At 74.4% G+C, this 115,343-nt stretch carries 100 protein-coding genes (1 of these 100 running past the window's edge); 29 read left to right on the forward strand and 71 right to left on the reverse strand.

Annotated features, from left to right (window positions below; all coding sequences use genetic code 11):
• The 3 genes from BMW27_RS17565 to rfbB all read right to left on the reverse strand — a co-directional run.
• Window positions 1–1,851 (reverse strand): N-acetylmuramoyl-L-alanine amidase (locus BMW27_RS17565; protein ID WP_245743682.1); only part of this gene is annotated, 1,851 nt, incomplete at its 3' end.
• 166 nt (window positions 1,852–2,017) lie between these two features.
• Complete coding sequence (rfbD, locus tag BMW27_RS17570) at window positions 2,018–2,926, reverse strand: dTDP-4-dehydrorhamnose reductase (RefSeq protein ID WP_091447050.1); 909 nt, start codon at window positions 2,924–2,926, stop codon at window positions 2,018–2,020.
• Entirely contained in the window at window positions 2,923–3,918 is a 996-nt protein-coding gene (gene rfbB / locus BMW27_RS17575) for a dTDP-glucose 4,6-dehydratase (RefSeq protein ID WP_091446410.1), read from the reverse strand. Before rfbB ends, rfbD begins: the two co-directional genes overlap by 4 nt.
• Before the next feature lie 356 nt (window positions 3,919–4,274).
• On the opposite strand from rfbB, the gene BMW27_RS17580 reads away from it, so the two are divergent.
• Window positions 4,275–5,834 carry an LCP family protein gene (locus BMW27_RS17580; protein WP_091446412.1) on the forward strand — a complete coding sequence of 520 codons (1,560 nt, stop codon included), beginning with the start codon at window positions 4,275–4,277 and terminating at the stop codon, window positions 5,832–5,834.
• A gap of 52 nt (window positions 5,835–5,886) precedes the next feature.
• Here the strand turns inward: BMW27_RS17580 and dprE2 are convergent, their stop codons facing one another.
• The 13 genes from dprE2 to BMW27_RS23035 all read right to left on the reverse strand — a co-directional run bounded on the left by dprE2 (window position 5,887) and on the right by BMW27_RS23035 (window position 22,184).
• Complete coding sequence (gene dprE2, locus BMW27_RS17585) at window positions 5,887–6,642, reverse strand: decaprenylphospho-beta-D-erythro-pentofuranosid-2-ulose 2-reductase (protein ID WP_091446414.1); 756 nt, start codon at window positions 6,640–6,642, stop codon at window positions 5,887–5,889.
• Window positions 6,639–8,003 carry a decaprenylphosphoryl-beta-D-ribose oxidase gene (gene dprE1, locus BMW27_RS17590; protein WP_091446415.1) on the reverse strand — a complete coding sequence of 455 codons (1,365 nt, stop codon included), beginning with the start codon at window positions 8,001–8,003 and terminating at the stop codon, window positions 6,639–6,641. The genes dprE2 and dprE1 overlap by 4 nt, the downstream gene beginning before the upstream one ends.
• Window positions 7,996–8,982: a decaprenyl-phosphate phosphoribosyltransferase gene (locus BMW27_RS17595; RefSeq protein WP_091446418.1), complete on the reverse strand. Its 987-nt coding sequence runs from the start codon at window positions 8,980–8,982 to the stop codon at window positions 7,996–7,998. Before BMW27_RS17595 ends, dprE1 begins: the two co-directional genes overlap by 8 nt.
• Window positions 8,979–9,503: a phosphatase PAP2 family protein gene (locus BMW27_RS17600; protein ID WP_091446421.1), complete on the reverse strand. Its 525-nt coding sequence runs from the start codon at window positions 9,501–9,503 to the stop codon at window positions 8,979–8,981. The genes BMW27_RS17595 and BMW27_RS17600 overlap by 4 nt, the downstream gene beginning before the upstream one ends.
• Before the next feature lie 75 nt (window positions 9,504–9,578).
• Window positions 9,579–11,939 (reverse strand): DUF2339 domain-containing protein, encoded by a 2,361-nt coding sequence (locus BMW27_RS17605; RefSeq protein WP_139206930.1) that lies wholly within the window; start codon window positions 11,937–11,939, stop codon window positions 9,579–9,581.
• Window positions 11,940–12,030: 91 nt separating this feature from the next.
• The gene (locus BMW27_RS17610; protein ID WP_091446425.1) at window positions 12,031–14,193 is read right to left on the reverse strand and encodes an acyltransferase family protein; all 2,163 of its coding nucleotides are present in this window, start codon (window positions 14,191–14,193) and stop codon (window positions 12,031–12,033) included.
• Window positions 14,194–14,343: 150 nt separating this feature from the next.
• Window positions 14,344–14,898 carry an SGNH/GDSL hydrolase family protein gene (locus BMW27_RS17615; RefSeq protein WP_175486553.1) on the reverse strand — a complete coding sequence of 185 codons (555 nt, stop codon included), beginning with the start codon at window positions 14,896–14,898 and terminating at the stop codon, window positions 14,344–14,346.
• Window positions 14,899–15,068: 170 nt separating this feature from the next.
• Complete coding sequence (locus BMW27_RS17620; RefSeq protein WP_139206931.1) at window positions 15,069–15,809, reverse strand: glycosyltransferase family 2 protein; 741 nt, start codon at window positions 15,807–15,809, stop codon at window positions 15,069–15,071.
• Entirely contained in the window at window positions 15,809–16,591 is a 783-nt protein-coding gene (locus tag BMW27_RS17625) for a glycosyltransferase family 2 protein (protein ID WP_175486554.1), read from the reverse strand. Before BMW27_RS17625 ends, BMW27_RS17620 begins: the two co-directional genes overlap by 1 nt.
• Complete coding sequence (locus tag BMW27_RS17630; RefSeq protein WP_091446433.1) at window positions 16,588–18,807, reverse strand: lysylphosphatidylglycerol synthase domain-containing protein; 2,220 nt, start codon at window positions 18,805–18,807, stop codon at window positions 16,588–16,590. Before BMW27_RS17630 ends, BMW27_RS17625 begins: the two co-directional genes overlap by 4 nt.
• On the reverse strand, window positions 18,807–19,445 hold the full coding sequence (locus BMW27_RS17635; protein ID WP_091446435.1) for an HAD family hydrolase: 639 nt from the start codon (window positions 19,443–19,445) through the stop codon (window positions 18,807–18,809). Before BMW27_RS17635 ends, BMW27_RS17630 begins: the two co-directional genes overlap by 1 nt.
• Window position 19,446: 1 nt before the next feature.
• On the reverse strand, window positions 19,447–19,893 hold the full coding sequence (locus BMW27_RS23030; protein ID WP_139206932.1) for a GtrA family protein: 447 nt from the start codon (window positions 19,891–19,893) through the stop codon (window positions 19,447–19,449).
• Window positions 19,890–22,184 carry a YfhO family protein gene (locus BMW27_RS23035; RefSeq protein WP_139206933.1) on the reverse strand — a complete coding sequence of 765 codons (2,295 nt, stop codon included), beginning with the start codon at window positions 22,182–22,184 and terminating at the stop codon, window positions 19,890–19,892. The genes BMW27_RS23030 and BMW27_RS23035 overlap by 4 nt, the downstream gene beginning before the upstream one ends.
• A gap of 302 nt (window positions 22,185–22,486) precedes the next feature.
• Between BMW27_RS23035 and BMW27_RS17645 the strand changes: the two genes are divergently transcribed.
• From BMW27_RS17645 to BMW27_RS17660, 4 genes are all read left to right on the forward strand, one after another.
• Window positions 22,487–23,290, forward strand: coding sequence for a TIGR03089 family protein (locus BMW27_RS17645; protein ID WP_091446437.1), 804 nt, complete (start codon window positions 22,487–22,489; stop codon window positions 23,288–23,290).
• A gap of 41 nt (window positions 23,291–23,331) precedes the next feature.
• A complete protein-coding gene (locus BMW27_RS17650; protein WP_091447057.1) occupies window positions 23,332–24,141 on the forward strand; it encodes a CoA transferase subunit A in 810 nt (269 codons plus the stop codon).
• Window positions 24,138–24,806, forward strand: a complete 669-nt coding sequence (locus BMW27_RS17655) for a CoA transferase subunit B (protein ID WP_091446439.1) — start codon at window positions 24,138–24,140, stop codon at window positions 24,804–24,806. The genes BMW27_RS17650 and BMW27_RS17655 overlap by 4 nt, the downstream gene beginning before the upstream one ends.
• 70 nt (window positions 24,807–24,876) lie before the next feature.
• Window positions 24,877–25,698 (forward strand): DUF1028 domain-containing protein, encoded by an 822-nt coding sequence (locus BMW27_RS17660; RefSeq protein WP_091446440.1) that lies wholly within the window; start codon window positions 24,877–24,879, stop codon window positions 25,696–25,698.
• 40 nt (window positions 25,699–25,738) lie between these two features.
• Here BMW27_RS17660 and BMW27_RS17665 read toward each other — a convergent pair whose 3' ends face one another.
• Both BMW27_RS17665 and BMW27_RS23505 read right to left on the reverse strand, forming a co-directional pair.
• Complete coding sequence (locus BMW27_RS17665) at window positions 25,739–26,572, reverse strand: HpcH/HpaI aldolase/citrate lyase family protein (protein WP_245743684.1); 834 nt, start codon at window positions 26,570–26,572, stop codon at window positions 25,739–25,741.
• Between the two features lie 287 nt (window positions 26,573–26,859).
• Complete coding sequence (locus tag BMW27_RS23505; RefSeq protein WP_175486555.1) at window positions 26,860–27,036, reverse strand: hypothetical protein; 177 nt, start codon at window positions 27,034–27,036, stop codon at window positions 26,860–26,862.
• Between the two features lie 86 nt (window positions 27,037–27,122).
• On the opposite strand from BMW27_RS23505, the gene BMW27_RS17670 reads away from it, so the two are divergent.
• Entirely contained in the window at window positions 27,123–27,416 is a 294-nt protein-coding gene (locus tag BMW27_RS17670) for a hypothetical protein (protein ID WP_091446444.1), read from the forward strand.
• A gap of 50 nt (window positions 27,417–27,466) precedes the next feature.
• Here the strand turns inward: BMW27_RS17670 and BMW27_RS17675 are convergent, their stop codons facing one another.
• Complete coding sequence (locus BMW27_RS17675; protein ID WP_091446446.1) at window positions 27,467–28,186, reverse strand: GAF and ANTAR domain-containing protein; 720 nt, start codon at window positions 28,184–28,186, stop codon at window positions 27,467–27,469.
• Window positions 28,187–28,454: 268 nt separating this feature from the next.
• Between BMW27_RS17675 and BMW27_RS17680 the strand changes: the two genes are divergently transcribed.
• The gene (locus tag BMW27_RS17680; RefSeq protein ID WP_091446448.1) at window positions 28,455–31,085 is read left to right on the forward strand and encodes a SpoIIE family protein phosphatase; all 2,631 of its coding nucleotides are present in this window, start codon (window positions 28,455–28,457) and stop codon (window positions 31,083–31,085) included.
• Between the two features lie 33 nt (window positions 31,086–31,118).
• Here BMW27_RS17680 and BMW27_RS17685 read toward each other — a convergent pair whose 3' ends face one another.
• The 4 genes from BMW27_RS17685 to BMW27_RS17700 form a co-directional block, all read right to left on the reverse strand.
• Window positions 31,119–32,135 carry a sensor histidine kinase gene (locus BMW27_RS17685; RefSeq protein WP_091446450.1) on the reverse strand — a complete coding sequence of 339 codons (1,017 nt, stop codon included), beginning with the start codon at window positions 32,133–32,135 and terminating at the stop codon, window positions 31,119–31,121.
• Between the two features lie 534 nt (window positions 32,136–32,669).
• Complete coding sequence (locus BMW27_RS17690) at window positions 32,670–33,827, reverse strand: acyl-CoA dehydrogenase family protein (protein ID WP_091446453.1); 1,158 nt, start codon at window positions 33,825–33,827, stop codon at window positions 32,670–32,672.
• A gap of 25 nt (window positions 33,828–33,852) precedes the next feature.
• Complete coding sequence (gene purE / locus BMW27_RS17695; RefSeq protein WP_245743688.1) at window positions 33,853–34,353, reverse strand: 5-(carboxyamino)imidazole ribonucleotide mutase; 501 nt, start codon at window positions 34,351–34,353, stop codon at window positions 33,853–33,855.
• Window positions 34,354–34,382: 29 nt separating this feature from the next.
• Window positions 34,383–35,588, reverse strand: coding sequence for a 5-(carboxyamino)imidazole ribonucleotide synthase (locus tag BMW27_RS17700; RefSeq protein ID WP_091446455.1), 1,206 nt, complete (start codon window positions 35,586–35,588; stop codon window positions 34,383–34,385).
• 78 nt (window positions 35,589–35,666) lie between these two features.
• On the opposite strand from BMW27_RS17700, the gene BMW27_RS17705 reads away from it, so the two are divergent.
• On the forward strand, window positions 35,667–36,158 hold the full coding sequence (locus tag BMW27_RS17705) for a GtrA family protein (protein WP_245743689.1): 492 nt from the start codon (window positions 35,667–35,669) through the stop codon (window positions 36,156–36,158).
• A gap of 4 nt (window positions 36,159–36,162) precedes the next feature.
• Here the strand turns inward: BMW27_RS17705 and BMW27_RS23510 are convergent, their stop codons facing one another.
• From BMW27_RS23510 to BMW27_RS17740, 7 genes are all read right to left on the reverse strand, one after another.
• Window positions 36,163–36,642, reverse strand: a complete 480-nt coding sequence (locus BMW27_RS23510; RefSeq protein ID WP_091446460.1) for a DUF6752 domain-containing protein — start codon at window positions 36,640–36,642, stop codon at window positions 36,163–36,165.
• Window positions 36,642–38,231 (reverse strand): class I SAM-dependent methyltransferase, encoded by a 1,590-nt coding sequence (locus BMW27_RS17715; protein ID WP_091446462.1) that lies wholly within the window; start codon window positions 38,229–38,231, stop codon window positions 36,642–36,644. Before BMW27_RS17715 ends, BMW27_RS23510 begins: the two co-directional genes overlap by 1 nt.
• Before the next feature lie 91 nt (window positions 38,232–38,322).
• Window positions 38,323–41,283 carry an AAA family ATPase gene (locus BMW27_RS17720; RefSeq protein ID WP_091446464.1) on the reverse strand — a complete coding sequence of 987 codons (2,961 nt, stop codon included), beginning with the start codon at window positions 41,281–41,283 and terminating at the stop codon, window positions 38,323–38,325.
• Window positions 41,280–42,431 (reverse strand): exonuclease SbcCD subunit D, encoded by a 1,152-nt coding sequence (locus BMW27_RS17725; protein WP_091446465.1) that lies wholly within the window; start codon window positions 42,429–42,431, stop codon window positions 41,280–41,282. Before BMW27_RS17725 ends, BMW27_RS17720 begins: the two co-directional genes overlap by 4 nt.
• Window positions 42,432–42,505: 74 nt before the next feature.
• The gene (locus BMW27_RS17730; RefSeq protein ID WP_281244774.1) at window positions 42,506–43,915 is read right to left on the reverse strand and encodes an acyltransferase family protein; all 1,410 of its coding nucleotides are present in this window, start codon (window positions 43,913–43,915) and stop codon (window positions 42,506–42,508) included.
• 159 nt (window positions 43,916–44,074) lie between these two features.
• Window positions 44,075–44,617 carry a PH domain-containing protein gene (locus BMW27_RS17735; RefSeq protein WP_091446469.1) on the reverse strand — a complete coding sequence of 181 codons (543 nt, stop codon included), beginning with the start codon at window positions 44,615–44,617 and terminating at the stop codon, window positions 44,075–44,077.
• Window positions 44,618–44,648: 31 nt separating this feature from the next.
• Window positions 44,649–45,488 carry a biotin--[acetyl-CoA-carboxylase] ligase gene (locus BMW27_RS17740; RefSeq protein ID WP_091446471.1) on the reverse strand — a complete coding sequence of 280 codons (840 nt, stop codon included), beginning with the start codon at window positions 45,486–45,488 and terminating at the stop codon, window positions 44,649–44,651.
• Between the two features lie 90 nt (window positions 45,489–45,578).
• On the opposite strand from BMW27_RS17740, the gene BMW27_RS17745 reads away from it, so the two are divergent.
• The 4 genes from BMW27_RS17745 to BMW27_RS17760 are packed head-to-tail and all read left to right on the forward strand — an operon-like array spanning window position 45,579 to window position 49,934.
• The gene (locus BMW27_RS17745; protein ID WP_091446472.1) at window positions 45,579–47,204 is read left to right on the forward strand and encodes an acyl-CoA carboxylase subunit beta; all 1,626 of its coding nucleotides are present in this window, start codon (window positions 45,579–45,581) and stop codon (window positions 47,202–47,204) included.
• On the forward strand, window positions 47,201–47,509 hold the full coding sequence (locus BMW27_RS17750) for an acyl-CoA carboxylase subunit epsilon (RefSeq protein WP_245743690.1): 309 nt from the start codon (window positions 47,201–47,203) through the stop codon (window positions 47,507–47,509). Before BMW27_RS17745 ends, BMW27_RS17750 begins: the two co-directional genes overlap by 4 nt.
• Complete coding sequence (locus BMW27_RS17755) at window positions 47,506–48,114, forward strand: Maf family protein (RefSeq protein WP_091446475.1); 609 nt, start codon at window positions 47,506–47,508, stop codon at window positions 48,112–48,114. The genes BMW27_RS17750 and BMW27_RS17755 overlap by 4 nt, the downstream gene beginning before the upstream one ends.
• Before the next feature lie 59 nt (window positions 48,115–48,173).
• Complete coding sequence (locus BMW27_RS17760; protein WP_091446476.1) at window positions 48,174–49,934, forward strand: acetyl/propionyl/methylcrotonyl-CoA carboxylase subunit alpha; 1,761 nt, start codon at window positions 48,174–48,176, stop codon at window positions 49,932–49,934.
• 56 nt (window positions 49,935–49,990) lie between these two features.
• Here the strand turns inward: BMW27_RS17760 and BMW27_RS17765 are convergent, their stop codons facing one another.
• From BMW27_RS17765 to BMW27_RS17775, 3 genes are all read right to left on the reverse strand, one after another.
• Window positions 49,991–52,339: a reprolysin-like metallopeptidase gene (locus BMW27_RS17765; RefSeq protein WP_091446478.1), complete on the reverse strand. Its 2,349-nt coding sequence runs from the start codon at window positions 52,337–52,339 to the stop codon at window positions 49,991–49,993.
• 32 nt (window positions 52,340–52,371) lie between these two features.
• The gene (locus tag BMW27_RS17770) at window positions 52,372–54,156 is read right to left on the reverse strand and encodes a reprolysin-like metallopeptidase (protein ID WP_091446480.1); all 1,785 of its coding nucleotides are present in this window, start codon (window positions 54,154–54,156) and stop codon (window positions 52,372–52,374) included.
• A 185-nt stretch (window positions 54,157–54,341) separates the two neighbouring features.
• On the reverse strand, window positions 54,342–55,787 hold the full coding sequence (locus BMW27_RS17775; RefSeq protein ID WP_281244775.1) for an NAD(P)H-quinone dehydrogenase: 1,446 nt from the start codon (window positions 55,785–55,787) through the stop codon (window positions 54,342–54,344).
• A gap of 74 nt (window positions 55,788–55,861) precedes the next feature.
• On the opposite strand from BMW27_RS17775, the gene BMW27_RS17780 reads away from it, so the two are divergent.
• Window positions 55,862–56,335 carry a gamma-glutamylcyclotransferase family protein gene (locus BMW27_RS17780; RefSeq protein WP_091446484.1) on the forward strand — a complete coding sequence of 158 codons (474 nt, stop codon included), beginning with the start codon at window positions 55,862–55,864 and terminating at the stop codon, window positions 56,333–56,335.
• Between the two features lie 497 nt (window positions 56,336–56,832).
• On the opposite strand, the gene BMW27_RS17785 is transcribed toward BMW27_RS17780, so the two are convergent.
• The 7 genes from BMW27_RS17785 to BMW27_RS17815 all read right to left on the reverse strand — a co-directional run bounded on the left by BMW27_RS17785 (window position 56,833) and on the right by BMW27_RS17815 (window position 67,237).
• Window positions 56,833–57,888, reverse strand: coding sequence for an alpha/beta fold hydrolase (locus BMW27_RS17785; RefSeq protein ID WP_091446486.1), 1,056 nt, complete (start codon window positions 57,886–57,888; stop codon window positions 56,833–56,835).
• Window positions 57,889–57,976: 88 nt separating this feature from the next.
• Window positions 57,977–58,969: a methylmalonyl Co-A mutase-associated GTPase MeaB gene (gene meaB, locus BMW27_RS17790; RefSeq protein ID WP_091446488.1), complete on the reverse strand. Its 993-nt coding sequence runs from the start codon at window positions 58,967–58,969 to the stop codon at window positions 57,977–57,979.
• Between the two features lie 78 nt (window positions 58,970–59,047).
• Entirely contained in the window at window positions 59,048–61,255 is a 2,208-nt protein-coding gene (gene scpA / locus BMW27_RS17795; protein ID WP_091446490.1) for a methylmalonyl-CoA mutase, read from the reverse strand.
• Entirely contained in the window at window positions 61,252–63,165 is a 1,914-nt protein-coding gene (locus tag BMW27_RS17800) for a methylmalonyl-CoA mutase subunit beta (RefSeq protein WP_091446493.1), read from the reverse strand. The genes scpA and BMW27_RS17800 overlap by 4 nt, the downstream gene beginning before the upstream one ends.
• A gap of 40 nt (window positions 63,166–63,205) precedes the next feature.
• Window positions 63,206–64,453: an amidohydrolase gene (locus BMW27_RS17805; protein WP_091446495.1), complete on the reverse strand. Its 1,248-nt coding sequence runs from the start codon at window positions 64,451–64,453 to the stop codon at window positions 63,206–63,208.
• A 47-nt stretch (window positions 64,454–64,500) separates the two neighbouring features.
• Window positions 64,501–65,706: a glutamate--cysteine ligase gene (locus BMW27_RS17810; protein WP_091446496.1), complete on the reverse strand. Its 1,206-nt coding sequence runs from the start codon at window positions 65,704–65,706 to the stop codon at window positions 64,501–64,503.
• A gap of 10 nt (window positions 65,707–65,716) precedes the next feature.
• Window positions 65,717–67,237, reverse strand: coding sequence for a peptidase M16 family protein (locus tag BMW27_RS17815; RefSeq protein ID WP_091446498.1), 1,521 nt, complete (start codon window positions 67,235–67,237; stop codon window positions 65,717–65,719).
• 111 nt (window positions 67,238–67,348) lie between these two features.
• Between BMW27_RS17815 and BMW27_RS17820 the strand changes: the two genes are divergently transcribed.
• From BMW27_RS17820 to BMW27_RS24130, 6 genes are all read left to right on the forward strand, one after another.
• Window positions 67,349–68,158 carry a purine-nucleoside phosphorylase gene (locus BMW27_RS17820; RefSeq protein WP_091446499.1) on the forward strand — a complete coding sequence of 270 codons (810 nt, stop codon included), beginning with the start codon at window positions 67,349–67,351 and terminating at the stop codon, window positions 68,156–68,158.
• A gap of 49 nt (window positions 68,159–68,207) precedes the next feature.
• Window positions 68,208–69,032, forward strand: coding sequence for an NAD-dependent epimerase/dehydratase family protein (locus BMW27_RS17825; RefSeq protein WP_091446501.1), 825 nt, complete (start codon window positions 68,208–68,210; stop codon window positions 69,030–69,032).
• The gene (locus BMW27_RS17830) at window positions 69,029–70,648 is read left to right on the forward strand and encodes a phospho-sugar mutase (RefSeq protein ID WP_091446503.1); all 1,620 of its coding nucleotides are present in this window, start codon (window positions 69,029–69,031) and stop codon (window positions 70,646–70,648) included. The genes BMW27_RS17825 and BMW27_RS17830 overlap by 4 nt, the downstream gene beginning before the upstream one ends.
• Window positions 70,648–71,340, forward strand: a complete 693-nt coding sequence (locus BMW27_RS17835) for a haloacid dehalogenase type II (RefSeq protein WP_091446504.1) — start codon at window positions 70,648–70,650, stop codon at window positions 71,338–71,340. Before BMW27_RS17830 ends, BMW27_RS17835 begins: the two co-directional genes overlap by 1 nt.
• 197 nt (window positions 71,341–71,537) lie before the next feature.
• A complete protein-coding gene (locus BMW27_RS17840) occupies window positions 71,538–72,095 on the forward strand; it encodes a DUF6318 family protein (protein ID WP_091446506.1) in 558 nt (185 codons plus the stop codon).
• 425 nt (window positions 72,096–72,520) lie between these two features.
• Window positions 72,521–73,012, forward strand: a complete 492-nt coding sequence (locus BMW27_RS24130) for a hypothetical protein (protein ID WP_245743691.1) — start codon at window positions 72,521–72,523, stop codon at window positions 73,010–73,012.
• A 173-nt stretch (window positions 73,013–73,185) separates the two neighbouring features.
• Here the strand turns inward: BMW27_RS24130 and BMW27_RS17850 are convergent, their stop codons facing one another.
• The 3 genes from BMW27_RS17850 to upp all read right to left on the reverse strand — a co-directional run bounded on the left by BMW27_RS17850 (window position 73,186) and on the right by upp (window position 75,204).
• Complete coding sequence (locus tag BMW27_RS17850; RefSeq protein ID WP_175486557.1) at window positions 73,186–73,587, reverse strand: DUF805 domain-containing protein; 402 nt, start codon at window positions 73,585–73,587, stop codon at window positions 73,186–73,188.
• A gap of 85 nt (window positions 73,588–73,672) precedes the next feature.
• Window positions 73,673–74,578, reverse strand: coding sequence for a Gfo/Idh/MocA family protein (locus BMW27_RS17855; protein WP_091446510.1), 906 nt, complete (start codon window positions 74,576–74,578; stop codon window positions 73,673–73,675).
• A 2-nt stretch (window positions 74,579–74,580) separates the two neighbouring features.
• Window positions 74,581–75,204 carry a uracil phosphoribosyltransferase gene (gene upp, locus BMW27_RS17860; protein ID WP_091447066.1) on the reverse strand — a complete coding sequence of 208 codons (624 nt, stop codon included), beginning with the start codon at window positions 75,202–75,204 and terminating at the stop codon, window positions 74,581–74,583.
• 169 nt (window positions 75,205–75,373) lie between these two features.
• Here upp and BMW27_RS17865 point away from each other — a divergent pair, with 169 nt between their 5' ends.
• The 6 genes from BMW27_RS17865 to BMW27_RS17890 all read left to right on the forward strand — a co-directional run bounded on the left by BMW27_RS17865 (window position 75,374) and on the right by BMW27_RS17890 (window position 81,398).
• Window positions 75,374–75,835 (forward strand): GNAT family N-acetyltransferase, encoded by a 462-nt coding sequence (locus tag BMW27_RS17865; RefSeq protein ID WP_217638200.1) that lies wholly within the window; start codon window positions 75,374–75,376, stop codon window positions 75,833–75,835.
• On the forward strand, window positions 75,832–76,587 hold the full coding sequence (locus BMW27_RS17870) for a methyltransferase domain-containing protein (protein ID WP_217638201.1): 756 nt from the start codon (window positions 75,832–75,834) through the stop codon (window positions 76,585–76,587). Before BMW27_RS17865 ends, BMW27_RS17870 begins: the two co-directional genes overlap by 4 nt.
• Window positions 76,584–77,579 (forward strand): deoxyribose-phosphate aldolase, encoded by a 996-nt coding sequence (deoC, locus tag BMW27_RS17875; RefSeq protein ID WP_091446513.1) that lies wholly within the window; start codon window positions 76,584–76,586, stop codon window positions 77,577–77,579. The genes BMW27_RS17870 and deoC overlap by 4 nt, the downstream gene beginning before the upstream one ends.
• 2 nt (window positions 77,580–77,581) lie before the next feature.
• Complete coding sequence (locus BMW27_RS17880) at window positions 77,582–79,024, forward strand: aldehyde dehydrogenase family protein (RefSeq protein WP_175486558.1); 1,443 nt, start codon at window positions 77,582–77,584, stop codon at window positions 79,022–79,024.
• Complete coding sequence (locus BMW27_RS17885) at window positions 79,021–79,887, forward strand: aldehyde dehydrogenase family protein (RefSeq protein WP_091446514.1); 867 nt, start codon at window positions 79,021–79,023, stop codon at window positions 79,885–79,887. The genes BMW27_RS17880 and BMW27_RS17885 overlap by 4 nt, the downstream gene beginning before the upstream one ends.
• Before the next feature lie 77 nt (window positions 79,888–79,964).
• Window positions 79,965–81,398 carry a hypothetical protein gene (locus tag BMW27_RS17890; protein WP_091446517.1) on the forward strand — a complete coding sequence of 478 codons (1,434 nt, stop codon included), beginning with the start codon at window positions 79,965–79,967 and terminating at the stop codon, window positions 81,396–81,398.
• A 180-nt stretch (window positions 81,399–81,578) separates the two neighbouring features.
• Here BMW27_RS17890 and BMW27_RS17895 read toward each other — a convergent pair whose 3' ends face one another.
• The 10 genes from BMW27_RS17895 to BMW27_RS17940 all read right to left on the reverse strand — a co-directional run bounded on the left by BMW27_RS17895 (window position 81,579) and on the right by BMW27_RS17940 (window position 93,391).
• The gene (locus BMW27_RS17895) at window positions 81,579–83,081 is read right to left on the reverse strand and encodes a DEAD/DEAH box helicase (RefSeq protein ID WP_091446520.1); all 1,503 of its coding nucleotides are present in this window, start codon (window positions 83,079–83,081) and stop codon (window positions 81,579–81,581) included.
• Between the two features lie 232 nt (window positions 83,082–83,313).
• Window positions 83,314–84,390, reverse strand: coding sequence for an adenosine deaminase (locus BMW27_RS17900; protein WP_091446522.1), 1,077 nt, complete (start codon window positions 84,388–84,390; stop codon window positions 83,314–83,316).
• Between the two features lie 44 nt (window positions 84,391–84,434).
• Window positions 84,435–85,253: an ABC transporter permease gene (locus BMW27_RS17905; RefSeq protein ID WP_091446524.1), complete on the reverse strand. Its 819-nt coding sequence runs from the start codon at window positions 85,251–85,253 to the stop codon at window positions 84,435–84,437.
• Window positions 85,250–86,224: an ABC transporter ATP-binding protein gene (locus tag BMW27_RS17910; protein ID WP_245743692.1), complete on the reverse strand. Its 975-nt coding sequence runs from the start codon at window positions 86,222–86,224 to the stop codon at window positions 85,250–85,252. The genes BMW27_RS17905 and BMW27_RS17910 overlap by 4 nt, the downstream gene beginning before the upstream one ends.
• A gap of 120 nt (window positions 86,225–86,344) precedes the next feature.
• A complete protein-coding gene (locus BMW27_RS17915; protein WP_091446526.1) occupies window positions 86,345–87,622 on the reverse strand; it encodes a thymidine phosphorylase in 1,278 nt (425 codons plus the stop codon).
• A complete protein-coding gene (locus BMW27_RS17920) occupies window positions 87,619–88,023 on the reverse strand; it encodes a cytidine deaminase (RefSeq protein WP_091446528.1) in 405 nt (134 codons plus the stop codon). The genes BMW27_RS17915 and BMW27_RS17920 overlap by 4 nt, the downstream gene beginning before the upstream one ends.
• Window positions 88,023–89,300 carry an ABC transporter permease gene (locus BMW27_RS17925; RefSeq protein ID WP_091446530.1) on the reverse strand — a complete coding sequence of 426 codons (1,278 nt, stop codon included), beginning with the start codon at window positions 89,298–89,300 and terminating at the stop codon, window positions 88,023–88,025. The genes BMW27_RS17920 and BMW27_RS17925 overlap by 1 nt, the downstream gene beginning before the upstream one ends.
• The gene (locus BMW27_RS17930) at window positions 89,297–90,508 is read right to left on the reverse strand and encodes an ABC transporter permease (protein ID WP_091446532.1); all 1,212 of its coding nucleotides are present in this window, start codon (window positions 90,506–90,508) and stop codon (window positions 89,297–89,299) included. The genes BMW27_RS17925 and BMW27_RS17930 overlap by 4 nt, the downstream gene beginning before the upstream one ends.
• Window positions 90,505–92,076: an ABC transporter ATP-binding protein gene (locus BMW27_RS17935; RefSeq protein WP_091446534.1), complete on the reverse strand. Its 1,572-nt coding sequence runs from the start codon at window positions 92,074–92,076 to the stop codon at window positions 90,505–90,507. The genes BMW27_RS17930 and BMW27_RS17935 overlap by 4 nt, the downstream gene beginning before the upstream one ends.
• A 235-nt stretch (window positions 92,077–92,311) precedes the next feature.
• On the reverse strand, window positions 92,312–93,391 hold the full coding sequence (locus BMW27_RS17940) for a BMP family lipoprotein (protein WP_245743693.1): 1,080 nt from the start codon (window positions 93,389–93,391) through the stop codon (window positions 92,312–92,314).
• A gap of 244 nt (window positions 93,392–93,635) precedes the next feature.
• Here BMW27_RS17940 and BMW27_RS17945 point away from each other — a divergent pair, with 244 nt between their 5' ends.
• A complete protein-coding gene (locus tag BMW27_RS17945; RefSeq protein WP_245743694.1) occupies window positions 93,636–94,952 on the forward strand; it encodes a D-alanyl-D-alanine carboxypeptidase family protein in 1,317 nt (438 codons plus the stop codon).
• Here the strand turns inward: BMW27_RS17945 and BMW27_RS17950 are convergent.
• From BMW27_RS17950 to hisC, 4 genes are all read right to left on the reverse strand, one after another.
• Window positions 94,834–95,865 carry a YihY/virulence factor BrkB family protein gene (locus BMW27_RS17950; protein WP_091446537.1) on the reverse strand — a complete coding sequence of 344 codons (1,032 nt, stop codon included), beginning with the start codon at window positions 95,863–95,865 and terminating at the stop codon, window positions 94,834–94,836. The two genes, BMW27_RS17945 and BMW27_RS17950, sit on opposite strands and share 119 nt — an antisense overlap.
• 175 nt (window positions 95,866–96,040) lie before the next feature.
• The gene (locus BMW27_RS17955; protein WP_091446539.1) at window positions 96,041–96,607 is read right to left on the reverse strand and encodes a 2'-5' RNA ligase family protein; all 567 of its coding nucleotides are present in this window, start codon (window positions 96,605–96,607) and stop codon (window positions 96,041–96,043) included.
• Complete coding sequence (gene trpS / locus BMW27_RS17960; RefSeq protein ID WP_091446541.1) at window positions 96,604–97,626, reverse strand: tryptophan--tRNA ligase; 1,023 nt, start codon at window positions 97,624–97,626, stop codon at window positions 96,604–96,606. Before trpS ends, BMW27_RS17955 begins: the two co-directional genes overlap by 4 nt.
• A 63-nt stretch (window positions 97,627–97,689) precedes the next feature.
• Window positions 97,690–98,802 (reverse strand): histidinol-phosphate transaminase, encoded by a 1,113-nt coding sequence (gene hisC / locus BMW27_RS17965; RefSeq protein WP_091446543.1) that lies wholly within the window; start codon window positions 98,800–98,802, stop codon window positions 97,690–97,692.
• Window positions 98,803–98,871: 69 nt separating this feature from the next.
• Between hisC and galE the strand changes: the two genes are divergently transcribed.
• A complete protein-coding gene (gene galE, locus BMW27_RS17970) occupies window positions 98,872–99,873 on the forward strand; it encodes a UDP-glucose 4-epimerase GalE (protein ID WP_175486559.1) in 1,002 nt (333 codons plus the stop codon).
• 28 nt (window positions 99,874–99,901) lie between these two features.
• Here galE and BMW27_RS17975 read toward each other — a convergent pair whose 3' ends face one another.
• Window positions 99,902–101,236 carry a hemolysin family protein gene (locus BMW27_RS17975; RefSeq protein WP_091446545.1) on the reverse strand — a complete coding sequence of 445 codons (1,335 nt, stop codon included), beginning with the start codon at window positions 101,234–101,236 and terminating at the stop codon, window positions 99,902–99,904.
• Between the two features lie 287 nt (window positions 101,237–101,523).
• Here BMW27_RS17975 and BMW27_RS24135 point away from each other — a divergent pair, with 287 nt between their 5' ends.
• A complete protein-coding gene (locus tag BMW27_RS24135) occupies window positions 101,524–102,330 on the forward strand; it encodes a CAP domain-containing protein (RefSeq protein WP_245743695.1) in 807 nt (268 codons plus the stop codon).
• A gap of 299 nt (window positions 102,331–102,629) precedes the next feature.
• Here the strand turns inward: BMW27_RS24135 and BMW27_RS17985 are convergent, their stop codons facing one another.
• The 4 genes from BMW27_RS17985 to BMW27_RS18000 all read right to left on the reverse strand — a co-directional run bounded on the left by BMW27_RS17985 (window position 102,630) and on the right by BMW27_RS18000 (window position 106,189).
• Entirely contained in the window at window positions 102,630–103,844 is a 1,215-nt protein-coding gene (locus tag BMW27_RS17985) for an NADP-dependent isocitrate dehydrogenase (RefSeq protein ID WP_091446547.1), read from the reverse strand.
• Between the two features lie 114 nt (window positions 103,845–103,958).
• Window positions 103,959–104,912: a malate dehydrogenase gene (gene mdh, locus BMW27_RS17990; protein WP_091446549.1), complete on the reverse strand. Its 954-nt coding sequence runs from the start codon at window positions 104,910–104,912 to the stop codon at window positions 103,959–103,961.
• A gap of 105 nt (window positions 104,913–105,017) precedes the next feature.
• The gene (locus BMW27_RS17995) at window positions 105,018–105,317 is read right to left on the reverse strand and encodes a DUF3017 domain-containing protein (RefSeq protein ID WP_091446550.1); all 300 of its coding nucleotides are present in this window, start codon (window positions 105,315–105,317) and stop codon (window positions 105,018–105,020) included.
• A gap of 2 nt (window positions 105,318–105,319) precedes the next feature.
• Window positions 105,320–106,189 carry a bifunctional methylenetetrahydrofolate dehydrogenase/methenyltetrahydrofolate cyclohydrolase gene (locus tag BMW27_RS18000; protein ID WP_091446552.1) on the reverse strand — a complete coding sequence of 290 codons (870 nt, stop codon included), beginning with the start codon at window positions 106,187–106,189 and terminating at the stop codon, window positions 105,320–105,322.
• Between the two features lie 98 nt (window positions 106,190–106,287).
• On the opposite strand from BMW27_RS18000, the gene BMW27_RS18005 reads away from it, so the two are divergent.
• Window positions 106,288–106,911 carry a hypothetical protein gene (locus tag BMW27_RS18005; protein ID WP_091446554.1) on the forward strand — a complete coding sequence of 208 codons (624 nt, stop codon included), beginning with the start codon at window positions 106,288–106,290 and terminating at the stop codon, window positions 106,909–106,911.
• Here BMW27_RS18005 and BMW27_RS18010 read toward each other — a convergent pair whose 3' ends face one another.
• The 9 genes from BMW27_RS18010 to BMW27_RS18050 form a co-directional block, all read right to left on the reverse strand.
• On the reverse strand, window positions 106,912–107,550 hold the full coding sequence (locus BMW27_RS18010) for a pentapeptide repeat-containing protein (RefSeq protein WP_175486560.1): 639 nt from the start codon (window positions 107,548–107,550) through the stop codon (window positions 106,912–106,914).
• Window positions 107,551–107,612: 62 nt separating this feature from the next.
• Entirely contained in the window at window positions 107,613–109,163 is a 1,551-nt protein-coding gene (gene purH / locus BMW27_RS18015; protein ID WP_091446556.1) for a bifunctional phosphoribosylaminoimidazolecarboxamide formyltransferase/IMP cyclohydrolase, read from the reverse strand.
• A complete protein-coding gene (purN, locus tag BMW27_RS18020; RefSeq protein WP_091446558.1) occupies window positions 109,160–109,777 on the reverse strand; it encodes a phosphoribosylglycinamide formyltransferase in 618 nt (205 codons plus the stop codon). The genes purH and purN overlap by 4 nt, the downstream gene beginning before the upstream one ends.
• Before the next feature lie 97 nt (window positions 109,778–109,874).
• Window positions 109,875–111,065 carry a cell division protein PerM gene (locus tag BMW27_RS18025; protein WP_091446561.1) on the reverse strand — a complete coding sequence of 397 codons (1,191 nt, stop codon included), beginning with the start codon at window positions 111,063–111,065 and terminating at the stop codon, window positions 109,875–109,877.
• 77 nt (window positions 111,066–111,142) lie between these two features.
• Window positions 111,143–112,297: a chromosomal replication initiator protein DnaA gene (locus BMW27_RS23520; protein ID WP_091446562.1), complete on the reverse strand. Its 1,155-nt coding sequence runs from the start codon at window positions 112,295–112,297 to the stop codon at window positions 111,143–111,145.
• 215 nt (window positions 112,298–112,512) lie between these two features.
• Window positions 112,513–113,391: a succinate--CoA ligase subunit alpha gene (gene sucD, locus BMW27_RS18035; protein ID WP_091446565.1), complete on the reverse strand. Its 879-nt coding sequence runs from the start codon at window positions 113,389–113,391 to the stop codon at window positions 112,513–112,515.
• Window positions 113,392–113,482: 91 nt separating this feature from the next.
• Window positions 113,483–114,643: an ADP-forming succinate--CoA ligase subunit beta gene (gene sucC, locus BMW27_RS18040; protein ID WP_091446567.1), complete on the reverse strand. Its 1,161-nt coding sequence runs from the start codon at window positions 114,641–114,643 to the stop codon at window positions 113,483–113,485.
• A gap of 150 nt (window positions 114,644–114,793) precedes the next feature.
• Entirely contained in the window at window positions 114,794–115,210 is a 417-nt protein-coding gene (locus tag BMW27_RS18045; RefSeq protein WP_091446568.1) for a hypothetical protein, read from the reverse strand.
• Window positions 115,207–115,343 carry the final stretch of a hypothetical protein gene (locus tag BMW27_RS18050; protein ID WP_245743696.1) on the reverse strand. 736 nt of this gene lie beyond the right edge of the window, so the window shows 137 of its 873 coding nt (coding positions 737–873); its start codon lies off the right edge, out of view — the gene reads right to left on this strand; it ends in the stop codon at window positions 115,207–115,209. The genes BMW27_RS18045 and BMW27_RS18050 overlap by 4 nt, the downstream gene beginning before the upstream one ends.

The raw sequence follows: 115,343 nt of genomic DNA on the forward strand, positions 1-115,343 counted from the left end.
CGCCCACCGGTCGCGGAGCGGCGTCAGCACGACGCGGGCGCCGGTTCCGGCCGTCCAGTAGATCGAGCCCCGCTGGAAGTGCGCGTACAGCCCGCCGCTGGGCAGGGACTGCACGTCGGTGGTCGGGTAGCCCAGCGCGCCGGTCTCCCAGCCCGCCGCGGCCCACCGGTCGCGCACGACGCCGTAGACGATCCGCGCCCCCGTCGCGGCCGACCAGTAGACCGACCCGCCCTCGAAGTGCGCGAACACCCCGCCCCCGCCGAGCGGCTGCACGTCGGTGACCGGATAGCCCAGCCCCGACCCCTCCCAGCCCGCCGCGGCCCACCGGTCGCGCAGCGGGCCGGACACGATCCGCGCCCCCGTCGCCTGGGTCCAGTAGATCGACCCGCCCTGGAAGTGCTGGTAGCAGCCGCCCCGGGCCAGACCGCAGTGCGTGTCGCCCACCGGGTAGCCCAGCCCCGACCGTTCCCACCCGGCGGCCGCCCACCGGTCCCGGACGGGGCCGCGGACGACCTGGGCACCGGTGGCCGCCGTGGCGTACATCGACCCGTTGGCGTAGTGCGCGTAGGCGCCGACGCCGTCGGGCGTGCTGGTCGGCGGGGTCGTCACGGCGCCCAGCACGCTCCGGACGCCGGCATCGGAGTCGTAACGCCGCTGGATCAGCGGGGCGGCCGACGAGAGGCCCGCCGCGACCTTGCCACGGATCTCCGGGAGCCGGGCGTAGCCGTACCTGCCCGGGCAGGCCGTGCTCTTGGTGTCGCGGTGCCCGAAGATCGTCGGCAGCCGGACAGCGGTTCCCGCCGGGTACTTGTCCGTGCCGCCCGAGGTGAGCGTCGTCGTGCCGTTGGGGGCGACGTTGAAGAGCGAGAACTTCCAGGCGATGATCGCGGCCACCGCGTCGACCATCGGCTGCGGGGTGTCGACGGCGTCGTAGTTGCCCATCATCGACACCCCGAAGGTGCCGGTGTTGAAGCCGCCTGCGTGGGCGCCGATCACCGTGCTGGCCAGACCACCGGCGCGGCCCTCCCAGAGCCGGCCGAACTTGTCGACGAGGACGTTGTAGCCGATGTCGCCCCAGCCCAGGCTCTGCGCGTGGTACGTGTACGTGGAGCGCAGGATCGCCGGGACGTCGCCGGCGGTGTAGCTGTTCGAACCGGCGGTGTGGTGCAGCGTCGCGGCCTTGATGGTGCTCGCGTACTGGGGCCTCCACCCCATGATCCGCTCGTCGGCGCCCCACTGCGTCCGCGAGAACACCGGCGGCATCGCAGTGGCCGCGTCGGCGGTCTCGGTGATGTCGGGCGTGCCGAGGGAGTCGTCAGCCGCGCTCTCCCCCGGGTCGACCAGGTCGAGCTGGACGTCGGCGGGCTGCGCCCCCGATCGGGTCACCAGCTCGGCCTCCACCGCGGTCGCCGGGCCGGTCCACAGCGGCGCCGTCCCGCCCCGGACGGGGGTGCCCGTGTCCATCCCGGCTTCCTGCTCGGCGGCCTCCGCACCGACCTCGGTCCACGCCCCCCAGGTCCCGGCGAGGTCGCGCACGCGCACCTGCACAACGGTGTCGGTGACCGCCGGGTCGTACGCCCACGTGACGCCCACCAGCGAGAACTGGGCGACGTCCGTTGCGCTCACCGACAGCGTGGGGACCGCGTCGGGCACGCCGGCGACCGGGTCGGTGGTGCCCTCCTGCACCTGCGCCTCGGGCGCGGGATCGCTGAGCGACCCCATCGCGACCTCCTCCACCGACGTCTCGACGGGCACCGCCTCGGGGGTCGGCTCGGCGGAGACGGGCAGCACGAGGAGCGTTCCGGTGAGAGCGACGAAGGCGGTGGTTCCGGCGAGCAGGCGGCGACGCACAGGCTGGTCCTCCGGTGGAGCGTGGTGGCGGCGCCCGGCACGCGGGCGCATCTGTCCGCGAAGAGCATCGGCCCGACCACTGCCGGTGTTGAGCCGACGCGGCCGACCACCTCCGGGGAACCGGTCCGTCCCACCCCGCTGACCACTCCAGTCCCACGGGCCGCGGTCAGCGGGGCGGCCACCCCTGCAGGGCCAGGTGCAGCGCCGTCCGCCAGTGGCGCGGGGCCGGCAGGCCGGCGGCCAGCCACGCGCTGCCGTCCAGCACCGACCACGCCGGGCGCGGTGCGGGGCGCGGGAACGCCGCGGTCGTCGTCGGTGCCACCAGGGCCGGGTCGGCGCCGACCTCCTCGTAGACGGCGCGGGCCAGGCCGTACCAGCTGACCGCGCCGGCGTCGGTGCGGTGCAGCACCGGGGGCACCGGTCCCGGCCGGGCGCCGAGAGCGACCAGGCCGGCGGCCAGGTCGGCTGCCCACGTCGGCGAGCCGACCTGGTCGTCGACCACCGAGACCGGGGAGCCGTCGAGGGCGCGGCCGGACATGGTGCGCACGAAGTTGGTGCCGTGCGCGCCGTACACCCACGCGGTGCGGACGACGGTGGCGTCGCCCCCGGCGGCCGCGACCGCGCGCTCTCCCGCCGCCTTGGTCCGGCCGTAGGCCGAGCGCGGCGCGACGGGGGCGTCGACCGGGTAGGGCTCGGTGGCCTCCCCGTCGAAGACGTAGTCGGTGGAGACGTGCACCAGCCGCCCGTGCCCCGCGAGCTCCTCGGCCAGCCAGCCGGGGGCGCGGCCGTTGATCAGCAGCGCGGTGTCCTCGTCGGTCTCCGCGGCGTCCACGGCGGTGTAGGCGGCGGCGTTGAGGACGACGGGACGGGAACCGCGGACGCCGGCCAGCCAGCCGCGGACGACCTGACGCACCTGCCGTTCGTCGGTCAGGTCCAGCTCGGCCCGGCCGAGCGCCGTGACCGGGTCGCCGGGCCGGCCGGCCAGGACGGCGACCAGGTCGCCGCCCAGCTGGCCGCGCGCGCCGGTGACCAGCCAGGCGGTCGGGGTGGCGTCCGGGAGGTCGGCCCCGCTCATGCCCGGGCGGTGGCCGCCGCGGCCTTGAGCGGCTCCCACCAGGCCCGGTTGTCCCGGTACCACTGGACGGTGAGGGCGAGCCCGTCCTCGAAGGTCGTCCGCGGCGCGTAGCCGAGCGCGGCCGTCTTGGAGTAGTCGACCGAGTAGCGCAGGTCGTGCCCGCCACCACGCGGGTCGACGATCTTCTCGACGTGGTCCCAGTCGCGGCCGGTGGCCTCCAGCAGCTTCTCGGTCAGCTCCCGGTTGGACAGCTCGCGGCCGCCGCCGATGTTGTAGAACTCGCCCGGCCGCCCCTGCTCCAGCACCAGCTGGATGCCACGGCAGTGGTCGTCGACGAACAGCCAGTCGCGCACGTTGGCGCCCTCGCCGTACAGCGGCACCTTGTGCCCGTCGAGCAGGTTGGTGACGAACAGCGGGATGACCTTCTCGGGGAAGTGGTACGGCCCGTAGTTGTTGCTGCACCGGGTGATCGAGATGTCCAGCCCGTAGGTCTTCGCGTAGGCGCGGGCGATCAGGTCGCCGCCGGCCTTGGCCGCGGAGTACGGCGAGTTGGGCTCGAGGAGGTGGTCCTCGGTCCAGGAGCCCTCGTCGATCGAGCCGTAGACCTCGTCGGTGGAGACGTGCACGACCCGGCGGACGCCGTGCCGCAGGCAGGCCTCGAAGACCTGCTGGGCGCCGAGCACGTTGGTGAGGACGAACTCCGACGCCCCGGTGATCGAGCGGTCGACGTGCGACTCGGCGGCGAAGTTCACGACGACGTCGGAGCCGGGCAGCGCGGCGTCGAGATCGGCGGCGCTGCAGATGTCACCGCGCACGAAGCGGTACCGCGGCGAGTCCGCCACCGGCGCCAGGTTGGCCAGGTTGCCGGCGTAGGTGAGCTTGTCGAGGACGGTCACCTCCGCGTCCTCGAACCCGGGGTACCCGCCGGTCAGCATGGTCCGGACGTAGTGGGAGCCGATGAAGCCCGCTCCCCCGGTGACGAGCACGCGCATGCCCCGATCCTCCCCGTCCGGTGGCGGCCGGGACACCCTCTCGCCCAGCCAGGCGTGTCGCGGGCGCCGGGACGGCGCTCGTAGACCGTCCGTCGTCCCCGCAGGTCGCCAGGCCGGCACGGCGACGCCCGCGTCCCGGCGGACCGGCACCTGTGGTCCCGGGCGGCAGGCCCGTCCCGTTCGTCCCAGCTGTCCCGTGCGCCCCCGCCGTGGGGGCTGTGGTCCCCGTCCCGCACCTAGCATCGGCCGCAGCCCAGGGTCGACGCACGCCGCGACGGCGGCCGACCCCGGCCGGCCCCGGTCACGACGGGTCGGCGTCGTGACCGCGCGGACCAGCACGAGGAAGGACCTCGCACGTGAGCCCGAAGAACCCCGGCCCCCCCGCAGCGGGTGGCGACCGGCAGCTCCCGGCGCGCCTGGACCCGCGGGCCGGCCGCTCCGCTTCGGGGCGTGCCCGCTCCCGGCACCAGGTCGGCGACGGGTCCGAGCCCGACGGACCGGAGCCGCGCCGGCGCACCGGCCGCGCCGCGACCGCGGCGCGCGTGGTCGCCGGGGTGCTCTCCGTCGTCCTGCTCGCCGGGTCCGGCTGGGGTTGGTACCTCGGTCAGGTCGCCGAGGCCACCGTCAACCGCACCGACGCCATCCCCGACTCGGGTAACGACGGGGGCGGGGCGGCGGCGGTGAACCTGCTGCTCGTCGGCAACGACAGCCGGGCGGACCTCACCGAGGAGCAGCTGGCCGAGCTCAACGCCGGCGCGGACTCCGGCGTCAACACCGACACGATGATCCTGGTGCACGTCCCGGCCGACGGCTCCCGCGCCTCGTTCGTCTCCTTCCCGCGCGACTCCTACGTGCAGATCCCCGGCTACGGCTGGGACAAGCTCAACGCCGCCTACGCCTACGGCTACGCCGACGGCCCGACGAGCTCCTCCCCCGAGGAGCGCCAGGCCAGCGGTGCTCGTCTGCTGGTGCAGACCGTCAGCGGACTCACCGGACTGCGGATCGACCACTACGCCGAGGTCGACCTGCTCGGCTTCTTCAACCTCAGCTCCGTCGTCGGCGGCGTCGAGATCAACCTCTGCGAGGCCGTCGACGACTCGCGCTGGTCGGGCGCGGTCTTCCCCGCCGGGAAGCAGACGATCAGCGGCGGCGACGCGTTGAAGTTCGTCCGTCAGCGTCACGGCCTGCCGCGGAGCGACTTCGACCGGATCGTCCGCCAGCAGGTGTTCATCGCCGGTGTGCTGCGCAAGATGCTCTCCGACGACGTGCTGCTGGACCTCGGCAAGCAGCGCGAGCTGGTCGAGGCCGCCTCCCAGTCGCTCACCATCGACCAGAGCCTCGACCTGTTCCAGCTGGCCGAGCAGATGCAGTCGGTGACCGCCGGCAGCATCGAGTTCCAGACGGTCCCCTTCGTCGGGGACGACGAGGACGAGGAAGGCCGCTACATCCTCCGGCTGGAGGACGAGGACGCCCTGCACGACTGGTTCGCCGAGCTCTCCGCCGAGCCGGAGACCCCCGCGGCCGCAACGCCCGCCGCGCCGGCGACGGTCGCCCCCTTGGTGGTGACGGTGGACGTCTACAACGGCTCCGGGACACCGGGACTCGCCGCCGAGGCCGCCGGGGCCCTGCGGACCGCCGGCTTCGCCGTCGGCTCGACCGGCAACGCCGACTCCACCGACTACACCCGGACCGTCGTCCGGCACGCCGCGGGCGACGAGGCGCTGGCCGCCACGCTGGCCGCCACCCTGCCCGGCGCGGTCGTGGAGGCCGGCGAGGACGCCACCTCCGGCACCGTGGAGCTGGTCCTCGGGTCGGACTTCAACGGGGTCGGCCAGGCCGTGACCCCGCCCGCGCCCAGCGAGCCCGTGCAGGCCGAGGACGCGCGCACCGCGGCCGACACGACCTGCATCTACTGACGGCCACGGGCGGTCGCCGTCCGCGCGTGCAGCCGGCGGACGGCGACCGGCCTCAGAGCGGCAGCCGGCGGAACAGCGGCCGGGGCACGTGCCGCAGCGCGCTCATCACCGCCCGCATCACGCCCGGTACCCAGACGGTGTGCCGCCCCCGGCGCACGGCGTCGACGATCGCCGCTGCGACGGCCTCCGGTGTGATCGACAACGGCGCCGCCGGCCGCCCCGCGGTCATCTTCGAGTGGACGAACCCGGGCCGGACGACGACCACCGACGCTCCGCTGCCGACGAGCGAGTCGGCCAGGCCGGAGTAGAAGGCGTCCATCCCGGCCTTGGTGGAGCCGTAGACGAAGTTCGACGCCCGGGGCCGCTCCCCCGCCACCGACGACAGGGCCACGATCACGCCGTGCCCCTGCCCGCGCATCCGCTCGGCCAGCAGCGTGCCGACGACCACGGGAGCGACGTAGTTGACCTGCGCGAGACCGGCCACCGCGGTCGCGTCGGTGCGCAGCCGCTGCTCGTCGCCGAGCTGGCCGAAGGCCACGACCGCGACGTCGACGTCGCCGCCGGCGAAGGCCCGCTCCACCATGCGCTGCGGGGAGGCCGGGTCGTCGGCGTCGAAGTCGACCACCTCGACGGTCCCGCCGCCGGCACGCAGCTCCTCGGCCACCGCGTCGCGCCGGGGGGTGTCACGGGCGGCCAGCACGATCCGCAGCGGCCGCTCCCGCAGGTAGCGGTGGGCCGTCGCGACCGCGATGTCGGACGTGCCCCCGACGAGCAGCAGCGTCCCGACGGAGCCGAGGGCATCGATCACAGGCACAGCCTCCTGGCCAGGTCGGAGGTGAAGACCCCTCCGGGGTCGACACGGGCGCGCACCGCTCGGAAGCGGTCCAGCCGGGGGTACATCCGGGGGAGCAGATCCGGCCGCACGCGGGCGTCCTTGGCCAGGTAGATCCGGCCTCCGGCCGCGACGACCAGCTCGTCCAAGCCGTCGAGCAGCTCGGCCAGCCCCGCGACCACCGGGATGTCCAGCGCCAGGGTCCACCCCTCCTGCGGGAAGGACAGGTACCCCGGGTCCCCCGCGCCGAAGCGCTTGAGGACGGCGAGGAAGGACGCCGTCCCGGAGGTCGCGATCCGCTCGACCACGCACCGCAGCGTCTCCTCCTGCCCCAGGGGGACGACGAACTGGTACTGCACGAACCCGCGTCGACCGTAGACGCGGTTCCACGAGCCGACGCCGTCGAGCGGGTGGAAGAACGTCGGGATCGACTGGAGCTGGGCGCGCCGGCGGGCGGGCGCCTTGCGGTACCAGACCTCGTTGAACGCTGCGACGGTGACCGGGTTGAGCAGCCCGGAGGGGAAGAGGTCGGGCGCGGTCAACCGCACCGAGCCGGAGTACCGCAGCGGGTCGGCGCGGTGCCGTGCCGGCAGCTCGTCCCGGTGCGCGAACCGGCCGCGCGTCAGCACCGAGCGGCCCAGGCGAGCGCCGCGGGCCACGCAGTCGATCCAGGCCACCGAGTAGTCGTAGAGGTGGTCGGTCGCGGTCAGCAGCTCCAGGAGAGCGTCGAGGTCAGGCGTCCGGTCGGTATCCACCAGCAGCTGCGCGGTCTCGATCCGTCGCATCCGCACCGCGGCACGCAGGACGACACCGGTCAGCCCCATGCCGCCCGCGGTGGCCCAGAACAGCTCGGGGTCCCGGTCGGGGCCGATCCGCCGCACCTCGCCGTCGGCGGTGAGCAGGTCCAGCCACTCCACGTGGCGCGAGAAGCTGCCCGTCCGGTGGTGGTCCTTGCCGTGGATGTCGGCAGCGATGGCCCCGCCCACGGTGACGTACCGGGTGCCGGCGGTGACCGGGACGAACAGGCCGAGGGGAACCAGGAGGGTCATCAGCCGGTCGAGCGAGACGCCCGCTTCGACCTCGACCACCGCGGCACCCAGGTCGACGTCGAGGACCCCGTCCAGCGCCGTCGTGTCCAGGACGTGGCCGCCGGCGTTCTGTGCGGCGTCCCCGTAGCTCCGGGCCAGGCCGCGGGCCAGCAGCCCCCGCGGGCCGGCCTCCCCCAGCAGCGCACGGACCTCGTCGGCCGAGGCGGCCGTCGTCACCGTCGCCGGGGTCGGCGCGGTGCGGCCCCAGCCGGTGAGGGCCACCTGCCCGGACCGCGACCGGTCAGCCACGGGACACCCCCAGACCCATGGTGAGGAGCCACACGCAGCCGATCACGAGCAGGACCCGGTCCCGGAGGACGACCTCCTCGGGCGCTCCGACCGCGCCGCGGTCGAGGTCCACCGCGTGCCGCAGCAGCCCGAGCACGAAGGGGGCGATGGAGATCGTCGACCACGGCACGCCCTCCTGGGACTCGCCCATCTCGAAGGCCCAGAGGCCGTAGACGGTCACCGTGACCCCGGCCGACATGCTCCACACGAAGCGGAGGTAGCTGGCGGAGTACTCGCGCAGCGTCCTCCGGGTTGCGGCCTGGTCGCCGAGGACCACCAGCTCGGAGTAGCGCTTCCCGGCCACCATGAACAGCGACCCGAAGGCGGCCACCAGCAGGAACCACTGGGACAACGGGATGCCGGCCGCCACACCGCCGGCGACGGCCCGCAGGAGGAAGCCGGACGCGACGATCGCCAGGTCGATGACCGGTTGCTGCTTGAGCCAGAGGCAGTAGCCCAGCTGGAGGACGACGTACACGCCGAGCACCCAGCCCAGCTCCGGCCGGGTGGTGAGCGCCGCGACGACGACGGCGGCGACGACGAGGACGACGGCGACGACCAGCGCCAGCGGGCGCGGGACGATGCCCGCCGCGATCGGCCGGAGGCGTTTGCGCGGGTGCCGGCGGTCCTCCTCGAAGTCGACGACGTCGTTGAGCAGGTAGACGGCGCCCGAGATGAGGCAGAACAGCCCGAACGCGACCGAGGTGGCGAACAGGACCTCGGGGTCGAGGAGCCGTCCTGAGGTCAGCGGCGCGGCGAGCACCAGCACGTTCTTCACCCACTGCCGCGGGCGCACCGCGCGGGCCAGCCCCCAGGGCCAGGACCCGCGCAGACCGGAGGGCCGCGGCGGGGTGCCGGGATCGGACGGTGGTGACGGCGAGGCGCCGGGCACCTGGTGTTCCCACTCCCCGTACCGCGGTGCGGCGTCCCGGGTCGTCATCGAGCCGCTCCCCCGGCGGCCCGCCGCACCCCGGCGGCGACACCGGCGCCCAGCACCACGCCGACCAGCACGTCGGAGGGCCAGTGGACGCCCAGCAGCACCCGAGACACGGCCATCGCGGCCAGTGCCGCTGCCATGGGCGACCGGCCGATCAGCGGGCCGTACCCGTAGGCCGCCGCGGCGGTGGACGTCGCGTGCGCGCTCGGGAACGACAGCGTGCTCGGCGTGGCTGCGAGCGCCGGGACCAGGTGGACCACCGGGCGGACCCGCCGGACGACCCGCTTGACCGCCACCGCGGCGCCGTGCGCCAGCAGGACCCCGGCCCCCGCGGTCGCCCACTCACGTCGGTGGCGCCCGGTGAGCCAGCCGCCCGCCCCCAGCAGCAGCCAGCCGGCGGCGTGCTCGCCGAACAGTGACAGCGCCCGGGCAGCCGGCACCGCCGGCGTCCCGCCCAGCGACCGCCGGGTGGCGACCAGCACGGCTGTCTCGGCGCGGTCCAGCGCCACTGCGCCCGTCCTCATGCGGCCCGAGCCTAGGCTCCCGCGGTCCGGCGCGAGCATCGCCGTCCGGACACTGGCGGACGGCTCGCGGCGGTCTCAGTGCCGCGCGGTGGTGTCCCGCTCCCGGCGGGACCGCACGGCCGGCACGACGGAGGCGGCGAGGAGCAGCGCGCCCAGTCCGGCGCACCCGGGCAGCAGGCGGGCGCCGAGCGGCTCGAAGGAGACCTCCAGCGTGCCGTCCGAGACGCCGGCCGGCAGCTGCACCTGCAGCAGGGCGTCCCCGTACGCGGAGACCTCCACGGGGCGACCGTCGACGGTGGCGTGGAAGCCGTTCCAGTACGGCGTCCGGAAGACCAAGCGGCCGCCGTCGTCGCCGGTGGACACCGTGTACCGCTCGAGCGGGGCACCCAGGGTCGCGACGCCGTCGTTGGCAGCGGCGTCCTCCACGGTGACGTCGTCCCCGGTCACCATGCTCACCCGGCCCGGCAGCGGCTGGGGCCGCACGTACTCCGTCCAGCCGTCCCGGCTCGACACCGCCGTCCACCCCTGGGCGAAGTGGTCGGCGATCGGCTGCGGCACGGATCCCTCCACACCGAGCAGGACCCGGTCCGACGACAGGAGGTCGACCCAGGGGACGTCCGAGCCCTCGGGGACGACGAGCAGGCCGGACTGGTCGCTGACCAGGCTGCTCTGCCAGTCCGCCTGCAGGTGCTGCTGGGCACCCGCCGGCCACACCGCCAGGGACCCGTACCCCGGTCGCAGGCCGGCGAGCAGGTTCAGGTTCCCGCCCAGGACGCCGCGCTGCCATCCACGGTCATCGGGATCGGCGAAGGCACCGAAGGCGTACGCAGTGAGCGACGTGTCGGTGACGTAGGCGTTCTCGCGGAACTCGTCCACGGTCGTGCCGACGCTGTAGCCGTTGGTGTTCGGCCGGTACACGGGCACGCCGGGTTCGTCCGCACCGAGGTCGAGGGCCTCGTGCCTCTCCTGCACCGACGCTTGCATGGCGAGCTGGACGACGAACGGGGACGCGCACAGGAGGATGGTCGTCGCGGCGGCCGCCGGCCGGACCCAGCGCCAGGACAGCGGCGGACGGTGCGCCGACGACCGCACGAGGACGACAGCGCCGACGAACGCCGTGACGGCGAGGACCAGGCCGAGGACGTGCCACCGCCAGAGCACGGGCGCCCGCATCGACGCGACGACGATCTGCAGCACGAGCAGCCCCGCGGCGACGGCGAGCCGGCGCCGCGACAGTCGCATGGCGGCGGTGACGGCCAGGACGGCGAGGAGGCCGAAGCCGACCTGGACACCGCTCAGGAGACGGAACGGGCCCCGGAAGCTGAGGAAGTAGAACGGCAGCTGGGTCCACAGCACCGAGGCCACGCACAGGGCGAGGGCGGTGACCACACCGGGCCGGCGCACCGCCCGGGGCCAGTCCACGAGCGCCAGCAGGGGCAGGGCGATGACCAGGGTGCTGAGGAGCGGGACGTTGAACTCGTACATCAGGGTCGTGCCACCGAGGACGACGTCCAGGACGTTCGTGGCATCACCCCTCGACGCCAGGGTCTCCGTCGCCTCCGGACGCCACATCCACTGGGCCACGTCGAGGGCGTTGACGACCGTGGGGACGCTGAGGGCCGCTCCGGCCAGCAGGGCCAGGAGCGTCGCCCACGTCCGTCGTTCGGCGAACAGTCCCCGTCCCGATGCCTGCCAGCGTTCGAGGACCTGACCGGCGAGCAGGACCGCGACGAGCGGGAGGATGTAGGGGTTCCCCGCACACACCACCGCGGCCGAGGCGAGCGCGACGCCCACCACGCCGTACCAGCGCGGCGAGCTCAGGGCGGCCCACAGCCAAACCAGGGCCGCGAGGCTCCACATCGACGGCGACCACGCGCTCCCCCACCACAGGAAGAAGCCGCTGGTCGAGACGCCCAGTGCACCGGCGACGGCGAGGGCAGGGCGCACACCGTGGTTGAGCAGGAGCGCGACGGACGCCGACCCGAGGACGAGCACGGACAGCCAGCCGTGGACGGTGGCGACGAGGAGCAGGTCCTGCTGCCCGCCCGCCCAGAGCAGGAAGGGCCACCGGATGACGTCCAGCACGCCGTTCTGCATGTCCGCGGTCAGGTTGCCGGCCATGCCCTGGTCCGGGTCGAGGAGCGGGACCGAGCCGTCGGCGAGGCGCTGACCGAGCCACCAGTGCATCGGCGTGAACTGGATCTGGGCGTCGTCGACCCAGAAGAACCTGGGCACGAACGCGCGCAGCCCGGCGAGCAGGACCAGCTGCAGGACCAGGTAGAGCGGCAGCGCCCACAGGCCGGCACGTGCGCGACCACCGGCCTCGGGCGCGGGAGGCGCGACCGGGGAGCCGGTCGGTGCGGCGCCCGCCGTGGTCACACGTCCGCCGCCGTCCGCCTCCGGTGCGAGGACGGCGATCGGTGGGGACGAACTCATCGGTACTCCGTTCGGACGCACACGGGGAGGGGCAGGCTGACGGGCGTGGCCGGGAAGGGGTCCGACCACCGGGCCCGTGCCGGAACCGACGTCAGAGCAGCCCGATGCCGCGCCCCAGGGCGGGCGCCAGGCTGCGCGCGAAGGTGTCGGTGACGTGGTTGTCCCTGTACACGAGGACGTTCCCCACGACGGCCGGGCAGGTGTCGGAGTTGCAGAAGTGGTCGGTCAGGTCGACCACGCTGACCCCCGACATCCCCTCGGCGGCCTCCACCTGGGGGTCGGCGTACTCCTCCGCCTCAGCGCGGGTGAGGGCGCACTCCGCGGACGCCGGACCGTTCTCCTCGACGCACTCGGGCCCGGTGTAGCGGGGGAAGGGCACGTCACGGACCACGACGACCCGGATGCCGGCCTCGAGGATGGGGCGCCAGAGCTCACGGTAGCCCTCGATGAGCGCATCCCGGGAGGGCCAGCGGAACTCGAGGACGTCGTCGTAGCCCTCGGGCACCATCGCCGAGCTCACCACGACCTCGGGGCGGAGCTGCAGGATCTCGTCGACGATGGCCCGGTTGGCGTCGACGCACTCGGTGTACGTGTGGTTGGGCGAGACCGCGGGCACGGCGTTGAACGGGCAGCCGGCCCGGACCCGGGCCTCCAGTCGCCACCCCGTCTGCTCGGAGACGTCGGCCAGGGCGGTGCTGAAGTGGCTGGCGTGGGAGTCACCGACGAGGACGACCGACTGGGCGGCCGACACGTCACCGAACGCGCAGGCACCTGCAGCGGTCCCGGGGACGTACTTGTCGCAGGGATCGGTCATCGTCAGCGACCGGTCGTCCATGGCGACCAGCGGATCGGGCAGGACGGCGATGCCCGGCTCTGCCGGCGGGAGCTCCTCGGGCAGCGGCGCCGCGCCGCCGGGGTGGTCGGCGTCGAGACCGACCGCGCTGAGCCCGGCCTCCCGCACCTTCACGTACGCCCACGGACCGGCGCTGACCACGAGCGAGACGACGAGGAGCGTCGCCCCCAGGGCGAAGGCCCTGGACTCCGGGAACGCGAGCGCCCCGTGTCGGCCGCGACCCGCCGGAGCCGGCCGGGCCCTCCGGAAGCGATCCTCGACCTGGGCCTTGGAGACGGCGGCCACGACCAGCATCAGCGGGAGGAGGACGAGGAGGTCACGCTTCGTCGGCTGCCGCTCGACCAGGTACAGGAAGAAGACGACGGCCGGCCAGTGCCACAGGTAGAGGGAGTACGAGATGTCCCCGACGTAGGTCAGCGGACGGCGGGACAGGAAGCCCGCCGCGCTCCACCACGGGTCGGACGGGGCGTGCTCCTGGGCCGGATCGCCGGCGGCGCCACTCCAGAGCACCAGGCAGGTCCCGAGGACGGGGACGGCGGCCACCCAGCCGGGGAAGTCCGCACTGCCGGTCAGGGACAGCGCCGACGCGCCGATGGCCGCGAGACCGATCCAGCCGAGCAGTCCGCGGGCCGGCGCGGCGCCCAGCCGCCCGGACAACAGCAGCATCGCGAGCAGACCGCCGAGGCCCAGCTCCCACACCCGGGTGGTCGTCGCGAAGTAGGCCACGTCGGAGCCGCCGCGCGAGAACAGCACCGAGTGCGCGAAGCTCAGGACGGTGACGACGGCGAGCGCGCCGATCATCGCGGGCATCCGCGTTGCGCCCCGTCGCCTGGCCACCCACAGCGCGGCCAGGAGCAGGAACGGGGTGACGAGGTAGAACTGCTCCTCCACTGCCAGCGACCAGTAGTGCTGGAGCGGTGAGACGGCCGCTGTGGCGTCGTCGTAGCTCCCGGACCCGAGGGCCAACGCCCAGTTCTGCACCTGGAGGGCCGCGGCGAGGACGTCCTGACTCACCGCTCGCCAGCGGCTCACCGGGAGCACGAGCACGGTCGCCGCCATGGTGGCGACCAGCACGACCGTGGCAGCCGGGATCAGCCGTCGGATCCGGCGCGCATAGAAGGCGCGCAACCGGACGCTGCCGGTGCTCTCGGCCTCACGGGCCAGCGTCCCCACGATGAGGAAACCGGAGATCACGAAGAAGACGTCGACCCCGATGAAGCCGCCGGTCAACCGGTCGGGACGCAGGTGGTAGGCCACGACCAGCAGGACGGCGACGGCGCGCAGCCCCTGGATGTCGCTCCGCTGGGTCGCGTGGGTCGCACCCGGCTGTCGAGCTGACCGGCTGGACGAGGCAGTCACCGGCGAGGTCGCGACCTCACGGGTCGGGGCTGAGGCGGTCATCGCCCCTAGTTAAACAACCGGAGACGGCGCTGCGCGCCAAATCGTGATGTGACAGAAACCCACTGTCACCGGTTTCACACGAGTCCCGTCGGCATCACGCGACGACGGCGATGTGGCCCCCCGTGGTGCAGGGCCGACCCGCGGTCGGCGTCAGCGACCGGCCGCCTCGAGCACCGCGGTCCTCAGTGCCGCACCGATGACCGCGGCGCCCTCCTCGGAAGGGTGCAGTCCGTCGGTGGACATCCCCGGTGCGAACCGGTCGCCGTCGCGGACGCCGGCCATCGGGTCGGCGAAGTGCCACCCGGACTCGCTGGCGAGGCCGGCCAGCGCCTCGTTGGTGGCGACGGCGATCTCGGGCGCCTCGTCGCGAGGCGGAACCGCGGAGAGCACCACCTGCTCGACCCCGACCAGGTCGACCAGTGCCCGGATGTTCGCGGCGGTCTCTGCGGCCGTGATGTCTGCACCCGGGTCGTTGGTCCCGGCGAGCACCACCACGACGTCGGCGTCGACCGGTCCGGCCGCAGCCAGCATGTCTGCCGTGGTAGCGCCGCCCCGGGCCCAGCCGCCGGCGAACACGACCCCGTCGGTGACGGCGGTGGACAGCCACGAGCCCGGCCCCAGCTCCCCCGCCGGCACGTCGCCGTCCGCCTGCGTGATCGAGTCGCCGAAGGCCGCCAGGCGGACGTCGCCGGAGGGCGGCAGCAAGGTGGCCTGCGAGGCCGAGCTGGCCGTGGCCGACGGGGGCCTGCCGGCGTGGCCCGTACCGCAGGCCGCGAGGAGCGCTGTCGCCAGGCCGAGCACGAGGACGAGGACGAGCGATCGTCGCCCCGCCCCCCGCCCGCGGGCCCTCTCCCGCCGGTCCGCCACGGTCGCCCTCAGACGGGCCGGCCGGTCGCCTGGTAGGCGGCCAGCTCCTCCGGCGTCCCGAAGCAGTAGAAGTCGCCGCGGACCAGCCCCACCCGGCGCCCGGAGGCGATGAGTTCGTTGAAGACCAGGGAGACGTAGTACTCCGGCATGGCCGCGTCGATCTGCTTGGCCATGAGACGGTCGGCGGCCTCCAGGAAGACCCGGGCGCTGGTGAAGGAGTACACGCCCATGAGCGCGTCGGAGGAGATCGGCTGCTTCTCCGCCGTCCGGACCACGAGGCCGTCGGGCCCCACCTCGGCGAAGCTGTAGCGGGGTTCGGTCGACCGGAAGGACATCAGCAGACCGTCGAGGTCCTGCCGCTCCGCCGCCTCGGCCAGCACCCGGAAGTACTCGGGGCTGTCGAACGCGATGTCGCAGTCCATGATCACCAGGGGCTGGTCTGTGTCGAGCCGGTCGCGGGCCTCCAGGCAGGTCTCCACCGCCCCCCGCGTGTCGTGGTCGAGGAGCACGATGTCCGCGGCCGGCTCGGCCTCAACCACCTGCCGGGCCAGCCCGTGCTCGGCGTCGTCGTCCGCGCGGACGACGACGACCACCCGCTTGTCCCCCGTCCACGGGGCGAACGAGCGCAGCGCCCGCTGGAACATCGGGGCACCGTCGACCTCGATGAGCGGCTTGGGCGTGGTGATGCCGACCTTGCGGAAGCGCGTCCCGAGACCGCCCATCGGCATGAGCACCTGCAGGGTGGTCATCACTGCACCTCGTCCCACTCGTAGTCCCGGTCGGGCGCCGGCTCGGACGTCTGCCGGCCCAGCCGCCAGAGCGCGAGGTTGCGCAGCGCCGTCCGGAAGATGTTCCAGTTCCGCGCGTTCGACACCTGGTCCTCCTCGCGCCAGGTGATCGGCACGTAGGCGAAGCGCACGCCCCGCCGCACCAGGTGGAGCAGGAGCTCGAAGTTGAACGTCAGGTGGTTCGCGAAGCGCATGTACGCCGCCGGGTCCAGGTCGCGCAGCGCGAACAGGTTCAACCCGGACCCGAGGTCCTGCAGCCGGCGCAGCGTGACCGCGCTGTAGATGCCGTTGAGCACCCGGTTGCCCCACACCCGCTTGGCGTCGTAGCCGTGCAGCCGGGATCGCCGGCTGAACCGCGAGCCCAGGACCGTCTGCGTCTCCGGGTGGGCCTCGGCGTGGTCGAGCAGCAGGCCGACCTCGTCGCTCTTGGCCTGGTTGTCCCCGTGCAGGATCACCACGTGCGTGTACCCGGCGGCGCGGGCGTGCTCGAAGGCGACCTTGTGCGTGCCGCCGAGGCTGTTGTTCTGCCGGTTGCGGAACACCTGCAGGTTGGGCAGCCGGCCCGAGCGCTTGTACTCCAGCGCCCGCTCGAGGGTGTCGTCGGTGCTGCGGTTGTCGAGCACCCAGATCCGCTCGACCCGGGCGGCCACCTCGTCGGTGATCTCGTCGAGCACCCGCGTGATCTGGGGGGCGCAGTTGTACGCCGGGATGGCGATGACCACTCGCTGCGGGACCGGCTTCACCTGGTGAGGACCTCCTCGTCCCTCGGCTGCCCGCCGAGGACCTCGTCGTCGTCCGCGTCCACGGGCAGGTCGTACTGCTCCACGAAGCGGTTCAGCGCCTGGATGCAGACGCCGTAGTACTTGAGCACCGTGCCGGGGTTGATGACCACCCGGTGGGTGAGCATGCGGCCGTAGAAGAGGCCCACGTGGAAGAGCACCGACCGCTGCTCGGCCGGGGAGAGCCGGCGCGGCATGACCTGCGTGGTCACGAAGTCGGCCAGCTCCGCGTACCGGGCCGAGCGCGCGTCGCGGTAGGTGATCTCCGGGACGCCGTCGCGGGCACCGAGGAGGACGGGGTCCTCGTCCTCGTTGAGGAACTCATAGCCGTAGGCCAGGGACTGCAGGTGCCGGGCGAAGTCGATGACCGGCCCGCGCACCTGGTTGTCGTCCGACGGGTCGATGACGAGGACGTCACGGGTCGGCAGGTCGATCAGGATGTTGTCGACGGTCAGGTCGCCGTGGATGTGCGTCGAGGGCCGGAATGTCGCCAGGTCCGCCCAGGCGGCCTCGGTGGACTGGATCCGGTGGAGCACCCGGTCGAAGTTGTCCAGCTCGACGCCGTTGACCACGATCCGGTCGCTCTTGAGCGCCTCGGCCAGCGCCGGGTGCGACTCGGCCGCCGCGCGCACCCTCAGCACGAACCGCTCGGTGACGTAGTCGTCGCGCAGCTCGGGGTGCTGCTCGAGCCGGCCGACCTGGTAGACCCGCGAGTACATGTAGTCCCAGACCTCGGCCAGCTTGGCCGCGCCCTCGGCGAACGGGTTCTCGTGCACGTACTCGAACAGCGGCACGCTGCTCGGCCGGTACTCGATGTCTATGGCGTAGTGGTCCTCGGCGTGCTGCTCGCGCAGCACGGTGACCAGTTGCCGGTGGTCGGCGCGCTCGGCCAGCCAGTCGTGCTGGTTCTTGAGCCGGTGCGCGTACTCCGGCGGCACCATCTTCTTGACGAACAGCTCCCCCGACCCGTTGGTCGCCAACAGCGTCACCGCGTTCGAGCCGCCCTTGAAGAAGCGGACCAGGCTGACGTTGCCGTTGACCTCCAGGCGGTGCATGACCTGGCTGAGGTGCTGGCGCTGGAAGTAGGCGTCCAGGAAGTGGGTCATCGACCCGGAGATGTCCTGGTCGCGACCGAGCTTGTTGACGTAGCGGTCCGCGGGGGACAGCTCCGCGCCGGCCAGCGGGTCACTCGTCCGCCGGGCCCAGTTGACGAATATCGCCACCAGGGCGACGAGGAGCACCGGGATGTTCGCCACCACCCAGGAGGCGGCGGCGAAGAGCACCACGGTCGGCCCGCCCAGGCCGGTGCTGCTGTCGACGAACGCCCGCACGTTGTCCACGTACGTCCCCGGAGCGCCGTTGCCGATGCTCGGGCTCACCACACCGATCGGGGCCGCCGTGGCGATGACCGCCTCACGGCCGGTCAGAGCGGGGAACACCAGCGCCGCCGTCAGCCCTGCGGCCACGACGTAGCAGGTCCACGAGACCAGGGTCAGCACGCCGTAGCGGAGCAGCTGGCGGCGCTGCCGGAAGAAGCGCTGGAACCCGAAGATGACCGACCACAGCTTGAAGCGGGCGCGGTTCTCGAGGTCGTTGTTCAGCCACGCCGTCATGCGCCACGCCAGGCGCATGAGCACGGCGTTCTCCCGCACGAGGGCGGCGAACGACGCGATGAGCACCACGGAGACGACCAGTGCCACGACCGCGGCGACCGGCACGACCCCGGAGATCGGCCCGCCGAGGACGGCGACGCAGACGAGGAAGGACACCGAGACCAGGACGACGTCGATCAGCCGCTCCAGGACCACGGCCAGCAGCGTGTAGAGGAAGCTGATCCGCAGCGTCTTGGCCACGAGGTAGGCGCGGACCACCTCACCGACGCGCAGCGGCCACACCAGGTTGAACAGGTAGCCGATGGACAGGTGCCGGAACTGGCCGGCCAGGCTGCCGCGCCGCACGTTGTCGATCGGGACCTTGGTGCGTGCGGCACGGAGCACGTGGCCGGTGAGCTGGACCAGGCCCGCCACCGCCAGCAGTGCCCAGCCCCAGGCGGACAGCCCGGCGGACAGCCGGGACCACAGCTCCGTCAGGGACGGCCACGTGAAGAGCGTGAAGCCGGCCAGGGAGACCAGCGCGACGACGATGAGCGCGAGGCGGCCGCGCGAGTACCGGACGACCATCAGAAGTGCGGCACCTCGAGGACCAGGAGGCCCGCGGCGAGGGCCGCCTGCCGACCCGTCTCGGAGTCCTCGAACGCCAGGCTCGACGCGGCGTCGGCGCCCAGCAGCTCGAGCGCGCGCAGGTAGCCCTCGGGGTCCGGCTTGCTGTGGGTCACCTGGTCACCCCACACGACGACGTCGAACAGCGCGGTGAGCCCGTGGGCCTCGAGGATCTGGTCCCCGTTCCCGGACTTCGCGGTGCTCACCAGCGCGGTGCGGTGCGTGGGCGCCACCAACCGGAGGAACGCGATCAGGGCGTCGTTGGCCGCGGTCCGGTGCAGCTCGTCGGCGTAGAGGCGGCTCTTCGCGGTCCGGATCACGTCCACGCCGGCGGGGTCGATGCCCGGCAGCAGGTCCGGGATGAAGTCACGGGAGTCCCGGCCCCAGGTGGACGCGAACTGCTGCGGCGTCAACTCGTGCCCCGACTCGGCGAAGGCGTTGCGGTAGGCGAGGTAGTTGGCCTCCCTGGTGTCGACCAGGGTGCCATCGAGGTCGAAGAGCAGGGCCTGCACCGACCCGCCCGGTCGTGCCATGTCGTACCGCTCCCCCACCTCGGTGACGCCGCGTCCACCGGCCGCCGGCACACTCTGCTCCTGCATGTCAGGCCCCCGCCGTGTCGTGGGCGGGCGCCGGGTCCCGGTCCCTGGCCGGCCCGGACGCGCCTCGCCGGTGCAGCAGCAACCGGCTCGCCACGAAGTTGGCCGCGAAGGACGGGGGCAACGACACCAACTTACAGACGAAGGGAGCCCACCCCGTCTGCGCGTGGAGCACCTCGATGAACCCCGAGAAGAGCGCGATCGACACCACGTACCAGCCCACGAAGAGCAGGAAGCCGGTGCGCGAGCGCTCCGCCGCGAAGGTGTGCTTGGTGACGAAGAAGTAGACCACCACGACCGCGCAGCCGGCGCTGACCACGTTGGCGAGCCACGGTGCCGCGCCCAACCGGACCCCCAGGGCGAACACGAGGAGGTCGGCGGTGAGGCCCAGCCCCGAGCCGAGCACGAAGCTGAGGACCTGGCGGACCAGGCGCCGGGTGCGGCCGCTCACCGGCCCGCCCGCCGGCGCAGGACCAGACCGCCCACCGCGGCCAGGACCATGACCGCCGTCCCGGCGACGGTCGCAGGCACGACCGCCCGGGCGCTCGCCGGCGCGTAGGACAGCTCCAGCCGGGCCTCCTCGAGCCCCGCCGGCAGCTCGACGGCGAGCACGGCTCCCTCGACGCTGCTGACGGGCAGCGGCCGGCCGTCGACGGTGGCGGTCATCCCCGGGTAGTACGGGATGCGGGTGGTCAGGGAGCTGGCCTCCTCGCCGGTGGAGACGGTGTAGGCGTCCATCGGCCGGTCCACGCGGGCGAGCCCGGAGCTCCACTCCTCCGGCGAGACGGTGACCCCGTCGACCGCGGTGACCCGGCCCGGCAGGTCGTCGTCCCGGCGGTACTCGGTCCACGGGTCCTCCGCGCCGACCTCACGCCAGGTCTGGTCGAAGTGCTCCCGGATCTCCTCCGGCGCGTTGTCCGACAGCAGGACGACGTCGGAGGACAACAGGTCGATCCACGGCACGTCGGTGTCCCCCGCAGGAGCGAGCAGCTGGGCCGGCTCGGAGCAGGTGGCGCCCTGGTAGGTGCGGCACCAACGCTCGTTGAGGTCCTCGTGCCAGACGGCGAGCGCCCCGAACCCCGGCCGGAAGCCGGCCGGCAGGTTGGCGTTCCCGACCAGGACCCCCGACGACCAGCCCCAGTCGGGGTCGACGGCGAAGGTGACGACCGTGGCTGCCGCGTCGGTCGCGACCGACCGGGCCTCGTAGTCGTCGGTCGACGTGCCGACCCAGTAGGCGTTGGTCAGGGCGCGGAAGGGTTGCCCACCGCTGGCGGTGCCCTCCACGGCGTCGACGCGCTCCTGGACCGCGGCCATCATGTGCAGGCTCACCACCGGACCAAGGGTCACGGCGAGCGCGACGGCCACACCGGAGAGCCGGTGGGCCCGGGAGGACCCGCGAGCCCGCAGGTGGACGAGGAGCACCGCGAGGCCGGCGGCCGTGAGCACCGCGGCCAGCACGTGCCACTTGTAGAAGACCGGCGCCCGGAAGAGCGCCAGCACGAACTGGGCGAGCACGATGCCCAGCGCCACCTGCACGCGGCCCCTCGTCAGGCGGGGGGCCGCGGAGAGCGCGATCAGCACCAGCGCGGGCAGGAAGACCTCGGCGACGACGACGTAGCGCAGCGGGTAGCGGAACACCGCGACGACGGTCGGCAGCTGGGTCGCGACGACGGCGCTGAGGTAGACCAGCCCCGCCGGCACCACGCCCGGCACCCGGAGTGCGCGGCGCCAGTCGACGAGGGCGACCGCCGGGAGGGCGAGCAGCATCGTCGCCATGGCGGGGACCAGCCCGATGTTGCCGCTCCAGAAGTTGGTCTGACCCATGAGCGTGGGGCCACCGAGGACGACGTCGGCGAGGTTGGCCACGGCGAAACCGACGTTGCCGATGAGCGCGTCGCCCTCGGGACGGCCCATGACGCCGGAGAGCTCGACCGTGGCGAGCAGCGTGGGCACGGCGACCACGCAGCCCCCGACCGCCGAGACCAGTCGAAGCACCAGGGCACCGTCGACGACGTCGCGCCAGGTCCCTGCTCGCAGGCGGCGCTCGACCAGGTGCCCGACCACGAGGACGACCACGAAGAACAGGACATAGGGGTTGCCGGAGGTCAGCAGCGCCCAGCTGGCGACGCCCACGGCCAGGATGCCGAGGCTGCCCCGGCCGGTCAGCCCGAACCAGAACCAGGGCAGCCAGGCCACGCTCCACAGCAGCGGCCACCAGGAACTGCCGTACCAGAGGAAGAAGCCGCTGGACGCCGTCCCGACCGCCCCGGCCACCGCGAGCACCACGGGGACGCGGTGGCTCATGAGCACGGTCAGTGAGCCGAGTCCCAGCAGGGTGACGGAGACCGCCCCGTAGACGAAGGAGACGAGCAGCAGGTCGTCGGTCCTCGCCGCCAGACCCTGCAGGAGCCAGTGCAGCGGGTCCAGGGCTCCGTACTGCATGTCGACGAGGAAGTTCCCTGCCATGCCCTGCTCGGGGTCCATCAGCGGGGGCACGCCGCCCTCGGCGTTGCGCCCGAGCCACCACATCATCGGCAGGAACTGGGCCAGCGAGTCGTCGTAGTAGAAGAACCGGGGTGCGACCCGGCCCAGGGCGGCCAGCACCAGCCCCTGCAGGACGAGGTAACCGGCGAGGGCCGCGAGCACCCGTCGCACTCCCTCGCGACGTCGCCGAACGGGGACCTCGGCAGGGCGCTCCGCCGTCGGGGCGTCGTTGTGCTCGGCGAGCGGCGTGTCCAGCACGTCCTGCGACCTCTCCCTAGATGGGCCGCCGCCGCGCGCCCGCGGTCCCACCGGACCCCAGGTGAGCGACGACACCCACGTTCTGAGCCGTCCGCCGTCCGGGCCTCCCAGGACCGACGGACGCCAGTCGACGGGATGCGCGGCTCGTCTGCGGAGAGCCTCACCAGGCCCCGGCCGGTGACGCCGTCACCGGCCACGACCCTCGACTGCCACGGGGGCGCGTGCGCGACCTCCCGACGCAAACTGTAACGGCAATCGGACCGGCGAGGGCGCTTCCTGGGCGGCCCTGCCACCCTTGCCCCGTGAGCCACACCGACCCCAGCACGCCTGCCGACCTGCTCGCCGCGACGCTGCGACGCGCCCCGGCCGCACCGCTGCTGACCTCCTACGACGACCTCGGTGGCGGTCGGGTGGAGCTGTCGGCGACCACGCTGGCGAACTGGGTGGCCAAGACCGCCAACCTGCTGCAGGACGAGTTCGACGTCACCGCCGGCAGTACGGTCGCCGTCGCCCTGCCGGTGCACTGGCAGACCGCGGCGGTGCTGCTGGGGGTGTGGAGCTGCGGGGCGACGGTCCTGGACACCGCGGCCGAGGACGACGGCCGGCTCGACGACGCCGACGTCGTCTTGGCCGCGCAGGACCGGCTCCCGCCGCTCGAGGAGCAGGGGGTGCCCGAGCTGCTCGGCCTCTCCCTGCACCCGCTCGGGATGGGCATGACCGGGTACGCCGGCCCGGCCCGCGACTTCGCCCTCGAGGTCCGCGGGCACGGCGACGTCTTCACCCCCTGGCAGGGGCCCGACCCCGCCACCCCCGGTCTGCTGCTCGGGGGGCTGGAGCTGACCCTCGGCGGTCTGGTCGACACCGCGCGCGAGCTGGCCGGGCGGCTGGGCCTGGCCGAGGGCGACCGGGTGCTGGTCGACGACCGCACCGCGGCCGAGGCGGGGCCGGTCGCGTGGCTGCTCGCCCCGCTGGCCGCCGGTGCCTCGATCGTGCTGGTCCGCTCCCCCGACCCCTCGCTGCTGCCCGGCCGCGCCTCCGCCGAGAAGGTCACCGCTACGCTCGGCCGGACGATCGACGGCATCCGCGAGCTGGGCCGTCCTGCCTGACGCAGCTCCCCAGCCGCCCGGACGGACGGACGGTGTTCGGCATGGACAAGGTGGTCGGCAGCGCCGCTGAGGCGGTCGCGGACATCGGGGACGGCGCGGTGCTCGCCGTCGGCGGTTTCGGGTTGTGCGGGGTGCCCATCAAGCTGATCGACGCGCTGCTGGAGCAGGGGGCGTCGGGGCTGACGACGATCAGCAACAACTGCGGCGTCGACGACCAGGCGCTGGGCGTGCTGCTCTACGCCGGGCGGATCACCCGGACGATCAGCTCCTTCGTGGGCGGCAACAAGGAGCTGGCCCGGCTGTACCTGTCCGGGCAGCTGTCGGTGGAGCTGACCCCGCAGGGCACGCTGGCCGAGCGGCTGCGCGCCGGGGGCACCGGCATCCCGGCCTTCTACACCCCCACCGGGGTCGGCACGATGGTCGCCGACGGCGGCATCCCGGTGCACTACGACGCCGACGGCAACGTCGTGGAGACCTCCCGGCCCAAGGAGATCCGCGAGTTCGACGGCCGGCAGTACGTGCTGGAGACCGCGCTGACCGCCGACTTCGGGCTGGTCCGCGCCGCGGTCGGCGACCGGCACGGCAACCTGGTGTTCCACGAGTCCGCGCGCAACTTCAACCCGCTCGCCGGCATGGCCGGGCGGATCACCATCGCCGAGGTCGAGGAACTCGTCGAGCCCGGCGACATCACGCCCGAGGACGTGCACCTGCCCGGGGTCTTCGTCAACCGGGTGGTCGTCGTCGGCCCGGAGGGCAAGGGGATCGAGAACCGCACCACCCGCCCGCGCACCGACCGCTCCGCCGCACCGGCCGCCGCCGGCGACGAGGCCACCGAAGGGGACGCCCGATGAGCCTGACCCGCGACCAGCTCGCCGCCCGGGTCGCCCTCGAGCTCGAGGACGGCCAGTACGTCAACCTCGGCATCGGGATGCCGACCCTGGTGCCCAACTTCGTCCCCGACGACGTGCACGTGGTGCTGCACTCGGAGAACGGCATCCTCGGCGTGGGCCCCTACCCCTTCGAGGGCGAGGAGGACCCGGACCTGATCAACGCCGGCAAGGAGACCGTGACGATCCTGCCCGGCGCCTCCTTCTTCGACTCGTCGCTGAGCTTCGGCATGATCCGCGGTCAGCACCTCGACGTGGCGGTGCTCGGCGCCATGCAGGTCAACCCGCGCGGGGACCTGGCCAACTGGCTGATCCCGGGCAAGATGGTCAACGGCATGGGCGGGGCGATGGACCTCGTCCACGGCGCCCGCAAGGTGATCATCATGATGGAGCACGTCGCCCGCGACGGGTCGCCGAAGCTGGTCGAGGAGTGCACCCTGCCGCTCACCGGCAAGGCCTGCGTGGACCGGGTCGTCACCGACCTCGCCGTCGTCGACGTCACCTCCGACGGCTTCCTCCTCCGCGAGACCGCCCCCGGCGTGACCGTGGACGAGGTCCAGGCCGCCACCGGCGCGCCGCTCACCGTTGCCGACGACGTCCGCGAGATGCCGCTCCCGGCTGCTGTGTGACCGAGCCGGCGAGGTCACCCGGGGACGGAGCGGGTCCCGTCCCGGGGTCGAGCGCCGGCCAGGCGGTGCCGTGACGTTCTCGGTCGTGGCCCGGGACCCGGCGACGGGCGACCTGGGGATCGCGGTGTCCTCGTGCATCCTCGCCGTCGGCCGGGCGGTCCCCAACGCCCGGCCGGGGGTCGGGGTGGTCGCCGTCCAGGCGCGCAGCCGGCGCGGGCTCGGCCAGTCGCTGCTGGCCGGGCTCGCCGACGGTGCCGACCCCGCCGACCTGGTCCGGGCGGCAGCGCACGCCGCCGAGGACGTCGACCGGCAGATCGCCGTCCTCGACGCCGCCGGTCGGGTGGCCGCCGACACCGGGCGCGGCTCGTTCCCGGTCAGCGGTCACCAGCTCGGCGACCAGCTGAGCGTGCAGGGCAACATGCTCGCCTCGCCGGAGGTGCTGCCGGCGATGGTGCAGGCCTTCACCGCCGCCCGCGGCGACCTCCCCGACCGGTTGCTGGCCGCGCTGACCGCCGGCCAGGACGCCGGCGGCGACGTCCGCGGCCGGCAGTCCGCCGCGCTGCTGGTGGTCAGCGGCACGCCGGCCACCGACGAGGACGACGGCGTGCGGATGGACCTGCGGGTCGACGACTCCGGCGACCCGGTTGCGCAGCTGCGGATGCTGCGCAACCTGCAGCGCGCCTACGACGAGCGCGACTACGAGGTCCTCGCGCTGTTCGCCCCCGAGGGTGCCCGCGACCTCTACGCCGCGCTGGCCGCCTCCCAGCGGGGCGACCGGGACGCGGCGCGGGCCGCGCTGGAGTCGATGCGGGCCCGGCCCGGCTGGTCGGCGTGGTTGGCCGCGATGGCCGGCGACGCGCGGCTGGCCGGGGTCTCCCGCCTGCTGGAGTGACCCGCGGGGAGCCGCCCGGGCCGGGCGGCTCCCCGCGGCGTCAGGCGGGCTCGACGCCGAAGGTCTGCGCCAGCCGCTCGATCTTGCGGGCCCGGCCGAGCCGAGGCTTGTCGCTGCCGTCGCGGATCACCCGGCCGCGGGCCTCGAAGTCGGCGAGGAAGTCCCGCGCCCAGGCGACGTCGGACGGCGTGGGGCTGATGACCTCGTTGATCACCGGCGTCTGCTCGGGGTCCAGGCACAGCTTGCCGGTGAGGCCCAGGGAGACGGTGACGGCGGTCTGCTCGCGCAGCACCGGGTGGCTGCTGCTCACCGTGGGGCCGTCGATGGGCCCCGGGAGCCCGCCGATCCGGCTGGCCAGGACCAGCCGCGAGCGCGGGTAGGCCATGGCCAGGTCGTCGGCGCTGGTGCCGGTGTCGCGGCGGTAGTCGCCGCTGCCGAAGGCCAGCCGGAAGGCGCCGCGGGCCCGGGCGATGGAGACCGCCTCCTCGATGCCGAGCGCCGACTCGACCAGCGCCAGGACCGGGGTCGAGCCACCGAGCCGGTCGACGGTCTCGGTGACCTGCTCCCCGGCCTCGGTCTTGGCCAGCATGACGCCGAGCAGGCCGGGCACCCCGGCGAGCTTGGCGACGTCGTCGTCCCAGAACTCCGTCGAGCGGTCGTTGATCCGCACCCAGGCCGAGCGGTCCCCGCGCGAGAGCCACTCGACGACGCCGGCGCGGGCCTCGTCCTTGTTCGCGGGGTCCACCGCGTCCTCGATGTCGAGCACGATCTGGTCGGCTCGCGACTCCGAGGCCCGGTCGAACAGGTCGGTACGGGCACCGTTGACCAGCAGCCAGGAGCGCGCGTCCTCGGGACCCACCTTGCGTTGTCTCACCACGCCCTCATCCTCGTACCGTGTCCCGGGCCACTCGCGACCGGGCCGGGTCGCAGGCCGCTTAGGTGGTGCGCTACCGGAGGAGGCTGCGGGCGATCACCATGCGCTGCACCTGGTTGGTGCCCTCGTAGATCTGGGTGGTCCAGGACCTCAGCCCTCCACTCCCCCGCTGGCCTGGGCGTTCTCGTCGAGCCGTCACACACGTGTCACGTACGACGTGCCGGTCGGAGCCGTTCCGCGCCGCATTCCGGCGGGCGACTGACCAACGGGAGCCCCGTCCGGACGGCTCAGGTCATGGCCGACGACACCACGTGGCCCCCCGACGACCAGTCCTGGGGGCCGAAGCAGATCGCGCACCACCTCGACGTCAGCGAGCGGCACGTCCGCGACGTCCGGAACGAGGACGAGACGTTCCCGCCGGCCCGGATGGTCGGCACCAGGCCGCGCTGGAGCCCCGACGTCATCCGGCGCTGGGTAGCCGACGGCGGGGCGTCCGGGCCGTCGGCCCGTCCCGCCGGCCCGACCGGCCCGAAGCGGAGGGGGCCGGGGCGTGTCCAGGGAGCGGAAGCTGACGCGCCGTCGGGACGACGACCCGGTGCGCGTGTACGACGACGGCCGCATCGCGTACTGGACCGGCGGCGCCCCCGGGCTGGGGAGCCGCAAGATCCAGCGGTGCGGCAGCCGGGAAGCGGCCGAGCTGCGCGCGACGGAGCTGCGCAAGCAGCTGCTCCTCCACCGGCTGGCGCCGAAGGCGAACGCGACCCTCGACGACCTGATGTGGGCTGTCGCGATCCGGACGCCGACACGGCCGGCCGGTAGCCGCCCGCCGTGGCCCCAGACGTGATGTCGGCCCTGGACGTCGAGGTCAGTGTCCGTGGCGGCACGCCGTACGGTTCAGTCGCGACGGCGGTCGCTGCCGGGCACCGCACCGGTCTCGGCGAGCTCCCGCGCCACATCGACCAGCTTCCGGTTCAGCTCCTGCGACACCCGGGAGAGCACGCCGAACGCCTGGTCGGCGGTGAGGCGATGCTGCGCCATGAGGATGCCCTTCGCCTGCCCGATGAGGTCACGGTTGTCCATTCCGGCCCGAAGGTGGGTCTCGTGTTCGGCGCTGGCGAGCGCGACGGCGGCGTGCGCGGCCAGCATCTGGCCGATCTCCTGGCTCTCGTCGTCGAAGGCCCGCGGTTCGTGGGTGTAGAGGTTCATCGCGCCGAGCCGGTCGCCGGTGACGAACAGCCGGAAGCACAGCATGCTGCCGGCGCCCTGCTCCGACGCCTGCCGCGCGAACTCCGGCCAGCGGTCCTCAGCGGCGACGTCGTCGACCCGCACCACCTCGGCCTCCCAGACCGCGTCCAGGCACGGTCCCTGCCCGATGCGACTCTGCAGGGCGTCGAGCTCGCGGGGCAGGTCGCTCGTGGCGGCGCGCGGCTCGATCTTCGACCGGCCGATCACGTAGCTGATGCTGCACTCCTCGGCGTGCGGGACGACCCGGACCGCGCTGGTGGCGATGGCCTGGAGGGTGGCCTCGATGTCGCCGTGCTCGTCCTGCAGCTGCCGGGCCACCCGGCTCATCACCTCACCGAGCTGCAGGGTGGGATCGGCGGGGTCGGCCATGACTGGAACCTACTCGTATCGCGAGATGCCGGTCTGCCGGCGAAGCCGGCGACGTAGAGGCCGAGTGGAGACCGATGTGGGCGCCGGCTGTGATCGGGCTGCCCACGATGTGACGTGGGTGAGGAGCCGCGGCAGCGCATGGTGGCGCCCCGAGCAGTGCCAGTCAGGCACTGTCGGACCGCCGGGGCGCGATGATCAGCCCGGTATCCTCGACGTGCTCGTCGAAGCCACGGCGGCGGCCCGAGAGGTCCTGGAACCGGGGGGATGTGTGTCCGGCTCGCTGCCGTCGAGCACCGCGCTGCCGTCGAGCACCGCGCTGCCCCCGCGCCCGGATCCGGCGTTCGAGCGGTTCGCCCGGCTGGTGCGCCGGCAGCTGGACGTTCCGGTCGCGCTGGTCACGCTGGTGTCGGCCGACGAGCAGGTGTTCCCCGGTGCGGTGGGGCTCCCCGAGCCGTGGCAGACCACGCGCTGTACGCCTCTGAGTCACTCCTTCTGTCAGCACGTGGTCCGCTCGGCCGCACCGCTGGTCATCACCGATGCCCGCACCGAGCCGCTGGTCGCCGACAACCTGGCCATTCCCGACCTGCACGTCATCGCCTACGCCGGCGTGCCGATCACCGACGTCGACGGGACGGTCGTCGGCTCGCTGTGCGCGATCGACAGCCGACCGCGTACCTGGGCCGCCGACGACCTGGCCGCGCTGAGCGACCTGGCCGAGGCGTGCAGCTCGGAACTGCACCTGCGTCACGCCCAGAGGCAGGCGGGAGAGGCCGTCGCGCAGGCGGAGGAGGCCGTCGCGCAGGCGCGGACTCTGCTGGCCGAGCAGGAGGTCGACCGGTCCCGGCGGGCGCTGACGCTGAGCGCCGGGCAGGTGGGCACCTTCGACATGGACCTGGCCACCGGGGCGCTGACCGTCGACGACCGGCTGCTGGAGTTGTCGGGCATGGACCGGGCCGCCTTCGCCGGCCGCCCCGAGGACGTCTATGCGCATGTCCACCCCAACGACGTCACCGACGTCGTCGCCCGGGTCGAGCACGCCATCAGCACCGGCGGGACCTACGCCGCGGAGTACCGCATCGTGCTCGGCGACGGCGCGCACCGCTGGATCGCCGCCCGTGGTGAGGTGGTCGGCGGAACGGGCGGCGCGGCCAGGCGTCTGGTCGGTGTGGTGCACGACGTCACCGCACAGCGGGAGCCGCAGGAGCGGGCGGCGCAGATCGTCGACGAGATGGCGGTCGGGTTCATCGCGATGGACGCCGACTGGGTGATGACGCACGTCAACCGCGAGGCCGAGCGGATCGCCCGCTCCCCGCGCGCGGAGCTGCTCGGTCGCTCGCTGTGGGAGGCGTTCCCGGCGACGGTGGGCACCGTGTTCGAGGAGCGCTACCGGCGTGCCGCTGACACCGGGCAGCCGGTGTCCTTCGACGCCTACTACCCCGAGCCGCTGGACGTGTGGGTCGAGGTGCGCGCGGTCCCCCTCACGACGGGAGTGGCGCTGCACTTCGTGGACATCACCGCCCGCGCGCTGGCCGCCCAGCAGGCCGAGCGAGCCGTGGAGCGGGAGCGGCTGCTGTCGCGGATCACCGAGGAGCTGTCGGCGACGCTGGACGCCGACGAGGCCGCCCGCCGGCTGTCCCGGCTGGTCGTGCCCGGCATCGCCGACTGGTGCATCGTCACGCTCATCGACGACGAGGTGGCCGGCGGCGACCGCCGCGCGCTGCGGAACGTCACCTCCTGGCACCACGACCCGCAACTGCGCCCCGTGGTGGACGCCTACGCACAGCGCCGGCTGGGCGCCCTGCGTGATGACGCCCTGTTCGTCCGGGCGATGCGTACGGGACAGCCGCAGCTGTTGACCCAGGACGCCACGGCGCAGGGTGAGGCGATGATGCAGCCGGGTCCGCTGCGCGACCTGGTGCGGCAGTTGGCGCCGGAGTCGATCGCCGTGCTCCCGCTGCCCGGCCGCGACGGTCCGGTCGGGCTGCTCAGCCTGGTCACCGACGGCAACCGCGGTGTGTTTAGCGCCGAGGACCTGGTCGCCGCACGGCACATCGCCGCTCGCGCGGGGGTGGTGCTGGACAACGCCCGCCTGTTCCGGCAGCAGCGGGGCCTGGCCGAGGGGTTCCAGCGCTCCCTGCTCACCCCGCCGGCGGAACCCGACCACCTGCAGATCGCCGTCCGGTACGTGCCCGCCGGGCAGGCCGCGCAGGTGGGCGGGGACTGGTACGACGCGTTCATGCAGCCCGGCGGAGCAGCCCTGCTGGTCATCGGTGACGTCGCCGGCCACGACGTGGAAGCCGCCGCGGCGATGGGTCAGCTCCGCAGCATCGTGCGCACCGTCGGAGCGTTGGACCACGACGGGCCCGCGTCGGTGCTGCGCCAGGTGGAGCAGGTGATGCAGACCCTGCAGTCGCCCATCCTGGCGACCACCGTGGTGGCGCGTCTGGAACAGACCGAGGAGGAGAAGGCCGCCGGGCTGACCCGGATGCGCTGGTCGAACGCCGGGCATCCGCCGCCGATGGCGGTCACTCCCGATGGCACCGTCACCGTCCTCGCCGCCGAACGCGCCGACCTGCTGCTGGGAGTCGAGCCCACGGCACGCCGCCGCGAAGCCCAGGTGACACTGGGCTGGGACACCGTCGTTGTGCTGTACACCGACGGGCTCATCGAACGCCGCACCTCCGACCTCGACGCCGGAGTCGCCCGGCTGCAGGCCGTGCTGGCCGACCTCGCCGGCCGTGAGCTGGACGAGCTGTGCGACGAGCTGCTGGCCCGGATGCTGCCCGACGCACCTGACGACGACGTCGCCCTGGTCGCGGTGCGGCTGCATCCGCAGGACCGGCCGCGTCCGGCCGAGGCCGGCCCCAACCGGGTGCCGCCGGGCTTCCCGATCGACTGATCGGGCGTTCCGCACGGTGGATCGGCGGGATGCTCAGGTCCAGCCGGTGGTGAGGCGGACGCTGGAGCCGTGTGCATCGCGGCGCAACGCAACGTGGTCGCACAGCTGGCGGGCCAGCCACAGGCCCATGCCGCCGGCGGAGAGGTCCTCACCGTGTGCCGGCCCGTATCCGGCGAACGGGTCGGCCGGGCCGGGTCCGGCGTCGCGGATGGTGCAGACCAGCTTCCCGGGTGGGGTCCACAGCCGCAGGCCGACCGGCCGTCGGCCGTGCCGGGTGCCGTTGGACGTCATCTCGTCGACGGCGAGCAGGAAGTCCTCGATGAGGTCGGCGGGGCCATCGACAGCCGACAGCAGCCGGCGGACGGTGCGGCGCAGGGCGATGAAGTCGGTGATGTCCTCGGCGGCCAGCGCCGGCGGGGTGCGCTCCAACGGCTCATCGGGCACCGGCAGGCCGGCCAGGTAGGTCGCCGGGTCGACGAAGTCGGGGTTGGCCGCGCGGCCGGCGGCGGTGACCAGGTGGGGGTGGCTGCCGCGGGCGCCGGCGAGCACCGCGTCGGACAGGCGGCGGACGTCGAACACGCACAGCCCCCACAGCGGCGAGGCCGCGAACGCGTGGTTGATCACCGACTCGTACCGCTGCCACTCCACGCGGTCGGCGACGGTGACGCCGAAGTCGACCTCCCCGACCACGCGGACCCGCTGGCCGGGACTCGCCTGCTCGCTCAACCCCCGGAAGGTGGTGATCGCCGTCGGCGTCCGCGAGCGGTACAAGGCCTGCTGCTCCAGCACGAGGACGAGGGGATCGTTCCCGACCGCTTCGCGCAGCGCCTCGGTGGCCTGCGGGCCGGCTGCGATGACTGCGCCGTCGCCGGCGGCCAGCCCCTTGAGCAGGAACGGCGCGGCCACGGCAGCCAGCTCCTCGGCCGAGTCGTAGAACAGCGCATCGTGTCGGAAGCCTGACCGCGCGCACCCGTCTGGCGCGGTGCCGACCGGCCTGACGTGGCGTTCGGCGCCCCCCGTGGTCTCGAGGCCCAACGCGTTCCCCTCCATCGCGCCGCTCGTGCTCGTCGGAGGCGGCCGCTCTACGGTAGACGCCGTTCCGGATTCGGCCATCCCACGACAGCCACCACCCGACGACAGCCCGCGACTCCGTGGTCGCCCGGAGCGCCGGTCCGGCGCGGCGCCGGCATTGACCGGCACCTCGATGACCGGCTGCCGGCCGAGCAGCAGACCGGGCCGACGGCGTGCACGCGGTCAGCACTCGGATCTCCGGCGCCATCGCCCCAGGCACCGCGCTCGACCCCGACACCATCGCCGACACCTACTGGGACCTGCGCAACCGTCCCGCGGGCGAGTGGACCGACGAGATCATCGCCGGCGAGTGGACCCCCGGGGGAGGCCCGACGCAGCAGGGCGGCGGGCCTCCCACCTCTCGCGACACCGGCGACGGTGGTCTGCCGGTCCGGAGCATCGGACGGCGACCGATCGCCATCCGGTTGTCCGGGTCGTCGGGCTCGGGGATGGCACCGGCGTCCAGGAAGGGACCTGTCATGGCCGTGACCTGCGGGAACGTCGGTCGACGTCCTACTTCAGGAGACTCCGTGCGATCACCATGCGCTGGATCTGGTTGGTGCCCTCGTAGATCTGGGTGATCTTCGCGTCGCGCATCATCCGCTCGACCGGGAAGTCCTGCGTGTACCCCGCGCCGCCGAAGAGCTGGACGGCGTCGGTGGTGACCTGCATGGCGACGTCGGAGGCGAACGCCTTGGCCGAGGCCGAGACCCGGGTCACGTCGGGGCGGCCCTGCTCGCCGGCGGCCGCGGCGACGTAGACCAGGTGGCGGGCCGCCTCGATCCGCATCTCCATGTCGGCGAGCATGAACTGCACGCCCTGGAACTCCGCGACGGCCTTGCCGAACTGCTTCCGCTCCTTGACGTAGGCGACCGAGGCGTCGAGCGCGCCCTGCGCGATGCCGACGGCCTGCGCGCCGATGGTCGGCCGGGTGAAGTCCAGCGTCCGCAGGGCGGTCTTGAAGCCGGTGCCGGGCTCGCCGATGACCCGGTCGGCCGGGATGGTGCAGTCGGTGAGGTAGAGCTCGCAGGTGGGCGAGCCCTTGATGCCCATCTTGCGCTCCTTGGGGCCCACCGCGAAGCCGGGGTCGTCCCGGTGGACGGCGAAGGCGGAGATGCCGTTGGGGCCCTTGTCCGGGTCGGTCACCGCCATGACCGTGTACCACTCGGAGACGCCGGAGTTGGTGATCCAGGCCTTGGTGCCGTTGAGCACCCAGCTGTCGCCGTCGAGGCGGGCGCGGGTCCGCATCGCGGCGGCGTCGGAGCCGGCCCCCCGCTCGGAGAGGCCATAGCTGATCATCGCGTCGCCGGCGGCGATGGGCCGCAGCACCCGCTGCTTGAGGTCCTCGGACGCCGCCAGGATGACCGGCATCGAGCCGAGCTTGTTGACCGCGGGGATCAGCGAGGCGCTGGCGTCGACCCGGGCGACCTCCTCGATGACGATGCAGGTCGCGATCGCGTCGGCGCCCTCGCCGCCGTAGGCCTCGGGGATGTGGGTGGCGTGGAAGCCGGCCGCGGTGAGCGCCTTCTGCGCCTCGACCGGGAAGCGGGAGTCGGCGTCGACCTCGGCGGCGTAGGGGGCGATCTCCCGCTCCGCGATGTCGCGGACCGCCTCGCGGACAGCCTCGTGCTCCTCGGTCAGGGCGTACAGCCCCGCAGCGTTGTTACCCACGGGTAGATCGTAGGACGCCCTCGTATCAGGAGGAAGCAAGCCGCTCCTGCAGCGTGGCGTCCCGGGCGAGCACGGACTCCGCCAGGTCCGCCTGGAACCGCTCGACGGCTGCCCGCAGGTCCGGGTCGGCGGCGGCGAGGATGCGCACGGCCAGCAGTCCGGCGTTGCGGCCGCCGCCGATGGAGACCGTCGCGACCGGCACCCCGGCGGGCATCTGCACGATCGACAGCAGGCTGTCCAGCCCGTCGAGGCGGTCCAGCGGCCGGGGGACGCCGATCACCGGCAGCGGCGTGGCCGCGGCGACCATCCCGGGCAGGTGGGCCGCTCCCCCGGCACCGGCGATGACGACCCGCAGCCCCCGGCCGGCGGCGGTCTCGGCGTACTCGAGCATCCGGCGCGGCGTGCGGTGCGCGGAGACCACGTGGGCCTCGTACGGGACGCCGAACTCGGCCAGCGCGGCTGCGGCGGGCTCCATCACCGGCCAGTCGGAGTCGCTGCCCATGACGATGCCGACGAGCGGGTCCACGGCGCTCCTCCTCGGTGCTCGGGTCGGTCTCAGTGCCCGGTCGGGAAGGCGAACGCCGGGTCGACCTCGCTGTCGGCCAGGTAGCGGGCGGCCGCGGTGGCCCGGGCGCGGACCTCGTCGAGGTCGGTCCCCAGCGCCGTCACGTGGCCGAGCTTGCGCCCGGGGCGCTGCCCCTTGCCGTACCAGTGCAGCTTGACGTCGGGCCAGTGCGCCATGAGGTGGTGGACCCGTTCGTCGAGGGACGGGCCGGTCCAGCCCTCCTCGGTGGCGCGTCCGCCGAGCACGTTGGCCATCACCACGACCGGCGCGGCCATCGCGGTGGCTCCCAGCGGGTAGTCGAGGACGGCGCGCAGGTGCTGCTCGAACTGGCTCGTCCGCGAGCCCTCGATGGTCCAGTGCCCGGAGTTGTGCGGCCGCATCGCGAGCTCGTTGACCAGGACGCCGTCCGCCGTCTGAAACAGCTCGACGGCCATGACCCCGACGACGCCGACCCGGTCGGCCACCCGCACCGCGAGCTCCTGCGCGGCGGTGGCGGTGTCCTCGTCCAGCCCGGGCGCCGGCGCGAGCACCTCGGTGTTGATGCCGTCGCGCTGCACGGTCTCCACCACCGGCCAGACGGCGACCTGGCCGAAGGGCGAGCGGGCGACCAGCGCGGAGAGCTCCCGGACCATGGGGACCCGCTGCTCGGCCAGCAGCACGTCGTACCGGGTGAAGAGCTCGGCGACGTCGTCCGCACCCTCGACCACGAACACCCCGCGCCCGTCGTAGCCGCCCCGCGGCGTCTTGACGACCACCGGCCAGCCGTGCCGGTCACCGAACGCGGCGACCTCGTCGACGGAGGCGACCTCGGCCCAGACCGGCTGCGGCTCGCCGGCTGCGGCCAGCGCCCGGCGCAGCACCAGCTTGTCCTGCGCGTGCACCAGCGCGTCGGGTCCGGGTGCGACCCGGTGCCCGGCCGCCTCGAGGGCCCGCAGGTGCTCGGTGGGGACGTGCTCGTGGTCGAAGGTGACCACGGTGGCCCCGTCGGCGGCGGCGAGCAGGGCGTCGAGGTCGCGGTGGTCGCCGAGCCGCACGTCGGCGGCCACCAGCGCGGCCGACTCGTCCGGGCCGGTGGAGAGCACCCGCAGCGACTGGCCGAGCGCGATCGCCGCCTGGTGGGTCATCCGGGCGAGCTGGCCGCCACCGACCATCGCGACGACGGGCAGTGCGGTGCGCGGGTCGACGGGGGTGGCCACGGGTGCCCAGCGTAGAGGTGGACGCCGCCCGGCCTCGGGCCCGGCGGTCGGGCGGGGAGCCCCGTACAGTCGGCGGACGTGTCGCTCCTCGATGCCATGAGTCAGCGGGTCGGCACCACGTGGCGCCTCCTGCTCAAGGAGGTCGGCGCGTTCGGCGTCGTCGGCGGCGTCTGCTTCGTGATCGACCTCGCGCTGTTCCAGCTGCTCTACACCCAGACCGACGTGGGTGCCGTGGGGGCCAAGCTGATCGCGACCCTGGTCTCCATGACGGTGGCCTACCTCGGGCACCGGCACTGGTCGTTCTCGCACCGTGCCCGCACCGGGGTGCGCCGCGAGTACCTGCTGTTCGCCGTCATCAACGGGATCACCTTGCTGCAGGGGCTGGCCGTGGTGTGGCTCGTCCGCCACCCGCTCGGACAGGAGAGCGCGCTGGTGCTGCAGGTGGCCAACGTCGGCTCCATCGCGCTGGGCACGGTGATCCGCTTCCTGTCCTACCGCCGCTGGGTGTTCCCGTCCGCGGGGACAGCAGCCACGGCCCCCCTTCGGCCGCGCGAGGTGGCAGGACCCTGACCGGTCACTCCTCCGTGGTCGCGGGGGTCGTGGTCGCGGGGGTCGTGGTCGCGGGGGTCGTGGTCGCGGGGGTCGTGGTCGCGGGGGTCGTGGTCGCGGGGGTCGTGGTCGCGGGGGTCGCCACGAGCCGGTCGAACACCAGGTCGGTCATCTGAGCGACGCGCAGGGACAGGCGCCGGGACTCCGCCAGTCCCGCGTCGAGCTCCGCCACCCCGGCGTCGAGGTGGTCCAGGCGGCCGAACAGCCGAGCGATGGCGTCGTCGGCGAGCCCTCCACGGCGGCGGGCGTCCTCGAGGTCCGCGCGCAGCGACGCACTGCCCTCGCCCACCAGGGCGGTCAGCTGGTCGGTCCGGCTGCGCAGCTCCTCGAGCTCGACGCGTACCTGCGCCACCTCGGCGGAGAGGGTCCGCACGAGTTGCAGCGCCTCGAACGTCCGGGGCATGGCGCGGCGCAACGCCGCCCCGGCCACCCTGCGGTACTGCATCAGACGGCCCCGATGCGCATCCGCGCCACCCAGGGGTCCTCGTCGCCGTAAGGGGCCAGGCCCCGCCCCTCCACGAGCTCAAGGACCTTGAGCTCGCGCTCCTTGGCCTCGAGCGCGACGTGTTCCGGGTCGAGGTAGCGGCGGAAGTGCTCGCCGAAGACGTGCTGTTCACGCTCATCGCGCGACGTCCGGAACTCGAACCAGCACTCACCTCCGCGGCGGGCGACGGCACCGGCCAGCGTCCAGAGATTGCTCCGGGCCTGGTCGTCGATGGCGTGGATGAGGAACCGCGCGTACAGGTGCCAGTCGACGTGCGGGTCCAGACCAGCGGCCAGTTCGGCGACCTGGTGCAGGTCGGCCAGGTTGACGACCTCGAAGTCGGCGGCCCAGCCCTCGCGTCGCGCCAGGTCACGCCCGCGGTCGATCGCCGCCGAGGAGTAGTCCACCGCCAGGACCCGTCGACCGCTCCTCGCGAAGAACCGCGCGTCACGCGCCGTACCGGTCCCCACGTCCACGATCCCCGCCGTCTCGGGCAGCCGCTGCGTGACCCACGAGGCGAAACCGGACTCCGCCGGCGGCACGCGGTCGACGTCCGCGCTCCCGTAGAAGTCCTCCCAGTAGTCACGCTGCATGCCGAACTCTCCGATCCAAGTACTCAGCCGAGACCGCACGGGGTACGGCGTGGTGAAGGTGAAGGACGGATCCGGCGTCCTCCAGCCCGGGCCGTAGGTGGCCGCCAGGAGCGCCTCCACGTCGGCCGGGGCCGGGTAGGGACGCCCGCGGATGGTGACCTCCGAGCGCCCGCGGAGATCCAGGTGGTCCGCTCCGACCTGGAAGCACAGATAGGTCCGCTCGCCGGTGACGAAGGCCGTGAAGATGTCGATGTAGTGGTCGAACCCCGCGTCGTCACCGCCGAACACCAGTTGCAGGTGCCCGCCGCTGTGCCGGGTGATCTCGTGGCCCCGCGCCCGCAGGGCCCGTTCCAGCTCCAGGTTCTCCCGGACGACGTCGGCCGGGTTCTCGTGCGCCGAGAGGTAGGCCAGGTCGGCGTCGTCGTCGTGCGGGATCAGGTCGCCGTCCCGCCTGGCACCGAGCAGTGTGCCGTAACACACGAAGGGGCTGAGTCCCAGGTCCTCGAGATCAGCGCGCACCCGGTCCAGGCGAGCGAGCAACCGGTCCTGGAGTGCCTGTGCACCCGACGGCGTCAACCCGTCGAAGCTGGGGGCCAGCCGTCCCCACTTGTTGACCGACAGCCAGCGTCCTTGGGCGTCGGTGAGGTCCAGCGGGTCGGTCGAGTCCCCGAAGGCGGCGCTGCCGCTGGCGAGCACGCGTTTGGTCGCGGCGTCCCGGACGGTCAGCTCCGCACGCCCGGAGAGCACCCGGGCGAGCGCGTCCGGCCACTCCCAGGTGGAGGACCGCTCGTCCACCCGCGCCGCAGCGTCCGCCCGGAGGGACACCGTCCGGAAACCCTGGATCACCACGTCGACGACGTCGGGGAAGGCGCCTGGTCGCCCGAGGTCCACGGTGAGGGTGGACCGGTCAGCGCTCAGGCGGGACGAGTCGGCCTCAGGCACCGGCGAGGAGGACATCGACTCACTGTAGGTCGCCGGATCGACACGCAAGCGGCAGCCGAGGAGGACGGGACAGGTGGGGCGGCTGCTCCGCGCCCGTGCTGCTCGCTCAACCGGCCAGGCGGGACCCGTGCCGGCCCGCGACGACCTCCAGCCGGGTGGGGATGCGGGTGCGCAGCTCCTCCAGGTGGCTGATGACGCCGACCGTCCGGCCACCCCGGCGCAGCTCGTCGAGCACGTTCATCACCGCGTCGAGGGCCAGCGCGTCGAGTGTGCCGAACCCCTCGTCGACGAACAGCGTGTCCATCTGGATGCCGCCGGCCTCGGCGGTGACGACGTCGGCCAGCCCGAGGGCGAGCGCCAGCGACGCCATGAAGCTCTCCCCGCCGGAGAGCGTCTTGGTCGGACGCCGGGTCCCGGTGTACTCGTCGAAGACGTCCAGGCCCAGGCCGCCGCGGGCCCCGTGCCGGGCCTGCGCGTCGCTGTGCAGGAACGTGTAGCGGCCGCCCGACATCTCCTGCAGGCGCCGGCTGGCGACCTCGGCGACCTGCTCGAGCCGGGCGGCCAGCACGAACGACTGCAGGCGCATCCGCAGCGTGTTGGCGCCGCGGCCGTTGACCAGGTCGGCCAGACCCGCGACCCGCCCGGCCCAGGCGCGGCGCTCGGCGAGTTCCACCTCCGCGGAGACCACCTCGCCGGCCAGCGCGTCCAGCGCGGTCGAGCAGCGCCGGGCCTGCTCGAGGGCGGCGACCGCCTCTTCCCGGCGGGCGGTCAGCTCTGCGCAGCGGCGCTGCAGGGCCGGGACGTCGGGCCGCGCGGGGAGGTCGGTGAGCTCCGGGTCGGCCAGGGTGGCGGCGGCGACCGACCGGGCTTCGTCGTGCTGCCGCAAGCGCTGCTCGAGGCGGGCCAGCTCCCCCGCGTCCAGCAGCGCGTCCGCGGCGTCGACGAGGTCGGCGAAACCGGCGGCGGTGGCGCGGCCTGCGGCGGTCAGCCGTGCGGTGTCGGCGGCGGCCCGGGCGCGCAGGTCCTCGGCCCCGGCGGACAGCACGGTCTCGCAGCGTTCCGCGGCAAGGGTCAGCCGCCGGACCCGGGTCGGCAGGTCGGCGTCCTCCCCGCGGGCTGCGTCGAGCCGCGCGGTGAGCTCGGTGAGCGCCTGCGCCCGGCCGTCCCGCTCGGCGGTGCGCCGCTGCAGCTCCTCCCGGTCGGCGGCCAGTGCGGCCGCCGCGGCGTCCCGTCCGGCCTCCCGGGCGGCCAGCTCCCGGCGGGCGGCCTCGATCCGTCCGGCGAGCGCGGCGACCTCGTCGCGCTCGGTCCGGGCCTGCCCGGCCCGCGCGGCCAGCTCGGCCTGCGACGACTCCCCGGCCCGCTCACGGAGGACGGCGAGCTCCCGCTCGCGCTCCTCGACGACGCGGCGGGTCGAGGTGGTGCGCTCCTCGGCGGCGTCGACGACCGCCCTCGCCCGCTCCTCGTCGTCGGCGGCGACGCGCGGGCCGGTGTGCTCGGCCGGCCGCGGGTGCTCGGTGGCGCCGCAGACGGGGCAGTCGGCGCCGGGCGCGAGGCCCGCCGCGAGCTCGGCGGCCATGCCGTCGAGGCGTGCCGCGCGCACCTCGACGAGGGCCTCGCGGGCGTCGACCCACGCGGTGCGGGCGGCCGCCGCGGTCTCCCGGGCGGCGGCCAGGTGGGCGGTGACCTGCTCGGCACGGGTGGCAGCGTCCAGCGCGGAGCGAGCGGCGTCGGCGGCCGCGGTGAGGCCCGGCAGCCGCGCGGCGGCGGCCGAGGCGGCGTCGAGCCGGCGCTGCGCCTCGGCGACGCGGTCGGGCCAGCCCGCCACCGCCCGCGCGCCCTCCTCGCAGCGCGCGGTGAGCGACTCGACGTCGCGGCCCAGCCGGGCGAGCTCGCGGGCCAGCCCGGCCGCGCGGTCCGCCTCGGGCGCCAGCGCGCGGGCCGCGGCGGCCTCGTCGCGCAGTGCACGGGCCTGCAGCGCGTCGGCGTCGCGGCCGTCGGCGACCTCGGCCCAGGCGGCGCGCGCAGCCTCCAGGGCGGTGGCGGCGGCCTCGGCGGCCAGCGCGGTGCGACCGGCGGACTCCAGGACGTCGCGCAGCGCCTCTGCCCGGCGTCCGGCACCCGCGCGAGCCCGCAGCGGGGCCAGCTGCTCCTCCTCTGCGGTGAGCTCGGCCAGCTCCTGGCGGGCGCGGTCGCGCCGGGCGTGCCGGTCGGCCAGCCCGCGCGCCTCGGCCAGCTCGCCGTCCAGGCGGGCGCTCCCGGTGGCGGCCGCGTCGGCCGCCGCGGTGGCGGAGGCGAGGTCCCCGGCGGCCCGGGTGCGCACGGCGGCGACCCAGGCGTTCACCGACGCGCCGGGTCGGGCGCCGACCAGCTCGGGCGCCAGCTCCTCGGGCACCGCGACGTCGGCGGCGTGGGCGACCCGGTCGAGCAGCCGTCCCAGCCGCTCCCGATCGGTGCGCAGCATCTCCTCGGCGGCACGGCGTTCGCCGGCCAGCCAGTCCTCCGCCCGCGCGAAGCGGCCCACGTCGAAGAGGGTGCGCAGCAGCCTGGCGCGGTCCTCCGGCTCGGCGCGCAGGAAGCGGGCGAAGTCCCCCTGCGGCAGCAGCACGACCTGGCAGAACTGCTCGGCGGACAGGCCCAGCCGCACCTGCAGGTACTCCGAGCCCTCGTCGATGCGGGTGCTCACCGGCTCCCACGCGGCGCCGTCCCACCGCTGCAAGGTGAGCCTGGCCTGCTCGGTCGTCTCGCCGGTGCCGCGCTTCTTCGGCCGGGTCTGCTCCGGCCGGCGGGCGACCAGCAGCCGTTCCCCGGCGAGGGTCAGCTCGCAGGAGACCTCGGTGCGGGTGGCGGCGTCGGCGTGGTCGCTGCGCAGCCGCTTCTCCTCGCCGCGCGCCCCCGGGACGGTGCCGTACAGCGCGTAGACGACGGCGTCGAGCAGCGTCGTCTTGCCGGCGCCGGTGGGACCCCACAGCAGGAACAGCCCGTCGCGGGCGACGGCGTCGACGTCGACGGTCTCGGTCCCGGCGAACGGCCCGAACGCGGTGATCGACAGGGAGTGCAGCCTCACCGGGTCAGCTCCTCGCGGCCCGCGGCGCCCAGCGCCCGGACCAGCAGCTCGCGCTCGGCGTCGCTCATCGCGATCCCGTTGCGGACGTGGGTGACGAACTCGCCGGCCACCTCGAGGTCGCTGCGGCCGCGCAGCCGCTCCTGGTAGCTGCGCCCGTCTCCCCCGCCGGTGCCGCCGGTCCACTCCAGGTGCACGCAGTGCGGGAAGCGGGTCTGCAGCTGCCGCATCGGGTCCGGCGGGCGCACGTCGTCGGTCAGCCGCGCCGAGACGAAGTGCTCCTCGACGCCCGTATGCGCCGGGTCGGCGAGCAGGTCGTCCAGCGTGCCGGTGAGCACGGTCAGCGGACGCGGGGTGGGCAGCGGCAGCGGGCGCACGCCGGCCAGCCCGGTGGCGTCCAGGTCGACCAGCCAGACCTGCTTCTCCTGCCGGGCCTCACCGAAGGAGTACGCGAGGGGCGAGCCGCTGTAGCGCAGCCGCGGGGTGATCGTCTGCGGCCGGTGCAGGTGGCCCAGCGCCACGTAGTCGACCCCGTCGAAGACCGCGGCCGGCACCAGGTCCACGCCACCGACGCAGATGTCCCGCTCGCTCTCGCTGGGCACCCCGCCGCCGACGAAGGCGTGGGCCAGCACCACCGACCGCACGCCGGGACGCAGGAACAGGTCGCGACGCACCCGCTCCATCGCCTCGGCCAGCACCGCCTCGTGCGAGCGGGCGCCCGGCACCCCCAGCTCGTGCCGGGCGAGCTCCGGCTCGAGGTAGGGCAGCCCGTAGACGGCGACCTCGCCGTGCTCGTCGCGCAGCAGGACCGGCTCGTCGAGCCCGGCGGTCGCGGCGCGCACGTGCAGGCCGGCCGCCGACAGCAGGCCGGAGAAGGTGCCCAGGCGACGCGCGGAGTCGTGGTTGCCCGGCGTCAGGACGACGGCCGCCCCGGCCCGCAGCAGCCGGCCGACCACCCGGTCGAGGACCCCTGACGCGTCGGCGGAGGGCACCGCGCGGTCGTAGACGTCACCGGCGACGACCACGACGTCGACCGACTCGGCGACGACGACGTCGGCCAGCCCGGAGAGCACCGACTCCTGCTCACGCAGCAGGTCGGCGCCGTGCAGGGAGCGGCCGATGTGCCAGTCGGAGGTGTGCAGCAGCCGCATGGGCGCAGAAGGTAGGTCGGGGTACCGACAGAACTGCCCAGCCACGCCGGGTCGGTCCGGTCACACCCCGTGGGTCACTGGGCCGACGGGGCCCCGACCGGCGCGGGCGTCGGCGCCTCGCCGGCGGCCACCCGGCGGGCGAGGGGGGCGGCCGGGTGCTCCCCCGGCAGCGGACGCCGCACCGGGCCGAGACGGTCCAGGGTCAGCCGGGAGGTCGACGCCTCGACGGTCGGACGCGGCCGGGGCAGGGGCGTCTCCGCGTGGCGGGGCAGGCTGCTCCGCGAGGCACTCCGCCCCCGCCGGGCCGCGGCGCGCTCGAGCAGGGACAGCGCCCGGCGCCGACCGGGCTCCTCGACGCCGTGGTGCAGGGCGGCGGCGAGGGCCAGGGAGCCGAGGACCACCAGCGGCACGGCGAGGGCGATGGCCGGGGTGACCGTCCCGCGGCGGGACTCGTCCTGCCAGAACGAGGTCACCACGACGTCCATGACGACGAAGTGGACGAGGTAGAGGCAGTAGGACACCCGCCCCCCGTACAGCAGCGGGCCGGTGGCCAGCACACGCGCCGGGCCCCGGTCGCTCAGCGTCAGCCCGACGATGAGCAGGGGGTAGAGGATCGTGGCGACACCGGCGAAGTCGCCGGGGGTCAGGCTCTCCCGCCACTGCGCCCAGAAGGTGATGAGGACGACGCCGGTGATCGAGGTCACCGACAGGACCAGGCCGAACTGCTCGGAGCGCCGGCTCGGGACGACGTCGCGGATGGCCAGGCAGGCGAGGATCCCGGCGGCGAAGCAGCAGGTGATGCGCATGACCCAGCTCGTGGCCACGTCGGGGAGCCCGTTGACGTAGGCGTTGAAGAACAGGGGCGACATGGCGAGGCAGCTCAGGGCCAGGAGGACGACGGGGGCCAGCCGGCGCAGCGGCCAGAGCAGCAGGGCCAGGAACGGGAAGGCGAGGTAGGCGAGCCACTCGGCGCTGATCGACCACCCGGGCGGGTTGAAGCTCTGGCCGGTGAGGGTCTCCGCGCCCCACATCTGGGTCATCGTGAGCTGGCTGCCGAGCTGCAGCACGGTGGCGTCCGGGTGCGGCGCCACGACGTCCACGTCCCACCCGAGCTCCCCGATGACGAGCAGCCACAGGAAGGCGATGACCGTGACGGTCGCATAGGCGGGCCAGACCCGGGCGAGGCGGTTGTAGACGAAGCGCAACGCCGCGCCGGTGCGCCAGCGCGAACCCATCGTCTGCAGGTAGCTGCGCGCGATCACGAACCCGCTGAGGACGAAGAACAGCTCCACGCCCGTCCAGCCCGCCTCGAGCACCGGACGCAGGAAGGAGACTTGGTCCACGTAGGCCGCCGACAGCCAGGTGACGTGGTAGAGGACCACCCACGTGGCCGCGACCGCACGCAAGCCCGTGAGCGCCTTGATCTCACCCCGGGGCGGAGTGCCCCGGTCACGGCCCGCGGCCTGACGGAGTGATGCCGACACTGATGCCCCCAGTCAACGTGAAGGACCGGTCCTCTGGCCCTGTCGATGACGCTAGCGGGGTTGATCAGTGACGTTGAGTCATGGCGCTCCAGACTCTCAGCAGGCGCCTCGACAGATGCTGCCAAGTCGGGTCCGCTCTCGTCACACCCGTCCCGGTCGTCACACCCACTGCCACGGCACGCCGTGACGGTCGCCGTCCTCCCGGGCGCGCCGGTCGGCGTCCTCCTCCACCAGCGCGACGAGCAGCTGCTGGACGCCGTCGCTGTCGGGGATCCGCTCGAGCACGGTGGTCCCGCCGTCACCCTCGGACTCGATGGTGAGCGTGCCGGAGCGGACCAGCCGCTGGCCCAGCGACTGCCGGAAGGAGACCTCGGCGATCCGCGACAGCGCGATGTCGCGGCCCCGGCGGGCGAGGACGCCCTCGCGCAGCAGCACGCGGCGGGTGGTGACCACGTAGTGCGTGGTGCGCCAGCGCAGCACCGGCCGCAGGACGGCGACGACGAGGAGCACCAGCGCGAGCCCCGCGAGGAGCGTGCGCACCGTGCCCTGGGCCGGACCGGAGGGCACCAGTGCCGCGCCGAAGGAGGTGCCGCCCACCACCGACAGCAGGACGAGGACAGGTCTGGCGAGGGTCAGCCAGTGCGGGTGGAGGTGCCGGACGACCTCTTCGTCCTCGGCGAGCAGCTTGTCGGGGTAGGCCACGCATCCAGGATGACGGAGGGTGAGCCTCCGATCACGCCTCTCCCCGTGGTGCGCGCACGTGTCGCACGTCGCCGCTGGCCAGCTCCGCGACGCCCTCCGCCGTCCGGACGACGAGCCGCCCGTCCCAGTCGACCGACTCGGCGACCCCCTCGAGGGTGGAGCCGTCGGGCAGCGTGACGACGACGTCGGCCCCGACCGTGGAGGACCAGGCGAGGTAGTCGCGCGCCAGCCCGCTGGACACCGGGTCGCCGAGGGTCCGCACCCACGAGAGGTAGCGGCGCTCGAAGCCGCGGAGGAACTGCAGCAGCACCGCCGCACGGTCGACCGGGCGCCCGGCCGCCAGCGCCAGGGACGTGCCGGTCTCGGGCAGCTCGTCGGCGCGGGTGGAGACGTTGAGGCCCACGCCCACCACCACCGCCCCGTTGCCCGCCTCGGCGAGGATGCCGGCCAGCTTGGCGCCACCGGCGGCGAGCAGGTCGTTGGGCCACTTGAGCGAGGCGTGCACCCCGGGGACCTCGCCCACGGCCTCCGCCAGCGCGACGCCGGTGAGCAGCGGCAGCCACCCCCGGCGGGCGCTCGGCACGTCGGGGCGCAGCAGGAACGAGACGGTGATGCCCGCGCCCGGCGGGGAGGCCCAGACCCGGTCCAGCCGCCCCCGGCCGGTCACCTGGTGCTCGGCCGCGAGGACCGTCCCCTCCGGGGCGTCCTCGGCCGCGGCCGCGAGGAGCGCGGCGTTCGTCGAGCCGATCTCGGGTACCACCTCCAGCGAGCGCCACAGCGCGCTCCCGGCGGTCAGCGCAGCGGCCAGCGACCGGCCGTCGAGCGGGGCCCGGGTGGGGTCGGAGGAGGCGGACGGCGGCGTGTCGGGCACTCTTCTACGCTACGGAACCCGTGGGCGAGGAACTCACAGCCGGGCACGGGAGCGCGTCCACGCGCCCGACGAGCGCAGCGAGGAGAGCACGTGAGCGCGGCAGAACTGGAGAGCGTCGGGGACCCCGTCCCCGGCGACGTCGACATCCACACGACCGCCGGCAAGCTGGCGGACTTCGAGCGTCGCGTGCAGGAGGCCACCCACGCGGGCTCCCAGCGCGCCGTGGAGAAGCAGCACGCCGCGGGCAAGATGACCGCCCGCGAGCGGATCGAGGCGCTGCTGGACGCGGGGTCGTTTACCGAGCTCGACGAGTTCGCCCGCCACCGCTCGACCACCTTCGGCATGGAGTCCAAGCGGCCCTTCGGGGACGGCGTCGTCACCGGCTATGGGACCGTCGACGGCCGCCCGGTCTGCGTCTTCTCCCAGGACGTCACCGTCTTCGGCGGCAGCCTCGGCGAGGTCTACGGCGAGAAGATCGTCAAGGTCCTCGACCTGGCCATCCGCAACGGCTGCCCCATCATCGGCATCAACGAGGGCGGCGGCGCACGCATCCAGGAGGGCGTGGTGGCCCTCGGCCTCTACGCCGAGATCTTCCGGCGCAACGTGCACGCCTCCGGCGTCATCCCGCAGATCTCGCTGGTGATGGGCGCCGCGGCCGGCGGGCACGTCTACTCCCCCGCGCTCACCGACTTCGTCGTCATGGTCGACCAGACCAGCCAGATGTTCATCACCGGCCCCGACGTCGTGAAGACCGTGACCGGCGAGGACGTCACGCTCGAGGAGCTCGGCGGCGCCCGCACGCACAACACCAAGTCCGGCGTCGCGCACTACCTCGCCGAGGACGAGGCCGACGCCCTGGACTACGTCAAGGCGCTGCTGTCGTACCTGCCGAGCAACAACCTCGACCCGCTGCCGGCCCTCGAGGTCGCCCCGGCCGACACCACGCCCGACGGCGTGACCGACGAGGACCGCGAGCTCGACACCTTCGTCCCCGACTCGGCCAACAGCCCCTACGACATGCACACCGTCATCGAGCACGTGCTCGACGACGGCGAGTTCCTCGAGGTACAGCCGCTGTTCGCGCCGAACATCGTCGTCGGCTTCGGCCGGGTCGAGGGACGGCCGGTCGGGGTCGTGGCCAACCAGCCCACCCAGCTCGCCGGCACGCTGGACATCGACGCCAGCGAGAAGGCGGCCCGGTTCGTGCGCACCTGCGACGCCTTCAACGTCCCGGTGCTGACCTTCGTCGACGTCCCCGGGTTCCTGCCCGGCACCTCCCAGGAGTGGGAGGGGATCATCCGCCGCGGCGCGAAACTGATCTACGCCTACGCCGAGGCCACCGTCCCGAAGATCACCGTGATCACCCGCAAGGCCTACGGCGGCGCCTACGACGTCATGGGCTCCAAGCACCTCGGCGCCGACCTGAACCTCGCCTGGCCGACCTCGCAGATCGCCGTCATGGGTGCGCAGGGCGCGGTGAACATCCTCTACCGGCGCGAGCTCGCCGACGCCGAGGACCCCGACGCCCGCCGCGCCGAGCTGATCACCGAGTACGAGGACGCGCTGCTGTCGCCGTACATCGCGGCCGACCGCGGGTACGTCGACCAGGTGATCCGCCCGTCGAAGACCCGCATCGAGGTCACCAAGGGGCTGCGGCTGCTGGCCAACAAGCGGCAGACGCTCCCGCCCAAGAAGCACGGGAACATCCCGCTGTGACACCGCCGTCCTCCGGACGGCACCGCGGCCAGGTGCCGTCCCCGGCCACCGCGGAGCCCACCCCGGCCCTCGTCGCGGAGGCCTCCGGCCCCCACTCCTCGGACCGACCGCTCCTGCGGGTGGTCCAGGGCGAGCCCACCGCCGAGGAGCTCGCCGCCCTCACCGTCGTCGTCGCCGCGCTGTCCCAGCGGCGCCCCCGTCGCCGGCCCACCCCGGTGGGTGCCTGGTCGTCGTTCGGGGACGCGCACCGGCGTCCGCTGCACCCGGGACCGGGCGGCTGGCGCGCCTCCGGGAGGTACGCATGAGCGTGGACCGCAGGCTGGTGCTGGCCTCGGCGTCCCCGGCCCGCCTGGCCCTGATGCGCCAGGCCGGGCTGACGCCCGAGGTCGTCGTGAGCCACGTCGACGAGTCCACCGTCCGGGCCGCGCGGGTCGGCGAGCAGGTCGCCCTGCTGGCCGCCGCCAAGGCCAAGGCGGTCGCCGAGCAGCAGACCGACGCGCTGGTCGTGGGCGCGGACTCGCTGCTCGAGTTCCGCGGGCAGCCGCTGGGCAAGCCCGCCGACCTGCCCGACGCCCGCGACCGCTGGCAGCGGATGAGCGGCCGGAGCGGCGTGCTGCACACCGGCCAGGCGCTCTTCGACGTCCAGGGCGGCCAGGTGGTCAGCCGGGACGTCGCCGTCGTCTCCACCGTCGTGCACTTCGCCAGCCCCACGCCACGGGAGATCGAGGCCTACCTCGCGACCGGCGAGCCGCTGGCGGTGGCCGGCGCCTTCACCCTCGACGGGCTGGGCGCGCCGTTCGTCCGGCGGGTCGAGGGCGACCCGGCGGCGGTCGTCGGCCTGTCGCTGGCCACGCTGCGCGCCCAGCTCGCCAAGCGCGGGCTGGCGATCACCGACCTCTGGCGGCGCTGAGCCTGCGCTCGCCCGCCCCACCCGCTGTGGATGCAGCACGAACCCGAGGGAGAACACCGGTGCAGAAGGTCCTGATCGCCAACCGTGGCGAGATCGCGGTGCGTGTCGCCCGCGCCTGCAAGGACGCCGGGCTGACCAGCGTGGCCGTCTACGCCGAGCCGGACCGCGACGCGCTGCACGTGCGCGCGGCCGACGAGGCCTTCGCCCTCGGCGGGACGACGCCCGGGGACTCCTACCTGGTGATCGACAAGGTCCTGGACGCCGCCAAGCGGTCCGGGGCCGACGCGATCCACCCCGGGTACGGCTTCCTCTCCGAGAACGCCGGTTTCGCCCAGGCGGTCATCGACGCCGGGCTGACCTGGATCGGCCCGTCGCCTGAGGCGATCGTCGCCCTCGGCGACAAGGTGCAGGCGCGGCACATCGCGACCAGGGCCGGTGCTCCGCTCGTCCCCGGCACGAAGGACCCGGTCGGCGGCGCGGACGAGGTGGTCGCGTTCGCCGAGGAGCACGGCCTGCCGGTCGCCATCAAGGCGGCGTTCGGCGGCGGCGGTCGCGGGCTAAAGGTGGCCCGCACCAAGGAGGAGATCCCCGAGCTGTTCGACTCCGCCGTCCGCGAGGCCGTGTCGGCCTTCGGCCGCGGCGAGTGCTTCGTCGAGCGCTTCCTCGACAAGCCGCGGCACGTGGAGGCCCAGGTGCTGGCCGACACCCACGGCAACGTCGTCGTCGTCGGCACGCGGGACTGCTCGCTGCAGCGGCGCAACCAGAAGCTGGTCGAGGAGGCGCCCGCGCCGTTCCTCACCGACGAGCAGCGGGCACGCATCCACGAGTCGGCCAAGGCCATCTGCGCGGAGGCCGGCTACCACGGCGCCGGCACCGTGGAGTACCTCGTGGGCGTCGACGGCTCGATCTCCTTCCTCGAGGTCAACACCCGGCTGCAGGTCGAGCACCCGGTCTCGGAGGAGACCAGCGGCATCGACCTGGTCCGCCAGCAGTTCCGCATCGCCGACGGACTCCCCCTGGACGTCACCGAGGACCCGACCCCGCGCGGGCACAGCATCGAGTTCCGGATCAACGCCGAGGACGCCGGCCGCAACTTCATGCCCGCCCCCGGCCCGGTGACCCGGTTGGAGATCCCGCAGGGGCCCGGCGTGCGCTGGGACTCCGGCGTCGAGACCGGCGGCGAGGTCGTCGGCGCGTTCGACTCGATGCTGGCCAAGCTCATCGTCACCGGCGCCACCCGCGAGGAGGCCCTGCAGCGGGCCCGCCGCGCCCTCGACGAGCTGGTCGTCGAGGGCATGCCGACGGTCGTCCCGTTCCACCGGGCCGTGGTCCGCGACGAGGCGTTCACCACCGAGCCGTTCACCGTGCACACCCGCTGGATCGAGACCGAGTGGGACAACCAGGTCCCGCCGTACTCCGCGGCCCTGGCCGGGCACGACGAGGACGAGCCGCGGCAGGTCGTCGTCGTCGAGGTCGGCGGTCGCCGGCTCGAGGTGTCGCTGCCCGCGGGCCTGGCCGCCGGCGGGGGCGCCCCGGCCGCGGCCGGCGGGGCCAAACCGCGCAAGCGGGGCGGCGGGCACGGCGGGTCGGCGGCGTCCGGCGACTCCCTCACCAGCCCCATGCAGGGCACGATCGTCAAGGTCGGCGTCTCCGACGGGGACACCGTGTCCGAGGGCGACCTGGTCGTCGTCCTGGAGGCGATGAAGATGGAGCAGCCGATCACCGCGCACAAGGCCGGCACGGTCAGCGGCCTGTCCGCCGAGGTGGGCGCCACGGTGACCAGCGGCGCGGTGATCTGCACGATCTCCGACACCCAGTAGTCCCGCCGGGACGACGAGGGCCCGTCACCGGTGCGCCGGTGACGGGCCCCGTCGCGTCAGACCCGACGGACCTGCCCGGTGCGGTGGTCGAGCACCAGGGTCCCGCCCTGGAACCGCTGGGAGACGCCCCAGCTCGTGATCCGGCGTTCCTCGGCGGGGTAGCCGAGGGAGCCGGACTCCCACCCGGCCGCCCCCCAGGCGCCGCGGATCGCCCCCGTCACCGCGTACGCGCCCGTGGCAGGCGAGAAGTACACCGTGCCGCCCTGGAACTCCTGCAGGCAGCCGCCTGCCCGGAGCCCGCAGAGGGTGTCGGTCCGCGGATAGCCGAGCGGCCCGCCCTCCCAGCCGTTCGCCGCCCAGGACGCCCGCAGCGCGGTGTGGATCCAGCGGGCACCCGTCGCGGGCGAGGAGTAGACCGAGCCGCCCTGGAAGTGCTGGAAGCAGCCCCCGGTCAGCAGGCCGCAGACGGTGTGGGTCCCCGGGTAGCCCAGCGGACCCCGCTCCCATCCCGTCGCTGCCCAGCGGTCACGGAGCACGCCGACCACCTCGTGGACTCCCGTGGCGGCCGAGGAGTACAGCGAGCCGCCCTGGAAGTGCACGAAGCACCCGGAGTCCGGCAGACCGCACACCTGGTCGGACACGGGGTAGCCGAGGCCGCCGTTCTCCCAGCCGAGCTCGGCCCAGCGGTTGCGCAGCGCCGTCGTCAGCGCCCGCGCACCGGTGGCCGGCGACCAGTACACCGACCCGCCGCGGAAGTGCTGGAAGCAGCCGCCGTCCCGGAGCCCGCACACGGTGTCCGTGACCGGATAGCCCAAACCGCCGCTCTCCCATCCGGTCGCGGCCCACCGGTCGCGCACCGCTCCCGACACCACCCGCGCGCCGGTGGCCGGCGACCAGTACACCGACCCGCGCTCGAAGTGGCGGAAGCAGCCACCGTCGCGTAGGCCGCACACCTCGGCGGAGACGGGCCTGCCCAGCGGCCCCGCGGCCCCTCCGATCGCCCGGTACGCGCGCTCGATCTCGCTCGCGGGAGCGGACACCCGGGTCGCCACGAGCAGGCGAGCCATCGTCGGCGAGATGCTCTCGACAGTGACGAGGAACTCACCGTCACGCACAGAGACCGTCGCACCGACCGGGACCGCGTGTGCTCGGTCGGAGCCCCAGCCCGACATCGGGGAAGGGGTCGCGTCGAGCAGCAGTGAGGTGTCGGCACCCTCGGATGCGAGGCGGACCTGCACGCCGGCGTCGACCCCGGCGCGATTGGCCGTCGTCCCCAGCCAGGCGTCCTGCCCCGATGCCGACCGGTACTCGACGAGGTGCCGCGTGCCGTCCTCGGAGACCAGTTCGATCGCCTGCCAACCGGAGGTGGCCGACACCGGGGGGAGCTCGAAGACGGTGCGCGAGCCGGCGTACCAGTGGACGGGATGGGCGGCCAGCACCCCCAGGTGCGCGCCGTGCACGGCGTTCAGCGAGCCGAGCTGCTCCCACGAGACGCCCATGACGTCGTGGTGGTCCTGGTAGGGGGCGACCCGGCAGAGCCCGATGTCCACCGAGCCGTCGCACTGCAGCGCGGAGGAGTGCCCCAACCCGAGGTTGTGGCCGAGCTCGTGGGCGATCACCGAGGTGCCGGTCGCCGTGACGTAGGCCAGTCCGCCGTCACCGATCCAGGTGCCGATGGTGCCGAGGCCGTAGGCGCACTGCGTCGCCCCCGCCGGCACGTAGACGAGCAGGTGGGCGTTGTCCGACCACGTCCACCGGGCGCGATCCGCGGCCTGCCGCCAGAGCTCGAACGGCTCGGCGCACCCCACCGTGGCCGGCTCACCCCAGTCGACCGTCGCGGTCACCCCGAACCGAACGGCGCCCCGGGTCTGCTGCTCCCAGAAGTCGGCGACCGGACCGTTCACCGCCTGCACCACCTGGGCCAGCGCGACGCCGTCCCGGGAGGTGTTGGCCGGCTGCAGCATCACGACCGTGACCGGGTGGTTGACCGGGGTGGTCGCCGAGGCGGTGGCGGGCTCCTCCGGAGCGGCCAGCACCTCCGTAGCGAGCACCTCCTGCGCGGGTCCGAGCCCCTCCTGCACGGCTTCGTCGACGACCGCGCCGCCCAGGGTCACCTCGACCGTGGAGCCGACCTCGACATGGTCGACGTCCTCGGTCGGCACCCGCACGGTCTCGCCGTCGTCGGACTGCACCCAGCTGAGCAGCCTGCCGTCGTCCTCGTGCGCCCCGTCCGCGACGTCGGCGGGAGCCGGGTCGGCGTACCCCTGCACCAGCTCGCCGACGAACCTCTCCACCGCCGCCGGCGGCTCCTCGGCCGTGGCTGCGGGCGGCGCGACGACGACCGGCAGGACGGCGGCCGTCGCGAGCGCGAGGACCAGCAGCCGAGAGGGACGCAACGAGGGCACGGACGGTCTCCAAGCGAGAGGGGCCGGTCCCCTCATCGGCAGGTCGGACCGGGGACTGGAGGCAGGGCTCGGTCCCGGCCTCGCGCGACCCGCTTCCGGGCGACCGTCCAGCCGGTGAGCGCGAGGGCGGCCAGGCCCGCGCCGGCCGCGGCCGGCGTGACCCAGCCGGCGCCCGAGGTGGTCCGGACGGCGGCCGGCACCGGCTCGATGAGCAGTGCGCCCGCCGCGACCTGGGCTGCCGGGGTCTCGGGAGCGGCGACGGCGAGCACCTCCGGCGCGACGGGGACGGTGGCCGCGGCCCCGGCCGGAGCTGCGGCCGCGGCCGTGGCTGCGGCCGTGACCGGCTCGGCGGTGACCGGCTCGGCGGCCAGGAGCTCCGGCGCGCTGCCACCCTCGGGCAGCGGGCTCACGGGGACGACGGCACCGGCGGCGGGGACGACGGTCAGCGCCGCCCCGGCCGAGGTCACGGCGTCCACGGTCACGGTGAACGCGCCACCGGCGACCGGCACCGGCACGCCGACGGGCAGCGCGGCCCGCAGGTCGTCGTCCCACCGCCCGGCGGGGGACGGGGTGCCGTCCAGCAGCAGCGCGGTGTCCGGCATCCGGCCGGTGCGGCGCAGCAGGACGCCGGAGTCGAGGCCGAAGCGGTTGCCGGCGGCGGCGAGCCAGGCGTCGCGGCCCACTGCGGCGCGCAGCTCCAGCCAGTAGGTGCTCCCCGCCGCGTCGGTCAGCCGCACCGCGCGGGTGCCGGCGCGGTCGGCCAGCGGGGCGAGGGTGACCGTGGTCGCCGGCCCGGCCGCCGCGACCGGCAGCTGGGCGGAGGCGGGCAGCACGCCCAGCTGCGCGGCCTGCGGGGCGTTGAGCGACCCGAGGGAGCTCCACGAGGCGCCCATGACGTCGTAGTAGTCGCGGTAGGGGGCGGTGCGGCAGGCGCCGGTCTCGACCGCGCCGTCGCACTGGTGCCCCGAGGAGTGCCCGAGACCGAAGTTGTGGCCCAGCTCGTGGGCGATGACCGAGGGCAGCGCGTCCCGGACGTAGACCCGTCCGCCTGCGGCGACGCCGGTGCCGACCTGGCCGAGCGCGTAGGAGCAGCCGGGCAGGTCCCGCGGCAGGCTGCTGACGTAGACGACGAGGTGCCGGCCGGGCGCGGGCTCGAAGCCGGTGCGGTCGGCGACCTCGTTCCACATCGCGGTGGGGTCCGCGCAGCCGGCGGTGGTCTGCACCCAGTCGTGGGCCTCCGTCACACCCAGCCGGACGGCGCCGTCGGTCTCCCCCGCCCAGAAGTCCGCCACCGGCCCGTCGACGGCGGCCACCAGCTGGGCCAGTGTCGCGCCGTCCCGCTGCCCACCGGCCGGGACGGCCATCGCCACGGTGACCTGGTTGGTCAGCCCGGCCACCCGTGCGGCGCGCCGCTCCGGCGCCTCCTGCAGCAGCTCGGCGGCCAGCACGTCCCGGGCGGGCACGAAGCCCTCCTGCCCGGCGGCGTCGGGGACGGCGTCCCCCACGGTGAGCTCGACGGTGGAGCCGACCGCCAGGCCGGCCACCGCCCCGGTCGGCACGCGGACGGCCTCACCGGTGGCGGTCTCCACCCAGGTCAGCGGGGCCTCGGCGTGCCCGGCCTCCGCGGTCGAGCCGGCCGGCCCGGCCTCGGGCCAGGCCTGCACGATCTCGCCGACGACGGTGTCCGGCGCCACGGTCTCCTCGGCCCGGGCTGCCGTCGCCGGCAGCGCCAGGGAGAGGGCCAGCGCGGTCGCCGCACCGGCCAGCGCCCGGAGCGGGCAGCGGCGGGGGGCGGGGGTGGTCCGGTGGGGGCGCATCCCCCCTGTCCTCGGCAGCCCGCGCGCGCGTCGGCACCGGACGCCGGGGATCCAGTCGAACCCGCCGTCACACCCGGCCCAGGACTCTCCCGCGCCCCCGCCGTCCCGAGAAGGACCCCGTCCTCCCCACCCCTCGCGAGCTCGGGGCGGTGCCCTGGACGGGGCCGAGTGGCGGGGGTCCTTCCTCAGGCGAGGGCGTCGGCCCGCATCAGCCGCCGGCCGGCCTCGGTGATCGACCCCGACAGCGACGGGTAGATCGCGAAGGTCTGCGCCAGGTCGGTGACCGTCAGCCCCTTCGTGACAGCCAGCGCGATCGGCAGGATGAGCTCCGACGCCCCCGGGGCGACGACGACGCCGCCGACGACGACGCCGGTCGCCTGCCGGGCGAACAGCTTCACGAAGCCGTCGCGCAGGTCCGCCATCTTGGCCCGTGCGTTGGTCGCCAGCGGCAGCCGCACCACCTCGATGTCGGCGCCCTCGGGCAGCGTCCTCTCCTGCACGCCGACCGTGGCGATCTCCGGGTGGGTGAAGACGTTCGCCGAGACCGTCTTGAGCCGGATCGGGGTGACCGCCTCGCCGAGCGCGTGCCACATCGCGATCCGGCCCTGCATCGCCGCGACCGACGCCAGCTGGAACACGCCGGTGACGTCACCGGCGGCGTAGATGCCCGGCACGCTCGTGCGCGAGACGCGGTCGACGACGACGTGCCCGGACGGCGCGAGCTCGACCCCGAGCTGCTCCAGGTTGAGCCCGGCGGTGTTGGGCACGGTGCCGACGGTCATCAGCGCGTGCGAACCCTCGACGGTGCGCCCGTCGGTGAGCTCGACGACGACGCCCTTCTCGGTGCGCCGCACCGCCCCGGCCCGACCGCGCTCGAGCCGGCCGCCGCGGGACTGGAAGACGTCCTCGAGCACCTCGGCGGCGTCGGAGTCCTCGCCGGGCAGCACCCGGTCACGCGAGGACACCAGCGTCACCGGGACCCCCGCCTCCAGGTAGCCGGAGGCGAACTCCGCCCCGGTCACGCCGGAGCCGACGACGACCAGGTGCTCGGGCATCTCCTGGATGTCGTAGACGTCGCGCCAGTCGAGGATCCGCTCGTGGTCGGGCTCGGCGCCGGGCAGCACGCGGGGGTCCGCGCCGGTGGCGATGAGGACGACGTCGCACTCCAGCGTCTCGGTGACCGCGCCATCGCCGTCCAGCACGTCGACCCGGTGCTCCACCAGGCCGCGGACCTCGTCGGAGAGCCGGCCCTGCCCGGGGAGGACCCGCACGCCCTCGGCGACCAGCCGGGCCCGGATGTCGGCGGACTGCGCCACGGCCAGGCCCTTGACCCGCTGGTTCACCGCGGGGAGGTCGATGCCGACCGTGGCCAGCTCGGAGCCCTGGACGCCGAGCGCGCTGGAGTCGCGCACGTTGGTCATCACGCCGGCCGAGGCGATGAAGGTCTTGGAGGGGACGCAGTCGGTGAGCACGCTGGCCCCACCGACGCCGTCGCGCTCGACCACGGTGACCTGCGCACCGAGGGATGCCGCGACCAGCGCGGCCTCGTAGCCGGCCGGGCCGCCGCCGATGATCACGATGCGGGTCATGGGAGTCCTTGTCAGTGCGCTGGGGACACGTACCGCGCCCATTCTCCCCGTTCCGGGTGACGACGTGGCCCATCTCCCACCGAGGGGCGCGCCACACCGCCGTAGGCTGCCCGGTGATGGGCCTCTACGCCGCGTACGGGTCGAACATGGACCCCGCACAGATGCTCCGGCGCTGTCCCTCCTCCCCGCACACCGGCACCGGCTGGATCAAGGGCTGGCGGCTGACCTTCGGGGCCGAGGAGTACGGCTGGGAGGGCGCGCTGGCCACCCTCGTCCCGGACGACACCACACCGGGCGAGTCGCTGTCCCCCGGCGTCTTCGTCGCCCTCTACGACCTCACCGACGCCGACGCCGAGGCGCTCGACGCCTGGGAGGGCGCCGACCAGGGCCTCTACCGCAAGCTGCACCTGCGGGTGCACACGCTGACCGGCGACCAGGTGGCCTGGGTCTACGTGCTCGACGCCTTCGAGGGCGGGCTGCCCTCGGCGCGGTACCTGGGCGCGCTCGCCGACGCTGCGGAGGCCGCCGGTGCGCCCGACGACTACCTCGCCGAGCTGCGCGCCCGGGAGTGCCGCTCCACCGGCGTCTGAGCCGGCGGTCGCCTCCCCGCGCCGTCCCCTCCCGCCTCGTCCCGGTCCCCCTGGTCGCCGGCCCACGTGCGCCTCGAGGCCGTCGAACTCGGCCTCGACGCGTGCGTCCCGCCAGCCGGTGTCCAGGTAGCGGCTGCGCCCTCCCCCGACGACCCGGACCTGCACCTCGGGCGCCGGCGGACCACCGTCGATGGAGCGCCACCGCATCCGCGACTCCCTGGGCGACTCCGCTCCGCCGATGCGTGCGGCACCAGCTCCCTCAGGCGCACCACGCCCCGCACCCCGGCCTGCTCCGCTGCGGCAGCAGCAAGCTGCTGCCGCGTGCACCAACCCGAGCGCAAGGCCGCGTCGAGGGTGGCCGGACCGTCGACCGGTGCGGCCGGGCGCACGACGTCGCACGCCGTCCGAGCCGCTGAGGTGCACCACAGGCCGTCGTCGCGGAGGGCCGCCGCGGAAGAGCCATCGCGGGAAGCCGGCGCGGAGAGCCGGGGCGGCACTCAGGCGGGCGCCTCGAGCAGCTTGCGCAGCGCGTCGTCGACCTGCTCCAGGTAGGACGGCGAGAGCCCGAACAGCGACGCGTGGCCGTGGACGTCCTCGATCACCCGGAACGCGCTGCCCGGGATCAGCTCCTGCTCGGCGGCGCAGTCCTCGGGCGGGAAGAACTTGTCGGTGCTGATCGGCATCACGACGGTCCTGGCCGTGATCCGGCCCAGAGCCGCCGCGAGGTCTCCCCCGGTGTGCCGGCTGACGTCGCCGTGCTGCCACTTCCACGCCTGCGCGAGCAGGTCCCCGGGGTCCATCGGCGCGAAGTAGGCCTCCAGGAAGCCGATGACGAAGTCCTCCGGTGAGCTGAAGCCCAGGCCCCGCCAGTGCTCGCCGGTCCAGAACTCGTTGGACAGCACGTGCAGGGCGAACAGCCCGGCGTGCCGCTGCAGCCCGCCGCGGACGTCGGCGGGCTCGCGGTACCAGCCCCCGGCGTACCCGGGGTCGGAGGTCAGCGCGTCGACCAGCGTCTGCGCCCAGATGACGCAGTGCTGGTAGATCCGCGCCGTGCCGGCCAGCGGCGCGGCCCGCTTGACCCGGTCGGGGAACCGGACCGCCCACTCGTAGGTCTGCTGGGCACCCATCGACCCGCCGAAGACCAGTGCCAGCTCCTCCACGCCCAGCACCTCGCGCAGCAGCCGCTCCTGGGCCACCACGTCGTCCCCGATGCGCACCCGTGGGAAGCGGGCCCGGCCGTAGGGCCCGGCCAGGTTGTGCGGTGAGGTGCCCAGCCCGCTGCCGATCTGGTTGACCAGGACGACGAAGTGCTCGGCGGGGTCGATCGCCCGGCCCGGCCCGACGTAGGTCTCCCGCATGACCGAGTGGTTGCCGGAGTACCAGGTCGGGATCAGCACGGCGTTGTCCTTGGCCGCGTTCAGCGTGCCCAGCGTCTGGTAGGCCAGCTGGCAGCCGCGCAGGGTGGCACCCTCCTCGAGGACCAGGTCCCCGATGTCGGCGAGCTCGAAGTCGCCGTGGACCCCGGCGGAGTAGTACGGGTTGTCGATCGGCATGGCCGGCCTCGTCTCGGCAGCGGGGGCGGGCCGCGGGCACGGCCCAGCCCGGACGCTAGCGTTCCGTGACCTGGCTCACACGTCGGGCTCAGGAGTCGTGGAGGAACGTCTCCAGCAGCTGCCGCGCGGCCAGTGCCGGGGTGAGCTCGCCGGCCAGCACGGCCTTCTCCAGCTGCGGCGCGGCGGCCCGGACGCCGGGGTGCGCGCGCAGCCGGTGCTCCAGGCCGTCGCGCACGAGCTGCCGGGTCCAGCGCACCTGCTGGCTGCGCCGCTGCTCGTCGAAGGCCCCGGAGGCCCTGCGCCGGTCCTGGTGCTCGACCAGCTTGGCCCAGACCTCCTCGAGGCCCTCGCCGGTCAGCCCGGCGCAGGTCAGCACCGGGACGCTCCAGTCCTCGCCGTGCCCGCGCAGCATCCGGATCGCCCCGGCCAGCTCGCGGGCGGCCTTGCGCGCGTCCGCCGCCCCGGGGCCGTCGGCCTTGTTCACCGCGATGACGTCGGCGATCTCGAGGATGCCGCGCTTGATCCCCTGCAGCTGGTCACCGGTGCGGGCCAGCGTCAGGAACAGGAACGAGTCGACCATCTCGGCGACGGTGATCTCCGACTGCCCGACGCCGACGGTCTCCACCAGGACGACGTCGTACCCGGCCGCCTCGACGACGACCATCGACTCCCGCGTCGCCTGCGCGACCCCGCCGAGGGTGCCCGACGTCGGCGAGGGCCGGATGAAGGCGTTCGGGTCGACCGACAGCCGCGCCATGCGGGTCTTGTCCCCGAGGATCGACCCGCCGGAGCGGGCCGACGACGGGTCGACGGCGAGCACGGCCACCCTCGACCCCGCCGCCGTCAGCGTCACGCCGAGCTGGTCGATGAAGGTCGACTTGCCCACGCCGGGGACGCCGCTGATGCCGACCCGCCGCGCCGACCCCGCGTGCGGCAGCAGCTCGACCAGCAGCTCCTGCGCGCGCTCCCGGTGGTCGGGGCGGTGGGACTCGACGAGCGTGATCGCCCGAGCCACGGCCCGGCGGTCCCCTCGGAGCACGCCCTCGGCGAGCGCCGGGACGTCGACCTGCCGAGCCGTCACTCCCGCGCTCCCGCGGCGTGCTCCGCTCCTCGCTCGCCGGCGCTCGCTGCGGTGCTCACGCGCCTGTCCGCCCAGCCATCAGTGACCGAGGCGCGAGGACAGCGTCCGCAGCAGCCCCTGCGCCGCCTCGGCGACGACCGTGCCGGGCAGGAACACCTCGGCCGCGCCCATCTCCTTGAGCGTCGGCACGTCGTCGGGCGGGATGACCCCGCCGACCACGATCACGACGTCCTCGGCCCCGAGGTCGGCGAGCGCCTGCTTGAGCGCCGGCACCAGCGTCAGGTGGCCCGCGGCCAGCGACGAGACTCCGACGACGTGCACGTCGGCCTCCACCGCCTGCCGGGCGACCTCCTCCGGCGTCTGGAACAGCGGGCCCACGTCGACGTCGAAGCCGAGGTCGGCGAAGGCGGTCGCGATGACCTTCTGCCCGCGGTCGTGGCCGTCCTGGCCCATCTTGGCGACCAGGATGCGGGGACGGCGCCCCTCGGCCTCCTCGAACGCCTCCGCCATGCTGCGGGTCTCCTCCATCGGACCGGAGCTCCCTGCCTCGTCGCGGTACACACCGGAGATGGTGCGGACCTGGCCGGCGTGCCGCCCGTAGACCTCCTCGAGCGCGTCGGAGATCTCCCCGACGGTGGCCTTGGCGCGCGCGGCGTCGACGGCCAGCTTGAGCAGGTTCGCGTCCAGCGACGAGTCCCGCCGTCCCTCGGCGGCCGCGCGGGCGGCGTCGGTCAGCCGGCGCAGGGCGTCCTGCACGGCGGAGCCGTCCCGGGAGGCCCGGAGCTCCTCCAGCTTGGCCTTCTGCTGGGCCAGCACGTCGGCGTTGTCGACCCGCAGCACCTCGATCGCCTCGTCGGCCTCGACGCGGTACTTGTTGACGCCGATCACCGGCTGGCGGCCGGAGTCGATGCGCGCCTGGGTGCGGGCGGCGGCCTCCTCGATGCGCAGCTTCGGGATGCCGTCGTCGATGGCCTGCGCCATGCCGCCGTGCTCGGCGACCTCCTCGATGTGCGCCCACGCGCGCCGGGCCAGGTCGTAGGTCAGCTTCTCCACGTACGCCGAGCCGCCCCACGGGTCGATGACCCGCGTCGTCCCGGACTCCTGCTGCAGCAGCAGCTGGGTGTTGCGGGCGATCCGCGCGGAGAAGTCGGTGGGCAGCGCCAGCGCCTCGTCGAGGGCGTTGGTGTGCAGCGACTGGGTGTGGCCCTGGGTGGCGGCCATCGCCTCCAGGCAGGTGCGGACGACGTTGTTGTAGACGTCCTGCGCGGTCAGCGACCAGCCCGAGGTCTGCGAGTGGGTGCGCAGCGACAGCGACTTGTCCTTCTGCGCGCCGGCCTCCTTGACCAGCCGCGCCCACAGCAGCCGCCCGGCCCGCAGCTTGGCGACCTCCATGAAGAAGTTCATGCCAATCGCCCAGAAGAAGCTCAGCCGGGGCGCGAACGCGTCGACGTCCAGCCCGGCGGCCTTGCCCGCCTCCAGGTACTCCACGCCGTCCGCGAGCGTGTAGGCCAGCTCCAGGTCGGCCGTCGCCCCGGCCTCCTGGATGTGGTAGCCGGAGATGGAGATCGAGTTGAACCGCGGCATCTCCTGCGAGGTGAACGCGAAGATGTCGCTGATGATCTGCATCGAGGGCTTGGGCGGGTAGATGTAGGTGTTGCGGACCATGAACTCCTTGAGGATGTCGTTCTGGATGGTCCCGGTCAGCTGACCGTGCTCCACCCCCTGCTCCTCGGCGGCGACGATGTAGAGCGCCAGCACCGGCAGGACGGCGCCGTTCATGGTCATCGAGACGCTCATCCGGTCCAGCGGGATGCCGTCGAACAGCTGCCGCATGTCCAGGATGGAGTCGACCGCCACCCCGGCCATGCCGACGTCACCGACGACCCGCGGGTGGTCGGAGTCGTAGCCTCGGTGGGTGGGCAGGTCGAAGGCGATCGACAGGCCCTTCTGCCCCGCGGCGAGGTTGCGCCGGTAGAACGCGTTGGACGCCGCCGCGGTGGAGAAGCCCGCGTACTGGCGCACCGTCCACGGCTGCGTCGTGTACATCGTCGGGTAGGGCCCCCGCAGGTACGGCGGGAGGCCGGGGTAGGTCTGGAGGAAGTCCAGGCCCCGGAGGTCGGCCGGGGTGAACAGCGGGGGGACGGCGATGCCCTCCGGCGTCTCCCAGGTCGCCTCCTCCACGCCGCGGCCGGTGGTCTCCTTCAACCGCTTGGCCCAGTCGTCGGCCGAGGCGGCCGCCGCGGGACGGCCCAGGTCGACACCGCTGAAGTCGGGGATCGCGCTCATGCCGGCACTCCCAGCTGCTCGTGGACTCGCTGCAGGACGTCGAGCGCGTCGCACCCGGCGTACACGTACCCGTCGACGCCGTCGACCGCCAGCGACGGCTTCCCGGCCAGCCACACCTGCGTGGCACCGGCCGCGCGGAGCTCGGCGGCCAGCGCGGCCGCGGACCCGGCGTAGTCCTTGTCGGTCCCGCAGATGCAGGCGACCGTCGTCCCGGCGTCGGCGAGGCCGGAGGCCCCGTCGCCGGACGGCGTCGCCACCCCCCCGGCCTGGAACAGGTTGCCGGCGAAGGTGGCCCGCGCGGTGTGCCGGGCGATCGGGCCGATGGTGGCGAGGTAGACCTGCGGCCGCCGATCCGCGGCGTCGGCGCGGTCGCGCAGCTCCTCGAACGCCTGCGCGGCGCGCACCCTCGGCAGACCGCCGGTGGGGTGCAGGTCCGCGGCGGGTTGCCGCTCGGGCAGCTTCTCGGCCAGGTGGGGGAACTCGCTGACGCCGGTGATCGCGTCGGTGCGGTGCGCCAGCCGCTCGGCGCGGGCGTCCCACGCGGCGGCGATCCGGTCGCGCACCAGGCCCGAGTCCAGCGCGGCGACCAGCCCACCGGCTCCCTCGATCTCGGTGAACCAGCTCCAGGCGGCCTCGGCCAGGGCGTCGGTGAGCGCCTCGACGTACCAGGAGCCGCCGGCCGGGTCCAGCACGCGGGCGAGGTGCGCCTCCTCGACCAGCAGGTTCTGGGTGTTGCGCGCGATCCGCCGGGAGAAGGCGTCGGGCAGGCCGAGCGCGGCGTCGAAGGGCTGCACCGTGACGACGTCGGCGCCGCCCACGCCCGCGGCGAAGCAGGCGACCGTCGTCCGCAGCATGTTGACCCAGGGGTCGCGCCTGGTCGTCATCACCGAGGAGGTGACGGCGTGCTGGCGCTGGCCGCGGGCGTCGGCCGAGGCGCCGCTGACCTCGCCGACCCGGTCCCACAGCCGGCGGGCGGCGCGCAGCGCGGCGATCGTCGTGAACTGGTCGGCACTGGCGGCGTAGCGGAACTCGAGCTGGGCGAAGGCCTCGTCGACCGACAGCCCGCCGTCGGTGAGCGCCCGCAGGTAGGCCACGCCGGCGGCCAGCGAGCAGCCGAGCTCCTCGACGGCCGAGGCGCCGGCGTCGTGGAAGACCGTGCCGTCGACGACGACGGTGCGCCAGCCGGCGGGCGCCCGGCGGGCGACATCGGCGAGGCCGGTGAGGTCCTGCGCCCGTCCCGAGGCGGCGTGCACGCCGAGCGGGTCGAGGCCCAGCGAGCCGCCGGGGGCGAGGTCGGTGCGGCCGTCCACGTGGGCGAGCAGCGCCTCGGCCGCGGGCGGCCCACCGGAGACCGACACCGGCGCGAGGTCGAGGTAGACGCCGGCGAGGACCTCGCCGAGCGCGTCGATCGGGACCGCGCCCTCGCCGAGCTCCAGCCACAGCGAGGTGACGCCGTTCTCCAGGTCGGCGGCGATCGCCTCCCGGGTCAGCCCGACGTCGGGGTGGGCGTGCCGCTGCCGCACGTCCCAGCTGGCGGACGCGCCGCCCTCGGTACCCCCAGCGGCGGAGACGGCGGGCGAGCCGGCGGGACCGACCGCGGGCCGGCCGCCGCGGACGAACGGCGGGAGCCCCGGGACGCCGACCGCGGCGGGCAGGTCACCGGCGTCCTCGGCCGTGTAGAGCGGGGCGACGCTGACGCCGGTGGCGACCGGCACCCGCAGCGCGTCCTCGACCGGATCCGGCAGCTCCTCGCGTCCGGCCTTGCGCAGCACCGCGGCGACCAGTTGCCGCCACGCCTCCCGGGTGGCGGCCGGGAAGGCGGCGGCGAGCTGCAGCTCGTCGGGGACCTCGTGCTCGGCCGGCACCTCGGCGTCGGCCGGTGCTGCGGTCTGCTGATCGGAGGAACTCATCGTCGGGCTCCCGGCGTCGTCGGCTGGTGCGCGTCAGTGTCTACCGTCGCGCAACCGGACCGGAACCGCTGGGTTGCGGCGTCGGGCCAGGCGGCGGAGCGCCGGCGTCGGCGGAGAGCGCGTGCAGCGCCGTGCGGGCCAGCAGTCGCACGCCGACCCCGATGGCCCGCTCGTCGACGTCGAACGTGCCCCGGTGCAGGTCCAGCGGGGCTCCCCCGCCGTGGGTGCCCAGCCGGGCCAGCGCGATGGGCACGACGTCGGCGAACCAGCCGAAGTCCTCCCCGCCCATGCTCTGCGGGGACAGCCGCAGCCCCTCGCTGCCGACCGTCTCCAGCGCGGCCGAGCGCAGCAGCGCGACCGCCCGCGGGTCGTTGACCACCGGCGGCACCCCCCGGACGTAGTCGACCTCGACGTCGGCGCCGGTGGTGGCGGCGACCCGCTCCACCAGGGAGCGCAGCAGCGTCTCGGCGTCCTGCCAGGCGTCGCGGTCGAGCACCCGGACCGTGCCGCTCAGGTGGCCGCGCTGCGGGATGGCGTTGGCCGCCACCCCGGCCTTGACCGCGCCCCACACCAGCGACATCCCGGCGCGCGGGTCGACCTGCCGGGACAGCAGCGCCGGCAGGTCGGTGATCAGCCGGCCGAGGGCGTCGACCAGGTCGACGGTCAGCTGCGGGCGCGCGGTGTGCCCGCCGGGGCCGGTGAGGGTGACGTCCATCCGGTCGCAGGCGGCGGTGATGGCGCCGGTGCGCAGTCCCACGCTGCCGGCCGGGAGGGAGGGGTCGCAGTGCAGGGCGAAGGCGCGGGACGCCCCGTCCAGCACGCCGGCGGCCACCACCCCGGTGGCCCCGCCCGGCACGGTCTCCTCGGCCGGCTGGAAGACGCAGCGCACGGTGCCGGGCAGGTCGTCGAGCGAGTTCAGGGCCAGCGCGGCGCCGAGCAGGACGGTGGTGTGCACGTCGTGCCCGCAGGCGTGGCAGGCGTTCTCGCGGGTGGAGGCGTAGGGGACGTCCTTGAGGTCGGCCAGCGGCAGCGCGTCGATGTCCGCGCGCAGCACCACGATCGGGTCCCCGGCGCCCACCTCGACGACCAGCCCGGTGCCGGAGGGCAGCCGCCGGGGCTCCAGGCCGGCGTTGCGCAGCCGCTGCTCGAGGAAGGACGTCGTCTCGAACTCGGCGTAGGACAGCTCGGGGTGGGCGTGCAGGTGCCGGCGCACGGCGACCAGCTGCGAGTGCCGCTCGGCGGCCCACTCGTCGACCGCCGTCCCCAGTTCCTCCGGGAACTGGGTCATGCGGCAGCGCCGCTCACGCTGCGGTGCCCGTCATGCTGCCGTGCCCCTCATGCCGCGTGGCCCCCGCTGCAGTCGGCCGGGCCGGGCACCGGCCCCGGCGGCCGGTCGGCCGGTCCGCTGCTGGGCAGGCCGTCGCGCAGCTCGGCCAGCAGGCTGTCGACGACGGCGGTCAGGTCGCCGTCGGAGGCCGCGGCGACCGCGCGCTGCCGCTGGTAGGAGGCGCCGACGGCCAGGATCCGGTGGACGTCGGCCAGCTCGTCCTCGCAGTCCAGCCGGCGAGCGGTGGGCTCGAGCTCCTCGACCAGGTCGGTGATCGCCTGGCGCACCGGCCGCACCGTGCCCTTGTCGTCGACGACGATGTCGGCGTCCAGCCCGTAGCGGGCCGCCCGCCACTTGTTCTCCTGCAGCACCCACGACGCCGGGACCGGCAGGGTGTAGCCGCGGTCGAGCTGGGTGTCGAACTGCTCGACCAGGCACTGGGAGAGGGCCGCGACGGCACCGATCTCGTCGAGGGTCGGCAGCCCGTCGCAGATGCGCAGCTCGACGGTGCCGAAGTCCGGGTGCGGGCGGATGTCCCACCACACCTCGCGGACGCTCTCGATCGCGCGCGTGGAGATCAGCGTCTCCATGTACTCCTCGAAGCGGTCCCAGCCCGAGAGCTGGTAGGGCAGCCCCGCGGTCGGCATCCCCTCGAAGACCTTCGAGCGGGCCGAGGCCAGGCCCGTGTCGCAGCCGACCCAGAACGGGGAGGACGCCGACAGCGCCAGGAAGTGCGGCACGTACTGGGTGAGCGCGTTGACGATCGGGATCGCCTTCTCCGGCGCGCGGACGCCGACGTGCACGTGGACGCCGAAGATCTGCAGCCGGCGGGCCAGCCACTGCATCTTCTCGACCAGCTGCAGGTAGCGCTCCTTGGGCGAGATCTGCTGCGTCTGCCAGTCGGTGATCGGGTGGGTGCCGGCGCACATCAGGCCCAGGCCGCGGCGCTCGGCGGCCGCCCGCACCTCGGCGACGGTGCCGGCCAGGTCGGCCTTGGCCTCCGCGACGGTGGTGCAGATGCCGGTGATGACCTCGACGGTCGACTGCAGCAGCTCGTGCTTGGCCTTGGGGTGCTCCTCGGCGCCCTCGGGCCGGATCTCCTCGAGGATCTCCACCGCCCCGGCGGTCAGCTGCCGCGTCCGCAGGTCGACGAGCTGCAGCTCCCACTCGACGCCGAGGCTGGCTCGCTCGGAGGACCGGAAGGGGATCTGCACGCTGGGCAGTCTAGGGACGAGCTGCCGTCCCGGCCGCCGGAGAAGCCGTCCCGACCAGGTCGTCCCCCGCGGTCCTCGGACGCGGCAGCCAGCGGGCGACCGGCACGCGCGCCTGCACCGCCGCGACGGCCCGCCGTCCGAAGCGCTCCTCGTCCACGACCGCGCTGCACATGTTGCGCCCGACGACGACGACGGCCCGCCCGTCCTGGGTGGGCAGCGCGGCCTCGACCAGCTCCCACGGGATGCTGTGGACGTCGCCGTCGCTGTCGCGGTGGGCCAGCTCCCGCTCCCCCACCACGAGGGCGACCCGGCTCTCCCGGGAGAACAGCCGGGTCAGGGCCGAGGGGCGGAACGTCTGCCCCGCCGGCAGCCGGTCCTGCACGGTGCACACGGACCGGCGCTCGACCGGCTCGCCGGGACCGGCGTAGTCGACCTCCTCGGGCACGTGCAGGATCGCCGTGGGTGCCGTGCCGCGCAGCGCCGCCGCGACCCGCTCGGGGGTCATCGCCCGCCACGCCTCCAGCACGTCCTGCACCGGGCGGAACGGCAGGCCGCCGACCGCGCAGTAGGCGGCGTCGGCCAGCTCGGACTCCACGACGGCGCGCTCGTCGGCGTCCAGCTCCTCCTCGAAGCCGGCCACCGCGTGCGCGAGCTCGGCCTCGGTCGGGCCGGACGCGCACAGCTCCGTGTACGCCTGCCAGAGCAGGCCGGCCACGGCGTCCTCCCGGCCCTCGCGGGCGTCGACGACGACGGCGACCTCGCGGCGGTCGGCCGTGACGTCCAGGGCCATCGAGTCGACGGAGTAGCTCAGGCCGCGGGCGAGGCGCGCGGTGTCCCGGAGCCGCTCCTTGAGCACCTCCACGCCCACCGTCAGCGCGGGGTCCCCCGCACCGCCCGCGGACAGCAGCAGGCCGACGCCGGCGCCGTGCCCCCTAGTCCACACCGGCCCGGTCTGCGGCCGCGCGGCCGGGACGAGCCGCTCGGGACGCGGGCCGTCCGGCAGCGGCAGCCGGAGCCCGGCCGGCAGCGGCCCGGCGCACCACAGCGCGGCGTTGCCGCGGACGAACCAGCGGCGGGCGTGCGCCCGCACGGTCTCCTCGGTGAGGTACTCCGGGCCGGGCCCGTCGGCCACGGCGAGGCCGGGGCCGACCAGCCCGAAGCGGGCGGCCCACAGCGCGCCGAGGGTGGAGTGGGCCGTCGAGCAGTTCTCCGCCTGCAGGACGCCGACCTCGAGCTCCATCCGCTCGGTGGGCAGGTCGGCCAGCGCGCGGCAGATGCCCTCCAGGAACGCGCCCACGGCCTCCGGCCGGCCGGTCGCGAAGAAGGTCGTGGTGTCCACGTCGGTGACGGCGTTGCAGCGCAGGTGCGACTTGGGCAGCGCGCCCATCGCCAGGTGCTCGACGAGGTGGGTCACCTCGATGGTCGCGAACGTCTCGTCCCGCAGCCCCACGCCGAAGACGAGGGCCGCGGTGGTCCGCGCCGGGCCGCCGGTGGCGAAGACGGGGACGCCGTCGATGTCGATGCGCTGCACCTCGACACAGTCGACCGCCCGCCCTCCGGCCTCCAGCGGACACGCCCGCAACGGGACACCTGGGACAGGTGTGCCCCGTCACCCACGCGCGCCCTGCGTTAGCGTCCGAGCGTGAGTGCACCCCCCGCCACCGACCCCGCCGCCCTGGCCGCCCGCGCGGCCGACGACCTGACCAGCGCGCTCGGCAGCGGCCACGAGGTCGCCGTCGTCATGGGGTCGGGCTGGGCCCCTGCCGCGGACGCCTTCGGCACCGTCGAGGGCAGCGTCGCCATCGGCGAGCTGCCCGGCTTCGCCGCCCCGACCGCGGTGGGCCACGGCGGGGAGGTCCGCTCGGTGCGGGTGGGCGACCGCGGGGTGCTGCTCTTCCTCGGCCGCACGCACCTCTACGAGGGCCACGGCGTGGAACCGGTCGTGCACGGCGTGCGGACGGCGGCCGCGGCGGGTGTGCGCACCGTCGTCCTCACCAACGCCGCCGGCGGGCTGGCGCCCGACCACCGCGTGGGCCAGGCGGTCCTGATCAGCGACCACCTCAACCTCACCGCCCGCTCCCCGCTGGTCGGCGCCACGTTCGTCGACCTCACCGACCTGTACTCGGCGCGGCTGCGGTCGCTGGCCCGCGGGCTGGACCCGGCGCTGACCGAGGGCGTCTACGCGGCGCTGCCCGGGCCGCACTACGAGACGCCGGCCGAGATCCGGATGCTGCGCACGCTCGGCGCGGACCTGGTGGGCATGTCGACGGCGCTGGAGGCGATCGCCGCGCGCGCCGCCGGGCTGGAGGTGCTGGGTCTGTCGATGGTCACCAACGCCGCCGCCGGCATCACCGGGGAGAAGCTCGACCACGAGGAGGTCCTCGCGGCCGGCAAGGCGGCGGCCGGCCGGCTCGGCGAGTTCCTCGTCCGGTTCATCGGGCGGCTGCCGTGACGGCGGTGGCCGCGGTCGTCTCCACGGCGAGCGCCGGAGGGGGTCCCCGGTGAGCGGGACGGTCCTGCTCACCGGCGCGGCCGGGCGGATCGGCGCGGTGCTGCGCGGCGGCCTGCCCGAGCGCGGCTGGGCGCTGCGCTCACTGGACGTCGTCCCGATCGTCGATCCCCGCCCCGGCGAGGAGCACGTCGTCGCCGACACCACCGACCTGGCCGCGATGACCGGGGCCGTCTCCGGCGCCGCCGCCGTCGTCCACCTGGCGGGTGTCTCCGGCGAGTCGACCTGGGCGGCCGTCTCGCACGCCAACATCGACGGCACCCACTGCGTGCTGGAGGCGGCGCGGCGGGCCGGCGTCCCCCGGGTCGTGCTCGCGTCGAGCAACCACGCCACCGGGTTCACCCCGCGCCCGGCCTCCGGTCCCCTGCGCGAGGACGACGGCCTGCCGCGGCCGGACACCTTCTACGGGGTGTCCAAGGTGGCGGTGGAGGCGCTCGGGTCGCTGTACGCCGACCGGTACGGCCTGGACGTCGTCTGCCTGCGGATCGGCACCGCCGCCCCCGAGCCCACGACGACCCGTCACCTGTCGACGTGGCTCTCCCCCACCGACCAGGTGTCGCTGGTCGACGCCGCGCTGCGGGCGCCGTCCCCCGGGTTCGCCGTGGTGTGGGGTGTCTCGGCCAACACCCGCGGCTGGTGGGACCTGACCGCCGCCCGTGCGCTGGGCTACGAGCCGGCCGACGACGCGGAGGTCTTCGCCGAGGCGCTGGTCGAGGTGCACGGCGAGCCGGACCTCGCCGATCCGGTGCACGCCCGGGTGGGCGGCGAGTTCACGACGGCCGAGTTCGACGCCGAGCAGGTCGAGGAGCGTCCGTGACCCTGCTCGACACCGCCCGCGCCTGGGCCGACGCCGATCCGCACGACGGCGACCGCGCGGAGATCGAGGCGCTGATCGAGGCGGAGGACCGGACCGAGCTGGAGCGCCGTTTCGCCGGGCCGCTGACCTTCGGCACCGCCGGGTTGCGCGGGCCGCTGCGCGCCGGGCCGGCCGGGATGAACGCCGCCGTGGTGACCCGTGCGGCCGCCGGGCTGGGCCGTTGGCTGGCCGACTCCGGGCACGCGGGCGGCGGCGTGGTGGTCGGCTTCGACGCGCGCCGGCGCTCCGACGAGTTCGCCCGGGTCACCGCCGAGGTGCTCACCGGCGCCGGGTTCGCCGTCCAGGTGCTGCCGCGGCCGCTGCCGACGCCGGTGCTGTCCTTCGCCGTCCGGCACCTGGGCTGCGTGGCCGGGGTGATGGTGACCGCCAGCCACAACCCGCCCGACGACAACGGCTACAAGGTCTACCTCGGCGACGGCGCCCAGCTGGTGCCGCCGGCCGACCGGGAGATCGAGGCGGCGATCGCCGCGGTGGGGCCGGCGCGCGAGGTGCCGGGGTCCGACGACTGGCTGACCCTCGGGGACGACGTCGAGGCCGACTACGTGGCGGCGGTGGTCCGCGCGCTGGACCCCGGCCGGGTGCCGGACCGCGACCGCCTCGTCGTCGCCTACACGGCGATGCACGGGGTGGGCGCGGAGACGACCCGTTCGGTGTTCGCCGCCGCGGGCCTGGCGGCGCCGGTGAGCGTGCCCGAGCAGGACGAGCCCGACCCGGCGTTCCCGACTGTCGCCTTCCCCAACCCGGAGGAGCCGGGTGCGGTCGACCTGCTGACCGCGCTGGCGGAGCGGGTGGGCGCCGACGTGGCGATCGCCGAGGACCCCGACGCCGACCGCTGCTCGGTGGTCAGCGGCGGGCGCCAGCTCACCGGTGACGAGGTGGGCGGGCTGCTGGCCGACTGGCTGCTGCGCCGGGGGGTGCGCGGCACGTACGCCGCGTCGCTCGTCAGCGGCTCGCTGCTGCACGCGCTGGCCACCGCGCACGGCGTCCGGTTCGCCGAGACGCCGACCGGCTTCAAGTGGATCGTCCGGGCGGGCACGGACGACGAGCCGCTGGTCTTCGGCTACGAGGAGGCACTGGGCTACGCCGTGGCGCCTCAGGTGGTGAAGGACAAGGACGGGATCTCCGCCGCGCTCGCCGTCGCGCTGCTGGCCGCGGAGCTCAGGTCCTCCGGCCGAACGCTGACCGACCGGCTCGACGAGCTGGCGCTGGAGCACGGGCTGTTCGCCACCGGGCAGCTCTCGGTGCGGGTGGAGGACCTCTCCCGCATCGGGGCGATGATGGCGCGGCTGCGGTCCTCGCAGCCTGCGCAGCTGCTGGGGCGCCCGGTCGTCGCCTCCGACCTGCTCGACGAGACCCCCGCTGTGGACGCCGTCCGGCTGCTCGGCGACGGGGTGCGGGTGATCGTGCGACCCAGCGGCACCGAGCCGAAGCTCAAGGCCTACCTGGAGACCGTCGTCCCCGTGCACGAGGACGCCGGGATCATCGCCGCCCGCGGCCGGGGTGCCGACGAGCTCGACCGGCTGCGCGACGAGATGTCGGCGGCACTGGGGCTGTAGTGGACGTCCGCGCGCTGGTCTTCGACGTCTTCGGCACCGTCGTGGACTGGCGCGGCGGCGTCGCCCGCGAGATGCGCAGGCTGCTGGGCTCGGCGGTGGACGCGGAAGCCCTCGCCGACGACTGGCGCGGGCGCTACGTGCCGTCGATGGAACGGGTGCGCTCCGGGGAGCTGCCGTGGACGCCGCTGGACGCGCTGCACCGTTCCTCGCTCACCGCTGTGCTCGCGGACGCCGGACTGGCTTCCGTCCCCGCCGAGGTCCGCGACGAGCTGGTGCTCGCCTGGCACCGGCTGGACCCGTGGCCGGACGCGGTGCCCGGGCTGCGCCGGCTGGCGCGCACGTACGTGCTGGCGCCGCTGTCGAACGGCAACGTGGCCCTGCAGGTGGACCTGGCGCGGCGGTCCGGGCTGCCGTGGGACGCCGTGCTGGGCGCCGAGGTGGTGCGGCACTACAAGCCCGACCCGGAGGTCTACGACTCCGCGGCGGAGCTGCTCGGGGTGCCCCCGTCATCGGTGGTCATGGTCGCCGCACACCTCGACGACCTCGCCGCGGCGCGGGCGCGGGGGCTGCGGACGGCGTACGTGCACCGGCCGGACGAGTTCGGCGGCCGCGTCGTGCCGCCGTCCACCGATCCGGACGCGGACCTGTCGGTGGCCTCGTTCGAGGAGCTGGCCGAGGCGCTGGGCACCTGACGACCGCCGTCTCTGCGGGCGTTCCTCGTGGGTTGCCGGTGTTGCAGTGCCGGCAGAGCGCGAGCAAGCCCGGCAATGCGTTCGGGTGGTTGTCCACAGCGGCGCGTGCCCGTCACGGCGGCACTCCGTAGTCTCCCGGCGACCGGTGATCGACACGGGGGTGGACGACGGTGACACGGCGCTGGACGCTGCGGCTGGTGGCAGGCCTCGCGGCCGGCGCGGTCGTGCTGAGCGGGTGCTCGGAGCGGCAGGAGGCGAGCGACACCCTGCCCGGCGCTGACGCCTCGCCCAGCGCGTCGGAGCCGGACCTGCCGCCCTTGGGCCCGCCGGACCTACCGATGCCCGCCGAGGCGAGGACACCCACCCAGGATGGGGCGCGGGCGTTCTTCGAGTACTACATCGAGGTCTACAATCACGCCTTCGCGAGCATGGACTCTTTCTACTTTCGCGACCTTGGGTTCAACTGCGCGGACTGCAACTTGATTGCCGACCAATTGGACTCGGACATGGCTGCAGGCTTGCAGTACGAGGGTGGCAGTCTACGCATTGACAGCATGTCACCACCCTCAGTAGAGGGGAATGTAGCCCAGTTGGCACTCATATTCACCCAAGCGCCATTAACAGTCACCGATTCAACCACGGGGGAATCGCTGCGAGAGCTCAGCTCTGGCGAGGTGCGCAGCCCGTCGGGAGGTGCCGTTCTAGCCTGGCAGGCCACGCGCAGCACTTGGGTTGTTACTCAGTGGGACGCATGAGGGGAACCAAGCGCGCAGCGGTCATCGTGGCCCTGTTGGGGACTATGGCGCTTCCTGCAACCTCGGCATACGCCGACCATTGTGCGCGAGGGCGCGCTTGCGTTCATACGGAATTGGTCGACCAGGCCGCACAGGTCTCCGCCGGCCACGTCTCAACGCCTGACTCGAATGGCCTACGAGCCGCCAGCATCGGCGCACCGACTGGTCCGACTCTCTTCACGTGGCGCCTCCGTGATCCTTGCACGCGCACGGACGCCGCTGCGGGAGTCGCCTGCGACTCGCGGACCCGCGCCTGCCCGCAGGTCGAGGGGCGTGTCATCCAATTTCTCGTCGTGCAAAGGCAACGACTCGCACAAGTGGACGGAAGCGCAGTCGAGGATATTGCACCACCCGCGGGTGCGGTTCCTGGCTCCGTTTACGGGCCTGTGATCGTCGATGGCGGAACTTGCGTCGACATCACGGCGCTGAACCCGCCGCCGTCACCGGCTGAGGTCTACCGCTACTTCCAGACCCTGCCCCTGCCGGACCTGCCCACCCAGCAGCAGCCACCAGGCAACGCGCTGGCCGGCCTGCCCGTCGTCTTCTACACCGACGGCCCGACCACCCAGACCTTCACCGTGGACATCCGCGGTTTCACCGTCGACATCGTCGCCACCGCGAGCGCCTTCTCCTGGGACACCGGCGACGGTGCCGTCCTGAGGACCACCGACCCCGGCGCGCCGTACCCCGACCACACGATCAGCCACGACTACCGCAGCGGCACCTACACCGCCGCTCTGACCACCACCTGGAGCGGTACCTACAGCGTCGACGGCGGCGCCACCGCCGACGTCCCCGGCACCACGACCACCGACGGCCCGCCGGCCACCTTCACCGTGCTGCAGGCCAACCCCGTCCTCACCAACCCCTTCGACTGACCCGCTCGTGCGGTGTTGCACCCCCTTCTGCGCCGTTGCAGCAGCGCGAAGGGGTCAGGCACAGCGGGAGAGCAACCCGGCGGGACCCGGCACTGCCGGGGTTGCTCGTGTTCTGCCGGGGCTGCAGCAGCGGCAACGCGCGAGGAGCGCCGGCAGTGCGCCGGGCGCGGGGTTCACCAGGGCTGCGGCGTCGGCTGACCGGGCGGAGAGCCGTACCGGTTCGGCACCGGGTGCCCGGCCAGGAAGCCGTTCTGGACGAACAGCACGAGCCACCCGACGAGGGGCACCAGCGCCCAGAGCAGCCACCACGCCGAGTGGCCGCGGTCGTGCAGCCGGGTGACCGAGGAACTCACGGACGGGACGATCGTCAGCAGCGAGACGAGCGCGGTGAGCGGACCCCCGACGTAGGCCCAGGGGTCGCCGGAGTCGACCGTCGTCGAGAAGACGGGGTACCCCAGCGAGGCGTCCGCGACGTTGGCCAGCAGACCCAGCCCGGCGAGCGGCAGCGCGTAGTGCAGCCACCAGGTGGTCCGGTCGATCCGTCCGCGCCGCACGTACCACTCGCCGAGACCCACGTCCGCTCCTGTCCCGCCCCACCGTGAGGCACCACGAGCAGGGTGCCGTCCCGACCGCCGCAGGGGCGCACGCGGGACCGCGGCCTCACCCCGACGGGGGTCGGGCCGGAACCGGCTCCCGGCAGCCGGACTCCAGCGCGCGGGCCGCGGTCGCCAGCACCGCGACGACGTCCCGCGCGAAGCCGACGTCGCAGGGGTGCGTCCCGCCGGTCACCGCTGCCGCCTCGAGTTCGTCCACCGCGGCGGCGAGCGACTCGACCGGGCTCTCGGTGTCCGGCAGCAGCACGAGCCGGCCGGCGTCCCCGTGCACGAAGAACTCGACGCCCGTCGACATCGGCGCGACGGTGTGCGACAGGGTCAGCGTCGAGGCGACACCGGGCGTGGCGTGCTGCAGCACCAGGTGCACGGTGTCGCCGGCGCCGGCCCCGGCCTGCACGGAGACCACCGGGCCGAGCGTGGGCAGCAGCAGCGAGAGCGCGTGCGGGCCGATGTCCCACAGCGCGCCGTGCTCGCGGCGCCAGGCCGAGTCGAAGGGGCTGCCGGCCAGCGCGCTCAGCCACGAGCCGGCGCCCCCGGCCAGGCGGGTGCGGGCGGCCTGGCTGAGCCAGGTCGACGTCCCGGCCTGGAAGCGGAAGGTGAAGAACACGACCGAGGCGACGCCCGCGGAGCGCACCGCGGTGACCACCCGGTCGGCCTCGTCGAGCGAGAGCCCGATCGGCTTCTCCAGCAGCAGGTGCTTCCCGGCGGCCGCGGCCTGCTCGGCGAGCCCCACCTGCACCGAGGGCGGGACGGCGATCGCCACGGCGTCGACCTGGTCGAGCAGCGCGGCCAGGTCCGAGAAGCCGGGGACGTCGAACTCCGCGCCGACCTCCCCGGCCTTGACCGGGTCGCGGCCCCACACGCCGACGAGCTCGGCGGTCGGGTGCTCGGCCAGGGCGGCCGCGTGGACCGTCCGTGCCCAGTGGCCGGTGCCGAGCACCCCGAAGCGCACGGTCAGACCGCCCCGAACTGACGGTCGCCGGCGTCCCCGAGGCCCGGGACGATGTAGGCCTTGTCGTTGAGCCCCTCGTCGACCGAGGCGGTGAACACCCGCAGCGGCAGCCCGCTCTCCTCCAGCCGGCGGATCCCCTCGGGGGCGGCGAGCGCGCAGAGGACGGTGATCGAGGTGGCGCCGCGCCCGGTCAGCAGGCCGCAGCAGTGCACCAGCGACCCCCCGGTGGCCAGCATCGGGTCGAGCACGAAGACCTCGCGGTCCACCAGGGACGCCGGCAGCGAGGCCATGTACGCCTCCGGCTGGAACGTCTCCTCGTTGCGGGCCAGGCCGACGAAGCCCATCTGCGACTCCGGCAGCATCCCGTGCGCGGTGTCGGCCATCCCCAGCCCGGCCCGCAGCACCGGCACGATCAGCGGCGGCGCGGCCAGCCGGTAGCCGGTGGTCGCGGTGACCGGCGTGGTGATCTGCTCCTCGGCTACCGGCAGGTCGCGGGTGGCCTCGTAGACCAGCATCTGGGTCAGCTCGGCCAGCGCCGCGCGGAACGCCGCGTTGTCGGTCCGCTCGTCCCGCATGCGGGTCAGACGGGCACGGGCCAGCGGGTGGTCGACGACGGTCAGCTGCACGCGGGCCACCGTAGCGGCCGGGTGGACCCCACCTCCTGGCGCTGGCACGATCCCCGGCGTGACGACGACGCAGGAGTGGCGCCGCCGGTAGGTGGCTGCCCTCGTCGTCCGGCCCACCCGTCCCCGGTGGGCCGCGCACCCGGTCCGCCTCCGTCCGAGGAGACCGCCCGTGCCCTCGATCGAGCTCCGCCCCCTCCCGCCCGGCGCGGCCGGCGAGCTGCTCGCGCTGCAGCGCGCCGCCCACGTCCCCGAGGCCCAGCTGTACGACGACGTCCGGCTGCCGGCCCTGGTCTGGCCCCTCGACGAGCTGGCCGACGAGCTCACCCGCAGCAGCTGCCTGGGAGCACGTGCGGGCAGCCGGCTCGTCGGCGCGGTGCGCGCCCACGAGCGGGACGGCGTCCTGCACGTCGGCCGGCTCGTCGTCGCGCCGGACCTGCAGGGCCGGGGCATCGGCACGCGGCTGCTGCCGGCCGCGGAGCACGGGACGCGGCTCCCCCGGGCCACCCTGTTCACCGGCGCGCGCAGCACCGCCGACCTGCGGCTGTCCCGCCGGCACGGCTGCGTGGACGCCCACCGCGAGACCGTGCGCCCCGGCCTGCAGCTCGTTCACCTGGTCGAGGAGCTGCGGTGAGCGAGCTGCGCGGCGCGACCGACATCGGGGACTTCCTGGTCAGCGCCCGGTCGTTCGACGAGTACCGCGCGATGTTCGCCCTGACCGACGCCGACCTGCGCGGCCGGGCCCTCGACTGCCCCGGCGGAGGTGCGTCGTTCACCGCGGCGGCCCGGGTCCGCGGCGCGGACGCGTTCGCGGTGGACCCCGTCTACGCGAGCCCACCGCGCGAGCTCGTGGCCCGCCTCGACGCGGAGCTGGCCCGCGGCAGCGCCTGGGCCACCGCCAACGCCGAGCGCTACGTCTGGGGCTTCCACGGCGACCCCGCCGCCCACGCCCGGCTCCGGGCCGAGTCGGCGGCGGCCTTCGCACGGCACCTCGCCGAGCACCCGGGCCACCACGTGGCGGCGGCCCTGCCGGACCTGCCGTTCGGCGACGGCGCCTTCGACCTGGTGCTCTCCTCGCACCTGCTGTTCACCTACGCCGACCGGCTCGACGCCCGGTTCCACGCCGCCGCCCTGCGGGAGATGGCCCGGGTCGGCGCCGAGGTGCGCGTCTACCCCCTGGTCGACCAGGCCGGCCGGGCCCTGCCCGACCTGCTGGCCTCGGTGGTGGCCGAGCTCGGCGACGCCGGTGTGCGAGCGGAGGTCGAGGACGTCCCCTACGAGTTCCAGCGCGGCGCCCGCAGCATGCTCCGGCTGGGCCCGGTCCCCCCTCGCACGGGTGTGCGGGGCGCGGGCGCACCGGCGGCGGGAGGGAGAATGCCCGCATGACCCACGTGCTCGACCCCGACGCGCCGGCAGCGGCGAACCCGCCGCGGCGCGAGCCCCCGGCGCCGTACCGCGACGTGACCCGGTCCGACGCCGCCTTCCGGGCCTTCCTGCACGGCCTGCCGGGGGTGGACCAGGTCGGCGCGGAGTCGCGGGTCGCCGTCCTCGGCACCCGGTCGATCAAGACCACCGCCAAGGCGTGGGCGATCGACACCGCCATCTCGATGGTCGACCTCACCACGCTCGAGGGCGCCGACACCCCGGGCAGGGTCCGCAGCCTGGCCGCCAAGGCCCGCCGTCCCGACCCGGGTGACCCGACGACACCGCCGGTCGCGGCGGTCTGCGTCTACGGCGACCTGGCCGGCGTCGCGAAGGAGGCCCTGACCGGAACGGGCATCTCCGTCGCCGCCGTCGCCACCGCCTTCCCCAGCGGCCGCGCCAGCCGGGCGGTCAAGCTGGCCGACGTCCGCGACGCCGTGGCCAACGGCGCCGACGAGATCGATATGGTCATCGACCGCGGCGCCTTCCTCGCCGGCCGCCACCTCGACGTGTTCGACGAGATCGTCGCGGTCAAGGAGGCGTGCGGGGACGCGCACCTCAAGGTCATCCTGGAGACCGGCGAGCTGGTCACCCTGGACAACGTCCGCCGCGCCTCCTGGCTGGCGATGCTCGCCGGCGGCGACTTCATCAAGACCTCCACCGGCAAGGTCTCCCCCGCGGCCACCCTGCCGGTCTGCCTGGTCATGCTCGAGGCGGTCCGCGACTTCCGCGCCGCCACCGGCCGCCAGGTCGGCGTCAAGCCCGCGGGCGGCATCCGGACGACGAAGGACGCGATCAAGCACCTGGTCCTCGTCAACGAGGTCGCCGGGCCCGAGTGGCTCTCCCCCGACTGGTTCCGATTCGGCGCCTCCAGCCTGCTCAACGACCTGCTCCTGCAGCGGCAGAAGCTGCGCACCGGCCACTACTCCGGCCCCGACCACGTGAGCGTCGACTGACCATGACCAACCTGTTCGAGTACGCCCCCGCTCCCGAGTCACGCTCGATCGTCGACGTCGCGCCGTCCTACGGCCTGTTCGTCGACGGCGAGTTCGTCGACGGCTCCGGGACCCCCTTCAAGACGGTCAACCCGGCCACCGAGGAGGTCCTCTCCGAGGTCGCCTCGGCCACCGACGCCGACGTCGACCGCGCCGTCCGCGCCGCCCGCCGCGCGTTCACCCGCGTGTGGGGGCCGATGCGCCCCGCCGACCGCGGCAAGTACCTGTTCCGCATCGCCCGCCTGCTGCAGGAGCGGGCGCGGGAGTTCGCCGTCCTGGAGTCGCTGGACAACGGCAAGCCGATCCGGGAGTCCCGCGACGTCGACGTCCCCCTAGCCGCGGCGCACTTCTTCTACCACGCGGGGTGGGCCGACAAGCTGGACTGGGCGGGCCTGGGCCCCGGCCCCAGGCCGCTCGGCGTGGCCGGCCAGGTCATCCCGTGGAACTTCCCGCTGCTGATGCTGGCGTGGAAGGTCGCCCCGGCGCTGGCCACCGGCAACACCGTCGTCCTCAAGCCGGCCGAGACCACCCCGCTGACCGCGCTGCTGTTCGCCGAGGTCTGCCGCCAGGCCGACCTGCCGCCCGGCGTGGTCAACATCGTGACCGGCGCCGGCGACACCGGCCGGGCCGTCGTCGAGCACGAGGACGTCGACAAGGTCGCCTTCACCGGGTCGACCGAGGTGGGCCGATCGATCGCCCGGGCCGTCGCCGGCACCCGCAAGCGGCTCACCCTCGAGCTCGGCGGCAAGGCGGCCAACATCGTCTTCGACGACGCCCCGATCGACCAGGCCGTCGAGGGCATCGTGCAGGGCGTCTTCTCCAACCAGGGCCACGTCTGCTGCGCGGGCAGCCGGCTGCTGGTGCAGGAGTCGGTCCACGACGAGGTCATCGCCTCGCTGCAGCGGCGCATCGGCACGCTGCGCCTCGGCCACCCGCTCGACAAGAACACCGACATCGGCGCGATCAACTCCGCGGAGCAGCTGGCCCGCATCCGGGAGCTGTCCGAGGTCGGCGAGGCCGAGGGCGCCAACCGCTGGCAGCCGGCCTGCGAGCTGCCCGAGCGCGGCTTCTGGTTCCCGCCGACCGTCTTCACCGACGTCTCCCCCGCCCACCGCATCGCCCGTGACGAGGTGTTCGGGCCGGTGCTCTCGGTGCTCACCTTCCGCACGCCCGACGAGGCCGTGGCCAAGGCCAACAACACCACCTACGGGCTGTCGGCCGGCATCTGGACCGAGAAGGGCTCGCGGATCCTCGCGGTCGCCGACCGGCTGCGCGCCGGCGTGGTGTGGGCCAACACCTTCAACCAGTTCGACCCGACGTCGCCGTTCGGCGGCTACAAGCAGTCCGGCTACGGCCGCGAGGGCGGCCGCCACGGGCTCGCCGCGTACCTGGAGGGGGCCCAGTGAGCGACCGGCTCGCCGTCCGCAAGACGTACAAGCTCTACGTCAACGGCGCGTTCCCGCGCTCGGAATCCGGCCGCACCTACGAGGTCACCGACGCCAGGGGCGGCTTCCTCGCCAACGCCGCGCAGGCCTCCCGCAAGGACGCCCGGGACGCCGTCGTCGCCGCCCGCACCGCCTTCGGCAAGTGGTCGGGCGCCACCGCCTACAACCGCGGCCAGGTGCTCTACCGGGTCGCCGAGGTGATGGAGGGGCGGCACGCGCAGTTCTGCGAGGAGGTCGCCGCCGGCGAGGGTCTGTCGGCGTCCCGGGCGCGGGCCGCCGTCGACGCCGCCGTCGACCGCTGGGTCTGGTACGCCGGGTGGACCGACAAGCTCGGCGCCGTCCTCGGCGGGGCCAACCCGGTCGCCGGGCCGTACTTCGACTTCTCGCTGCCCGAGCCCACCGGCGTCGTCGCCGTCCTGGCGCCGCAGCGCTCGTCGCTGCTCGGCCTGGTCAGCGTGCTCGCCCCCGTGCTGGCCGGCGGCAACACCGCCGTCGTCGTCACGTCGCGGACCCGGCCGCTGCCCGCCGTCACCCTCGGCGAGGTGCTCGCCACCAGCGACGTCCCGGGTGGGGTGGTCAACCTGCTGACCGGGGACGCCGGCGAGATCGGGCCGTGGCTGGCCGAGCACGACGACGTCGACGCCATCGACCTCACCGGGGCCCCGGCCGACCGCGCCATGGAGCTCGAGCGCCTCGCCGCCGGCAGCATCAAGCGGGTCGTGCGGCCGCCCGCCGAGGAGCCGGACTGGTCGGCCGACCCGGGGCTGTCCCGGCTGACGCCCTTCCTGGAGACCAAGACCGTCTGGCATCCCATGGGCCTCTGAACGGCCCCGTCCAGAGGCTCGCCGCGAGCTCGCGAGCGGTGGGGAGGACGGGGTCCGTCATCGGGCAGGATGGGCGCGTGGCCCGGCCCAGCATCGTCCCCATCGCCCTCACCGTCGACGACCGCACGGGCTTCACCCTGTGGGCCCCGCCGTGGGAGGAGGACGGCGAGGAGTGGCAGGCGTTCCTCGGCACGTCCGAGGGCGACCGGGCCCGCGTCCACCTCTTCCCGACGCCCGCGGCGCTGGCCGCCTTCTGCCGCACCCGCACCGACCACGACCTCGCCGACCACCCGGTCTGGCCGGTCGTGGTCGGGCTGGGTGCGGCCGACCTGACGCCTGACGACGACCACCGCTACGACCTCGACGGCGTCTACGACACAGCTGCCGAGAACCCCGACCGGTGGGCCGTCGAGGAGCTGGCCGCGACCATCGACATCGTCACCCGGCTGGCCGAGTGCCTCGACACGGGCGACGACGAGGACGACGACGAGCTGACCGACCCCGACGACGACCCCGACGTCGACGACGACATCGAGCTGGAGCGCCGGTCGGGTGGGGACGTGACCCGCGGCGGGGAGTTCGGCGCGCTCGCCGAGCTGGTCTCCCGGCCGGAGGTCGGGTCGCTCGGGCTCGGCGTCGAGGCCTTCCTCGGCCGCTCCGGCGAGGACGCCTGGGTGGGTGTCGGCGGAGCCCTCGACGACCTGTGGGAGGACGTCCTCGAGGAGCTGGGCGCGCACCTGGACTGGACCGGCGGAGGCACGGTCACCATCGAGGACTACCCCTCGGCGGCCGAGGACGACGACGAGGACGACGAGTTCGAGGACGACGACGACGCCGAGGACGCCGCCCCCGCGACGCGCCCGGCCGGCGGATCGACCGCGGCCTCGGCGGCAGCGGCCGGCGTCAGCACCATCGCCCGTCCCGGCCGGATCGCCGCCCCGCCGGCAGAGGTCGCCGAGGCCGCCCGGTTCTGGGAGGCCGTCGGCATCCTGCCGGTGGAGGTGGTCGTGCCGGAGGGCTCCGGCGTCACGCTGCGCTGCTACGTCGACGACCGGGCCCGCTTCCTCGGCCGGGACGGCGAGGTGTTCCTGTTCGCCTCCCCCGCCGACCTCACCCGCTTCTGCCGCGGGGACGAGACCCACGACCTCACCGAGATCGCCTCCTGGCCGGAGGTCGCCGACACCGACACCCGGCCGCTGCCGGCCGACCAGGACCGCTACGACCTCACCGAGCTCACCGAGGTGCTCGCCGAGGTCGCCGGCGGCGCGGCCGGGCTGGTCGACCACCGCGTCCTCGCCCAGCAGGTCGAGGGCGTCCGCGACGTCGCCGAGTACGCCGGGCTCACCCGCGTCGACGAGCTGCTGCGCCCGGACGCCCCGCTCGGCCAGGCGGTGGCGCGCGGCGAGCGGCAGCCCGACGCCCCGCTGCGGGCCGAGGACGCCGCGGTGCTGCGCCCGGACTGGGACGAGGTCGTCACCGAGGTCAGCCGGGCGCTGGTCTTCCGCGACTGACGGAGGGCTCCCGCTCGCCGACCGCCCGCAGGCCCGCGGCGGGGCCCCGAGGGAGGCCGCCGTCCTCCGGTCACCCCACCCCTGGGTCGGTGGGATCGCAGGGGGCACGTCACACGCACCACGAACGGCAGCGGCCGGCCCCGGGGATCCGGGACCGGCCGCTGCTCCGTGGATCGGTGCTCAGTCGGCGGCGGGCCGCCGGCCCTGACCGCGGTACGAGCTGGGACGACGCTCGCCGTAGGGGCGGTCGCCGTTCCCGCGGGAACGCTCGCCGTACGGCCGCTCACCGAACGCCGGACGGTCGCCGTCCCGGCGCGGCCGCTCCCCGTGGGGACGGCGCGGCCGGTCACCGTCGCGGCGCGGGCGCTCGCCGTCCCGGCGGGGACGCCGGCCGCCCGGGCCGCCGGAGGGACGCCGGGACTCGCGCACCGGGCGCTCCACCGGCTCGACGTGCACGCCGCTGGCGACGAGCTCGGCGATCGGGGCGTCGCCCGGACGGACCCGGGAGACCACGGGCTCCACCTTGGCCTGGCGGAACCGGCGCTTGGCCTGGCCCACCTGGTCGGGCAGCAGCAGCGAGACCACGACACCGCCGGCGCCGGCGCGGGCGGTGCGGCCCGAGCGGTGCAGGTAGGTCTTGTGGTCCGCCGGCGGGTCGTAGTGCAGCACCAGCGAGACGTCGTCGACGTGGATGCCGCGGGCGGCGACGTCGGTGGCGACCAGCACCGGGCTGCGGGCGTCGGTGAACTCCTCCAACGCCCGGCGGCGGGCACCCTGCGGCAGTCCGCCGTGGATGGCCTCGGCCTTGATGCCCGCGGCCTGCAGGTTGCCGGCGAGCCGGTCGGCGCCGAGCTGGGTGCGCACGAAGATGAGCGTGCGGCCCGGCCGGGCGGCCAGCTGCTCGGTCACCGGCACCTTGTCGCGGAAGGCGAGGCTGTAGGCCAGGTGCTCGGCCGGCGGGGCGTCGTCCCCGGCGCGCTTGACCTCGTGCCGGGCCGGGTCCTTGAGGTAGCGGCGCACCAGCGTGTCCACCTCGCCGTCCAGCGTGGCCGAGAACAGCAGCCGCTGGGCGTCGGGGCGGGTCTGGTCGAGCAGCTCCTGCACGACCGGCAGGAAGCCGAGGTCGGACATGAAGTCGGCCTCGTCGATGACGGTCACGGAGACCTCGTCGAGGGTGACCTCGCCCTGGCCGATGAGGTCCTGCAGCCGGCCGGGGGTGGCGATGACGGCGTCCACGCCGCGGCGCAGCTGCTGGATCTGCCGGTACATCGAGGCACCGCCGTAGACGGTGGTCAGCTGGACGCCGATGGACTGCCCCAGCGGCGACAGGTTGTCGAACACCTGCTGGGCCAGCTCGCGCGTCGGCACGAGGACCAGCGCGCGCGGAGCACGCGGGCCCCGCCGGGCGGTCTCGCCCAGGCGGGCGAGCAGCGGCAGGCCGAAAGCCAGCGTCTTGCCCGAGCCGGTGGCGGCCTTGCCCAGCACGTCGCGCCCGGCGAGGGCGTCGGGCAGGGCGGAGGCCTGGATGGCGAAGGGGTGCCGGATGTCGCGCCGCTCGAGCGCGGTCACCAGCTGCTGGGGCAGGCCCAGCTGGGCGAAGGTCGGGCCGCTCGGCTCGGCGGGGACCTCGACCTCGGTGATCTCAGGGGTGGTCTGGACGTCGACAGTGTCGAACGTGGTCATGCGGGTGTGGGACTCCGATGCTTCTCGGCGCGCGTCCCGTGGTGGTGCGCGGACACCGTCGATCGGCGTCCTCACTGGCGATCACGACGTCAGGAGACGCTGCGGATCTGCACGGATGCGCTTCTGCCCGGACGGACCGTCCGGAGAGGATGACCGGCGACTGCCGGTACACCTACCGTAGCAGCGCAGGTCGAGCCGGGATTCCCGCGATCGGGGGTGGCCCCCGCCACGCTCAGCCGCGCAGCGCCGCGTACCCCGGGCGGACGACGTCGGCCAGCAGCCGGGCCCGCTCCTCGTCGGTCAGGAAGGCGGCGGCCACCGCCCGCTCGGTCACCGTCCGGACGTCGTCCCAGCCCCAGCCGAACGCGCCGGCCACGTCGGTGAGCTCGCTGGTGACCGAGACGCCGCTCATCAGCCGGTTGTCGGTGTTGACGGTGACCGCGAAGCCCAGCCGGTGCAGCCGGTCGACCGGGTGCCCGGCCAGCGACGGGTAGGCGCCGGTCTGCACGTTGGACGACGGCGCGACCTCCAGCGGCACCCGCGCGTCGAGGACCCGCTGCGCCACCGGCCCGAGGGTGCCGTCCTCGGCGACCTCGTCGGCGATGCGCACGCCGTGGCCGAGCCGCTCGGCGCGGGCGCCGTCGAGTGCTGCGACGATGCTGTCGACGCCGGCCGCCTCGCCGGCGTGCACGGTGCGGTGCGCGCCGGCACGGTCCAGCAGCGCGATGGCCGACGGGTGCCGGTCGGGCGGGAAGCCGATCTCCGGGCCGGCCAGGTCGAAGCCGACCACCCCGGCGTCGCGGTGGCGGACCACCAGGCCGGCGACCTCGTCCCAGCGGTCGTTCTGCCGCATGGCGCACAGCAGCGTGCCGACGGTGATCGGCGTGCCCTGGGCCGCGGCCTCGGCGCCGCCCTTCGCGAAGCCGTCGAGGATCGCCTCGACGGCCTCCTCGATCGGCGTGCCCCCCTCGGTGAGCAGCTCGGGCGCCATGCGGACCTCGGCGTACACGACGCCGTCGGCGGCCAGGTCGAGGGCGCACTCGCGGGCCACCCGGCTGACCGCCTCGGGTCGTTGCATCACCGCGACGGTGTGCGCGAAGGTCTCCAGGTAGCGCACCAGCGAGCCGGAGTCGGCGGCCTGCCGGAACCAGCGGCCCAGCTCCTCGGCGTCGTCCGCCGGGAGGTCCCGGTAGCCGGCCTCTTCGGCGAGCTCGAGCACCGTCTGCGGCCGCAGCCCGCCGTCCAGGTGGTCGTGCAGCAGCACCTTCGGCGCGCGGCGGATCGAGTCGGCGTTCAGCGGTGCGGGCACCTCCCCATTCTCGTCAGCGGCGCGCGCCGGCTTGAGCCGGGGACTCAGCCCTCGCGGTCCTGCCAGCGGAAGGTCACCGCGCAGAGCACGAGCCCGGCGACGCACCAGAGGCCCAGCACCAGCGCCACGGTGCCGAGCTCCCACGACCCGGCCGGCTCGCGGGCGGCCAGCGCGTCGGGGAGGAACACCGAGCGCAGCCCCTGGGCCAGCCACTTCACCGGGAAGACGGCGGCCACGTCCTGCAGCCAGCCGGGCACCTGGTCGAAGGGCATGAAGACGCCGGAGACGAACTCGATCACCAGCGCGATGGGGGTGACCGTCGCCGACGCCGACCGGCCGTTGCGGGCCAGCGTCGACACCACGATGCCCAGCAGGGTGCACGCGGCGGCGCCGAGCACCGACACCCAGGCGAAGGTCAGCCAGTCGGTGCCCGAGGGCAGGTCGATGCCGTAGACGAGGACGCCGACCAGCACCAGCAGCGCGATGGTCGCGACCGCCACCGCGAGCACCTGCACGACCTTGCCGGCGAAGTAGGCGCTGGCCGGCATCGGCGTCCCGCGGAGGCTCTTCAGCGTGCCGTCGGAGCGCTCGCCGGCGATGTGGATCGCCATGTTCTGCAGACTGGCCCCGACGATGCCCGCGGTGATCACCCCGGCCATGAAGTACTGCGGGAAGTCGACCCCGGCGCCGAGGTCGTAGTCGAGCACCGCGCCCAGGCCCAGCAGCAGGATCACCGGGAAGACGAGGGTGAAGACCACCGACTCCCGCTGCCGGAAGAACTCCTTGAGCTCGACGCCGGCGCGGGTCAGGCAGACCCGGCCGAGCGGGGGCAGCGCAGCGCGCTCCGGGGCGGTGGTGGTCACGACGACACCCCCTGGCTCCGCTCGGCTCCTCGCCGACCGACGGCCGCTGCGGTGCCCCCTCCCTCGGGGACCTGTCCGATCATCTTCAGGTAGACGTCCTCGAGCGTGGGCCGGGCGACGGTCAGGTCGGGCACCTCGCCGGGGAAGCGGGCGGCGAGCTCCCGCACGAACGCGGTCGGCGTCGCGGTCTCGGCGGAGCGCCGGACGCCGTCCTCGGTCCAGCTGACGACGGCGGGTGCGGTGCCCCGCCCACCCAGTGCGGCGGGGACGGCCACCTCGGCGAGCTGGCCGCGCGCGAGGACGCCGACCCGGTCGGCCAGCGCCTCGGCCTCGTCGAGGTAGTGCGTGGTGAGCAGCATCGTGGTGCCCAGGTCGCGCAGCGAGCGGATCAGCGCCCAGAACTGCCGCCGCGCCTCGGGGTCGAAGCCGGTGGTCGGCTCGTCGAGGAAGAGCAGCCGCGGCCGGCCGACGATGCCCAGCGCCACGTCCAGCCGCCGGCGCTGACCCCCGGACAGGGTGCGGCCGCGCGCCCCCGCCTCGGCGGTGAGCCCGACCAGCTCCATCACCTCGTCGGGGTCGCGCGGCTCGGCGTAGTAGGACGCCCGCGCCTTCAGCAGCTCGCGGACCGACAGCTGGCTGTCCCCCGCGCCGGACTGCAGCACGATGCCCAGCTGCGCCCTCCAGCGCCGTCCGCCCCGGGCCGGGTCCACGCCGAGGACGCGCACGTCGCCGCCGTCCCGCTTCCGGTAGCCCTCCAGCACCTCGACGGTGGTGGTCTTGCCGGCGCCGTTGGGGCCCAGCAGCGCGAAGATCTCGCCGCGCCGGATGTCGAGGTCCAGGCCGTCGACGGCGGCGCGGTCGCCGTAGCGCTTCACCAGGCCGCGGACGGAGATGGCGGCGTCCGGGTCAGGCTCGCTCCCGGGTCCCGCCGCGAGCGTGCGGGTGGTGGGGAGGAGGGAGTCCTTCTGCACGAGGACACAGTGTCCCCGGCCGGTCGGGAGGAGCGCGTCCACCCCTCCCCCGGCTGCGACGGACGGGATGCCCCACCTGCCGACGACCACGGCCAGGACGGGCGGGCCGCCGGGCCGGGCTCAGGCCGTGATGCGGTCCAGCAGCAGCGGCAGGGGCTGCTCACCGGTGTCGACGCCCACCGCGCCCTCCAGCGCCTCGAGCGCCCGCGGGATGCGGTCCGGGTCGTCGGTGTGCAGCTCCAGCAGCGGCTGTCCGGTCACCACCTGCTCCCCCACCCCGGCAGCCCAGATGACGCCGGCCGCCGCGGACACCGGGTCCTCCTTGCGCGCCCGCCCCGCGCCCAGCCGCCAGGCGGCCACGCCGAGCGCGTAGGCGTCCAGCCGGGTCAGCGTGCCGGTGGCCGGGGCGGTCACCACGTGCTTCTCGGCCGGCTGCGGCAACGGCGCGTCGGGGTCGCCGCCCTGCGCGGTCACCATCCGCCGCCAGACGTCCATGGCCCGTCCGTTGCGGAGGACCTCGGCCGGGTCGACGTCGCCCCGCCCGACGCCGGCCAGCATCTCGCGGGCCAGCGCCAGGGTCAGCTCGACGACGTCGGCCGGGCCACCGCCGGCGAGCACCTCCACCGACTCGGCCACCTCGACGGCGTTGCCGGCGGCGCGACCCAGCGGCCGGTCCATCGCGGTCACCAGCGCGACCGTGTGCACGCCGGCCGCCTCACCCAGGCCGACCATGGTGCGGGCCAGCTCCCGGGAGGCGTCGGGGGCCTTCATGAACGCGCCCGAGCCGGTCTTCACGTCGAGCACCAGGGCGTCGGCACCCTCGGCGATCTTCTTGCTCATGATCGAGCTGGCGATCAGCGGGATCGACTCCACCGTGCCGGTGACGTCGCGCAGCGCGTACAGCTTCTTGTCCGCCGGGGCCAGGTCGTTGCCGGCCGCGCAGATGACCGCGCCCACCTCGCGCAGCTGCGCCAGGTAGGCCTCATCGTGGACGTCGGCCCGCCAGCCGGGGATCGACTCGAGCTTGTCCAGCGTGCCGCCGGTGTGGCCCAGGCCCCGCCCGGACAGCTGCGGCACCGCCACCCCGCAGGCGGCGACCAGGGGCGCCAACGGCAGCGTGGTCTTGTCGCCGACGCCGCCGGTCGAGTGCTTGTCGGCGGTCGGCCGGCCGAGCGAGGAGAGGTCCTTGCGCTCGCCGGAGTCGATCATCGCCTGCGTCCAGACGGCGAGCTCCTCGGGCGCCATGCCGCGGAAGAACACCGCCATGAGCAGGGCGCTGACCTGCTCGTCGGGCACGACGCCGCGGGTGTAGGCGTCGATCACCCAGCGGATCTGCTCGGCGCTCAGCCGGCCGCCGTCCCGCTTGGTGCGGATGACGTCGATCGCGTCGAAGCTCACCGAGCCGCCTTCTCCAGGTCGTCGGGCCCGAAGGCGTCGGGCAGCACCTCGCGCATCGGCACGATCCCCAGCGACACCGTCTCGATGAGCATCTCCGGGCCGCCGTGCTCCCACAGCAGCTGCCGGCACCGCCCGCAGGGCATGAGCGGCTGCCCGTCGCCGCCGACGCAGGCCACCGCCACCAGCCGGCCGCCGCCGGTGCGGGCGAGGTCGCTGACCATCCCGCACTCGGCGCACAGGCCCAGCCCGTAGCTGGCGTTCTCCACGTTGCAGCCGGTCACCACGCGGCCGTCGTCCACCAGCCCGGCGACGCCCACCGGGAACCGGGAGTACGGCGCGTAGGCGTGCGTCATGGCCTCCCGAGCGGCCGCGCGCAGCGCCTCCCAGTCAGGGTCACCCACTAGTGCTCTCCTCGTCGGTAGACCAACCCGTCGGCCTTGGGCATGCGCAGGCGTTGGGAGGCCAGCGAGAGCACCAGCAGCGTCGTCAGGTGCGGGGTGAAGAAGACGATGCCCTCGGGCAGCCGGTCGATGGTCAGGAAGCCGACCAGCGCGGCGGCGGCGAAGACACCGGCCAGCACCGCCTGCACCGGCTTGCGGCGCACCGCCTGGTGGACCGCGACCCCGGCCAGCAGGACGGCGATGAGCAGCAGCAGGGCCACCACCGCGGTCTGGCTGCGCAGCTGCAGGGCGTCGGCGAAGCCGAACAGGCCCGCGCCGGCCGCCAGGCCGCCGGGGCGCCAGTTGCCGAAGATCAGCGCGGCCAGGCCGATGAAGCCGCGGCCGCCGGTCTGCCCCTCGCGGTAGATGCCGGCGACGAACACCAGGAACACGCCGCCGAGGCCGGCCAGCGCGCCGGAGGTGATGACCGCGAGGTACTTCAGCCGGTAGACGGGCACCCCGAGGGAGTCCGCCGCGGCCGGGTTCTCACCGCACGAGCGCAGCCGCAGGCCGAACGCGGTGTGCCACAGCAGCAGGTAGGACAGCGGGACCAGCAGGACGGCGAACAGGGTCAGCAGGCCGACGCCGCTGGTCAGCCCGCGCAGCAGGCCGGCCAGGTCGCTCAGCAGGAACCAGCCCCGGCGCTCGAGGTCGCCGAGCAGGTCCGGCCCGGAGGACAGCAGCGGCAACGACAACGACGGCGGGTCGCTGGCCAGGGCCGGCGACTGCGTCGGGCCGCCCCCGGTGTCCTCGGTGAACAGCAGCTCGGAGAGGAAGCGGACGACGCCCGCGGCGAGGATGTTGATCGCCACGCCGGAGACGACGTGGTCGACGCCGAAGGTGACCGTGGCGATGGCGTGCAGCAGGCCGCCGGCCGCGCCGAAGACGACCCCGCCGACGACCGCGCCGACCCAGCCCCACTGGTAGCCGGCCCACCCGGCGCCCCAGGTGCCGAGGACCATCATCCCCTCGAGGCCGATGTTGACCACGCCCGCGCGCTCGGACCAGAGCCCGCCGAGGGCGGCCAGGCCGATGGGGACGGCGAGCAGCAGCGCCGCCGCGAGGGTCGACGAGGAGGTGAGCTCCTGCTCCCCCGAGACGACCCGGACCAGCGAGAACAGCAGCCACAGGCCGGCGAGCAGCCAGAGCACCCGCCGGGCCCGGCCGCCGCCGGTGAGCAGATCGGTCAGGGGGCCCCGGCTGGGCCGGCCGGTGCGGGTCGTTGCCGTGGTGCTCATGCCTGCACGTCCTCAGGGGTGCCGGGGGCGCCGGTGCGGACCCGCTGCCCGCCGTCCGGGCCGGGAGGCGGTGGCGCGCCGTCGTCCCCGCCGGCGTCCCGGCCGGGACCGGCGGAGGCACCGGCCCGCTCGGCCGAGCGCAGGGCCAGGCGGCGGGCGATCTCGTTGGCGATGACGACGGCGAGCACGATCGTGCCCTGGATGATCGTCACGACCGAGGACGGGATGTCGGCGAACTGCAGCGGCAGCGCGGCCCGGTCGAGGAAGGCGAACAGCAGCGCGGCCAGCGCGATGCCGACCGGGGTGCTGCGCCCCAGCAGCGCGACGGCGATGCCGAGGAAGCCCAGCCCGGCGGTGAACTCGGTGCCGTAGTCGTACTGCGAGCCGAGCAGGTCGGGCAGGCCGATCAGCCCCGCGATGCCGCCGGAGATCAGCATGGTCTTGACCACCATGCCGCGGGCGTCGACGCCGCTGGCGGTGGCCGCCGAGGGCGACAGGCCGGTGGCGCGCAGGTCGAACCCGAAGCGGGTGCGCTGGAGCAGCACGGCGACGACGACGCCGACCACGACCGCCACCACCAGGAAGCCGTAGAGGCCGCTGCGCGGGGCGGCCAGGCCCAGCGCGGTGAGCAGCCCGTTGAGGCTCGGCACCCGGCCGGACTCGGGGATCTCGCTGGTCGTGACGATCGAGGCACCCGGCGGGCTGCCGCGCAGCGGGCCGGTGAGCAGGAACGACGCCAGGCCCAGGGCGATGAAGTTGAGCATGATCGAGCTGATGACCTCGCTCACGCCGCGGGTCACCTTGAGCACGCCGACGATGCCGGCCCACACGGCGCCGACCACCATCGCGACGACCACGACCAGCAGCACGTGCAGCGGGCCGGGCAGCGCCACGGCCGCCCCAGCCGCGGCGGCCAGGATGGTGGCCATCCGGTACTGGCCCTCCACGCCGATGTTGAACAGCCCCATCCGGAAGGCGACGGCCACGGCCAGTCCGGCGAGGAACAGCGGCACCGCCCGGTTGAGGACCACGACGATCGACTGCACCTGCTGCGAGGGGCTGTCGCCGAGGTCGACCATCACCCGGAACGCCTCGATCGGGTCCTCCCCGATGAGCGCGATGACGACCGCGGAGATCACCAGCGCGACGAGGACGGCGAGCACCGGGCCGAGCAGCGAGAGCCCCAGCCGGCGGGCGAGGCCGCTCATGCCGCACCCGCCGTCGTCCGTGCGCCGGTCATGTGCCCGCCGAGCTCCTCGGGGGTCACCCGCCGCGGGTCCAGCGAGGCGACCAGCCGGCCGCGCAGCATGACGTGCAGGGTGTCCGACAGGCCGATCAGCTCGTCGAGGTCGGCCGAGATGAGCACGATCCCCAGCCCCTCGGCGCGGGCGTCCTTGAGCAGCTCCCAGATGACCGCCTGGGCGCCGACGTCGACGCCGCGGGTCGGGTGGGCGGCGACGAGCAGCCGCGGCTTCGCGCTCATCTCCCGCCCGACGATCAGCTTCTGCTGGTTGCCGCCGGAGAGGGCGACGGCGAGGGTGTCCGGCCCCGGGGCGCGGACGTCGTACTCGCGCATGATGCGGGCGGTGTCGGCCCGGGCGCCGCGGCGGTCGATGAAGGTCCCCCGCACCGCCGGCGGGCGGGTCTGGTGGCCGAGGATGCGGTTCTCCCACAGCGGCGCGTCCAGGAGCATGCCCTGGCGGTGCCGGTCCTCGGGGATGAAGCCGACGCCGCCCTCGCGGCGGACCCGGGTGCTCCAGCCGGTGACGTCCTCCCCGCCGAGGAGCACCGACCCCGCGGTCAGCGGGCGCAGCCCCATGATTGCGTCGACGAGCTCGGCCTGGCCGTTGCCCTCGACGCCGGCGATGCCGACGACCTCGCCCTCCCGCACGGTGAGCGTGACGTCGTCCACCACGGGGCGCCGGCCGGCGTCGGTGACCGTGACGCCGACCATCTGCAGCACCGGGACCTCGCGCACGGTCGACGTGCGGACCTCCGGGGAGGGCAGCTCGGCGCCGACCATCAGCTCGGCCAGCTGCCTGGCCGTCGTCGTCCTCGGGTCGGCCGTGCCCACCGTGGTGCCGCGCCGGATGACGGTGATCGAGTCGGCGACGCGGCGCACCTCGTCGAGCTTGTGCGAGATGAAGATGACCGTCAGGCCCTCGCGCTTGAGCTCGGCGAGGTTGGCGAACAGCTCGTCGACCTCCTGGGGGACCAGCACGGCGGTCGGCTCGTCGAGGATCAGCGTGCGGGCGTCGCGGTAGAGCACCTTCGCGATCTCCACCCGCTGCCGGTCGCCGACACCGAGGTCCTCCACGAGGGCGTCGGGCCGCAGCCCGAGGGAGTAGCGGTCGGAGATGTCGGTGATCCGGCGGCGCGCCTCGGCGAGGTCCAGCCGGCCGGCCCTCGTGGGCTCGCTGCCGAGGACGATGTTCTCCAGGACGGTGAAGTTGTCGGCCAGCATGAAGTGCTGGTGGACCATGCCGATGCCGGCCGCGATGGCGTCGGCCGGGCTGCGGAAGGCCACCTCGCGGCCGTCGACGAGGATCTGGCCCTCGTCGGGACGGTGCTCGCCGTAGAGGGTCTTCATGAGCGTCGACTTGCCGGCGCCGTTCTCGCCCACGACGGCGTGCACCTCGCCGCGGCGTACCCGCAGCTCGATGTCCCTGTTCGCCACCACGCCCGGGAAGCGCTTGGTGATCCCCCGCAGCTCGACGGCGAGGGGGACGTCGTCCGCGCTTCCGTGCCCGTCGGCGGGCGAGTCTGCTGAGGCCATGCCGGCATCTCCTCGCTGTGGACCCGCCGGTGGGCGGGGAGTCACTACGGATGGCACCGGCGCGCGGGATCAGCCGCTCCGCCGGGACCTGGGGCCCAGGGGCCGTGGGTATGGTGCCCCACCTGCCGGGCTCCGTCCGAGCCCGGGGCGACCCCGGAACACCGCGGGCCCGGGCGATTCCCGCCCGGGCCCGCGTCGCAGGGTGGTCAGCCGTGCGGGAACACCCGCTCGGGTGTCACTCGACCGTCGTCGGGACCGTGATGGTGCCGTCGGTGATCTGCTGCGAGTACTGCTGGACGTCGTCCTGGATGTCGTCGATGAAGCCGCCCGACGTGGCCAGGCCGATGCCCTCGGTGGACAGGTCGCTCAGCACGTCCTGGGCGCCCTGGACGTTGCCCTCGGCGTAGTCGTTGATGAACTGCTCCACCGCGTTGTCGACCCGCTTGAGCATCGAGGTCATGACCACCGGCTGCAGCTCCGGCTCGACGGTCAGGTACTGGTCGGAGTCGACGCCGATCGCCCGGTTGCCGGAAGCGAGGGCGGCCTGGAAGACGCCGGTGCCCGAGCCGCCCGCGGCGTGGAAGATGATGTCCGCGCCGGCGTCGTACATGCCCTGCGCCACGATCTGGCCGCGGGCGGGGTCGCTGAACCCGGAGAAGTCACCGGCCGGCGAGATGTACTGCCGGTCGATGCGGATCTGCGGGTTGACCGCCTGCGCGCCGGCGACGTAGCCGGCCTCGAACTTCTCGATCAGCGGGCTCTCCACGCCACCGACGAAGCCGATGTGGCCGCTCTCGCTCTTCAGCGCGGCCGCGACGCCGGCCAGGAAGGAACCCTCCTCCTCGGCGAAGACCAGGCCGGTGACGTTGTCGCCCTTGGCGCCGTCGGCGTTCGAGCCGTCGACCTGGGCGAACGTGGTGTCCGGGAACTGCGGGGCGACCTCGGCGATGACGTCGTCGTAGGCGAAGCCGACCGCGATGACCGGGTTGAAGCCCTGCTCGGCCAGCTGGGTGAGCAGCTCGGCGCGGTTGGAGGCGTCCTCGTTCGGGCTGAGCTCCTGCAGATCGGCGCCGAGGGCGTCGGCGGCCGCCGAGGCGCCGGCGTAGGCCGAGTCGTTGAACGACTGGTCCCCGCGACCGCCCTCGTCGTAGGCCAGGCCGATCCGGAGGTCCTCGGTGGCGGCGCCGCCGCCCCCGCCGCTGCCGGTGCCGGTGCCGGTGGGCTCGTCGCTGGCACAGGCCGCCAGGGCCATGCTGCCGGCCAGCAGCAGGGCCATGGCCTGGGCGCTGGCCTTCATCCTCCGCGCTCGGCGCAAGACGATCTCCTCTCTGGGGGGACGGGCCGCACGGACGAGGCGGTCCGCCCCGGTGGCTCGGGGTCGTGCGTGGCTGCCGGCGGACGCCGGTCCCTCCAGCACGCGACGAGCGCACGCTAGCTCCGCCCGGTGGCTCCGCCGAACCCCGCGTCGGAGACCGAGACGGGATCGTTGCCAACGCCGCGGCCGCAGTGGTCTGCGCCACCCGCGCCGCAGCACCGGGCCGGGGGCTAGCGTGCCCGCCATGCGACGACCGGTGGCACGGCTGGCCGCCGCGGTGCTGGCGACGGGGCTGCTGCTCGGCGGCGCGGGGCCCGCGGTGGCGGAGGACACCCGGCCCACCGCCGATCCGTCCGCGCCCACGCCCACCGCACCCCCGCCCGGCGGACCGCCCCAGGGCAGCGGGCCCGGCGGGGTGACCGTCGGCGGTGCGGAGCTCGACACCCGCGGCACCGTCGTGGTCGACGAGGCTCCCCCGCTGCCCGACGAGGTGGTCGCGCCCGGATGGCTGGTGGCCGACGCGGGGAGCGGGGCGGTGCTGGCCGCCCGCGACCCGCACGGCCGCTACCAGCCCGCCAGCACGCTCAAGGCCCTGACCCTGCTGACCCTCCTGCCGCTGCTGGACCCCGCCGAGGTCGTCGAGGGCACGGTCGAGGACGAGGCGGTGGAGGGCAGCCGGGTCGGCATGGTCGCCGGTGGGCGCTACCCGGTGTCGCTGCTCTACCAGGCGCTGGTGATGCAGTCGGGCAACGACGCGGCCAACGCCCTGGCCCGCGCCGCGGGGGGCACCGACGTCACCGTGCGCGCCATGAACGAGGTGGCCGAGTCGATCGGCGCCTTCGACACCGTGGCCGGGACGCCGTCCGGGCTGGACGTGGCCGGCCAGTCCTCGTCGCCCTACGACCTCGCCCTGGTCTTCCGCCGGCTGGTCGAGGACCCGGACACGGTCGCGCTGCTGCAGACGAGGCTCGCGGAGATGCCCGCGGTCGAGGGCCGCTACCCCGGCTTCCAGATCCACAACCAGAACCCGCTGGCCGGCACACCCGGCAACCTCGGCGGCAAGACCGGCTTCACCGACGCCGCCCGGCACACCTTCGTCACCGCGGCCGAGCGCGACGGCCGGCGGCTGGTGGTCAGCGTGATGGGGACCGAGAACGCGCCACTGCGCGCCGCCGACCAGGCCGCGTTGCTGCTGGACTGGGGCTTCGCCGCCCCGGCCGGGACCGAGGGCGTGGGCCGACTGGTCGACTCCGCCGCCGACGTCTCCCCGCTCCTCCCCACCTCGCTCCCCGGCCCGGCCGAGGTGGCCGCCGCCCCCGCGCCCGAGGCCGCGGACGAGCCATCCGTGCTGGTGCCGGTGTCGCTGGCCGTGACCGCCATCGGCATCGTCGCCGCCACGGTGGTCGGCGTCCGGCGGGCGATCGAGGTGGTCCCCGCGCCGGTCAGCCGGGCGCCGGAGCGGGCCGGCCGTCCACGGCCGGGACCACCGGCTCGCGGCCCTCGGCCACCACGCGCGCGTCCCCCTGCACCTGGGGCAGGGTCGCCGTCCACGCGGCCGTGAAGAAGGCGAACCGGCAGACGACGTTGATCCAGATCAGGATGCCGACCGCGCCGCCGAACGCCGAGGCGGTGACGCTGCCCGAGATCAGCGACAGGTAGAGGCTGCCGATCAGCTTCATCGCCTCGAACCCGGCCGCGCCGAACAGCGCGCCGGGCAGCAGCCGGCGCAGCGGGTACGAGGTGGAGGGCACCACCCGGAGCAGCCAGAGGAAGACGACGACGTCGGTGACGACGGCCAGCCCGAGGCCCAGGGCCGCGGTGAGCAGGAACAGGCCCGGGGCGTCGTCGAGGCCGAGGACCCGCAGCGCCCAGGAGGTGGCCTGGGTGACCCCGCCGGTCAGGCCGAGGCTGAGCAGGCCGGCGAGGCCGAAGGCGGCCAGCGCCAGCAGGTCCTGCAGGTTGTCGCGGAGGAACTCCGGGTCGTCGACGCGGCCCTTCCAGATGCGCTCCATGCCCAGGCGCAGCTTGTCCATCGCGCGCAGCCCGGCGTAGAAGAAGCCGACCAGGCCGATGACCCCGACGACGCGGGCGGAGCCGACCGCGCCGCGCAGCTCCCCGACGATCTCCGCGCCGGTCGGCCCGGGGAAGGTCTCGCGGATGGTGGCGTAGAGCTCCTGCTGCAGCAGCGCGTTGCCGGCGAGCACCAGCCCGATGACCGACGCGACGAGCAGCAGCACCGGGACCAGGCCGAGGAACACGAAGTAGGTGACGCCGGCGGCCATGAGGTCGCCCTGGGTGCGCTGGTAGCGGCCGCCGGCGCGGGCCAGGTGGTCGACCCACGGGAGGCGGCGGCGCAGCTGCGTGACCCGCGCCTGCCAGCGGCCGGGCAGCTGGGTCACCCGCGACCAGCGGCCGCCGGGAGGCTGGTCCTCGGCGGGCGGAGGGGCGGACCGCTCGGTCCGGGTGGCACTCACCCGCCCCAGTCTGCGTGCAGTGCGCACCGGCCGCGTCCCGGCCCCTGGCGACGTGCTGGAACGGCCCCGCTGCAGGGTCCCGCCCGGCCCCGTCCAGAGGCTCACCGCGAGCTTGCGAGTGGTGAGGAGGACGGGGTCCTCTTACGAACGGTGGGGAGGACGGGGGTCCTCTCGTTCAGTGCGGCGGGCCGGTGAGGGGGTACTCGCGGGCGACCACCCAGGCGCCGTCGGGAGCCTGCTCGAACTCGGTGAAGTGCTCCACCCGGAACTCCGCCGAGAGGTCGGACAGACCGCAGTAGGCCAGGTCCAGCATGTCCCCCGGCACGTCGTGGGCCACGGTCACGTGCGGGTGGTAGGGGTAGGACAGCGACCGGGCCAGCGGGCCGCGGCGGACGTCGTTGGCGATCAGCTCGCAGTTGCCGATGCCGCGGGCCACCGCGACGAAGACCACCGCCGAGACCGGCGCGAAGGTGCCGGTGCCCGACAGGTGCATGTCGAACGGCGGGTGGGTGCGGGCGACCTCGGCCAGGTGCTCGGTGATGGCCGGCCGGTGGGCGACCGGCACCTCGGTGGGCGGCAGCAGCGTCACGTGCGGAGGCACCGAGTTGGCCTGCGGGTCACCGACCTTGGCCCGCCAGTCGACGAACAGCTGCGACCAGGGCTCGGGGATGGGGACGACCACGCCCAGCACGGCGGTCCTCGCGGCGCTGCGGCTGCGCGGTACGAACGTGTCGTCGTTCATGCGGAGGACCCCGCCGGCGGCAGGAACCCCACCTTGTCGTAGACGTCGGCGACCGTGCGACCGGCGACCTCACGGGCTCGGGCCGCGCCCTGCGCCAGCGTGCGCTGCAGCTCGGCGGGGTCGTCGAGCAGCTCCTGGGTGCGTTGCCGGACCGGCGTCACGAAGTCGGCCACCACCTCGGCCAGCTCCTTCTTCAGGTCGCCGTACCCCCGGCCGGCGAAGTGCTCCTCGAGGTCGCCGACGCTGCGCCCGGACAGCGCACTGTGGATGGTGAGGAGGTTGGTGACGCCCGGCTTGCCCTCGGGGTCGGCCACGACCTCGCGGCCGGTGTCGGTGACCGCCGAGCGGATCTTCTTCGCGGTCACCTTCGGGTCGTCCAGCAGGAAGACGCAGCCGGCCGGCGGCAGGCTCTTGCTCATCTTCTTCTCCGGCGACTGCAGGTCGAGGACCTTCGCCCCGCCCTCGGGGATGCGCACGCTGGGGACGGTGAAGGTCTCGCCGAAGCGGCCGTTGAACCGGGTGGCCAGGTCGCGGGTCAGCTCCAGGTGCTGGCGCTGGTCCTCGCCCACGGGCACCTCGTCGGCCCGGTAGACGAGGATGTCGGCGGCCTGCAGCACCGGGTAGGTGAACAGGCCCACCGAGGCGCCGGCGGTGCCCTCGCGCTGGCTCTTGTCCTTGAACTGCGTCATCCGGCTGGCCTCGCCGAAGCGGGCCAGGCACTCCATCACCCAGGACAGCTGCACGTGCTCGGGCACGTGGCTCTGCACGAACAGGGTGCTGCGCGCCGGGTCGACGCCGAGCGCCAGGAGCTGGGCGGCCGCGGTCAGGGTGTTCCTCCGGAGCTCCTCCGGGTCCCAGTCCATCGTGATCGCGTGCTGGTCGACGACGCAGTAGAAGGCCTCCGCCGTCTCCTGCAGCGCGACCCACTGCCGCAGTGCGCCCAGGTAGTTGCCGAGGTGGAAGGAGCCCGCCGTCGGCTGGATGCCGGAGAGCACACGGGGAAGAGGCACGACGGCCATCAAACCAGCCGTTCCCGCACGGTGGGACCGCACGTGCCGAACACCCTCGTCACCGACGGTGGTTCAGGCGACCGTCGCTGCCGACCGGGCCTGGTCCAGCGCGGCGAGGAAGACGTCGTCCTCCTCGGGCGTGCCGACCGTCACCCGGATCCCCTCCCCGGCGAACGGCCGGGTGATGACCGCCCGGGACTCCAGCGCGGCCGCCAGCCCGGCGGCCTCCTCCCCGAGCGGGAGCCACACGAAGTTGGCCTGGCTGTCGGACACGTCGAGGTCGCGCTCGCGCAGCGCGGCGGTCAGCCGCTCCCGCTCGGCGGTGACCGCGGCGCACCGCCGCCGCACCTCGTCCTCGCTGGCCAGCGCGGCGACCGCGGCGGCCTGGGCGAGCGTGGAGACGCTGAACGGCACGTGGGTCCTGCGCACGGCGTCGGCGACGGCCGGGTCCTCGGCCACCAGGTAGCCGACCCGGAGCCCGGCCAGCCCCCAGGCCTTGGAGAACGTGCGCAGCACCGCGACGTTCGGCCGCCCGCGCATCAGCTCCAACCCGTCGGGGACCTCGGGGTCGGTGACGAACTCGCGGTAGGCCTCGTCGAGGACGACGAGGGTGTCGGTGGGGACGGCGTCGAGGAACCGCTCGAGCTCCCGCCGGCGCACCGCCGTCCCGGTGGGGTTGTTCGGGTTGCAGACGAAGACGACCCGGGTGCTCCCGTCGACGGCGGCCGCCATCGCCTCGAGGTCGTGGGTGTCGGCCGGGCCGCCGGGGCGACCGGGCACCAGCGGCACCTGCACGGCCCGTGCCCCGGCCACCCGGGCCAGCAGCGGGTACATCTCGAAGGAGCGCCAGGCGAAGGCGATGCTGGTCCCCGGGTCGTTGAACGCCTGCGCCAGCTGCTGGCAGAGCATCACCGCGCCGCAGCCGGTCACGACCTGGTCGGGGTCGACGCCGTAGCGCTCGGCGAGGGCGGCGGTGAGGACGACCGCGCCGTTGTCGGGGTACCGGTTGGTCTCCCCCGCGGTGGCGGCCAGGGCCTCGACGACGGCCGGCAGCGGCGGGAACGCCACCTCGTTGCTGGCCAGCTTCACCGCCCGCTCGACGCCGATCTCCCGGGCGAGGTCGGCGGGGTTGCGGCCCGGCCGGTAGGCGGGCAGCTGCTGCACCGCCGGTCGTGCGCTGACCACGTCCGATCCTCCTGACCGCGCCTCCGCGTCGCGCCCATGGGCGACCGCGCGCGGACTTAGGGTGGGCGCATGCGCGTTCTCGTCGCCGGTGGAGCCGGCTACATCGGCAGCGTAGTCACCGCCGCTCTCCTCGAGGGGGGTCACGAGGTGACCGTCCTCGACGACCTGTCGACCGGGCACGCCGACGCCGTCCCCTCGGGGGCCCGGTTCGTGCAGGCGTCGCTGCACGACTCCGCGCCGGTCCTCGCCGACGTCCGCCCGGAGGCGGTCCTGCACTTCGCGGCCAAGAGCCTGGTCGGCGAGTCGCAGGTCGAGCCGGGGATCTACTGGGACACCAACGTGTGCGGAACGCTCGCGCTGCTCGAGGCCATGCGCGCGGCCGACTGCCGGCGGATCGTCTTCTCCTCCACCGCGGCCACCTACGGCGAGCCCGAGCAGGTGCCGATCCGCGAGGACGCCCCGACCCGGCCGACCAACACCTACGGCGCCACCAAGCTCGCCGTCGACGCGATGCTGACCTCGTACGCGGCCGCGTACGACTTCGCGGCAGTGAGCCTGCGCTACTTCAACGTGGCCGGCGCCGCCTACGGCCTCGGCGAGCGGCACACCACCGAGACCCACCTCATCCCGATCGCGCTGCAGGTGGTGGCCGGTCAGCGGGAGCACCTGACGATCTACGGCGAGGACTACCCGACCGAGGACGGCACCTGCATCCGGGACTACATCCACGTCGAGGACCTCAGCGACGCCCACCTGCTCGCGCTGACCGCGCCGTCCCCGGGCGAGCACCGCATCTACAACCTGGGCAACGGCACCGGCTTCTCCGTGCAGCAGGTGGTCGACGCCGTCCGCGAGGTCACCGGGCACCCGGTGCCGGTCGAGGTCGGACAGCGGCGGGCCGGGGACCCCGCGCAGCTGGTGGCCTCCAGCGACCGGATCCGCAGCGACCTGGGCTGGGCGCCGAAGCACACCGACCTGACCGGCATCGTCCGCGACGCCTGGGAGTTGAAGGACCCTTCTGCTCCCCACCACTCGCACGCTCGTGGCGGGCCCCTGCAGAAGGGCCGTTAGCTCGCGGCGGGCCCCTGCAGAGGGGCCGTCAGCTGCCGATCGTGGTGGTCGGCACCTGGGCCGGGTCGACCTCGGGCTCCGGGGCGCGGCTGACCGAGATCCGCGCGATCCGCCGTCCGTCGAGCTCCAGGACGGTGAGCGTGCGCCCCTCGACCTCGACGCTGTCGCCGACGACGGGCAGCCGGCCGAGGTCGGCGAGCACGTAGCCGGCGACGGTCTCGTAGGGCCCCTCGGGCAGCTGCAGGCCGGTCGCCTCGCGGAAGTCGTCGAGGTTGAGCAGCCCGTCGAGCTCCTGCGGGCCGTCCGGCCGCTCGTCCCTGCCCTCGGTGACGCCCTCGTCGTACTCGTCGTAGATCTCGCCGATGACCTCCTCGATGAGGTCCTCGAGGGTGACGATCCCGTCGGTGCCGCCGTACTCGTCGACGACGATCGCCAGGTGCTGGTTCTCCCGCCGCATCTCCGACAGGGCGGTGAGGACGCCGGCGGTGCCCGGCAGCCGCTTGACCTCGCGGACCAGGTCGCCGACGGTCGCCGCGCGTCCGGCCGGGTGGTTGGGCAGGAACAGGTCGCGGACGTGCACGAAGCCCAGGACGTCGTCCTCGTCGCGGCCGACGACCGGGTAGCGGGAGTGGCTGGAGTCGTGCACCTGCTTGGCGGCCCGGCTGGCGGTCATCGACGCGTCGAGGAAGTCCACCTCGGTGCGCGGGGTCATGACCTCGCGCACCTCGCGGTCACCGGCCCGGAAGACCTCACCGATGAGCCGGCGCTCGTCGGAGCTCAGCGACTCGTGCGCCGTGACCAGGTCGCGCAGCTCCTCCTGGCTGATCGACTCCCCGCTGGCGGTCGGGTCCCCGCCCACCAGCCGGACGAGCAGGTTGGTCGACTTCGACAGCAGCCAGATGACCGGGCGCGACAGCTTGGCGATCGCGTTGAGCGGCGCCGCGACGAGCAGGGAGAAGCCCTCGGCTCGCTGCAGCGCCAGGCGCTTGGGGGTCAGCTCGCCGACCACCAGGGACAGGTAGCTGATCGCGATGGTGACCAGCACGAAGGCCAGCGGGTCGGCCAGCCGGGCGCGCATGCCGAGGGTGATGAACCACTCGCCGAGCGGCTGGGACAGCGTGCTGGCACCGAACGCGGCGGAGAAGAAGCCGGCCAGGGTGACGCCGACCTGGACGGCGGCGAGGAAGCGGTTGGGGTCGCTGAGCAGCCGCTGCACCGCCTGCCCGCGGCGTCCCCCCGACTCGGCCAGCGCGCGCACCTGCGACTCGCGCAGGGACACCAGGGCGATCTCCGCCCCCGAGAAGGCGCCGCCTATCAGGACGAAGACGACGACCATCAGGATGTTGAGCCAGACGTCGCTCACCGGCGGCGCACTCCCGTCGAGTGGGGCTGGGGGACGACGTCCATGCTGCCCGCTCACCCCCGCGGGAGCACCACCCGGGCGACGTCGGGCGGCCCACAGTGACCTCGGTCACCCCCTACTGCCGATCACGCTCTGCGTACGGCTACTCTTGCCAGAGTAACGATTCGTGATCTAGCACCTGGTGAGGATCAGCCCTCGTGCACCACATGCCGGCGGGTCCGCCGCTCTCTTCCCGCATCGCCGCGTCGCTCTCCCGGTGGGCTCGTCTGCTCCGCCTGCCGCGCCTCGTGCCCCTGCTGCTCGTGGTCGGTGCGGTCGCCGTCGTGACGGTCGGGGCGCCGATGGTGTCCGGGGCGGTGACCAGCTTCACCGACCCGGTGGCGCTCGAGTCGACCGCGACCTCGGCCGGCGCTCCCCCCGCGACGACCGGCACCGGCGGGTCCTCGTCGTCCCGTGGGTCGGCGGACGCCCCGCTCGTGCAGATGGGCGTCGACGGCGACCCGGCGCCGCAGACCCCCGGGACAGCACCGGCGCCCCCGTCGGCCGGGACGTCGACCCCCGTGGTCCCGCCCGTCGCGGCGGCGGAGGCCCCGGAGCCGACGTCGCGGTCCACCGGGGTCCCCGCTGCGGAGGAGCCCGCCGGCGCGGTCGAGCTCCCCGCCGTCGAGGCCGAGACCGGGCGGGCGCCCGTGGGGCAGGCGGCCGCCGCCGCAGCCGACCCCACCGCGGAGGCCGCGGTGCTGGCGCTGGTCAACGAGGCCCGCGCCGGCGCCGGCTGCGGCGCCCTCACCGCCGACCCGGCCCTGGCCGCGGTGGCGCGGGCGCACAGCGCGGACATGCGCGACCGCGACTACTTCTCGCACACCAGCCCCGAGGGGCTGTCCCCGTTCGACCGCGCCGAGCGGGCCGGCGTGGACTACTCGCGGGCGGAGAACATCGCCTTCGGTCAGGCCGACGCCGCCGCGGTGATGGAGGCCTGGCTGGAGAGCCCGGGCCACCGCGAGAACATCCTCGACTGCGAGCTCACGAGGCTCGGCGTGGGCGTCGCCGAGGGCCCAGGCGGCCCCTGGTGGACCCAGCTCTTCGGCGCCTGAGAGAGGACCCTCCTGCCCCCACCACTCGCAGGCTCGCGGCGGGGACCCTGCAGGAGGGCCGGGCCCGGTCAGAGGGCGCTCAGCGTGTGTCCACCGGGCCACGAGGGCCGCAGGGTCCCTGAGGTCGGCGGGCGGTCAGGTGCAGGACCGTCCAGCCCGCGGCGACGAGCGCGTCGAGCCGGCGCCGGTCCGGACGAACTGTCCCCGGTCACCGCGCCGGGCGCCGTCGTACTCGGCCCCGTGAGGGCACGGTGGCCCCCTCACCCGGAGGTGAGGGGGCCACCGTCAGGACAGGACGCTCAGGCCATGGCCTTCTGCAGGTTGCCGTCGATGGCCGCCAGGAAGTCCTGGGTGGTCAGCCACGGCTGGTCCTTGCTGATCAGCAGGGCGAGGTCTTTGGTCATCTGGCCGCTCTCGACGGTGTCGATGCAGACCTTCTCCAGGGTCTCCGCGAAGCGGGTCACCTCGGGCGTGTCGTCCAGCTTGCCGCGGTGGGCCAGGCCCCGGGTCCAGGCGAAGATCGACGCGATCGGGTTGGTCGAGGTCTCCTTGCCCTGCTGGTGCTGCCGGAAGTGCCGGGTCACCGTGCCGTGGGCGGCCTCGGCCTCGACGGTTCGGCCGTCGGGGCTCATCAGCACCGAGGTCATCAGGCCCAGCGAGCCGAAGCCCTGCGCCACGGTGTCGGACTGGACGTCGCCGTCGTAGTTCTTGCAGGCCCAGACGTAACCGCCCTCCCACTTGAGGGACGCCGCCACCATGTCGTCGATGAGCCGGTGCTCGTAGGTGATCCCGGCCTGCTCGAACTGGTCCTTGAACTCGGACTCGAAGACCTCGGCGAACAGGTCCTTGAACCGCCCGTCGTAGGCCTTGAGGATCGTGTTCTTGGTCGAGAGGTAGACCGGGTAGCCGCGCTGCAGGCCGTAGTTCATCGAGGCCCGCGCGAAGTCGCGGATCGACTCGTCGAGGTTGTACATCGCCATCGCGACGCCCCCGCCGGGGGACTGGAACACCTCGTGCTGGATCGGCTCGCCGCCGTCCTTGGGCTGGAAGGTGATCGTCAGCGTGCCCTCACCGGGGAACCGGAAGTCCGTGGCCCGGTACTGGTCACCGAAGGCGTGACGGCCGACGACGATCGGCTTGGTCCAGCCAGGCACCAGCCGCGGCACGTTCTGCATGATGATCGGCTCGCGGAAGATGACACCGCCGAGGATGTTGCGGATCGTCCCGTTCGGGGACCGCCACATCTTCTTGAGACCGAACTCCTCGACGCGGGCCTCGTCGGGGGTGATCGTCGCGCACTTGACGCCGACGCCGTGGCGCTTGATGGCCTCGGCCGCGTCGACGGTGATCTGGTCGTCGGTCTCGTCGCGCTTCTCGATGCCCAGGTCGTAGTACTCGAGGTCGACGTCGAGGTACGGGAGGATCAGCTGGTCCTTGATGAACTGCCAGATGATGCGGGTCATCTCGTCACCGTCGAGCTCGACGACGGTGCCCTCGACCTTGATCTTGCTCACGCGTTCTCCTCGCTAGCGCTCGTCGGCCGCGTTCGCGGCCGCTGCTCTGTCCACTGGTGCGCTTGCAAGCTCACGCACTGTGCGTTCTCTTCCCTGCAGCACTGACCGGGACGGTCAGAGGTCGGCCACGTCGGACTGCTTGGCGCGCACCGCCTCGGCCGCCTCGCGCAGCCCGGCGAGCTCGCTCTCGGTCAGGTCGCCCTCGACCACCCGGCGGATCCCGTCGCGGCCGATCTCGGCCTCGACCCCCAGGTAGACCCCGGAGATGCCGTACTCGCCGTCGACCCAGGCGCACACCGGCATGACCGCTCCGGAGTCCTCCATGACCGCGCGCGCCATGCGGGCGGCGGCCGCGGAGGGGGCGTAGTAGGCCGAGCCGGTCTTGAGCAGCGCCACGACCTCGGCACCACCGTTGCGGGTCCGGTCGACGAGGTGCTCGATGCGGTCGGCGGGCAGCACGTCGGCCAGCGGCTTGCCGTCGACGGTGCAGCGCGAGGGCACCGGCACCATCGTGTCGCCGTGCGAGCCGAGGGTCAGGGTGCGCACCGAGCCCACCGGGACGCCGAGCTCCTCGGCGACGTTGTTGCTGAACCGGGCGGTGTCGAGCATGCCGGCCTGGCCCATCACCCGGTTCTTGGGGAAGCCGGTGGCGAGCTGGGCGAGCGCGGTCATCTCGTCCAGCGGGTTGGAGACCACGATGACGACGGCGTCCGGCGAGGTCTGCGCGATGTTCTCGGCGACCTGCCGGACGATCTTCGCGTTGGTCTCGATGAGGTCCATCCGGCTCATGCCGGGCTTGCGCGGCAGGCCCGCGGTGATGACGACGACGTCGGAGCCCTCGGTGCCCTCGTAGGACCCGCCGCCGACGCCGACGACCCTGGTCTCGAAGCCCTCGATGGGCCGGGACTGGTTCATGTCGAGGGCCAGGCCCTCGGGTTTGCCCTCCACGATGTCGGTCAGCACGACCGTCTCGAAGACGTCGTACTCCGCGAGGCGGAGGGCGGTGGTCGAGCCGTAGAACCCGGCACCGACGACGGTCACCTTGCCGTTCCTGGGCTGCTCTGCCATGGCGGCAACCTATCGCTGGGCGGGGTCCCGCGCCCGGTCGGGGTGCGGCCCCCGTGCACGGTCCCGTCACGGGCCTGCGAGCGGCGGGGGACGAGGGGTCCTCGTTCAGCCGCCCGGGATCGCCAGCGTGAAGGCGGTCAGCAGGACGCCGACGCCGACCAGCAGGACGACGTCCACCGGCCGGCTGCGGACCGCGAGGAAGCCGACCCGGCGCAGCGGGAGCAGCAGCCGCAGCACTCCCCCACCGACCAGGGCCAGCCCGACGACGACCAGCCCGCGCCGCCAGTGCTCGAAGGTGACCATGAGCAGCCCGGTGCCCACCGTGAGCAGCACGACCAGCAGCGGCAGCTGCCGCAGCAGGCCGGCCAGGAACGGCCGGCGGGTGTAGAGCGGGGGGCGGGTCACGGTCAGGCGGACAGGACGTCCGCGGCGGCGGCCTGCTCGGCGGCGAGGACGACGTTCTGCAGCAGCATCGCCCGGGTCATCGGCCCCACCCCGCCCGGGTTCGGGGCGACGTGACCGGCGACGTCGACGACGTCCCGCGCCACGTCCCCGGCGATCCTGCCGTCGACCCGGCTGACGCCGACGTCGAGGACGGCGGCGCCCGGCTTGACGACGTCCCGGGTGACCAGGCCAGGGACCCCGGCCGCGGCGACCACGACGTCGGCACGGCGCAGGTGCGCGGCGAGGTCGCGGGTGCCGGTGTGGCAGAGGGTCACCGTGGCGTTCTCGCTGCGCCGGGTGAGCAGCAGCCCCAGCGGCCGGCCCACGGTGATGCCCCGGCCGACGACGACGACCTCGGCGCCGGCGATCGGCACGTCGTAGCGGCGCAGCAGCTCGACGATGCCCACCGGCGTGCACGGCAGCGGTCCCGGGACGTTGAGGACGAGCCGGCCGAGGTTCACCGGGTGCAGGCCGTCGGCGTCCTTGGCCGGGTCCATCCGCTCGAGGACGGCGCTCTCCTCGATGCCCGCGGGCAGCGGCAGCTGGACGATGTAGCCGGTGCAGGCCGGGTCGGCGTTGAGCTCGTCGACGACGGCGAGGACGTCGGCCTGGGTCGCGGTGGCCGGCAGCTCGCGCTGGATGCTCGCGATGCCGACCTGCGCGCAGTCCTTGTGCTTGGCGTCGACGTACCAGCGGCTGCCCGGGTCGTCACCGACGAGCAGCGTGCCCAGTCCGGGGCGGTGGCCGGCCGCGGTGAGGGCGGCGACCCGCTCGGTCAGCTCCGTGCGGATGGCCGCTGCTGTCGCCTTGCCGTCGAGAGTCGTCGCCTGCACGGCCGACAGTCTGCCGGAGGGGGGTCCGGGCGGAGCCACCCCGCCCTAGGCTCGCGGGTGCGGGCGTCTCCCCGCCCGTGGTTGCGCGAGGAGTGCACATGAGCGAGCGCGAGCAGACCCCGGCCGGCGGGGTGCGGGGCCCCGACGACTGGCGGGAACAGACGATCCCCGGCATCCAGCCGGTGGCCGCCCCGGTGTGGGCCGGCGCCCCCGGTCCGCCGCCGCCACCGGGGTACGCCCCGCGCCCGGCCCCGGAGTACTCGACCACGCCGGTCCGGGTGCGGCGCCCCGACAGCCTGGCCAGCCTGCTGCTGCTCATGGCCGGCATCGCCGCGGGTGTCAGCCTGCTGCTGCGCTGGCCGCCGATGAGCGACCTCACCGGCTGGGACCTGGTCCGCCGCGGCTTCGACGACGCCGCCGACGGTGGCGTCGCGGCGCTGTTCGACAACGGGTCCTGGCAGCCGATGGCCGTCGTCCTGGGCGGCGGGGTGCTGTTCCTGCTGGGCCTGCTCGTCGTCCTCCCGGCCCGCTCGCACCGCTTCCTCGGGGTGCTGGCGCTGCTGGTGAGCCTGGCGGCCGGCGCCGGGGTGCTGGTGCCGCTGGCCGGCGTCGACTGGGACCCCGCCGCGATCGACACGGGGTTCTGGTTCGCCGCCGCCGTCCCGGTGCTCGGCCTGCTCGGCGCGCTGAAGGCCCTGCTCACCGGCCCCCGCTGGCGGTGATCAGTCGACGACGAGGGCACCCTGGGCCCGCGCGACCTGGACGGCCTGGACCAGGTCGAGGCGGACGCCGGTCAGCTCGAACGCCCGCCAGTCCACCGCGTCGGTCGAGGCGCTGCGCAGGTCGGCGCCGCGCAGCGCCGCGCCCTGCAGCCGGGCCCGGTCGAGGTCGGCGCCGGTGAGGTCGCACTCGCGCAGGTCGGCGCCGGTCAGGTCGGCCTCCCGGAACCGCTGACCGGCCAGCACCAGGCCGGAGAGGTCGGCGCCGCGCAGCGAGGTCCAGCTCCAGTCGCTGTCGGTCGTGGTCATCGGGCGCAGCTGCGCGCCGGGGAACTGCGAGCCGGTCAGCTTGCAGCCGTCCCACGTGACGTCGAACAGCCGCGCGCGGTCGAACCGGCAGGACAGGAACGCCGTCCCCAGGTGCTTGGCCCCGCCCATCCGCACCCCGGTGAGCACGCACGCGTCGAAGACGCACCGTCGGGTGACCAGCTCCTCCAGCCCGGCGTCGTCGAACCGGCAGCGGCTGAACGTGACTCCGTCGAGCTCGGCACCCCACCAGTCGACGCGCGCGAAGTCCTCGGCCTCGACGACGGCGCCGGCCTCGGGCGGGCCCACGTGCGGCCGCGGCCCGGTGGAGGGCACGCGGCCCCCTCGCAGGGGCCCGCCGCGAGCCTGCGAGCGGTGGGGGGCGAGGGGGTCCTCCATCAGTGGGCGAAGTGCCGGGTGCCGGTCAGGTAGACCGGGATGCCGACGGCCGCCGCGGCCGCGACGACCTCCTCGTCGCGCACCGACCCGCCCGGCTGCACGACCGCCCGCACCCCGGCGTCGAGCAGCACCTGCAGGCCGTCGGCGAAGGGGAAGAACGCGTCGGAGGCGGCGACCGACCCGGCGGCCCGCTCCCCCGCCCGGGCGACGGCCAGCCGGGCGGAGTCGACCCGGTTCACCTGGCCCATGCCGACGCCGACGGTGGCCTTGTCGTGGGCCAGCAGGATGGCGTTGCTCTTCACCGCGCGGACCGAGCGCCAGGCGAACACCAGGTCGTCGAGGCCGGCGGCGTCCAGCGGCTCGCCGGTCGCGAGGGTCCAGGTGGTGGGGTCGTCGCCGGGGGCGTCGATGCGGTCGGCGCTCTGCACCAGCAGCCCGCCGCTGATCGGGCGCAGCTCAGTCGCTCCCTGCGCCGCCTCGCCCAGCCGGAGCAGCCGGATGTTCTTCTTCGCGGTGAGCACCTGCAGCGCGTCCTCGGTGAAGGACGGCGCGACGACGACCTCGGTGAACACCTCGGCCACCTGCTCGGCCGTGGTGAGGTCGACCTCGCGGTTGGCCGCGATCACGCCGCCGAAGGCCGAGACCGGGTCGCACGCGTGCGCCTTGCGGTGTGCCGCGGCGACGTCGGTGCCGACGGCGATGCCGCAGGGGTTGGCGTGCTTGATGATCGCCACGCAGGGGTCGGCGTGGTCGTGCGCGGCCCGCCAGGCGGCGTCGGTGTCGACGTAGTTGTTGTAGGACATCTGCTTGCCGTGCAGCTGCTCGGCGTGCGCGAGCCCCGGCCGGCCGCTGCGGTAGAGCGCCGCCTGCTGGTGCGGGTTCTCGCCGTAGCGCAGCACGTCGGCACGCTCCCAGCTCGCCGCCACCCACGTGGGGAACACCGACTCCTCGTCGGGTGCGACGACGCTGCCCAGCCACGAGGCGACGGCGATGTCGTAGCTCGCCGTGTGCCGGAACGCCGCGACGGCCAGCCGCTGCCGCTCGGCGAGCGTGAAGCCCCCGGCGGAGACCGCGGCCAGGACGTCGCCGTAGCGGGCCGGGTCGACCACCACGGCCACCGACGGGTGGTTCTTCGCCGACGCGCGGACCATCGCGGGGCCGCCGATGTCGATCTGCTCCACGCACTCGTCCGGGCTCGCGCCGGAGGCCACCGTCTCGGTGAAGGGGTAGAGGTTGACGACGACGAGGTCGAACGGCGCGATGCCGAGGTCCTCGAGCTGCTGCACGTGCTCGGGCTTCCGGCGGTCGGCCAGGATGCCGGCGTGCACGGCCGGGTGCAGCGTCTTCACCCGCCCGTCGAGGCACTCGGGGAAACCGGTGACCTGCTCGACCGGGGTGACCGGCACCCCGGCCCCGGCGATCCGGCGGGCGGTCGCGCCGGTGCTGACCAGCTCGACGCCGGCATCGGCCAGGCCGCGGGCCAGCTCCTCGATGCCGGTCTTGTCGTAGACGCCGAGCAGGGCGCGGCGGATCGGGGTGCGGTCGCTCATCGGGGGTCCTCCGGGGTCTGGGTGCAGAGGCGGGTGACCACGCGCGCCACCGTCTCCACCAGGAGCTCGCGCTCCACGTCCTTGATCCGTTCGTGCAGGCGCGCCTCGTCGTCCCCGGGGAGGACGGGTACCTCGCGCTGGGCGATGACCGGTCCGGTGTCGACGCCGGCGTCCACCCAGTGCACCGTGCTGCCGGTGACCTCGGCCCCGGCGGCGAGCGCGTCGCGGACGGCGTGCGCGCCCGGGAAGGCCGGCAGCAGCGCGGGGTGGGTGTTGAGCAGCCGGCCACCGTGAGCGGCGAGGACGGCGGGGCCGACGATCTTCATGAAGCCGGCGGAGACCACCAGATCGGGTCGGTGCACGGCGATGGCGGCGGCCAGCGCGGAGTCCCACGCGGCCCGGTCGGGGTGGTCGCGCAGCGCGCACGTGAAGGTGGCGATGCCGCGGCGCCGCGCGTGCTCGAGCCCTGGGGCGTCCCGGTCGCTGCCGACGGCGACCACGGCGGCCGGGTAGCCCGGGTCCTCTGCGGCCGTCAGGAGTGCCTCGCACAGCGTCCCGGTCCCCGACAGCAGGACGACGACCCGCGCCCGCGCGGACTGCTCGAGAGCGGGCACGGCAGCGACCCTATAAGGACCCCGTCCTCCTCATCCCTCGCACGCTCGGGACGAGCCTCTAGACGGGGCCGGCGCGGGATGGGGGCCGGGCACTCCCTCAGGCCAGCGAGCGCCAGCGAGTGACCGCGGCCGCGACCGCGGCGGCCACACCGGCCTGCAGCGCCACCGCAAGCCCCGTCGCGACCGGTGGCGCCCCGACGTCGGCCAGCGCGCCGTCGCCGAGCGAGCCACCGGCCACCCAGGCGAACAGGCCGCAGGCCAGTCCGAGCAGCAGGCCCGCCAGCACCCCCCACGACCCGGCGACGACCGAGCCCCCGTGGCCCAGCCGCCGGCCCAGCGTCGTGCCGGCGACCAGGCCCGCGAGCGCGGGCACCACCTGCGAGGCGAAGGCCAGCAACGGCACCGCCTGGGTGTCGGGCAGCGCGGCCAGCAGCGGCAGCGCCGGGACGGCCCCGAGCGTCACCCCGTGCACGGAGACGAGGGTGCCGCTGCCGACGGCGAAGCCCGGGCCGGCGGCCACGCCGATCGCGGCGGCGGCGGCGTTGGGCAGCAGCAGGACGCCGAGCACCAGCAGCCCGACCGCGCCCGCGCCGGACCCGCCGAGGGACCGCGACAGCGCGGCGTAGCCCCCGGTGTCCGCGGCCAGGGCCACCGCCACCACGAGCAGGCCGAGGGAGACGGCGGTCAGCAGCCCGGCCGCTGCCGCGCGCAGCAGTGGCCGCACCGGGCCGGGCGCGGCGTCCAGGGCGTCGTCGAGCAGGCCGGAGTCGCGCGCCGTCCCCCAGCCGACGGCGAACAGGGCGAGGACCGCACTCCCGATCGCGGACCGCAGCAGGTCGACCTGCGCCCCCTGGGTGTCCACGAGCAGCCCGACCAGCACCGACAGCAGCGTGTGGGTACCGACCGCGGCGGCCAGGGCGGCGGCGAGCGGCCGGCCGCCGGTGAGGTCGCAGGCGCGGACGACGCCGCGGCCGGCGCTGGACAGGCCCCAGGCGACGGCCATGGTCAGCAGCAGCGGCGCGAGCACCAGCGGACCGGACCCGAGCGTCACGCCGCCGCCCTGGGCGAGCAGCCAGAGCTGCCCGGCCAGACGCCCGGAGTCCGCGACCGGCAGCCCGCCGGCCGGATCGAGCGTCTGCACCACGACCGACGCGAGGCCCACGCCGAGCAGGCCGAGCACCGTGACGGCGGCGGCCGCCGCGGCGGCGAGGACCGGGGCGTGCCGCGACGGGCGGGTGCCCGGGTCCCGCTGCCCGGGCAGGCTCAGTCGGGCGAGCAGGGAGACCACGCCCCCACTGTCCCAAGGCCGGGCCGGGGATCGCCGGAGCACGCGCCCGACGATCCCGGCGCAGTGCGGCAGGAGGGCTACGCGGACGGGTCGGGCCCGGCACCGGAGGCGGTGGAGCCGCCGGGTCGGCCGGGACCGCGGTCGCCCTGCGACGGCGCCGGAGCGGCGCCCGGCCAGGGCTGCTCCGGCAGCGACGGCGACTGCTGCCCGTGGGCGGGCTGCTGCCCCAGGGGCTGCCACGGCTGACCCGGCTGCTGCTGGGGCGGCCAGCTCGCGCTCCCGACGGCCGCAACCGGCCGGGTGCGGAGCCGACGCAGCAGCGTGAGGACGGCGACGGTGAGGGCCGCGGCCGCGGCGAGGACGGTGAGCAGCGCGGACACGCTGAAGCCGCCCTCGAAGGTGCTCAGCCACTCGACCAGGGTCAGCAGGAGGGCCAGCGAGGTCAGTCCCACGGTCACGAAGCCATGGGGGAACGGCAGGCCGACGTCCACGACGGTGGGCAGCAGCGCCCACACCGCGGCGAGGACGAGCAGCACGGCGGCGGTCGTGACCAGCACGAAGTCGAAACCGTTGATCGACTCGGCGAAACCGAAGCCCAGGTCGAAGGTGAACCACGGGAGGGTGGCGAACAGCAGGAACGCCGCCGCGCTGAGCGCCACCAGGTAGTCGCCCCGATCCGGCCTCGTCCGGTCGGAGCCGACCCCGGTGCCGCTGCCGGCCGGCTGCCCGTACGGCTGTGGCACCGGCGCCTGCTGGCCGGGGGGCTGACCCCACGGCGGCTGCTGGCCGTACTGGGGCTGGCCGTACTGGGGCAGGCCGTACTGGGGCAGGCCGTAGCCCGGCGGCGAGCCCCACGGCTGCTGCCCGTACTGGGGCTGCCCGTACTGGGCCTGCCCGTAGCCGGGCCAGCCGTGGTCCTGCGGCGGGTACTGCGCGCTGTAGCCCGGCTGGCCCTCGTGCTGCTCCGCGTAGTAGCCCGGTTGCTGCCCGTACCCGGGCTGACCGTACGGCGGCTGGCCGTAGCCGGGCTGACCGTACGGCGGCTGCCGCCCGGGGCCGGGCCGACCGTGGTCCTGCGGCGGGTACTGCGCGCCGTAGCCCGGCTGCCGGCCGTACGGGGGCTGCTCCTGCTGCGGCTGCCCCGGCACGGGCGGCTCGTCGTCCGGACGGCGCTCCCCCTCGCCCGGCTGCTGCCCGTACCCGCCCGGCGGCTGCGGCGGCTGACTGGTCATCGCGGGGCGCTCCTCGGTGGGGGCTGGGAACTGCGCGGATCGTGGACACCGCCCGCAGGGCGTGCAGCCGCGGCGTCGCCATCATCCCCCGTCGGGCCGCCGCCGAGCCGCAGACGCGGCTGCCCGGGGACCCCGGTGCGGGGTCCCCGGGCAGCCGGTGACGTGCTGGGACCCTGCCGTGGGCCTGCGAGTGGCGGGGCGGAGGAGTCCTCCGATCAGGCGCCGACGATCTCCCGCATGAGGCGGGCGGTCTCCGACGGGGTCTTGCCGACGCGGACGCCGGCGGCCTCGAGGGCCTCCTGCTTCGCCTGCGCGGTACCGGCCGAGCCCGAGACGATGGCGCCGGCGTGGCCCATCGTCTTGCCCTCGGGCGCGGTGAAGCCGGCGACGTAGCCGACGACCGGCTTGGTGACGTTGGCCCTGATGAAGTCCGCGGCCCGCTCCTCGGCGTCGCCACCGATCTCACCGATCATGACGATGGCCTCGGTCTCCGGGTCGTCCTGGAAGGCCTGCAGGCAGTCGATGTGCGTGGTGCCGATGACCGGGTCGCCACCGATGCCGACGCAGGTGGAGAAGCCGATGTCCCGGAGCTCGTACATCATCTGGTAGGTCAGCGTGCCGGACTTGCTGACCAGCCCGATCCTGCCCTGCTTGGTGATGTTGGCCGGGATGATGCCGGCGTTCGAGCGCCCGGGGCTGATCAGGCCCGGGCAGTTCGGGCCGATGATCCGGGTCGAACCCCCCTGGGCGTGGGCCCAGAAGTAGGTCGAGTCGTGCACCGGGATGCCCTCGGTGATGACGACGGCCAGCCCGATCTGGGCGTCGACGGCCTCGATGACGGCGTTCTTCGCGCCGGCCGGCGGCACGAAGATGACGCTGACGTCGGCGCCGGTCTCCTTCATCGCCTCGGCGACGTTGCCGAACACCGGGACGCCGGCGCCGTCGAAGTCGACGCTCTGGCCGGCCTTCTTCGGGTTCACGCCACCGACGATCGCCGTCCCCGAGGCCAGCATGCGCTGGGTGTGCTTGCGCCCCTCGGAGCCGGTCATGCCCTGGACGATGACCTTGCTGTTCTCGTTGAGGAAGATCGACATCTCTCTGGTGTCCTGTTCAGAGGAGGACGGAGCGGCCCCCTTCCAGGGGCCCGCCACGAGCCTGCGAGTGGTGGGGAGGAAGGGGATCCTTCTAGGCGGCGAGCTCGGCGGCCCGGCGGGCGGCGCCGTCCATCGTGTCCACCAGGGTCACCAGCGGGTGGTTGGCCTCGGCGAGGATCCGCCGGCCCTCCTCGACGTTGTTGCCGTCGAGCCGGACGACCAGCGGCTTGGTCGCCTCGTCGCCGAGCATCTGCAGCGCGTGCACGATGCCGTTGGCGACCGCGTCGCAGGCGGTGATCCCGCCGAAGACGTTGACGAAGACGCTCTTCACAGCGGGGTCGGACAGGATGATGTGCAGGCCGTTGGCCATGACCTCGGCCGAGGCACCACCACCGATGTCGAGGAAGTTGGCCGGCTTCACGCCACCGAACTCCTCACCGGCGTAGGCGACGACGTCCAGGGTGCTCATCACGAGCCCTGCACCGTTGCCGATGATGCCGACCTGACCCTCGAGCTTGACGTAGTTGAGGTCCTTCTCCTTGGCCGCGGCCTCCAGCGGGTCGGCGGCGGCACTGTCCTCCAGGGCCTCGTGCTCCTGGTGCCGGAAGCGGGCGTTCTCGTCGAGGGTGACCTTCGCGTCCAGCGCGAGGACGGTGCCGTCGGGGGCCTTGGCCAGCGGGTTGACCTCGACCAGGGTGGCGTCCTCCTGGGCGAAGACCTCCCACAGCTGGACGGCGATGGCGATCACCTGGTCGCGCACCGCGGCGGGGAAGCCGGCAGCGTCGACGATCTCGGTGGCCTTGGCGGTGTCGACGCCGGTGGTGGCGTCCACGGGGATGCGGGCCAGCGCCTCGGGGCGCTCGACGGCGAGCTGCTCGATCTCCATGCCGCCCTCGACGCTGGCCATGGCCAGGAAGGTGCGGTTGGCGCGGTCGAGCAGGTAGGAGAAGTAGTACTCCTCGGCGATGTCACTGGCCTGGGCGACCATCACGCGGTGGGTGATGTGGCCCTTGATGTCCAGGCCGAGGATGTCCTGGGCACGCGCCCGGGCGTCCTCGGCGTCGTCGGCGAGCTTGACGCCGCCGGCCTTGCCGCGGCCACCGGTCTTCACCTGCGCCTTGACGACGACGGTGGTGCCGATCTCGCGGGCGATCGCCTCCGCCTGCTCGGGGGTCTCGGCGACGCCGCCGGGGAGCACGGGGACACCGTGCGAGGCCAACAGGTCACGGGCCTGGTACTCGAAGAGATCCACGAACAGGCACCGTATCCCCCGCGCGATCCGGGCCGTGCACCGGCGCTGGGAGGGTGGGCGGCATCACACGGCGCCGGCCACCCGGACTCCCCTGGTGACGAGGAGCCGGAGCCACGCGCTGGTCCGCCGCCGTCCCTGCGATCGCCCTGCTCACGGCCCGGGTGACCGCGGTGGCTCCCCGATGAGCTGCCCGCGCAGCCAGCCGGCGACCTCCGCCGGCGCGGTGCCGGGCGGGAAGAACCGGATTCCCCCGGGCAGCTCGGCGTCCGCTCCGCAGGCGAAGACGACGACGTCGTCCACGCCGCGGTCGGCGAGCAGCGCGGCGAGCCGGGCCAGCCGCTCGGCCGGGTCGGCGGGGAGCACCGGCAGGCCGACGGCGTCGACGTCCTCCTGGACGACCGTGTCGGCGAGCCGCTCGAGGGAGGACCGGCCGGCGTGCACGACCTCCATCCCGGTGTCGCGCAGGCCGCGGGCGAGGGCCACGGTGGCGTGGTCCTCCCCGCCGTCGCCCAACGCCCCGACCACCACCCGGACGCGCTCCTCGCCGGTCGCGCCGGGTGCGCTCACCGCTCGGGGGTCGGGCGCAGCCGCCAGGCCAGCACCGTGAGGACGACGTAGCCGACGCCGGCCAACAGCAGCCCGACGCCGGGCAGGGTCCACTCCAGCTCGTCGGAGACCGCTGCGTCGCGCAGACCGGTCA

It is taken from the genome of Geodermatophilus poikilotrophus (assembly GCF_900111455.1).
Lineage (GTDB): Bacteria > Actinomycetota > Actinomycetes > Mycobacteriales > Geodermatophilaceae > Geodermatophilus > Geodermatophilus poikilotrophus.

What these genes read in the sequence shown, in the direction of transcription:
- rfbD (WP_091447050.1), bottom strand. Translation starts at nt 2,926, where the DNA reads ATGAGCGGGGCCGACCTCCCGGACGCCACCCCGACCGCCTGGCTGGTC.
- rfbB (WP_091446410.1), bottom strand. Translation starts at nt 3,918, where the DNA reads ATGCGCGTGCTCGTCACCGGGGGAGCGGGCTTCATCGGCTCCCACTAC.
- BMW27_RS17595 (WP_091446418.1), bottom strand. Translation starts at nt 8,982, where the DNA reads ATGACGACCCGGGACGCCGCACCGCGGTACGGGGAGTGGGAACACCAG.
- BMW27_RS17600 (WP_091446421.1), bottom strand. Translation starts at nt 9,503, where the DNA reads ATGAGGACGGGCGCAGTGGCGCTGGACCGCGCCGAGACAGCCGTGCTG.
- BMW27_RS17605 (WP_139206930.1), bottom strand. Translation starts at nt 11,939, where the DNA reads ATGAGTTCGTCCCCACCGATCGCCGTCCTCGCACCGGAGGCGGACGGC.
- BMW27_RS17610 (WP_091446425.1), bottom strand. Translation starts at nt 14,193, where the DNA reads ATGACCGCCTCAGCCCCGACCCGTGAGGTCGCGACCTCGCCGGTGACT.
- BMW27_RS17620 (WP_139206931.1), bottom strand. Translation starts at nt 15,809, where the DNA reads ATGACCACCCTGCAGGTGCTCATGCCGATGGGCGGTCTCGGGACGCGC.
- BMW27_RS17630 (WP_091446433.1), bottom strand. Translation starts at nt 18,807, where the DNA reads ATGGTCGTCCGGTACTCGCGCGGCCGCCTCGCGCTCATCGTCGTCGCG.
- BMW27_RS17635 (WP_091446435.1), bottom strand. Translation starts at nt 19,445, where the DNA reads ATGCAGGAGCAGAGTGTGCCGGCGGCCGGTGGACGCGGCGTCACCGAG.
- BMW27_RS17650 (WP_091447057.1), top strand. Translation starts at nt 23,332, where the DNA reads ATGGACAAGGTGGTCGGCAGCGCCGCTGAGGCGGTCGCGGACATCGGG.
- BMW27_RS17655 (WP_091446439.1), top strand. Translation starts at nt 24,138, where the DNA reads ATGAGCCTGACCCGCGACCAGCTCGCCGCCCGGGTCGCCCTCGAGCTC.
- BMW27_RS23505 (WP_175486555.1), bottom strand. Translation starts at nt 27,036, where the DNA reads ATGACGTCGGGGCTCCAGCGCGGCCTGGTGCCGACCATCCGGGCCGGC.
- BMW27_RS17675 (WP_091446446.1), bottom strand. Translation starts at nt 28,186, where the DNA reads ATGGCCGACCCCGCCGATCCCACCCTGCAGCTCGGTGAGGTGATGAGC.
- BMW27_RS17685 (WP_091446450.1), bottom strand. Translation starts at nt 32,135, where the DNA reads ATGGAGGGGAACGCGTTGGGCCTCGAGACCACGGGGGGCGCCGAACGC.
- BMW27_RS23510 (WP_091446460.1), bottom strand. Translation starts at nt 36,642, where the DNA reads ATGCAGTACCGCAGGGTGGCCGGGGCGGCGTTGCGCCGCGCCATGCCC.
- BMW27_RS17715 (WP_091446462.1), bottom strand. Translation starts at nt 38,231, where the DNA reads ATGTCCTCCTCGCCGGTGCCTGAGGCCGACTCGTCCCGCCTGAGCGCT.
- BMW27_RS17725 (WP_091446465.1), bottom strand. Translation starts at nt 42,431, where the DNA reads ATGCGGCTGCTGCACACCTCCGACTGGCACATCGGCCGCTCCCTGCAC.
- BMW27_RS17755 (WP_091446475.1), top strand. Translation starts at nt 47,506, where the DNA reads ATGAGCGTGGACCGCAGGCTGGTGCTGGCCTCGGCGTCCCCGGCCCGC.
- BMW27_RS17770 (WP_091446480.1), bottom strand. Translation starts at nt 54,156, where the DNA reads ATGCGCCCCCACCGGACCACCCCCGCCCCCCGCCGCTGCCCGCTCCGG.
- BMW27_RS17775 (WP_281244775.1), bottom strand. Translation starts at nt 55,787, where the DNA reads ATGGGCGCGGTACGTGTCCCCAGCGCACTGACAAGGACTCCCATGACC.
- BMW27_RS17780 (WP_091446484.1), top strand. Translation starts at nt 55,862, where the DNA reads ATGGGCCTCTACGCCGCGTACGGGTCGAACATGGACCCCGCACAGATG.
- BMW27_RS17785 (WP_091446486.1), bottom strand. Translation starts at nt 57,888, where the DNA reads ATGCCGATCGACAACCCGTACTACTCCGCCGGGGTCCACGGCGACTTC.
- scpA (WP_091446490.1), bottom strand. Translation starts at nt 61,255, where the DNA reads ATGAGCGCGATCCCCGACTTCAGCGGTGTCGACCTGGGCCGTCCCGCG.
- BMW27_RS17800 (WP_091446493.1), bottom strand. Translation starts at nt 63,165, where the DNA reads ATGAGTTCCTCCGATCAGCAGACCGCAGCACCGGCCGACGCCGAGGTG.
- BMW27_RS17805 (WP_091446495.1), bottom strand. Translation starts at nt 64,453, where the DNA reads ATGACCCAGTTCCCGGAGGAACTGGGGACGGCGGTCGACGAGTGGGCC.
- deoC (WP_091446513.1), top strand. Translation starts at nt 76,584, where the DNA reads ATGACCCACGTGCTCGACCCCGACGCGCCGGCAGCGGCGAACCCGCCG.
- BMW27_RS17880 (WP_175486558.1), top strand. Translation starts at nt 77,582, where the DNA reads ATGACCAACCTGTTCGAGTACGCCCCCGCTCCCGAGTCACGCTCGATC.
- BMW27_RS17895 (WP_091446520.1), bottom strand. Translation starts at nt 83,081, where the DNA reads ATGACCACGTTCGACACTGTCGACGTCCAGACCACCCCTGAGATCACC.
- BMW27_RS17925 (WP_091446530.1), bottom strand. Translation starts at nt 89,300, where the DNA reads ATGAGCACCACGGCAACGACCCGCACCGGCCGGCCCAGCCGGGGCCCC.
- BMW27_RS17930 (WP_091446532.1), bottom strand. Translation starts at nt 90,508, where the DNA reads ATGAGCGGCCTCGCCCGCCGGCTGGGGCTCTCGCTGCTCGGCCCGGTG.
- BMW27_RS17935 (WP_091446534.1), bottom strand. Translation starts at nt 92,076, where the DNA reads ATGGCCTCAGCAGACTCGCCCGCCGACGGGCACGGAAGCGCGGACGAC.
- BMW27_RS17945 (WP_245743694.1), top strand. Translation starts at nt 93,636, where the DNA reads ATGCGACGACCGGTGGCACGGCTGGCCGCCGCGGTGCTGGCGACGGGG.
- BMW27_RS17955 (WP_091446539.1), bottom strand. Translation starts at nt 96,607, where the DNA reads ATGAACGACGACACGTTCGTACCGCGCAGCCGCAGCGCCGCGAGGACC.
- trpS (WP_091446541.1), bottom strand. Translation starts at nt 97,626, where the DNA reads ATGGCCGTCGTGCCTCTTCCCCGTGTGCTCTCCGGCATCCAGCCGACG.
- galE (WP_175486559.1), top strand. Translation starts at nt 98,872, where the DNA reads ATGCGCGTTCTCGTCGCCGGTGGAGCCGGCTACATCGGCAGCGTAGTC.
- mdh (WP_091446549.1), bottom strand. Translation starts at nt 104,912, where the DNA reads ATGGCAGAGCAGCCCAGGAACGGCAAGGTGACCGTCGTCGGTGCCGGG.
- BMW27_RS18005 (WP_091446554.1), top strand. Translation starts at nt 106,288, where the DNA reads ATGAGCGAGCGCGAGCAGACCCCGGCCGGCGGGGTGCGGGGCCCCGAC.
- purH (WP_091446556.1), bottom strand. Translation starts at nt 109,163, where the DNA reads ATGAGCGACCGCACCCCGATCCGCCGCGCCCTGCTCGGCGTCTACGAC.
- BMW27_RS23520 (WP_091446562.1), bottom strand. Translation starts at nt 112,297, where the DNA reads ATGACCAGTCAGCCGCCGCAGCCGCCGGGCGGGTACGGGCAGCAGCCG.
- sucD (WP_091446565.1), bottom strand. Translation starts at nt 113,391, where the DNA reads ATGTCGATCTTCCTCAACGAGAACAGCAAGGTCATCGTCCAGGGCATG.